Source organism: Desulfosporomusa polytropa (assembly GCF_055380075.1).
This window is the reverse complement of the sequence record NZ_AP042400.1, coordinates 4,987,548-5,101,423: the sequence shown is the minus strand read 5'-3', so window position 1 is coordinate 5,101,423 and position 113,876 is coordinate 4,987,548. Positions and strand designations below refer to the sequence as shown.

Annotated in this window: 134 protein-coding genes, 1 pseudogene and 1 riboswitch (2 of these 136 cut by a window edge); of the genes and pseudogenes, 13 read left to right on the top strand and 122 right to left on the bottom strand. The window is 44.8% G+C overall.

Going from position 1 to position 113,876, the window contains the following annotated elements; all coding sequences use genetic code 11:
• From ACZ449_RS25710 to ACZ449_RS25655, 12 genes are all read right to left on the bottom strand, one after another.
• Positions 1-4,892, bottom strand: partial view of a YDG domain-containing protein gene (locus ACZ449_RS25710; RefSeq protein WP_464258876.1) — the 5' portion only. The gene continues 1,354 nt to the left of window position 1, outside the view; 4,892 of the gene's 6,246 nt are visible here — the first part of the coding sequence; the start codon lies at positions 4,890-4,892; its stop codon lies off the left edge, out of view.
• A gap of 21 nt (positions 4,893-4,913) precedes the next feature.
• A complete protein-coding gene (locus ACZ449_RS25705) occupies positions 4,914-6,608 on the bottom strand; it encodes a ShlB/FhaC/HecB family hemolysin secretion/activation protein (protein ID WP_464258875.1) in 1,695 nt (564 codons plus the stop codon).
• Positions 6,605-7,027, bottom strand: a complete 423-nt coding sequence (locus ACZ449_RS25700; RefSeq protein WP_464258874.1) for a hypothetical protein — start codon at positions 7,025-7,027, stop codon at positions 6,605-6,607. Before ACZ449_RS25700 ends, ACZ449_RS25705 begins: the two co-directional genes overlap by 4 nt.
• Positions 7,028-7,211: 184 nt before the next feature.
• Positions 7,212-7,874 (bottom strand): response regulator transcription factor, encoded by a 663-nt coding sequence (locus ACZ449_RS25695; protein WP_464258873.1) that lies wholly within the window; start codon positions 7,872-7,874, stop codon positions 7,212-7,214.
• Between the two features lie 81 nt (positions 7,875-7,955).
• Positions 7,956-9,626, bottom strand: coding sequence for a sensor histidine kinase (locus ACZ449_RS25690; RefSeq protein WP_464258872.1), 1,671 nt, complete (start codon positions 9,624-9,626; stop codon positions 7,956-7,958).
• A 219-nt stretch (positions 9,627-9,845) separates the two neighbouring features.
• Entirely contained in the window at positions 9,846-10,958 is a 1,113-nt protein-coding gene (locus ACZ449_RS25685; protein ID WP_464258871.1) for a M48 family metallopeptidase, read from the bottom strand.
• A 541-nt stretch (positions 10,959-11,499) separates the two neighbouring features.
• Entirely contained in the window at positions 11,500-11,763 is a 264-nt protein-coding gene (locus ACZ449_RS25680; protein WP_464258870.1) for a hypothetical protein, read from the bottom strand.
• Positions 11,764-11,966: 203 nt separating this feature from the next.
• Positions 11,967-12,668: an ABC transporter ATP-binding protein gene (locus tag ACZ449_RS25675; RefSeq protein ID WP_464258869.1), complete on the bottom strand. Its 702-nt coding sequence runs from the start codon at positions 12,666-12,668 to the stop codon at positions 11,967-11,969.
• The gene (locus tag ACZ449_RS25670; protein WP_464258868.1) at positions 12,655-13,431 is read right to left on the bottom strand and encodes an ABC transporter ATP-binding protein; all 777 of its coding nucleotides are present in this window, start codon (positions 13,429-13,431) and stop codon (positions 12,655-12,657) included. Before ACZ449_RS25670 ends, ACZ449_RS25675 begins: the two co-directional genes overlap by 14 nt.
• 11 nt (positions 13,432-13,442) lie before the next feature.
• Positions 13,443-14,456, bottom strand: coding sequence for a branched-chain amino acid ABC transporter permease (locus tag ACZ449_RS25665; RefSeq protein ID WP_464258867.1), 1,014 nt, complete (start codon positions 14,454-14,456; stop codon positions 13,443-13,445).
• Positions 14,457-14,467: 11 nt separating this feature from the next.
• The gene (locus tag ACZ449_RS25660; protein WP_464258866.1) at positions 14,468-15,346 is read right to left on the bottom strand and encodes a branched-chain amino acid ABC transporter permease; all 879 of its coding nucleotides are present in this window, start codon (positions 15,344-15,346) and stop codon (positions 14,468-14,470) included.
• A gap of 70 nt (positions 15,347-15,416) precedes the next feature.
• Positions 15,417-16,559 (bottom strand): ABC transporter substrate-binding protein, encoded by a 1,143-nt coding sequence (locus tag ACZ449_RS25655; protein ID WP_464258865.1) that lies wholly within the window; start codon positions 16,557-16,559, stop codon positions 15,417-15,419.
• 102 nt (positions 16,560-16,661) lie between these two features.
• Positions 16,662-16,827: riboswitch (Lysine riboswitch) on the bottom strand.
• Positions 16,828-17,099: 272 nt separating this feature from the next.
• Here ACZ449_RS25655 and ACZ449_RS25650 point away from each other — a divergent pair.
• Entirely contained in the window at positions 17,100-17,912 is an 813-nt protein-coding gene (locus ACZ449_RS25650) for an alpha/beta fold hydrolase (protein ID WP_464258864.1), read from the top strand.
• Between the two features lie 69 nt (positions 17,913-17,981).
• On the opposite strand, the gene ACZ449_RS25645 is transcribed toward ACZ449_RS25650, so the two are convergent.
• The 4 genes from ACZ449_RS25645 to ACZ449_RS25630 all read right to left on the bottom strand — a co-directional run bounded on the left by ACZ449_RS25645 (position 17,982) and on the right by ACZ449_RS25630 (position 21,034).
• Positions 17,982-18,140: a hypothetical protein gene (locus ACZ449_RS25645; RefSeq protein ID WP_464258863.1), complete on the bottom strand. Its 159-nt coding sequence runs from the start codon at positions 18,138-18,140 to the stop codon at positions 17,982-17,984.
• Between the two features lie 225 nt (positions 18,141-18,365).
• Positions 18,366-18,860 carry a hypothetical protein gene (locus ACZ449_RS25640; protein ID WP_464258862.1) on the bottom strand — a complete coding sequence of 165 codons (495 nt, stop codon included), beginning with the start codon at positions 18,858-18,860 and terminating at the stop codon, positions 18,366-18,368.
• A 272-nt stretch (positions 18,861-19,132) separates the two neighbouring features.
• A complete protein-coding gene (locus tag ACZ449_RS25635; RefSeq protein ID WP_464258861.1) occupies positions 19,133-20,026 on the bottom strand; it encodes an alpha/beta hydrolase in 894 nt (297 codons plus the stop codon).
• Positions 20,027-20,071: 45 nt separating this feature from the next.
• Positions 20,072-21,034: an L-lactate dehydrogenase gene (locus ACZ449_RS25630; RefSeq protein WP_464258860.1), complete on the bottom strand. Its 963-nt coding sequence runs from the start codon at positions 21,032-21,034 to the stop codon at positions 20,072-20,074.
• Between the two features lie 475 nt (positions 21,035-21,509).
• On the opposite strand from ACZ449_RS25630, the gene ACZ449_RS25625 reads away from it, so the two are divergent.
• Positions 21,510-22,844, top strand: a complete 1,335-nt coding sequence (locus ACZ449_RS25625) for a cytochrome ubiquinol oxidase subunit I (RefSeq protein ID WP_464258859.1) — start codon at positions 21,510-21,512, stop codon at positions 22,842-22,844.
• Between the two features lie 24 nt (positions 22,845-22,868).
• The gene (gene cydB, locus ACZ449_RS25620; protein WP_464258858.1) at positions 22,869-24,080 is read left to right on the top strand and encodes a cytochrome d ubiquinol oxidase subunit II; all 1,212 of its coding nucleotides are present in this window, start codon (positions 22,869-22,871) and stop codon (positions 24,078-24,080) included.
• Between the two features lie 744 nt (positions 24,081-24,824).
• Here the strand turns inward: cydB and ACZ449_RS25615 are convergent.
• The 6 genes and pseudogenes from ACZ449_RS25615 to ACZ449_RS25590 all read right to left on the bottom strand — a co-directional run bounded on the left by ACZ449_RS25615 (position 24,825) and on the right by ACZ449_RS25590 (position 29,947).
• A complete protein-coding gene (locus tag ACZ449_RS25615; RefSeq protein ID WP_464258857.1) occupies positions 24,825-25,859 on the bottom strand; it encodes a 2-hydroxyacid dehydrogenase in 1,035 nt (344 codons plus the stop codon).
• 15 nt (positions 25,860-25,874) lie between these two features.
• Positions 25,875-26,432: pseudogene (locus ACZ449_RS25610) on the bottom strand (class II fructose-bisphosphate aldolase); the annotation flags it as partial.
• 115 nt (positions 26,433-26,547) lie between these two features.
• Positions 26,548-27,687: a DUF6932 family protein gene (locus ACZ449_RS25605; protein WP_464258856.1), complete on the bottom strand. Its 1,140-nt coding sequence runs from the start codon at positions 27,685-27,687 to the stop codon at positions 26,548-26,550.
• A 679-nt stretch (positions 27,688-28,366) separates the two neighbouring features.
• A complete protein-coding gene (locus tag ACZ449_RS25600) occupies positions 28,367-29,032 on the bottom strand; it encodes a hypothetical protein (protein WP_464258855.1) in 666 nt (221 codons plus the stop codon).
• Positions 29,033-29,149: 117 nt separating this feature from the next.
• Positions 29,150-29,497: a hypothetical protein gene (locus ACZ449_RS25595; RefSeq protein WP_464258854.1), complete on the bottom strand. Its 348-nt coding sequence runs from the start codon at positions 29,495-29,497 to the stop codon at positions 29,150-29,152.
• A 237-nt stretch (positions 29,498-29,734) separates the two neighbouring features.
• Complete coding sequence (locus tag ACZ449_RS25590) at positions 29,735-29,947, bottom strand: hypothetical protein (protein ID WP_464258853.1); 213 nt, start codon at positions 29,945-29,947, stop codon at positions 29,735-29,737.
• 435 nt (positions 29,948-30,382) lie between these two features.
• Between ACZ449_RS25590 and ACZ449_RS25585 the strand changes: the two genes are divergently transcribed.
• Positions 30,383-31,237 (top strand): AAA family ATPase, encoded by an 855-nt coding sequence (locus ACZ449_RS25585; protein WP_464258852.1) that lies wholly within the window; start codon positions 30,383-30,385, stop codon positions 31,235-31,237.
• 231 nt (positions 31,238-31,468) lie between these two features.
• Here the strand turns inward: ACZ449_RS25585 and ACZ449_RS25580 are convergent, their stop codons facing one another.
• The 20 genes from ACZ449_RS25580 to ACZ449_RS25485 all read right to left on the bottom strand — a co-directional run bounded on the left by ACZ449_RS25580 (position 31,469) and on the right by ACZ449_RS25485 (position 56,101).
• Positions 31,469-32,236 carry an amino acid ABC transporter ATP-binding protein gene (locus tag ACZ449_RS25580; protein ID WP_464258851.1) on the bottom strand — a complete coding sequence of 256 codons (768 nt, stop codon included), beginning with the start codon at positions 32,234-32,236 and terminating at the stop codon, positions 31,469-31,471.
• A gap of 17 nt (positions 32,237-32,253) precedes the next feature.
• Positions 32,254-34,620, bottom strand: a complete 2,367-nt coding sequence (locus ACZ449_RS25575) for a hypothetical protein (protein ID WP_464258850.1) — start codon at positions 34,618-34,620, stop codon at positions 32,254-32,256.
• Positions 34,621-34,977: 357 nt separating this feature from the next.
• On the bottom strand, positions 34,978-35,457 hold the full coding sequence (locus ACZ449_RS25570; RefSeq protein WP_464258849.1) for a hypothetical protein: 480 nt from the start codon (positions 35,455-35,457) through the stop codon (positions 34,978-34,980).
• Positions 35,458-36,090: 633 nt separating this feature from the next.
• Positions 36,091-37,920: a glutamine--fructose-6-phosphate transaminase (isomerizing) gene (glmS, locus tag ACZ449_RS25565; RefSeq protein WP_464258848.1), complete on the bottom strand. Its 1,830-nt coding sequence runs from the start codon at positions 37,918-37,920 to the stop codon at positions 36,091-36,093.
• A gap of 484 nt (positions 37,921-38,404) precedes the next feature.
• Positions 38,405-39,745 (bottom strand): phosphoglucosamine mutase, encoded by a 1,341-nt coding sequence (glmM, locus tag ACZ449_RS25560; protein WP_464258847.1) that lies wholly within the window; start codon positions 39,743-39,745, stop codon positions 38,405-38,407.
• A 37-nt stretch (positions 39,746-39,782) separates the two neighbouring features.
• On the bottom strand, positions 39,783-41,378 hold the full coding sequence (locus ACZ449_RS25555; RefSeq protein WP_464258846.1) for an NAD(P)/FAD-dependent oxidoreductase: 1,596 nt from the start codon (positions 41,376-41,378) through the stop codon (positions 39,783-39,785).
• A gap of 15 nt (positions 41,379-41,393) precedes the next feature.
• The gene (locus tag ACZ449_RS25550) at positions 41,394-42,338 is read right to left on the bottom strand and encodes a CdaR family protein (protein WP_464258845.1); all 945 of its coding nucleotides are present in this window, start codon (positions 42,336-42,338) and stop codon (positions 41,394-41,396) included.
• Positions 42,338-43,153 (bottom strand): diadenylate cyclase CdaA, encoded by an 816-nt coding sequence (gene cdaA, locus ACZ449_RS25545; protein WP_464258844.1) that lies wholly within the window; start codon positions 43,151-43,153, stop codon positions 42,338-42,340. The genes ACZ449_RS25550 and cdaA overlap by 1 nt, the downstream gene beginning before the upstream one ends.
• Before the next feature lie 200 nt (positions 43,154-43,353).
• Positions 43,354-44,427, bottom strand: coding sequence for a branched-chain amino acid aminotransferase (locus ACZ449_RS25540; RefSeq protein WP_464258843.1), 1,074 nt, complete (start codon positions 44,425-44,427; stop codon positions 43,354-43,356).
• Positions 44,428-44,462: 35 nt separating this feature from the next.
• Entirely contained in the window at positions 44,463-45,878 is a 1,416-nt protein-coding gene (argH, locus tag ACZ449_RS25535; RefSeq protein WP_464258842.1) for an argininosuccinate lyase, read from the bottom strand.
• On the bottom strand, positions 45,871-47,094 hold the full coding sequence (locus ACZ449_RS25530) for an argininosuccinate synthase (protein ID WP_464258841.1): 1,224 nt from the start codon (positions 47,092-47,094) through the stop codon (positions 45,871-45,873). Before ACZ449_RS25530 ends, argH begins: the two co-directional genes overlap by 8 nt.
• 411 nt (positions 47,095-47,505) lie before the next feature.
• Complete coding sequence (gene argF / locus ACZ449_RS25525) at positions 47,506-48,438, bottom strand: ornithine carbamoyltransferase (RefSeq protein WP_464258840.1); 933 nt, start codon at positions 48,436-48,438, stop codon at positions 47,506-47,508.
• Between the two features lie 24 nt (positions 48,439-48,462).
• Positions 48,463-49,653, bottom strand: coding sequence for an acetylornithine transaminase (locus ACZ449_RS25520; protein WP_464258839.1), 1,191 nt, complete (start codon positions 49,651-49,653; stop codon positions 48,463-48,465).
• A complete protein-coding gene (gene argB / locus ACZ449_RS25515) occupies positions 49,646-50,551 on the bottom strand; it encodes an acetylglutamate kinase (RefSeq protein ID WP_464258838.1) in 906 nt (301 codons plus the stop codon). Before argB ends, ACZ449_RS25520 begins: the two co-directional genes overlap by 8 nt.
• A gap of 33 nt (positions 50,552-50,584) precedes the next feature.
• The gene (gene argJ / locus ACZ449_RS25510) at positions 50,585-51,796 is read right to left on the bottom strand and encodes a bifunctional glutamate N-acetyltransferase/amino-acid acetyltransferase ArgJ (RefSeq protein WP_464258837.1); all 1,212 of its coding nucleotides are present in this window, start codon (positions 51,794-51,796) and stop codon (positions 50,585-50,587) included.
• 10 nt (positions 51,797-51,806) lie between these two features.
• The gene (argC, locus tag ACZ449_RS25505; protein WP_464258836.1) at positions 51,807-52,847 is read right to left on the bottom strand and encodes an N-acetyl-gamma-glutamyl-phosphate reductase; all 1,041 of its coding nucleotides are present in this window, start codon (positions 52,845-52,847) and stop codon (positions 51,807-51,809) included.
• 130 nt (positions 52,848-52,977) lie between these two features.
• A complete protein-coding gene (gene amrS, locus ACZ449_RS25500; RefSeq protein WP_464258835.1) occupies positions 52,978-53,973 on the bottom strand; it encodes an AmmeMemoRadiSam system radical SAM enzyme in 996 nt (331 codons plus the stop codon).
• 20 nt (positions 53,974-53,993) lie between these two features.
• Positions 53,994-54,509: an AmmeMemoRadiSam system protein A gene (gene amrA, locus ACZ449_RS25495; protein WP_464258834.1), complete on the bottom strand. Its 516-nt coding sequence runs from the start codon at positions 54,507-54,509 to the stop codon at positions 53,994-53,996.
• Positions 54,510-54,520: 11 nt separating this feature from the next.
• A complete protein-coding gene (amrB, locus tag ACZ449_RS25490; RefSeq protein WP_464258833.1) occupies positions 54,521-55,354 on the bottom strand; it encodes an AmmeMemoRadiSam system protein B in 834 nt (277 codons plus the stop codon).
• A 30-nt stretch (positions 55,355-55,384) separates the two neighbouring features.
• A complete protein-coding gene (locus tag ACZ449_RS25485; RefSeq protein WP_464258832.1) occupies positions 55,385-56,101 on the bottom strand; it encodes an N-acetylmuramoyl-L-alanine amidase in 717 nt (238 codons plus the stop codon).
• A gap of 112 nt (positions 56,102-56,213) precedes the next feature.
• On the opposite strand from ACZ449_RS25485, the gene ACZ449_RS25480 reads away from it, so the two are divergent.
• Positions 56,214-57,008 carry a transglycosylase domain-containing protein gene (locus ACZ449_RS25480; RefSeq protein ID WP_464258831.1) on the top strand — a complete coding sequence of 265 codons (795 nt, stop codon included), beginning with the start codon at positions 56,214-56,216 and terminating at the stop codon, positions 57,006-57,008.
• A 32-nt stretch (positions 57,009-57,040) separates the two neighbouring features.
• Here ACZ449_RS25480 and ACZ449_RS25475 read toward each other — a convergent pair whose 3' ends face one another.
• The 56 genes from ACZ449_RS25475 to ACZ449_RS25200 form a co-directional block, all read right to left on the bottom strand.
• Entirely contained in the window at positions 57,041-57,424 is a 384-nt protein-coding gene (locus tag ACZ449_RS25475; protein WP_464258830.1) for a hypothetical protein, read from the bottom strand.
• Positions 57,421-58,182, bottom strand: a complete 762-nt coding sequence (locus tag ACZ449_RS25470; protein WP_464258829.1) for a hypothetical protein — start codon at positions 58,180-58,182, stop codon at positions 57,421-57,423. Before ACZ449_RS25470 ends, ACZ449_RS25475 begins: the two co-directional genes overlap by 4 nt.
• A gap of 425 nt (positions 58,183-58,607) precedes the next feature.
• Positions 58,608-58,865: a hypothetical protein gene (locus tag ACZ449_RS25465; RefSeq protein WP_464258828.1), complete on the bottom strand. Its 258-nt coding sequence runs from the start codon at positions 58,863-58,865 to the stop codon at positions 58,608-58,610.
• 93 nt (positions 58,866-58,958) lie between these two features.
• The gene (locus ACZ449_RS25460) at positions 58,959-59,444 is read right to left on the bottom strand and encodes a hypothetical protein (protein ID WP_464258827.1); all 486 of its coding nucleotides are present in this window, start codon (positions 59,442-59,444) and stop codon (positions 58,959-58,961) included.
• A 135-nt stretch (positions 59,445-59,579) separates the two neighbouring features.
• Positions 59,580-59,795: a hypothetical protein gene (locus ACZ449_RS25455; RefSeq protein WP_464258826.1), complete on the bottom strand. Its 216-nt coding sequence runs from the start codon at positions 59,793-59,795 to the stop codon at positions 59,580-59,582.
• A 24-nt stretch (positions 59,796-59,819) separates the two neighbouring features.
• A complete protein-coding gene (locus ACZ449_RS25450) occupies positions 59,820-60,158 on the bottom strand; it encodes a hypothetical protein (protein WP_464258825.1) in 339 nt (112 codons plus the stop codon).
• A complete protein-coding gene (locus ACZ449_RS25445; protein ID WP_464258824.1) occupies positions 60,112-60,630 on the bottom strand; it encodes a hypothetical protein in 519 nt (172 codons plus the stop codon). The genes ACZ449_RS25450 and ACZ449_RS25445 overlap by 47 nt, the downstream gene beginning before the upstream one ends.
• Positions 60,630-61,211 (bottom strand): N-acetylmuramoyl-L-alanine amidase family protein, encoded by a 582-nt coding sequence (locus ACZ449_RS25440; RefSeq protein WP_464258823.1) that lies wholly within the window; start codon positions 61,209-61,211, stop codon positions 60,630-60,632. The genes ACZ449_RS25445 and ACZ449_RS25440 overlap by 1 nt, the downstream gene beginning before the upstream one ends.
• A gap of 17 nt (positions 61,212-61,228) precedes the next feature.
• On the bottom strand, positions 61,229-61,522 hold the full coding sequence (locus ACZ449_RS25435) for a hypothetical protein (protein ID WP_464258822.1): 294 nt from the start codon (positions 61,520-61,522) through the stop codon (positions 61,229-61,231).
• A gap of 27 nt (positions 61,523-61,549) precedes the next feature.
• Positions 61,550-61,981, bottom strand: a complete 432-nt coding sequence (locus ACZ449_RS25430) for a DUF4376 domain-containing protein (RefSeq protein WP_464258821.1) — start codon at positions 61,979-61,981, stop codon at positions 61,550-61,552.
• Positions 61,982-61,992: 11 nt separating this feature from the next.
• Positions 61,993-64,911 (bottom strand): hypothetical protein, encoded by a 2,919-nt coding sequence (locus ACZ449_RS25425; RefSeq protein WP_464258820.1) that lies wholly within the window; start codon positions 64,909-64,911, stop codon positions 61,993-61,995.
• A gap of 12 nt (positions 64,912-64,923) precedes the next feature.
• Entirely contained in the window at positions 64,924-66,135 is a 1,212-nt protein-coding gene (locus ACZ449_RS25420; protein ID WP_464258819.1) for a phage tail-collar fiber domain-containing protein, read from the bottom strand.
• A 2-nt stretch (positions 66,136-66,137) separates the two neighbouring features.
• Positions 66,138-66,875 carry a phage tail protein I gene (locus ACZ449_RS25415; protein ID WP_464258818.1) on the bottom strand — a complete coding sequence of 246 codons (738 nt, stop codon included), beginning with the start codon at positions 66,873-66,875 and terminating at the stop codon, positions 66,138-66,140.
• Entirely contained in the window at positions 66,868-67,983 is a 1,116-nt protein-coding gene (locus ACZ449_RS25410; RefSeq protein WP_464258817.1) for a baseplate assembly protein, read from the bottom strand. The genes ACZ449_RS25415 and ACZ449_RS25410 overlap by 8 nt, the downstream gene beginning before the upstream one ends.
• On the bottom strand, positions 67,980-68,849 hold the full coding sequence (locus ACZ449_RS25405) for a phage tail protein (protein WP_464258816.1): 870 nt from the start codon (positions 68,847-68,849) through the stop codon (positions 67,980-67,982). The genes ACZ449_RS25410 and ACZ449_RS25405 overlap by 4 nt, the downstream gene beginning before the upstream one ends.
• Complete coding sequence (locus tag ACZ449_RS25400; protein ID WP_464258815.1) at positions 68,846-69,160, bottom strand: GPW/gp25 family protein; 315 nt, start codon at positions 69,158-69,160, stop codon at positions 68,846-68,848. Before ACZ449_RS25400 ends, ACZ449_RS25405 begins: the two co-directional genes overlap by 4 nt.
• Positions 69,161-69,164: 4 nt before the next feature.
• On the bottom strand, positions 69,165-69,458 hold the full coding sequence (locus ACZ449_RS25395) for a PAAR domain-containing protein (RefSeq protein WP_464258814.1): 294 nt from the start codon (positions 69,456-69,458) through the stop codon (positions 69,165-69,167).
• A gap of 12 nt (positions 69,459-69,470) precedes the next feature.
• Positions 69,471-69,941, bottom strand: coding sequence for a phage baseplate assembly protein V (locus ACZ449_RS25390; protein WP_464258813.1), 471 nt, complete (start codon positions 69,939-69,941; stop codon positions 69,471-69,473).
• Positions 69,931-70,254: an XkdQ/YqbQ family protein gene (locus tag ACZ449_RS25385; RefSeq protein ID WP_464258812.1), complete on the bottom strand. Its 324-nt coding sequence runs from the start codon at positions 70,252-70,254 to the stop codon at positions 69,931-69,933. The genes ACZ449_RS25390 and ACZ449_RS25385 overlap by 11 nt, the downstream gene beginning before the upstream one ends.
• Positions 70,254-71,084 carry a phage late control D family protein gene (locus tag ACZ449_RS25380; RefSeq protein WP_464258811.1) on the bottom strand — a complete coding sequence of 277 codons (831 nt, stop codon included), beginning with the start codon at positions 71,082-71,084 and terminating at the stop codon, positions 70,254-70,256. The genes ACZ449_RS25385 and ACZ449_RS25380 overlap by 1 nt, the downstream gene beginning before the upstream one ends.
• A 4-nt stretch (positions 71,085-71,088) precedes the next feature.
• Positions 71,089-71,295, bottom strand: coding sequence for a tail protein X (locus ACZ449_RS25375; protein ID WP_464258810.1), 207 nt, complete (start codon positions 71,293-71,295; stop codon positions 71,089-71,091).
• Complete coding sequence (locus ACZ449_RS25370; protein WP_464258809.1) at positions 71,288-73,567, bottom strand: phage tail tape measure protein; 2,280 nt, start codon at positions 73,565-73,567, stop codon at positions 71,288-71,290. Before ACZ449_RS25370 ends, ACZ449_RS25375 begins: the two co-directional genes overlap by 8 nt.
• A gap of 154 nt (positions 73,568-73,721) precedes the next feature.
• Positions 73,722-74,006: a phage tail assembly protein gene (locus ACZ449_RS25365; protein WP_464258808.1), complete on the bottom strand. Its 285-nt coding sequence runs from the start codon at positions 74,004-74,006 to the stop codon at positions 73,722-73,724.
• A gap of 19 nt (positions 74,007-74,025) precedes the next feature.
• Entirely contained in the window at positions 74,026-74,547 is a 522-nt protein-coding gene (locus ACZ449_RS25360) for a phage major tail tube protein (RefSeq protein ID WP_464258807.1), read from the bottom strand.
• Positions 74,548-74,560: 13 nt separating this feature from the next.
• Positions 74,561-76,024, bottom strand: a complete 1,464-nt coding sequence (locus ACZ449_RS25355; protein ID WP_464258806.1) for a phage tail sheath family protein — start codon at positions 76,022-76,024, stop codon at positions 74,561-74,563.
• Positions 76,024-76,317: a hypothetical protein gene (locus tag ACZ449_RS25350; protein ID WP_464258805.1), complete on the bottom strand. Its 294-nt coding sequence runs from the start codon at positions 76,315-76,317 to the stop codon at positions 76,024-76,026. The genes ACZ449_RS25355 and ACZ449_RS25350 overlap by 1 nt, the downstream gene beginning before the upstream one ends.
• Positions 76,310-76,807, bottom strand: a complete 498-nt coding sequence (locus tag ACZ449_RS25345; RefSeq protein WP_464258804.1) for a hypothetical protein — start codon at positions 76,805-76,807, stop codon at positions 76,310-76,312. The genes ACZ449_RS25350 and ACZ449_RS25345 overlap by 8 nt, the downstream gene beginning before the upstream one ends.
• A 24-nt stretch (positions 76,808-76,831) precedes the next feature.
• Positions 76,832-77,413, bottom strand: a complete 582-nt coding sequence (locus ACZ449_RS25340; protein ID WP_464258803.1) for a phage tail protein — start codon at positions 77,411-77,413, stop codon at positions 76,832-76,834.
• Positions 77,403-77,729 carry a hypothetical protein gene (locus tag ACZ449_RS25335; RefSeq protein WP_464258802.1) on the bottom strand — a complete coding sequence of 109 codons (327 nt, stop codon included), beginning with the start codon at positions 77,727-77,729 and terminating at the stop codon, positions 77,403-77,405. The genes ACZ449_RS25340 and ACZ449_RS25335 overlap by 11 nt, the downstream gene beginning before the upstream one ends.
• Before the next feature lie 4 nt (positions 77,730-77,733).
• Positions 77,734-78,063 carry a DUF2190 family protein gene (locus tag ACZ449_RS25330; protein WP_464258801.1) on the bottom strand — a complete coding sequence of 110 codons (330 nt, stop codon included), beginning with the start codon at positions 78,061-78,063 and terminating at the stop codon, positions 77,734-77,736.
• A gap of 56 nt (positions 78,064-78,119) precedes the next feature.
• Positions 78,120-80,039: a prohead protease/major capsid protein fusion protein gene (locus tag ACZ449_RS25325; RefSeq protein ID WP_464258800.1), complete on the bottom strand. Its 1,920-nt coding sequence runs from the start codon at positions 80,037-80,039 to the stop codon at positions 78,120-78,122.
• Positions 79,999-81,513, bottom strand: coding sequence for a phage portal protein (locus ACZ449_RS25320; RefSeq protein ID WP_464258799.1), 1,515 nt, complete (start codon positions 81,511-81,513; stop codon positions 79,999-80,001). Before ACZ449_RS25320 ends, ACZ449_RS25325 begins: the two co-directional genes overlap by 41 nt.
• Entirely contained in the window at positions 81,513-81,716 is a 204-nt protein-coding gene (locus ACZ449_RS25315) for a hypothetical protein (protein WP_464258798.1), read from the bottom strand. Before ACZ449_RS25315 ends, ACZ449_RS25320 begins: the two co-directional genes overlap by 1 nt.
• A gap of 6 nt (positions 81,717-81,722) precedes the next feature.
• Positions 81,723-83,429 carry a terminase gpA endonuclease subunit gene (locus tag ACZ449_RS25310; RefSeq protein WP_464261943.1) on the bottom strand — a complete coding sequence of 569 codons (1,707 nt, stop codon included), beginning with the start codon at positions 83,427-83,429 and terminating at the stop codon, positions 81,723-81,725.
• Positions 83,430-83,520: 91 nt separating this feature from the next.
• Positions 83,521-84,051, bottom strand: coding sequence for a hypothetical protein (locus ACZ449_RS25305; protein WP_464258797.1), 531 nt, complete (start codon positions 84,049-84,051; stop codon positions 83,521-83,523).
• 443 nt (positions 84,052-84,494) lie between these two features.
• Positions 84,495-84,953, bottom strand: coding sequence for a helix-turn-helix domain-containing protein (locus ACZ449_RS25300; RefSeq protein ID WP_464258796.1), 459 nt, complete (start codon positions 84,951-84,953; stop codon positions 84,495-84,497).
• Positions 84,954-85,025: 72 nt separating this feature from the next.
• The gene (locus tag ACZ449_RS25295; RefSeq protein ID WP_464258795.1) at positions 85,026-85,238 is read right to left on the bottom strand and encodes a nicotinamide mononucleotide transporter; all 213 of its coding nucleotides are present in this window, start codon (positions 85,236-85,238) and stop codon (positions 85,026-85,028) included.
• On the bottom strand, positions 85,235-86,590 hold the full coding sequence (locus tag ACZ449_RS25290; RefSeq protein WP_464258794.1) for a site-specific DNA-methyltransferase: 1,356 nt from the start codon (positions 86,588-86,590) through the stop codon (positions 85,235-85,237). The genes ACZ449_RS25295 and ACZ449_RS25290 overlap by 4 nt, the downstream gene beginning before the upstream one ends.
• Positions 86,587-86,799 carry a hypothetical protein gene (locus ACZ449_RS25285; protein ID WP_464258793.1) on the bottom strand — a complete coding sequence of 71 codons (213 nt, stop codon included), beginning with the start codon at positions 86,797-86,799 and terminating at the stop codon, positions 86,587-86,589. The genes ACZ449_RS25290 and ACZ449_RS25285 overlap by 4 nt, the downstream gene beginning before the upstream one ends.
• Before the next feature lie 85 nt (positions 86,800-86,884).
• On the bottom strand, positions 86,885-87,400 hold the full coding sequence (locus ACZ449_RS25280; protein ID WP_464258792.1) for a hypothetical protein: 516 nt from the start codon (positions 87,398-87,400) through the stop codon (positions 86,885-86,887).
• 71 nt (positions 87,401-87,471) lie between these two features.
• Positions 87,472-87,756, bottom strand: a complete 285-nt coding sequence (locus tag ACZ449_RS25275) for a hypothetical protein (protein ID WP_464258791.1) — start codon at positions 87,754-87,756, stop codon at positions 87,472-87,474.
• A gap of 128 nt (positions 87,757-87,884) precedes the next feature.
• Entirely contained in the window at positions 87,885-88,424 is a 540-nt protein-coding gene (locus ACZ449_RS25270) for a hypothetical protein (RefSeq protein WP_464258790.1), read from the bottom strand.
• Between the two features lie 40 nt (positions 88,425-88,464).
• Entirely contained in the window at positions 88,465-88,818 is a 354-nt protein-coding gene (locus ACZ449_RS25265) for a hypothetical protein (RefSeq protein ID WP_464258789.1), read from the bottom strand.
• A 40-nt stretch (positions 88,819-88,858) separates the two neighbouring features.
• Positions 88,859-89,014, bottom strand: a complete 156-nt coding sequence (locus tag ACZ449_RS25260) for a hypothetical protein (RefSeq protein WP_464258788.1) — start codon at positions 89,012-89,014, stop codon at positions 88,859-88,861.
• Positions 88,980-90,032: a ParB/RepB/Spo0J family partition protein gene (locus tag ACZ449_RS25255; RefSeq protein ID WP_464258787.1), complete on the bottom strand. Its 1,053-nt coding sequence runs from the start codon at positions 90,030-90,032 to the stop codon at positions 88,980-88,982. The genes ACZ449_RS25260 and ACZ449_RS25255 overlap by 35 nt, the downstream gene beginning before the upstream one ends.
• Positions 90,033-90,057: 25 nt before the next feature.
• On the bottom strand, positions 90,058-90,816 hold the full coding sequence (locus tag ACZ449_RS25250) for a ParA family protein (RefSeq protein WP_464258786.1): 759 nt from the start codon (positions 90,814-90,816) through the stop codon (positions 90,058-90,060).
• The gene (locus ACZ449_RS25245) at positions 90,816-91,364 is read right to left on the bottom strand and encodes a hypothetical protein (protein ID WP_464258785.1); all 549 of its coding nucleotides are present in this window, start codon (positions 91,362-91,364) and stop codon (positions 90,816-90,818) included. Before ACZ449_RS25245 ends, ACZ449_RS25250 begins: the two co-directional genes overlap by 1 nt.
• A gap of 10 nt (positions 91,365-91,374) precedes the next feature.
• Positions 91,375-92,358: a DUF3102 domain-containing protein gene (locus ACZ449_RS25240; RefSeq protein ID WP_464258784.1), complete on the bottom strand. Its 984-nt coding sequence runs from the start codon at positions 92,356-92,358 to the stop codon at positions 91,375-91,377.
• Positions 92,359-92,377: 19 nt separating this feature from the next.
• Entirely contained in the window at positions 92,378-93,955 is a 1,578-nt protein-coding gene (locus ACZ449_RS25235; protein ID WP_464258783.1) for a PcfJ domain-containing protein, read from the bottom strand.
• A gap of 4 nt (positions 93,956-93,959) precedes the next feature.
• On the bottom strand, positions 93,960-94,286 hold the full coding sequence (locus ACZ449_RS25230) for a hypothetical protein (RefSeq protein ID WP_464258782.1): 327 nt from the start codon (positions 94,284-94,286) through the stop codon (positions 93,960-93,962).
• A 112-nt stretch (positions 94,287-94,398) separates the two neighbouring features.
• Positions 94,399-94,794, bottom strand: a complete 396-nt coding sequence (locus ACZ449_RS25225; protein WP_464258781.1) for a single-stranded DNA-binding protein — start codon at positions 94,792-94,794, stop codon at positions 94,399-94,401.
• Positions 94,791-95,048, bottom strand: coding sequence for a hypothetical protein (locus tag ACZ449_RS25220; protein WP_464258780.1), 258 nt, complete (start codon positions 95,046-95,048; stop codon positions 94,791-94,793). The genes ACZ449_RS25225 and ACZ449_RS25220 overlap by 4 nt, the downstream gene beginning before the upstream one ends.
• Positions 95,049-95,059: 11 nt before the next feature.
• Positions 95,060-95,317, bottom strand: coding sequence for a hypothetical protein (locus tag ACZ449_RS25215; RefSeq protein ID WP_464258779.1), 258 nt, complete (start codon positions 95,315-95,317; stop codon positions 95,060-95,062).
• 208 nt (positions 95,318-95,525) lie between these two features.
• Positions 95,526-96,278: a rolling circle replication-associated protein gene (locus tag ACZ449_RS25210; RefSeq protein ID WP_464258778.1), complete on the bottom strand. Its 753-nt coding sequence runs from the start codon at positions 96,276-96,278 to the stop codon at positions 95,526-95,528.
• A 323-nt stretch (positions 96,279-96,601) separates the two neighbouring features.
• On the bottom strand, positions 96,602-96,748 hold the full coding sequence (locus ACZ449_RS25205) for a hypothetical protein (protein WP_464258777.1): 147 nt from the start codon (positions 96,746-96,748) through the stop codon (positions 96,602-96,604).
• A 137-nt stretch (positions 96,749-96,885) separates the two neighbouring features.
• Positions 96,886-97,050 (bottom strand): hypothetical protein, encoded by a 165-nt coding sequence (locus tag ACZ449_RS25200; protein WP_464258776.1) that lies wholly within the window; start codon positions 97,048-97,050, stop codon positions 96,886-96,888.
• 84 nt (positions 97,051-97,134) lie between these two features.
• Here ACZ449_RS25200 and ACZ449_RS25195 point away from each other — a divergent pair, with 84 nt between their 5' ends.
• A complete protein-coding gene (locus ACZ449_RS25195; RefSeq protein ID WP_464258775.1) occupies positions 97,135-97,305 on the top strand; it encodes a hypothetical protein in 171 nt (56 codons plus the stop codon).
• Positions 97,306-97,317: 12 nt separating this feature from the next.
• Here ACZ449_RS25195 and ACZ449_RS25190 read toward each other — a convergent pair whose 3' ends face one another.
• The 3 genes from ACZ449_RS25190 to ACZ449_RS25180 all read right to left on the bottom strand — a co-directional run bounded on the left by ACZ449_RS25190 (position 97,318) and on the right by ACZ449_RS25180 (position 98,530).
• On the bottom strand, positions 97,318-97,476 hold the full coding sequence (locus ACZ449_RS25190) for a hypothetical protein (RefSeq protein WP_464258774.1): 159 nt from the start codon (positions 97,474-97,476) through the stop codon (positions 97,318-97,320).
• A gap of 95 nt (positions 97,477-97,571) precedes the next feature.
• The gene (locus ACZ449_RS25185; protein WP_464258773.1) at positions 97,572-98,192 is read right to left on the bottom strand and encodes a hypothetical protein; all 621 of its coding nucleotides are present in this window, start codon (positions 98,190-98,192) and stop codon (positions 97,572-97,574) included.
• Positions 98,193-98,332: 140 nt separating this feature from the next.
• Complete coding sequence (locus ACZ449_RS25180; protein ID WP_464258772.1) at positions 98,333-98,530, bottom strand: hypothetical protein; 198 nt, start codon at positions 98,528-98,530, stop codon at positions 98,333-98,335.
• Positions 98,531-98,621: 91 nt separating this feature from the next.
• On the opposite strand from ACZ449_RS25180, the gene ACZ449_RS25175 reads away from it, so the two are divergent.
• The 3 genes from ACZ449_RS25175 (at position 98,622) to ACZ449_RS25165 (ending at position 99,413) form a co-directional block, all read left to right on the top strand.
• On the top strand, positions 98,622-98,813 hold the full coding sequence (locus ACZ449_RS25175) for a hypothetical protein (RefSeq protein WP_464258771.1): 192 nt from the start codon (positions 98,622-98,624) through the stop codon (positions 98,811-98,813).
• Positions 98,814-98,932: 119 nt separating this feature from the next.
• Entirely contained in the window at positions 98,933-99,106 is a 174-nt protein-coding gene (locus tag ACZ449_RS25170; protein ID WP_464258770.1) for a hypothetical protein, read from the top strand.
• Positions 99,107-99,248: 142 nt separating this feature from the next.
• Positions 99,249-99,413: a hypothetical protein gene (locus ACZ449_RS25165; protein WP_464258769.1), complete on the top strand. Its 165-nt coding sequence runs from the start codon at positions 99,249-99,251 to the stop codon at positions 99,411-99,413.
• Here ACZ449_RS25165 and ACZ449_RS25160 read toward each other — a convergent pair whose 3' ends face one another.
• Together ACZ449_RS25160 and ACZ449_RS25155 are read right to left on the bottom strand one after the other, a co-directional pair.
• Positions 99,414-99,686 carry a hypothetical protein gene (locus ACZ449_RS25160; RefSeq protein WP_464258768.1) on the bottom strand — a complete coding sequence of 91 codons (273 nt, stop codon included), beginning with the start codon at positions 99,684-99,686 and terminating at the stop codon, positions 99,414-99,416.
• Positions 99,687-99,700: 14 nt separating this feature from the next.
• On the bottom strand, positions 99,701-99,919 hold the full coding sequence (locus tag ACZ449_RS25155) for a helix-turn-helix domain-containing protein (protein ID WP_464258767.1): 219 nt from the start codon (positions 99,917-99,919) through the stop codon (positions 99,701-99,703).
• Positions 99,920-100,078: 159 nt separating this feature from the next.
• Between ACZ449_RS25155 and ACZ449_RS25150 the strand changes: the two genes are divergently transcribed.
• From ACZ449_RS25150 to ACZ449_RS25135, 4 genes are all read left to right on the top strand, one after another.
• Positions 100,079-100,447 carry a helix-turn-helix domain-containing protein gene (locus tag ACZ449_RS25150; RefSeq protein WP_464258766.1) on the top strand — a complete coding sequence of 123 codons (369 nt, stop codon included), beginning with the start codon at positions 100,079-100,081 and terminating at the stop codon, positions 100,445-100,447.
• 70 nt (positions 100,448-100,517) lie between these two features.
• On the top strand, positions 100,518-101,048 hold the full coding sequence (locus tag ACZ449_RS25145) for an SWIM zinc finger family protein (RefSeq protein ID WP_464258765.1): 531 nt from the start codon (positions 100,518-100,520) through the stop codon (positions 101,046-101,048).
• Positions 101,049-101,080: 32 nt separating this feature from the next.
• Positions 101,081-101,386: a hypothetical protein gene (locus tag ACZ449_RS25140; protein ID WP_464258764.1), complete on the top strand. Its 306-nt coding sequence runs from the start codon at positions 101,081-101,083 to the stop codon at positions 101,384-101,386.
• A 120-nt stretch (positions 101,387-101,506) separates the two neighbouring features.
• Positions 101,507-102,529 carry a tyrosine-type recombinase/integrase gene (locus tag ACZ449_RS25135; protein WP_464258763.1) on the top strand — a complete coding sequence of 341 codons (1,023 nt, stop codon included), beginning with the start codon at positions 101,507-101,509 and terminating at the stop codon, positions 102,527-102,529.
• A gap of 123 nt (positions 102,530-102,652) precedes the next feature.
• Here ACZ449_RS25135 and rpsI read toward each other — a convergent pair whose 3' ends face one another.
• The 19 genes from rpsI to rpmD form a co-directional block, all read right to left on the bottom strand.
• Positions 102,653-103,045, bottom strand: a complete 393-nt coding sequence (gene rpsI / locus ACZ449_RS25130; protein ID WP_464258762.1) for a 30S ribosomal protein S9 — start codon at positions 103,043-103,045, stop codon at positions 102,653-102,655.
• Positions 103,046-103,068: 23 nt separating this feature from the next.
• Positions 103,069-103,506, bottom strand: coding sequence for a 50S ribosomal protein L13 (rplM, locus tag ACZ449_RS25125; RefSeq protein WP_464258761.1), 438 nt, complete (start codon positions 103,504-103,506; stop codon positions 103,069-103,071).
• A gap of 179 nt (positions 103,507-103,685) precedes the next feature.
• On the bottom strand, positions 103,686-104,423 hold the full coding sequence (truA, locus tag ACZ449_RS25120) for a tRNA pseudouridine(38-40) synthase TruA (protein WP_464258760.1): 738 nt from the start codon (positions 104,421-104,423) through the stop codon (positions 103,686-103,688).
• Entirely contained in the window at positions 104,420-105,229 is an 810-nt protein-coding gene (locus ACZ449_RS25115) for an energy-coupling factor transporter transmembrane component T family protein (protein ID WP_464258759.1), read from the bottom strand. The genes truA and ACZ449_RS25115 overlap by 4 nt, the downstream gene beginning before the upstream one ends.
• Positions 105,219-106,088: an energy-coupling factor transporter ATPase gene (locus ACZ449_RS25110; RefSeq protein ID WP_464258758.1), complete on the bottom strand. Its 870-nt coding sequence runs from the start codon at positions 106,086-106,088 to the stop codon at positions 105,219-105,221. The genes ACZ449_RS25115 and ACZ449_RS25110 overlap by 11 nt, the downstream gene beginning before the upstream one ends.
• A complete protein-coding gene (locus tag ACZ449_RS25105) occupies positions 106,079-106,909 on the bottom strand; it encodes an energy-coupling factor transporter ATPase (protein ID WP_464258757.1) in 831 nt (276 codons plus the stop codon). The genes ACZ449_RS25110 and ACZ449_RS25105 overlap by 10 nt, the downstream gene beginning before the upstream one ends.
• 65 nt (positions 106,910-106,974) lie before the next feature.
• A complete protein-coding gene (gene rplQ / locus ACZ449_RS25100) occupies positions 106,975-107,313 on the bottom strand; it encodes a 50S ribosomal protein L17 (RefSeq protein ID WP_464258756.1) in 339 nt (112 codons plus the stop codon).
• A gap of 15 nt (positions 107,314-107,328) precedes the next feature.
• Positions 107,329-108,288 carry a DNA-directed RNA polymerase subunit alpha gene (locus ACZ449_RS25095; protein ID WP_464258755.1) on the bottom strand — a complete coding sequence of 320 codons (960 nt, stop codon included), beginning with the start codon at positions 108,286-108,288 and terminating at the stop codon, positions 107,329-107,331.
• Between the two features lie 64 nt (positions 108,289-108,352).
• Positions 108,353-108,985 carry a 30S ribosomal protein S4 gene (gene rpsD, locus ACZ449_RS25090; protein WP_464258754.1) on the bottom strand — a complete coding sequence of 211 codons (633 nt, stop codon included), beginning with the start codon at positions 108,983-108,985 and terminating at the stop codon, positions 108,353-108,355.
• Between the two features lie 24 nt (positions 108,986-109,009).
• Positions 109,010-109,402, bottom strand: coding sequence for a 30S ribosomal protein S11 (gene rpsK, locus ACZ449_RS25085; RefSeq protein ID WP_464258753.1), 393 nt, complete (start codon positions 109,400-109,402; stop codon positions 109,010-109,012).
• 14 nt (positions 109,403-109,416) lie between these two features.
• The gene (gene rpsM / locus ACZ449_RS25080) at positions 109,417-109,788 is read right to left on the bottom strand and encodes a 30S ribosomal protein S13 (RefSeq protein ID WP_464258752.1); all 372 of its coding nucleotides are present in this window, start codon (positions 109,786-109,788) and stop codon (positions 109,417-109,419) included.
• A 21-nt stretch (positions 109,789-109,809) separates the two neighbouring features.
• On the bottom strand, positions 109,810-109,923 hold the full coding sequence (gene rpmJ, locus ACZ449_RS25075) for a 50S ribosomal protein L36 (protein ID WP_094607412.1): 114 nt from the start codon (positions 109,921-109,923) through the stop codon (positions 109,810-109,812).
• 90 nt (positions 109,924-110,013) lie between these two features.
• Positions 110,014-110,232 (bottom strand): translation initiation factor IF-1, encoded by a 219-nt coding sequence (infA, locus tag ACZ449_RS25070; RefSeq protein ID WP_021168717.1) that lies wholly within the window; start codon positions 110,230-110,232, stop codon positions 110,014-110,016.
• A gap of 34 nt (positions 110,233-110,266) precedes the next feature.
• A complete protein-coding gene (locus ACZ449_RS25065; RefSeq protein ID WP_464258751.1) occupies positions 110,267-110,545 on the bottom strand; it encodes a KOW domain-containing RNA-binding protein in 279 nt (92 codons plus the stop codon).
• A 13-nt stretch (positions 110,546-110,558) separates the two neighbouring features.
• Positions 110,559-111,305, bottom strand: a complete 747-nt coding sequence (map, locus tag ACZ449_RS25060) for a type I methionyl aminopeptidase (protein WP_464258750.1) — start codon at positions 111,303-111,305, stop codon at positions 110,559-110,561.
• Complete coding sequence (locus tag ACZ449_RS25055; RefSeq protein ID WP_464258749.1) at positions 111,302-111,955, bottom strand: adenylate kinase; 654 nt, start codon at positions 111,953-111,955, stop codon at positions 111,302-111,304. Before ACZ449_RS25055 ends, map begins: the two co-directional genes overlap by 4 nt.
• Positions 111,956-111,967: 12 nt before the next feature.
• Positions 111,968-113,224: a preprotein translocase subunit SecY gene (secY, locus tag ACZ449_RS25050; protein ID WP_464258748.1), complete on the bottom strand. Its 1,257-nt coding sequence runs from the start codon at positions 113,222-113,224 to the stop codon at positions 111,968-111,970.
• Complete coding sequence (gene rplO, locus ACZ449_RS25045; protein ID WP_464258747.1) at positions 113,225-113,665, bottom strand: 50S ribosomal protein L15; 441 nt, start codon at positions 113,663-113,665, stop codon at positions 113,225-113,227.
• 48 nt (positions 113,666-113,713) lie between these two features.
• A protein-coding gene (gene rpmD, locus ACZ449_RS25040) for a 50S ribosomal protein L30 (protein ID WP_464258746.1) crosses the window boundary here: on the bottom strand, positions 113,714-113,876 show its 3' portion. Its footprint extends 23 nt past the window's final position; 163 of the gene's 186 nt are visible here — the last part of the coding sequence; its start codon lies beyond the right edge, outside the window; its stop codon occupies positions 113,714-113,716.

Sequence of the window (113,876 nt, the reverse complement as noted above, 5' to 3'; positions counted from 1 at the left end):
CTGCCGTAAATCGTGCCGCTGATGCTGTAATTGCTGCTATTCAGGGAAACGTCGGCCATCGCGTTATAGGTTTTCGTCACCGCATTCAACGTAGCCGCCAACTCGGCCTGGTTGATGACGCTGGCGTTGTTGCTGGCGCTGGTGCTTGTCAACTTGTAGTTGCCGGTGTTCGTGCCGGTCAAAGTTAAGCCACTGACTGTGACCGTTTTGCCGATACCTGCATTCGGATCGTTGTAGCTGCCGGTGGACGTCGTGACCAATTGCACCGCGTCGGTACCGTAAACTGTGCCGTTGAGACTGTAATTACTGCTATTCAGGGAAATGTCGGTCGTCCCGTTATAGGTTTTCGTCACCGCGTTCAGCACTGCTGTCAGTTCTGCCTGGTTAATGACGCTGACGTTGTTGTTGGCGCTGGTGCTTGTCAGCTTGTAGTTGGCGGCGTCTGCTCCGGTCAGAGTTAGGCCATTGACTGTGACTGTTTTGCCAGTACCTGCATTCGGATCGTTGTAGCTGCCGGTGGACGTCGTGACCAATTGCACCGCGTCGGTACCGTAAACTGTGCCGTTGAGACTGTAATTACTGCTATTCAGGGAAATGTCGGCCGTCCCGTTATAGGTTTTCGTCACCGCGTTCAGCACCGCTGTCAGTTCTGCCTGGTTAATGACGCTGACGTTGTTGTTGGCGCTGGTGCTTGTCAGCTTGTAGTTGGCGGCGTCTGCTCCGGTCAGGGTTAGGCCATTGACTGTGACTGTTTTGCCGGTACCTGCATTCGGATCGTTGTAGCTGCCGGTGGCTGCGACCACTTGCACCGCATCGGTGCCGTAGACCGGGCCGCTGAGGCTGTAATTGCTGCTATTAAGGGAAACGTCGGCCATCCCGTTATAGTTTTTCGTCACCGCATTTAGCACTGCTGTCAGTTCGGCCTGGTTGATGACGCTGGCGTTATTGTTGGTGCTGGTGCTTGTCAGCTTGTAATTACCAGCACCCGCTCCGGTCAGGGTTAGGCCACTGACTGTGACTGTTTTGCCGGTACCTGCATTCGGATCGTTGTAGCTACTGGTGGCTGCGACCACTTGTACCGCGTCGGCACCGTAGATCGTGCCACTGAGACTATAATTGCCACTATTCAGGGAAACGTCAGCCATCCCGTTATAGTTTTTCGTCACCGCGTTTAGCACCGCTGTCAGTTCGGCCTGGTTGATGACGCTGGCGTTGTTGCTGGCGCTGGTGCTTGTCAGCTTGTAGTTGCCGACGTTCGCACCGGTCAAAGTTAAGCCGCTGACTGTGACTGTTTTGCCGGTACCTGCATTCGGATCGTTGTAGCTGCCGGTGGACGCGGCCACTTGCACCGCGTCAGTGCCGTAGACCGGGCCGCTGAGGCTGTAATTGCTGCTATTCAGAGAAACGCCGGCCATCCCGTTATAGGTTTTCGTCACCGCGTTCAGCACTGCTGTCAGTTCTGCCTGGTTAATGACGCTGACGTTGTTGCTGGCGCTGGTGCTTGTCAGCTTGTAGTTGGCGGCGTCTGCTCCGGTCAGGGTTAGGCCGCTGACTGTGACCGTTTTGCCGATACCTGCATTCGGATCGTTGTAGCTGCCAGTGGCTGCGGCCACTTGCACCGCATCGGTGCCGTAGACCGTGCCGCTGACGCTGTAATTGCTGCTATTAAGGGAAACGTCGGCCATCCCGTTATAGGTTTTCGTCACCGCGTTTAGCACTGCTGTCAGTTCTGCCGGATCAATTGTCAGTTTGCTAGTTGTTTCATATTTGATGTCGTGGCCCTGTTGATCGGAATACAGGCCAGTAAGGGTATAAGTGCCGACGTTGGCGTTGCTGCCATAGGACAGGGTGCCGAGCACATGGCTGGGGGCGGTGCCGGTTGTACCGACCGCAGTCGTGTAGGTAACCCCAGTGACGCTGGCAACAGATCCATTATAGGTCGTCACGGCACTGTCGGCCGACACGCTCAGCGGCGTGAGAAAGTTTCTTAGCAACGGAAGGGTCTGCCCCTCGTAGATGCGCCAAGTGCGGCTAGTGCCGCCCTCAAACGCCAGATCCCAGCCGTTGTAGCTGGACGCTGCATAGCGGTTGGTGAGCCCGAGTCCGGTGACGGTGACGCCAGCGCCGTCTTTCGTGCCGGAGTAGATGGCTGTACCTGTCCCCGCCTTGTCGATATCCCAGTAGCAGTTGGTGATGGTGCCGTTATTATACCCCACTATCGAGCTGATCCAGGCATAGCCGCCGCTCGTATCGGTTAACTTGCCAGCGTAGTAGCAGTCCTTGATGCTCCCTAGGTTACTTGCCACCAGCCCAACTACATTTCCGCTGCCGCTGCCCTGCACATTGCTTGTGCTGTAACAGTCGGTAATGGTGCTAGCCGCTATGGTCGTCGCTACCAGCCCGCCTACAGTATTCTGGCCGCCTGTGGTAATATTGCTACTCACCGTACCTGAACTATAGCTGCCGGTGAGTTTGCCTCTGTTAATCCCTACCAGCCCGGCAACATAATCGGTACCGCTCGCGTTCTTAGCGGTCACCGTGGCGCTGCTGTAACAGCCGCTGATCGTCGTAATATTCCCGCTGAAGCCTGTCATCCAGTCGCTGTCCCCCACCAATCCACCGATCCAGCAGTTGCCGTTGGTACTCGCATCAATCACCGATCCGTTGCTGTAGCAGTTGGTAATGGAGCCATTCCAGCTGAGGACTCCCACCAGTCCGCCGATTTTAGATCTGTAGCCGCTGCTGGTATTGCTCACTGTGCAGGAACTATAGCTGCCCTTCATGCTGCCGGTGAAACTCCCCACAAGTCCGCCGAGTTGACCATCTGAACATGCGCTTTGCACCGTGCCAGCGCTGTGGCAGTTAGTGATGGAGTCATTATTGTAACCAAATCCCACTAGCCCGCCAACAGATCTAGATTGGAAATTTCCGGTCACCGTACCGGTAATGTAGCAGTTGGTAATGGTGCTACCGTTGCTCATTCCCACCAGCCCGCCCACACTCGCATATCCAGCTCCGGAATAAGTGCAGGTGACGTTGGCGTCCACCAGTCCCACGTTTTTAATCATCCCACTGTTAGATTGGGCGAACAGGCCGACAAGCGATGTAGGACTTACGATGGTCAGATTGCTGATAGTGTGGCCAAGGCCGTCGAAGATGCCGGAAAAGATGCCATTGTTGCCGATAGCAGTGGTATAAGTCGTCCCGCCGGCGTTGACGTCGCAGCCCAGAGCGTAGCGTTTCGTCAGGTCTAAAGATGAAGATGAATAATAGGTGGAGTAATTGCTTGCATTGAGAACAATATAGCTATTGCCGCCGATGGTCAGGGTTGGACTTGTCCCCGTCAAATCGACCTTCGCGCCGCTGCCCAGGCTGTAGCTACCGCCGGTGCCGTAGGTCATGACCAGGCCGCCGCTGCCGCTGGCGGAGATGTCGGCGTTGACGTAGATGTTGTTATTGGCGGTCAAGGTCAGAATAGTATTGGCCGTCCAACTGACCGGAGCAGACACCGTGATGTTCCCTGTACCCGTGCCGTCAGTTGCCAATTCGACGTTAGTGCTGGCAAGTTCGCCGGCCAGTTCAGTGTTATTCTTGACGTTGCCGCCGGTCGCCTCGGTACTGATGGTATATTCACCCGGATCCAAAAGCAGGCTGCCGGTCTTGCCCCGGGCCGCCATCGTGTCGGTATGACCCTTATAAAGCAATGTCTTCTTGCCTGACACCTCTACGCTGCCGCCGTCACCGCTCGCGCTGCCGCCCCTGGCGGTGATGGTGCCGGCGAAGTTCGTGGTATCATTGGCCCACACCACGACCTTGCCACCGTTGCCTGAGGTAATCGCGTCAGCACTAACGGTCGTGCCTTTTTCGACCTTGGTATTAGTGGCGGCGTATTCACTGCTGCCGCCCTGCCTGGCTCCGCCGACAAGGGCAGTGCCGCCGCCAGCGTCACCAGATACATCGATATTGGAGCCTATTTTCAAGGCAACATGATCTCCCAGCACTTTGACGCTGCCGCCCGTCTGACCGGCGGCTTTGCCGCTGGCGTCAAGCGTGCCGCTGTTGGTCACGGTGCTGCCTTCGAGGCGGATGGCGCCATTGACGTTATTCACGCTCTGCGCCCTTATTACCCCGCTGTTATTAACTACGGTGGCAAGCAAGGCGTCCTTCGTGCCTGCCGTCATGATCACCGTACCGCCGGAAGCGTTGATCGTGCCGCTATTTGCGGCACTGCCGCCAGCCGCGCCGGTGTCCACGGCGACTTTTAGCAGGTTATCGCCGTTAAAGTCCAGACTGACTTTGTTGCCTGCCGCAAGGCCTATCGCTTTGGCGGCAATTACGCCTTCGTTGGCCACCTTAGGGCCGATGAGCACCGCCTCGTTGGTGGCGGTAATCGTGCCGGCATTGGTCACGCTGCCGGCGCCGCCGTCCTTACTAAAAGTATATTTTCCGGACAAAAAGTCGCTGTCCGTTATATTCAGGGTTGAAGCCACCAGGCCACCCGTGTTGACCTGCGCACCCTTGGCGAACAGTATGCCGTTCGGATTAACGAGATAAACCTTGCCATTGGCGGAAAGTGTACCGTAGATACTGGAGACATCGTTTCCTACTACCCGGTTAAGGGCGACAGAGCTTGTCCCCGGCTGGATGAACTGTACTTTCTCGCCTTTGCCGATTGAGAAGTTCTGCCAGTTGATAATGGCCTTATTCGTTGTCTGATTTACTGTCATGGTCGAGCCGCTGGACGAGATGGCCGCATTACCGTTCGTCACCGTGCCGCCGTTGGGGTTGGCGAAGGCTGGGCTATAAGCGGATAATACCAACAGCCCTGCCGTCACCAAGGGCCGCATCGCTTCGGCCAGGCGTTGCCAGCGCCGTTTCCATTTTCTCTGCATATCGATTCCTCCCTGCGAATCCTAGAAATATTTCACGCCTTGCAGCCATAAGCGGCCGCTCCTATCATCGTCGTCGTCGGCTTGGTCATTGCCGATTTTCCAAGCGTAATCCAGACGAATGGAGTAATCGCTGCCCTTCGTCCACTGCAGTCCCAGACCGGTCCCCATCAGACTGCGACGGTTGTCGCCGCTGCTGTAAGGTTTTTTGTTAACGGTTACACTGCCGTAGTCATAAAATCCGTTGAGGTAAACGTTGTTCTTGCCTGTCGACAGGTGCGGCAGCACCCATCTGAATTCGCCGGTCACTTTGTAGCCTTGGTCGCCGGAGGCTTCCCCTTGGGGATAGGCTCGTACGCCGTCGGCCCCGCCGAGATAGAGTTTTTCCGAAGAGTCGATGTTTTTGTCGGCCAATTGGCCGGTGAAGTTCACGTTGAAGCTAAGGTTTGCCGCAACATACTGCTGGCGCTGGTAGGTCAATACGGTTTTGCTAAAGTCGCCGTTCGTTTGGGCGGTGGAGGCGTCGGTTGCCAACGCCGCGGCGTTATTGAAATTGAGTTTTCCCCAAGAGTAGGTAAGACTAAAGGCGTTGGTGCCACCGCCCAGACAGGTATCGGCAAAATTGCCTGCCAGGCCTAGATTCCACAACTTATTAGTGCGTGGCGAATAGCTGTCATAACCGGCAATGTCATCACGCAGGTGTTTGATGTCATAACCTAGGGTGCCGTAGAGGCTGAAGTAACGGCTCCGGATGAAGGGATAGCTTATATCGTAACTGGTGACAGCCGCCCGGCCGGTGGCCCCGAGGTCGTCGAAGTCTTCGCCTAGGCTATAGCCAACGTGAGAATATTGGACTTCGATTTTGGCACCGTCATGGCCAAGCGGGGCGCTGTAACCGAAGTTATAGTCGTTAATGCCCTGACCTGTGGTCAGTCCGCCCAGAGTGAAAGTATCACCGTTATTGCTGAAATTGTTGACGGTGATCAGCGTACCGTATCTTGTCCGACCGGTATAGTGGTTGCCCCAATTATCAACATAGACCGCACCGCTTGTTTTGGCGGTGTCGGCGGTTTCAAGAATCAGGTCGGCAGTACCGGCGGTTTCGCCGGGAGTAAGAGTGGCGTTTACGCTGATGCCGGAGAGATCGCTGATAAGCAGCAGCGCCCGTTCCAGCGGCCCCTTGGTAATGGTCATGCCGGGTCTGGCGCAAAACAGCATGGCTTTCAGGCGATCAGGCTCAATATGACCGTTACCCTTGACTTTTACCTCACCGTATTTGCCGGGAATAACAGCAATTTCAACAATGCCATCCTTGATATCCTGGGCCGGTATATAGGCTAAAGCGACGAGATAGCCTTGCCTGTGAAGGTGTTGGGTAATCCGGACGGCGAGTTTGTTGAGGTCGCTTAAAGTGATTTCTTGACCGGCTTCTTTTTGGATGAGATTCAGCAATTCACCTTCTGGCAGCGGAAGCTCTCCCCCAAAGCGAAAACCCTTGACCATTATTTTCTGCTGACCGTCAGCACTCACCGGCGGCTCCTGGTCTTCGACGGTAATGCTCGGTGCCTTTTGTATCGGCTGCTGTATCGTCGGCGGTTTGGCGCCTTCTAGGGCACTGCCGCTGTCAGGCCGCGCGGCGTAAACCGGACAAGTTGCCAAGGTTAGTATCGTGAACCCGGTAAGTATCTGTTTTTTATTATGTAATATACAGCCCATCATTTTCTTCCTTCTCCTTTTGGCAATCTATTTTGTGGATATTGAACCAGTCGGTTGGCTTTGTCGCAAGCATCCGAAGTTACTGCTGTGGCAATAATCTTCTTCAGGTCATTTACGGTTTCCGTTTTGTCCTGATGGCAGGAGAAAACGAACGTCATGCTGTTCTCGGCATTTAGCCCGATCAGCAAGACGCCGGGATAATTGGTTATCATGGCAGCGACCATCGCCTGAGAAAATTCCTGCGTATCAAAGAATATGGCCGCTATCTGTTTTTGTTCCAAAACCCGCCGGCTTTCGTCCGGGCCCGGCACGGCAGTAACTTCGAATTCGGCGTCGTTTCGAAGAAGGCAGGCTAACCCTGCCATGCACAGGGATTGTCCGCATAGCAGTACCGCTTGTTTTTCCGCCATGTCCCATTTCATTCCCTTTTATCGCCAAATGTTTTAACATTTATATGATACCGATAATGTTGCTGTCAAGTCTATGTACAAAAGTGCAGAAATAGCCCAATAAAAGTGCATAACCGGTTGCCCAAAAGTGCAAAAAAGTGCAATCCTTGTTTCTAAGGACTGCACTTTCGCTATTCTTCGCTATGATGTTCTGCCTCTATTCCGTTTTCCCCCCTGTCAGACCAATTTCGGCGGCGTAGGCAATGGCCTCGCTACGGCTTTTAAGCTGTAGCCGCTCCAGGATTTGTTTGATCTCAGATTTAATCGTCCGTTCGCTAAAACGCAGAGCCTCAGCCACTTGGCGGTAGGTCTGTCCTTTGGCGACAAGGGCTAGAATAGCCGTCTGTCGAGGGGTAAGCGTACCTGATTTCTCATCCGCCGTTAACACTTCTTCGCTTTGCTCGTCACGGCTGGCGAGTTCTTTCAGGACTTTCATGGCAAGGCCGGGTGCCAGGGGAGGCTCGTCTTTTTCCAAAGCGGCGAGCAGTTCAATCAGTTCCTCGGCCTGAAGTTTCTTGAGCAAGTAACCGCAGGCGCCGTTCTTAATGGCGTCAAACAGGTTGTCATCCTCTTCAGAGGCTGTCAGCATGACAATTTTTACCTCAGGCATCTCTGCCTTGATCAGACGGGTGGCGATAATTCCGTCGCACCCGGGCATATAGATGTCCATTAAAATAACATCCGGCCTGAGATTCCGCGCCTTTTCAAGCGCCTCCATCCCATTGCCGGCCATACCGACAACATCGATATCGTTAGCTGCGAAAAGATTTGCCATTCCCTCCCGAAACAAGGTATGGTCGTCGACAAGCAATACTTTCACTAGCCTAACTTCCCTTCTTGGAATAACCGGTGGCAGTTCTCCGTCCGGCTATTGGATATGCTTCTAAACCGTAAAATGCATTTATTCCTCTATTAGCGGAACCTCCACAATAACTTTGGTTCCTTGTCCCGAAACCGAAGTTATTTCCAACGTTCCGCCGATTTTTTCGGCCCGCTCGCGCATCGTGGTAAGGCCATATCCCATTCCGCCGGAACAGGCCTGAGGGTCAAATCCCTTGCCGTTATCGGTAATGATAACCCGCACCACTGCTGCGTCTATCTTCAGTTCAAGGAGAATATAGCTGGCTTCGGCGTGTTTAATACTATTGGCGAAAGTCTCCTGCGCAATCCGCAGCAGTTGCATTGCCGTGTGCGCATCCAGCTTCTGCAGGTCTAAATATTCCGGAATATCCAGCTCGACGTTCAAACCATACTCTTGTTGAATCCGCCCGACATATTCCCTCAACGCCTTTTCCAGTCCTTGTTCGCTCATTTTTGTTGTCTGCACGCCGCGAATGTATTCGCGGACATCGTCGTAAGCCCGTTGGGCAGCTCCGGTCAGACTGCTTAGCCCTGAAACCGTTGCGGCCGTTTGCCCTTTACTGGCGAATTTCATAGCCGCTTGCGACTGGACATTGATGTAGCCTAGCGTCTGGCACAAGTTGTCATGGAGTTCCCTGGCCAAATTCGCCCGTTCCTCCATGGTCGCCACCGATTTTTGCTGTTCAATCATTTGGGCCTGATTGCGCTTTTGTTCGGTAATATCATTTAGCAGTATAATTCGCCCGAGGGATTGTTGGGAGATTTGCAAGGAAATCCGCCGCAATTGATAATGACAAAGCCCTTTGGCAGGATGCTCCCGCACAGCCTCCACCATCTCAGGTGTGCCGGCTGCTTCACCTAAAGCTGGCCAAGCATCCCTGACGGCTTGAAACTTCTTGCCCACAGCCACAGGCAAATCTTCAAACATTCTTTCTGCGGCAGGATTTATATCCACAACATAATCTTCTTCATCAATAATTATCATCCCCTCAATCACATGGCGCGAGGCTATAGCCTGAGCCAACGGCAAGATGTTGTAAAGTTGCCACCGGTAATAGATCCAGGTTACAATGGTGCCATTGATTAAAAAACCCCAGGGCATTACTTCAAGACTCCCACCTGAAACCCTCCACATACCATGGCAAACCCAGCTGGCCAACGCCCCCGCACAATACCACAAAGCCTGCCGCCGGCGCAAGCCGACGCTGGTTACTACCCAACGCACGGCCAAGACCGTAGATATAATGCCTAACAGGTAAGCATATACTGTCACGACCAATTGTCCCGGTCCGTAAACGAGAAAAACGGTCTTGCCTTCCAGCCATGTTTTTTGCCAAACCATCCCATGCCAATTGGATAGTAAGAGCGATGATAAGCCGCAGAGGATTACACCCAAACCATATTTCAATTTAGGAGGAATGCTGTTTTTTTGTCGACTGAGCTGCAAAACAAATATAAACCAGATATTAACCAGCCAAACAGCTGTGACCATCTGAATGGAAATCCAGAACATTTTATCCGGCAATTCCGCACTAATGCTAGCTAAAACCATGGACAATAGCCAGATCATTTTGCCTATCTGCGCCAAAACAATCATCTTAGCACCAGGCATTTTGCGAAACTGCCAGGTATAGACCGCCAGCACTTCCAGAATTGCTATAATCAATACGTAAAACCATTCATTGGCAACGGCATATAACTGAATCACCATGTTGGATATACCTTCCTCGCAAAAAAACTGATAAAATCAGTGCAGGTAGTAGTTGTATACCCGACAACTGTCATTTTTTATTTCAAGAAAAAAGGGGATTCTCCTTTATTGGTATCAGAATTTATTAAGTTTAAATTAAATAAGCTGCCCCCAATAAAGTAATCGAGAGCAGCTACATATAATATAAGGCTTTTTTAGATTTTAGGTATTTTAGTTTTATTATTTTATTTGATTTAGAACTGCTACAAGTTCATCTGCGCTTGGATCACCCGCACAGGGTTGTACTATTGAAAATTCGCCAAGCCGTATTACGCCGTTGTCATTCCTGGCTTGCTCAAGAGATTCACTACTGTGATAAGCTGCAGCCAAATTGCCTGCTACCAAATAGCTGCGTTCAAGGCTGCTCATATTACCAACAGCAGCCGGTTTCATAAATGGTTTGTTATTAATTTTAATTTCACCGGTAGCAGGATTGACAGCAACTTTGTTATTGCTGTATTCGGTCAGCTTCTTAGCGTAATTGTCCCGTCTTTCTTTTTCACCCGGATGAGTGGAAGGGTTTAAAAGATCGTCAAATAGTCCCTTAGATCCACCCTTGCCCATATTGTCGATGACACGTTGCCATACTGCGGCCGGAGCGCCAGGATTGTAGCCGGCTTCAGTTAAATAGCCATAGGCAATATTGTCTGCTTCCCATTCATTAGGCTTGGTTACACCTACAGCCTTGACATTGGTAGCAACTACATCAACTGCCAGTTTACCAACACCATTCATTTGGACTCCGGCAACCTTTTGGACAAATTCTACTGTTAATCTTTTCTTAGCACCGTTGATCGGATGTTTTTTTTGTCCGTGAACTAATTCGTGGGCCACAACAGCTGCAATTTTGTCTTCGTCATTATCAAGAAAGGAAAAAACGCCCGCATTGACGGAAACATTATGCCCCAGGCTGCAATAAGCGTTGAATTCTGTCTTTGGGTTAATAAAATAATTGTATGGCTTATCGGTTATGGAAGGCTCGGTTTTAGCAATCGAACTTGACAATTTTGTCATAATACGATCAAGCTCTTCATTTAGATAAGAGTCATTGTTTACACCGTCTGATTTCTTAAGTTCCGCAAAAAGTTCATTTCGTCCATCATTTTCATAGTAATCAAGCGACTCTTTTACCTTCTCTTGTTGTACTGCGGTGCCAACGATGGCGCCCCCAAGATTACCCAAACTAAAGGCTTCGGTTTTTGTTGGTTGAAGTAGACTTATAGCCAATGAAAGGCAAAGAGTCAAGGCTCCTACTCCCATTACTGACTTACGAAAAAAAGTTTTTAGATTCACTCTGACAACACCTCATTATTATTTTTGGCTCTGCGGCTATCAAATGCACTGATCGCATTAAGCATTCTTAACCTTACTTAAAAACAGCCGCGTTATTATCAGCAATTGTTTTTAAGTCTCAGCCGCCGGATATCGATACCCAACATTTGGCTTATTTATGCCCAATTATATACATCGTGTTATCTCAATAATTTATCATAGGACAATTGTCCTATTTTAAAAAAGTGACCCTGTTTTCGGGATTTCTTACGTCCTACTGTTTTCCTGCGTAAAAATTCAGATTTTGTTACAAGTTGCAGCAATAAAAAAATACCTCGAAGTCTAATCAGTTAAACTGCGAGGTATTTTATAATATCCAGTTTTATAAATGGTTATCAATACAATGCCTTGGCAAAAGCTGCTAACGTTGCCCGCCTCTAAAGGACCGATTTATGAGCCTAAACATTTTATCATCTTCCAAAAGATAGGGAATTAAATCGTTATTCAATTATATCGCGGTTGTCAGCGCAAACGCTGAAATTGAGTTGCAACAGATTTTCAATTAATACTTGTGCGGAGATATCCCAGTTCTTCTCTCTACATTAAGAAAAACGTAAGTACCAATCATATCACAATCGTCATTAAGTTTCGGTTCGGTAGTAGCTTCTACTATTATGTATTCTTTATTGGCAATTGAAATCGTAGAACCCCTAAGTGCTTGAATTTCGTCATGGTCAGGTAAAGATAGCGACATATCCACCTCATTAAGTAGCGTTACTCCAGTTTCATTATCAATAACAATGGTAGAGATAGGCATAAATTCCATATAAGAGCATCTCCTTGTAAATTTTTTGGAGGCTTCGCTCTTATTTTGCGGCTATCAGAATGTCTGTATGCAATCGAAAGATTTCCAGTAAAAAAATCCTCTCATCTGTCGTGACAAAAACCTATTACGACAAATGCCCTACAGTTCTCAATTCTGACTGTAGGGCATAATTATTGATTGATGTAATTATGTAGCGCCTCACTTTATTCCCCTAAATAAGCCTTTTGAACATCATCATTTGTAGCAAGCTCATTTGCCAATCCTTCCAAAACCACCTTACCTGCTTCTAACACATAGCCGCGATTAGCGATAGCAAGGGCGCGTCGCGCGTTTTGCTCAACAAGTAAAATAGTAACCCCTTCACGGTTAATATCAGTAATGGTATGGAAAATCTGACTGACTAATACTGGTGCCAGCCCCATCGAAGGCTCATCAAGCAACAATAGTTTTGGCCGACTCATTAATCCTCTGCCCATGGCCAGCATTTGTTGTTCACCGCCACTTAAAGTACCAGCCAATTGGCTGCGCCGTTCGGCTAACCGTGGAAACAACTGATACATTTTATCCATATCCTGAGAAACAAATTTATCTTTGCGGCTATATGCGCCAAGGACCAGATTGTCAGCCACACTTAGGCGCGGAAAAATCCGGCGCCCTTCAGGTACCAGAGCAATGCCCCTGCCTACAATCGAAGCAGTCGGACAGTTGGCGATATCCTCGCCTTCAAAAATAATGCCTCCTGTCGGACTATGCAAAAGACCCATAATCGTCTTTTGAATTGTTGTCTTACCTGCACCATTTGCGCCAATAATTGTCACAATTTCCCCTTGGTCAACATGAAGTGTTGCATTAACAATGGCATGAATATGACCATAATAGACGTTAATTTCATTAATTTCCAACACACTCATTCACCTCGGTTCCAATATAAGCTTCAATGACTTTGGGATCACAACGGATAACAGCAGGCTCACCTTCAGCAATCTTTTCACCATGGTCAAAAACAACCATACGTTCCGCAATACCCATCACCAGCCGCATCTGATGTTCGATTAAAAGTATAGTCAGACCTCTTTGTTTTAGCGCACGAATCAAAGCCAGCAACTGATCTACTTCTTTGGGATTCATTCCGGCGGCAGGTTCGTCAAGCAACAGCAACGACGGCTCAGAAGCTAACGCCCGAGCTATCTCTAACCGCCTCTGCGCCCCATAAGGCAAATTGGTCGCCAAAACATTACGCATGGATGCAAGTCCCGTAAATTCCAGAATCTCATTTACTATTTGTTCGTTACTTTGTTCTTCCAGCCGGAGTCGCTTAGAATGAAATATTCCATCAAGAGCTCCTGAAGAATTTTTGCTATAGCGGCCGATAATTAGATTATCCCGTACCGAAAGTTCCGGAAAGAGCCGAATGTTTTGAAAAGTACGCGTTAACCCGACTTTTGCCATATCATAGGCTTTCCAGCTTGTAACATCTTGTCCTCTAAAAAAAACCCCCCCTGAAGAAACAGGTAAAATTCCGCTAATGACATTAAAAAATGTGGTTTTACCTGACCCGTTAGGCCCAATAATTGCTACAATTTCCCCCGAATCTATCGAAAAATCAATATTATGAACAGCTTTCAGTCCACCAAAATTTTTACATAGCTTTTCAACCTGCAGCAGCATGGCAGTTCCTCCTAACGGCGAAATACAGTTTCAGCACCTAACAATCCCTGTGGTTTGACACGCATCATGACAACAAGCAGCAGACCAAACAATACTAACCAGGGATCATAACTAAGTCCGAATACATCTTTTACAAACCGTAAAAATTCCGGTGTAATGGTAAGTAGAAAGGCTCCTAAAAATGCTCCGGGAATACTCCGGGCACCACCAATAACAACCATGGTTAACATCATTATAGATTCATTGGAACTAAGCATATCCGGACTGATAAAGCTCATATAATGAGCGAATAAACTGCCGGCAAGTCCTGCAAAAAAGGCTCCGAAGACAAACGCCATTAATTTGTAATAAGCCGGATTAATTCCCATCGAAGCGGCTGCTATCTCATCTTGCCGAATAGCAGCAAAAGCGTGTCCAACCCGGCTATCCTCTAGGCGATACATGATAAAGGCAAGTACTAGCGCCAGAATAAGTGCAGCAACAATGAACGCCTCTTTACCTGTTACACCGATGTCACTAAAGGCTATGCCTAAAGTAGGTGAAATTAAGCCAGGTAATCCGGCCGGCCCCCCTGTGATATCCAGATTGATCGCTATAAACTTAAAAACCTCACCACAACCATAGGTGACAACAACTAAAAAGGGGCCTTTTATTCTAAGCGCAGGAGCACCCAGTGGCAATCCCACCAGTGCAGCTACTAATCCGGATAGTATAAAAGCCACTCCATAGGGCAAATGCAATAAAGATGTTGTGAGGGCAGAAACGTATCCGCCCAGTCCAAAAAAAGCAGCATGACCTAGCGATGTTTGCCCGACATAACCAGTAACAAAGTTTAAACTTAACGTAACAACACTATAAATAAGTGAAATAAACAAAATATGCTTGGCATAAGCACCGAATATATATTCTTCCGTTAAATCAAGTGAATCTATAAAAGTGAATCCAAGCAGAACTGCAATGAGAATAATTGCTGTTGCCGGTTTATGTGCCAAGTTCTGTGCAAATTGTAATGCTGGTTTTGCCATAAACCCACCCCCTAGACCTTATCCTCAAATTTAAATCCCATTAAGCCAGTTGGCTTAATAACCAGTGTAGCAATCATGATAACAAAAGCAATTGCATCCCGATAACCTGATGAAATGAAGGTCGTCGAAATGTTTTCAATAACTCCCAGCAATAAACCAGCAACCATAGCACCGCTGATGCTGCCAACCCCGCCCAGCACAGCTACAGCCCAACCTTTCAATCCAGCCATTGCTCCCATCATTGGATCAATAGCATATAGAACGCCAACAAGTACTCCAGCGGCACCACCCAACATCCCACTAACCCAAAAGGTGATGGTAATCAAACGGTTGACATCAACCCCCATCAGACTAACTGCTTCAAGATCCTGCGATGCCGCCAACATAGCCTTGCCCATCATGGTCCGCGTAATAAACCACTGCAGAAAAGCCATAATAACCAGCGTAACCGCAAAAATCATGATTTGCAGCGTATTGATTGTCAAAACGGTTGAACCAAGTTGCCAAGTCATAACCGATGCCTCAAAGGTAGCTGGGTAGGCTCGTGATTGAGGCTCCCAGATTATAGCGGCTAAATTGCGAATAAAGATCGAAGCCCCGAGCGCCGTAATAAACAAGGCAAGCTTAGGGCCTGTCCGCAGTGGCCGATAAGCTAATCGCTCAATAAGATAGGCCACCAGCCCACCAAAAAACATAGCTACAACTAACGCCACAAAAAAATTAACATGATAAGTCGTTATAACAAGATACCCGGCAAATGCACCAATCATAAAAACCTCGCCATGTGTCCAATTGATAAGACCGACAATACCAAATACCACCGTCCAACCAATCGCAATTAAAGCATAAACACCACCGAGTGCCAGTCCATTTATAATTTGCTGCAGCATCTGATCACCCTCCTCTGACTACAAGTGGGAAGCAGCAGGCTGACCTGTCACTTCCCACCGCAATTCGCAATTATTGATATACAACAAATTGTCCGTCTTTGACAGTAATATATAAATAAGGTCTAACCCAGTCACCTTTATCATCAAATGTCACTGTCCCAGTGATACCTTTATAATCGGTCTGGCTCATGGCCTCACGGACACCTTCTCTGGTGATAGTTCCTTTTTCACCAGCCTTCTCCATCGCCTTGGCAAGAACATACATTTGATCATAGCCTAGAGCAGCAAAGGTGTCTGGTTCTACATTATATTTCTCTTTATACTTTTTAACAAAAGCCTGTACAGCTGGGTCAGGGTTGGTAGAAACAAATGCGCCTAATGATATAGAGCGTTCGGCAGCCTTCCCCGCAATTTCAATAAATTTGGGACTATATAAACCAGGGCCGCTTACAATAGGAACAGTCAGACCCAATTCAGTCGCCTGTTTGACAATCAAGCCACCATCTGTATAAGTACCACAAACTGCGAGTGCATCAATGCCTTTATTTTTTATTTCGGTCAGCAGAGCGGAAAAATCCTTATCTGTTGCCAAATAAGCTTGGTTAGAAACAATTGTAACCTGATATTGGTTAAGCTGTTTTTCAAGAACGGTCATAAGACCTTTGCCAAAATCGTTATTAGGATAGAGGATCGCAACCCGTTTAGCTCCTAATTTTTGCCCCAGTAAATCACCCATTAAAACTCCTACTTTGGCATCCTGCACAGCCATACGAAAAAAATAAGGGCTGATTCCCGAAAGCTTGGGCGTGCTTGAAGACACCACAGAATGAGTCAGTTTTGCCTTGTCGGTTATCGGAACCATGGCAAGAGTATTCGAGCTAAGGCAAGACCCGACTAACGCTACTACATTTTTTTGATCGGCAAATTTTTGCGCTCCTGCGGCAGCCTGTTTGGGATCACCTGCATCATCGTGAAAGACCGCTTCAATCGACTGGCCTTTAACCCCGCCAGCCTTATTGATTTCTTCACGAGCCAATTCGAAACCATTTTTATGGCTTTGACCATATGTCGCATTATCTCCTGACAGAGGATTAACCATCGCAACCGTCAGCGCCGCTTTTTTACCCTGAGTCGCCGACCCGCCACAACCTGCAATAGCAACCATGGAAACTGCAACCATAAATCCACCTAAAACCTTTACCCACGTTTTCATAAATTCCCCCCTAAAAATATAATAAAAATAAAAAAGACACTTGGTGATTTCTCTGCCAGGTGTCTTCAATAACATGAAAAATAATAGTCCATGTCTCGGCCCAGATGAGATAGCTCTCCACCAACGTTGGTGACAGTCCTGCACTTATTCAATGCAGACCCAGTAAAAAAAACCGCCGTTTTTCTTACTTCGGCAACTAACCCTTTCCCTGCCTTCGTTGATGCCTCATCAAACAGGTACTAATGTTGGCTGCGCCTCTATAAACAATCTGATTAAAGGAATATTTTTCTTTATTAGCTCTATTCTAGACTTTCGCAATTAGTTCGTCAAGATTTTTTGTCGAAATGTCGATCTTTTACTGCCACAATTTTCAATGCCAGTTGGCGGAAATGCTGTATAAGTCCTCTAAAAAAATAGCATCTGTTGGATTTATCTATTTCTAAATGAATGATACAGCCCACACTAGGCTATCACACTGTTAGTAGCGAGTGCATAATATAGTATATATTATGTAAATATTCTTTCAAAGGAGGGCTTTTGGTGGGGGTATATATTAAAGTCGAACCAGACGTAAAGATATACGTGGAAGACCTTAATCCTGCGGGCTGTAAAACAATCGTATTTATACACGGTTGGCCGGCAAACCATAAAATGTTTGAGTATCAGTTTGATCAACTGCCTAAGCGGGGATATCGCTGCATAGGAATTGATGCGCGAGGTTTCGGTAATTCCGACAAGCCTTGGGCAGGCTACGACTACGATACGTCGGCAGATGATATTCGCAGTGTAGTCGAAGAACTCGGACTTCATGATTTCACCCTCGGAGGCCATTCTACGGGGGGAGCGGTCGCTGTTCGCTATATGGCCCGTCACAAGGGATACGGGGTATCTAAGCTTGCCCTTTTTGCAGCAGCAGCTCCCAGTCTGATTCAGCGTCCTTATTTTCCACATGGGCTAAAAAAAGAGGATGTAATTAAAATCATCCAGGGAACAAATAATGACCGTCCCGAAATGTTGCGAAATTTTGGCGATACGTTTTTCTTTCAGCATGTATCTCAAGCTTTCTCAAATTGGTTCTTTCAAATGGGACTGCAAGCGGCAGGTTGGTCCACCGCAGCAGTTGCAGCCTCTTGGATAGACGAAGAACTATTTTTGGATCTTGAGGAAATATATGTTCCAACTTTAATTCTTCATGGTATCCATGACAAAGTTTGTTTGTTCCCATTGGCTATTGCCCAAAATGAAAAAATTAGAGACTCCAAACTTGTTCCGTTCAGATACAGCGGTCACGGATTATTCTATGACGAGCACGCTAAATTTAACAAAGAGCTAACTCAATTTATTGAGGAATAAAGTTTTTAGTGATGTACGAGATGTCAAAAAAGAAACATCCCCTTATGTCCCTCAACAATATTCTACTTACTATAAATAATTAAGCAACAATAAAGATAACATCGCTAAAACGATGGCGTTGCATTCGAGCAACGATCTAACAGGCGATACCTGCTCTTGCATTTTTGAGGGTATTTCGCTCATCTCGCCCATACCAAATTTCTTTTCAGCACTCATACTACTATTCATGCAAAACTCCTCCTTAATTTATATCTCGACAATTATTGCTTCTGATATTAGTATAATATATTTTACTATAGATGAAAAATATTTATTAACTATACTTTTTTTGCAATCCTTGGCATTTTTTTCAGTTTAGCATAAAAGAAGAAAGGAAGCAAATGGAACCGTCCCCACGCTTCCATTTAGATGGTTAGGTTGCAGGATATGATGATCAAATTGAAAAGTTCGGTGTCAATTATACTTTACTAGTTTATGAGAAAGAATATATTTGTAAGCAGTGATAATTATAACTCTGTTAAAAACAGCTTCTGGTTCATTTCCGTAATATGCTCCACCTGACATATTGCCACGGGTTTTATATAAGCATTTTGGAGGGGAATTTCCCCAAAGCTCATCATTTTTTAACCAAATTGAGCCGTCTTGGTTCCACTGATTGCTATTTGGATTAAAAGAGCATTTAAAGGTAAACGTTTGTTTTTCAAAGGAAATATTATTATCCAAAGTTTGGATTCTTAATTTATCTAAAGTGCTCTCCTCTGGTATGCAGATTAAGGTATATGTCATTTCAAAAAGTGAATTTTGCTCAGTTTTAGATGTTACTTTTGCTTTTAGTGATTCTGTGCGAAGATACTTAACAAAACCATTTTCTGTAACAGTATATATATCTTCCGCAAAGCAGACATTGGTTAACATAACAAAAATAATTGTAAGTAAGAACTTTTTCATTATAGTACCCTCCTTGATTTATATTATCAAAGCAGCATGTACCGCTAAAAAGATCAATAATAATGAAGATATGTTGTTTGGTATATTAGCAGATATTATTCCTTATATTTTTATATGTAGTTATTCCTAGATTCAGTATTTAATTTTTAGTAGTAAATGGCCAAACACTAAATTTTAAAAAATAAGCCCTCGGCGTATGCCGAGGGCTTAACTTACTGTTACTGCTTAAATGCGTTACTATATATTTCCGGAGGGAATGCTATGAACGACAATTATATCTTAAAAGCATCCCGCAGTTGAGAATAAATCAGTGCCCACGCCTCATCGGCCGCTTCCTTCGGGCCAAAATGGGTAAAAGCATGACAGCACTTAGAGAATCTCCTGAACAGCACTTCCACCCCAGCGTCCGCCAGGCGCTCGGCGTAGCGTTTATCTTCTTCGTGCAGCGGGTCATATTCTGCCGCAATGATAAGTGCCGGCGGAAGCCCTCGAAGGTCTTTCTCTAGAATCGGCGAGACAAATGGATTTTTAGTGTCCTCCTCACTACGGATGTAACAGGCAGTAAAATAATTAACCAATTTGGGTGTCAGTATCGTCTCTTCCGGATGGAAATGTTTGTTGTAAGCATCAGTAGTATGGTCCAATACCGGATAATCCAGCACTTGGTAAACAATAGAGAATTCTTCCCTTTTCCTGGCTAATAAGCAGATTGCCGTGGCTAGATTGGCACCGGCGCTGTGCCCACCCACGGCAATCCGCCGAGGATCAATTCCCAGTTTCTCCGCATAGTCATGTACCCATTTAACGACGGCGTAACTTTCTTCCAGCGCCACCGGAAACTTACACTCCGGCGCAAGAGGGTAGTCGATATTGACGACGACACAGTTTACCGCGTTGACAATCTTTCTACACCATACGTCATCATCTTCAGCACCACCGAGGATAAATCCGCCTCCGTGAAGATTGACAAAAACAGGGTATGGAACCTTGGTTTGCTTTTCCGGCATATAGATAAGAACACGAGTCTTTCCGGCGTTGGTTAACACTGTGCGGTCAATAAAATTACCTACTGGCACTTCTTCTTTCGGCAATTTGGCTTGTTCTGAAGACTGGCCTTTTCTCATCTGCACCGCAATCCTGAGCATTTTTTCTGAGTTTCCAGCCACGATTAGCACCTCTACTTAGTCAGCGAAATCCTTTTGTAAACGAAATTAACGAATATTAATAGAATCCAAAACGGCACGAACTGTTTTAGCACAATGCTTTAAGTTATCAACTTCTTCTTCCGGCAAGTTCAAAGGAAGTCTTTTTTCAACACCATTTTTGCCGATAACGCAAGGAATACTGAGCGATACTTTTTCAGTTATGCCATATTCACCTTCAAGAGTAACAGAAACTGGTCCCACAAATCGCTCATCATACATAACTGCTTTGGCAAGGCGAACAGCGCCCATGGCTATACCCGTGTTAGTCCAGCCTTTGCCGTTTAGTACATCGTAAGCAACTTGCACAACTTGTTTACCTATAGCGCCTTTATCAAGTGGTGTTTCAATACCGAAGTATTGGTCCAATTGGTTTACCGGAATGCCTCCAATATTTACAATACTCCACGCCGGAAAAGCAGAATTTCCATGCTCACCCAGCATAAAAGCTTGAACACTGGTAGGTGCTACATGGTAACGATCTGCAATGATTCGTTTTAGTCGAGATGTTTCAAGTGTTGTACCTGTTCCGAATAATTTCCCTTTAGGGTAACCGAAGTGATTTGCAGCATAATAGGTCGTAATATCAAGAGGATTAGTAATAAAAATGATTACAGCATCTTTAGTGTATTTAACAATTTGGCTCATAACGTCTTTAACAGTTTCCGTGTTACGACCAGCCAAAACAAGACGATCCGAATTTTCTCCAGGCATGATACTGGGTCCTGCACACATAATTATTACTTTGGCATCGGCACAGTCTTCGTAAGTGCCTCTATGTACATTAATGTTCGCATTGTAGTCAAAAGGAGTGGCATGATCAGCGTCTAATGCCTCACCAATGGCTCTTCCTTCTTCAATATCAATCAGAGCAATCTCCGATGCAATTTGATGAGCAATGGCAGTTGTCAAAACTTGAGACCCTACATGCCCTACACCAATAATTACTAGTTTGTTCGTTGTAGCTGTCATATAAATACCCCCACTAATTATTACAGATAGGCTACGTAAAAATTATTTGTAGCCAAATCATTACATTCTACGGCATTTTTCCTTATCGCAGTATAATTTTACTACTATTTCCATCTTATTGTCCAGTAAATCAATTTACAACGACTAAGCGATGTAATACGAAAGCTGACGGAAATAGAAGGCATTACGGATAAGGCAATTAGCCAGGATGACAAGAATATCTAAAAGTGTGAGTTCACATCAGCGGTATCTGTTCTCTCTAACAGAATAGATACCGCTATTACTTTTCTATCTTGCCATCCTTGGCATTTTCCCACTCCACAATCTTTTTCTTTCAGTTTAGCATAAAAGAAGAGCGGAAGCGATAAAACCGTCCCTATGATTCCTCGGTCTCGCCACATGAAAATAGATAATTAATATCACTAAATAGGAGATAATATCATTACCACCATCGTTTATGGTAATGAGGATACGAATGGACAAACTACTGTTAGCACGACTACAATTTGCGACAACACTGATATATCACTTTTGGTTTGTAGCGCTCACTCTGGGGTTGTCCATTTTGCTTGCCTTATTGGAAACCCAGTACGTTCGTACAGGCAATAACAATTATAAATTGATGACAAAGTTTTGGGGCAAACTCTTTGTCATCAATTATTCTGTAGGTATTATTACCGGTCTGGTCCAGGAGTTTGAGTTTGGCATGAACTGGTCAGAATATTCCCGGTTCGTAGGTGATGTATTTGGTCCGTCGCTGGCGCTGGAAACACTGCTTGCATTTTTTGTAGAATCTATAGCCATCGGCATCTGGATTTACGGCTGGGACCAAGTATCTAGGAAAGTTCACCTGTCAGCCATTTGGCTAGTAGCAATTGCCGCCAATATTTCAGCTTTTTGGATTTTAACGGCCAACTCTTTTATGCAGCATCCTATCGGCTATACAGTAGCCAGTGGCCGCTTGCAGCTCGTTGATTTCACGGCCCTACTGACAAACCCCTATGTTTTTTATCAGTATTCGCATACCGTACTGTCCGGAGTATTAACAGCAGGATTTTTACTTATGGCTGTCAGCGCCTTTTATCTGCTGAATAAGCGTAATATTGTCATGTTCCGCTACTCTTTCAAAATGGGCTTAATCTGTGCTGTAATTACCACAATTCTTGTTATCGGCACAGGTCACTTCTATACGCAGTACTTAGGAAGAATTCAGCCCATGAAACTGGCCGCAATGGAAGGCCATTGGGAAACATCGACCTGGGCCCCGTTCATTGTTGTGGCCCTTATCGACAAACAAAATCAACAGAATACTTACGAAATATCCGTACCGGGCCTGTTGTCCATACTGGCTGGTAATCACTTAGATACTGAAGTACAAGGAATGAAAGACTTGCAAGAAAGAAATGCAGCGACCTATGGCGACAGCGATTATATACCGCCCATCACGCTGTTATTTTGGAGTTTTCGACTTATGTTTTTTATCGGCTCTTACCTTATGCTGTTACTAATAGTAGTATTCTGGCATTGGCATAAACAACAACTCGAATCAAATCCGTTCTTACTAAAATCTATCATGTGGAGTATGCCGTTAATTTATATAGCCCATACTGCTGGCTGGATTATTACTGATGTAGGACGCCAACCTTGGCTCGTATATACGCTACTGCGAACCGAGCAGGGTGTATCAAAAGTTGTACCTGCCATAAATATCTGGGTATCTCTGCCCGGTTATACGATTATTTATGGGCTGATAATGATAGCCGCACTTTACTTTGTCCGCAAAACAATTGCCACCGGGCCCGAATCATGAAAATATGCATATTATAGGTGCTGTATGGATCTAAATACTTTATGTTTCCTTTTGTTCGGTGTCATATTTATCGGATTTCTCGTATTGGAAGGTCTTGATTATGGTGTTGGTATGCTTCTCCCCTTTGTTGCCAAAACAGATATTGAACGGCAGGCGTTAGTCAAAGCCATTGCCCCCGTATGGGAAAGCAATCAGGTATGGCTGATTGTAGCCGGCGGCGTATTATTTGCCGGGTTTCCGGAAGTATACGCCACGCTGTTTAGCGGGTTATATATCGCGCTGTTTTTAATCCTTACTGCACTGCTCCTCAGGGGAATGGCAATTGAACTCCATAACAAAGACGACAATCCTACGTGGCGCAGTTTTTGTTATTGGTCAATCTTCTTTGGCAGCCTGACTCCCGCTCTGTTATGGGGGATCGCCGTGGCCAAACTGCTCCAAGGATTGCCAATTGATGGTGACAAGCAATACAGCGGCAGCTTTTTTGATTTGCTTAGCCTATATTCGTTAGTAAGCGGTTTAGCTTTTGTTTTACTGTTTTTGTTTCATGGAGCAATATATTTGTCTTTGCGATTAGAACCCAGCCTAGCGATTGGCATCAAGCTAGTCGGTCTTACCGCCTTCAAATATACCTTACTGGCAGCTCTATCCCTCGCTGTCCTGACAGTCACTTCGACAACGGCGGGTAATATACTTCTAGTCTTTGTATTATCTTTTGCCACGCTTATAGCCTTGTTTATCAGCAGCCACTATCTAAGCAGGAAGCAATTTAGCCGCAGCCTGGCTGGCAGCAGCGTGGCGATTATCACTCTGGCAGCAACTATCTTCACCGGCTTATACCCACGGATCATAGTATCAAGCCTTGATCCTAATTGGAGTTTAGATATTTATAATTCTTCCTCTAATCCTTTGACATTAAAAATTATGACTACGGCAATGCTTGTAATCTTGCCTATTGTTATTGCTTTTGAGATGTGGAAGTTTCATATCTTCCGGCACAAAATCACGTTGCAGAAAATTGAACTCGCCCCTTATGTGCCGGGGCTGCGCCAAATGAATAAGAGTCTTAAGCAATGTATCACATATGCAAATTGTCTTGCTGATGCTATGGATAAAATAAAGAAAGCTCTCCAAAGCGCAGACGGCGCAATCATAAAGAAACTAAAACCTGAACATCGGACACTGTTATTTGGCAAGCGTCGTTTACACTGGAGGCAAAACCGTACTAGGGAATAGTGCTGGTTCTAGTGCAAAAAATAAAGCCGTGATATAATCATTGCCAATTGGGTGGCCTCTCTCCCGACGGGCGCGCCGAAAACGCAGCATGGGGTATGGCTTTCAAAGAGTTTAGAGGTATAGTCAATTAGAAATAACTCAAAAGAATAGTATAACTCAAGCCAGACCCCGATCCCCCTGTTGGTTTTGAACCCTATAATTGCTCCCGTAAGAGAAAGTAAGGCACCATTTGCAGTCAAGAAAAATGCGGAGTGTCACGAAGACGGACGGACAGGGGACGGTGGTAGCATCTTAATCCCAAGACAGTTCCTCCGTCCCTTTGTCTTGCGCTTTCTATTACAAAAGTCCGCTTTCAAAATATAAAGCGGACTTTTCCACAAGCTTTAAAAGCGGAATGCTTATATCATATCGAAGTGCCATCCCTAGAGAAGCAGTGGGACGTTCATTTTGCTTTCCATCATTAACAGAGTTCTATTGCCTAGGTATCACGTGGACAGGGTGCTGACATCCGCATTTCATTGTCACCACCCTCATCCCCATGACATCTTTCATCTTAATCGCTGAGTCAAGACTCCCGCCTCTACAGGCGGCGTCAGTTCAGGTGGAGTAGACTCTCCACCTGAACCCCCGATGTTTCAGCTCTGCTGAAACGAGTTCACTCAGTCGATCAACAAGAAGCAAAATATACGTGCCTTCGCTTCTTCATCACATAGGATCGCCCTGGGAAACTATATACAGCGTTAATTATTTAAATGTAACCCCATTTACAACCGGCAGCGCCCCTTCCCCCTTAAGCGCCTGCAACAGCCTGCTGCAAAACAGCTTCGGGCTGTTGGTAAAAGCATCGGCTGTGGAACCGGCTAAATGCGGGGTAATCGTCAGGTTATCCAGCGTCAGCAGTTCCTCCTGCTCTGGGATCGGCTCGGTATCAAACACATCCAGAGCGGCACCGCGAATACGCTTTTGCTGCAGCGCCTGAACCAGCGCCTCCTGATCAACCAGGCCGGAGCGGGCCGTATTAATGAGCACCGCCTCCGGCTTCATCAGCGCAATTTCCCTGGCAGAAATCAAGTGATCGGTATCGGCCGTATAGCGGGCATGAACCGACACAATATCCGCCGCTCTCAGTACCTCATCCAAGCGTAAGAGTTCAATCCCGTCAGCCGTTTGTACATAAGGGTCATAGGCGACAATCCGGCAACCAAAAGCCGTTAAATAGCCGGCGACCAAATGACCAATATGCCCAAGTCCGACCAGACCCACCGTCTTGCCAAACAGCTCAGGAATGGCGCCGCTATTGGGGAACTGCTTTAGCCACACACCCGCTTTTAGCGCGGCATGCGATCTGGCGATGTTGCGGACCTCAGCCAGGATTAATCCCACCGTAAATTCAGCCACCGCCCGCGCATTCCGCCCTGGCGTATTTGCCACCGCAATGCCGTGGGCGGTGGCAAAGGCAACATCGACGTTTTCGACACCCCCGCGCAATACCCCGATCAATTTTAGACTCTCAGCCTGTTCCAAAACCGACTGGGGCAACGGCGTAAATTGCACAATAACAAGCTCATACTCTTCAATATCCTGAAAAAGCGCTTCCGGCAACCGGACAGCCGCCGGTCCATGCAGTTCAATCTGCAAGTTATCCTGCTGCAACGCTTCCAGATTGGCATGCTGCCACTCCCGTACCGTCACCGTAAAACCGGCTTGCCGTAACGACTCAACTCCCGCCGCCATGAGCGGCTCCGGGATAAAGGCATCCCCAATGGCTAAAACCTTCATGCAGTAGCTCCTCCTTCACACCCTGTTTGCCGATTGGCACAGGTTGATTTTTCCAATGACTTCCTGTTTGAGGAATGCCTTGACCGGTTCAAATAATTGGTCTGGCAACGGGTCAACCCGTGGTTGCTGCCTGGCCGCTTTTTTCACCCCGCAAGACATCGCAATTCTCAGATCGGCGTAGATATTTAATTTGGTAATACCCTGGTGAATGGCTTCTTTCACCTGATCTTCCGGTGTCCCTGAGCCACCATGCAACACCAGCGGCACAGTACTGATAGCATTGATCTCGCTCAGCCGGGCAATATTCAGTTCAGGGGTACTTACATAAACGCCATGCGCCGTCCCAATAGATATCGCCAAGGCGTCAACCCCGGTTTCCGCTACAAACTGCGCGACCTCTTCGGCCTTGGTCAGCAGCATTTCCCCGGCACTGCTTCCATCCAGTTCATTGCCGGCCACATGGCCCAGCTCGGCCTCAGTTGCCACCCCATAAGCCTTAGCCAAGGCCACCACCTTTTTGGTATTGGCCACATTCTGCGCAAACGGCAGCATCGAGCCATCATACATGACTGAGGTAAAGCCACTAGACGTGTCAGGGGGACGGGGTTAATGACAATCGATACAATGCCAGATGTCAATAACCCCGTCCCCCTGACATGCCCCCCTGACATGCCTGTTGACACGCTTATTATTCACATCGCATGAATGTTCCGAGATTTAGCAGATCAATTATTCTTTTTTCGAAAACATCAGTCCTCAACATGCTGCTATGATCATATATGCCTATCACTTCAGAACCCAATTTCTCATGGGTTTGCCGAAACCCTTGCGTACCTGCGCATCCGTATAGTGAATCACCTCTAATCAAGTTAATTTTATCAATATGAGGAACGTATGGATCATTCGGCGAAACAATATTGAAAACAGACTTTACACTATCGTTGTTAAAAGCGGTAACCCAATCATAATCTGGCGTCAAGATTGAACCTGCTAATACTATTTGTCCGAACTTCACAGGAGGTCTATAATTAAAACCCGCAATATATTTGCCCAGTATAAACGTTCCAAAGCTATGTGCAATAACTGTAGGCCTCATATTGTAACGATTAGACATCACATTAATCCATTCCCGAAAACGATCCAATATCCCGTTCATCTCGGATTCCTTTAGTAACGGTGCTGTAACATGTCCATAATAAAACGGGCAAAAAATCCAATTATTTGCGCTAGCGACTGGCGCTAAATCGAAGTTCCATTCACCATGTGATCTTATTCCATGGATAGTTACAAGCAATCCTCTTTTTTCACTTCCAACTATAAAGTGGCGATTAATATAAGATTCCCGCTCCTCCATAAGCTCTTCAAAAGTGCACTCGCCAAAGAACATTTGCCAACTAGATTCAAAATTACCATCTAAAGTAATTTCAACTAAACCAACATCTAAATCTAGCCGATCTTTCGCCATTAAATTCATCAACCTAAAAACCTTTTGGCTATTTGTCTCGGATACGTAAATTATATCAAGCCTACAGTCCGAGATCGTTAGAATTTCATTTCTTGTTGGCATGCATTTATCATTTGGAACAACGACAATACAGTCTAAATCCCTCGGATCTTCTTCATCAGTAACAAATGATCCTCCGACAATAATACTACTAGCTCCACGTTCAACAGAATGTCCAAACAATTGTTCCAATACTTCTACGTAGTGAATTCTCACTTTTGAATTACTATTATCCATACAGAATTTTTGAACAAACTCTTGAGTAGTACACACGTGAAGACCCTCGGGTAATACACCACGTTTTGTAAATTCTGGAATACCCATTTCCTATTTCACCTCATATTTTCATATAGGCTAGATTAAGACACATATTCAAATAAACTCTTCATTAACCTGAGTGTCACGGGGACGGGGTTGTCGACACCATATTCAGAACAAATTACGTGACCGACGATCGTGTCTTACCCAAAATCGCTTTTATAATTAAGTACTTTACCAACGGTTTTGGAGGGTTCCATCAAGTCCAAATACACAACACTATTCCCTACTTTGAAATATTTGCTATACAAACCTAAACTCCTGCCAATTTAATACAAATTTACATCTCATCCCCATGACATCTTTCATTTCTTCCGCCGGAACAACAAAAATTCTTTCAAAACTTTTTCGAGTCTTTGGGCAATATCCGTTGTATCTTTCCCGCTTTATCCAGTCGCTCAATGAGAATCAAAACATACGTCCTTTTGCTTCTTCTGTCTTGCGCTCGCTTCAGTCCTTTCTAAATACTTTGTATAGTCTTCCTCTTCGTGAAATATATCCTGCCTGTTGATTCCCCTTTATACGTGTCAAGGGGACGGGGTTAATGACAATCGATACAATACCAGATGTCAATAACCCCGTCCCCCTGACATGTATCAAAAAACCACTTCAGTAAGAACAAAAAATATGCAGATTAAGGTAAATAGCTTGAGATTACGCAATTTGTGAAAATTTCAATTTTCAACTACAGAGATTCACTACTCCACTCTGCCGGATCTCTAGAATTAAATCCTTTAATCGTTTTAGCATCCCCTTTAAGCTGAAAGTAATCTGAAGCGTAAATATTAAACATACAAAGATCAATTGGTGTTACTTCTGACGCATTGAGATTTGGAATGCACTCACTTTCTTCCAACGCCGCCGCAATAAGTTCTGAACAAAAAAATTTTGTAAGATCTTCTTTATTGGTTGTCAAGCGATGCAAAAAAGGTAAATTATCGAGTGTGTCGATTCCAGCCTTAAGAGCCTGTGGCAAATCATATGGTTTATGTTCTTGGTGGAGAAGGAAATTATAAAATTTCGTAAGATCCATTTTTGTACGAATATCATCTCGAAGCGGTAACCACCAAATTTCACCTTCGTAATTAACAAATCGATCGCTTAAACGGCTAATAGCGACTCCCGAAAAACCGTTTAAGGATGTGGACTCAATAATTTGATTAAAATATCCTGCCTGAGGGTCATTATTGATGAGCAATTTTGATTGAAAAATGGTACCTACATGAGAGACACCAGATCGAGTAGCCCATTTTATTATGTCAGATACATCACCCTTCCCTGAAAATGCGATAATATCACCAGGTTTCATTAAATTCCGAACAGTTTCGTAGCTGACATCTTTTCGCCCCATTACACCTACTCCTTTTACCATTTTAATCTCTATTCCACAACTTTTATTAGTGGCATAAATAGGTATAAAAAAAGGTGTGCGACTTTTACTGAAATATTACACTAAAACTTCAAATGGTTAGGCTAAACTATGGTATGTCCATATAAGCAATCCTATTTCTAAACTATTGCGGTACTTCACATATTTGCTTTTTGTACTTGCAATTTCAGCAGCTTTTGAAATAATCGTAGCCATTGCTTCGGCTTTTGTTGTAGGAATCGTCATACCTAAAATTGTAATTGATTTTTCTTCAGGATGTTGCAGAGTGGAATCCATCTTCTTTATTAGTTCATCAAAAACATCTTCTTCAATATATGTTCCAGACTTAAGTACTTCATCACTATTTTCTTTCACATAATCGCCTATAACAATAACAATTCTTGAAAGGTCAATGTTTTCAATACCCAACGTTTGCAGATTAACCAAAACTATCCCCCTCCTTTTTTTGTAATATTTCTATAAATTTCAATTAATTCCTTCTATTTCCAATTATTTTTTAAGTTAAAATCAAAATATATTTTCACTGTCCCGAAGGAGAAGTACTGGAACGTGCGAAAACACTGGAATGTCAGGGGGACATAAACCTTTGGAATAGAACGCGAACCCCCTTATCGCCACAACCCCAGTGGAAAAGCAGCAGATTCATTCCTCTTACACGTATATTCAACTTTTGCCTGATAAACTTTGGGCGCTTGTGTTCATCTGGTATTCGATCAATTCTTTATACTTTTGTCCAATATCGGAAGCAGGATTAACGAATACCTGCGAGGGCTTCCCTTCTTCCACAATACTGCCCTTTTCCATAAGCACAATTCGGTCAGCTACCCGCAGTGCAAAAAGCACCGGGACGGTTCCGACGCTTCCGCACAAAAACACACAACGTTACCACCAGTAGAAGCAAGAGAACCGTCCCTCTTGTTTCTACGATTGCAGATGCAATCCTTGACCGCATCGTCCATGACTCATACGAAATCCTCATCGACGGTGATGATTCGATGCGCAAGAGAAAGGGTATTCAAAAGTAGCTCCTGCCACCGAAATCCGAGAGCCATCATTGTTTTTGCTCTGGTGGCTCTCCCCTTAACACAATGGCTCTATTTCATTAACATCGTGGCTCTATAAGATTAACTTCGCGGCTCCGCCACACTGAAATATTCAGCTTGATCCCAACTAAATGCTTGTGATATCAAAATTACAATGCTATGCTTTTGACAGGATGAACAAGACTTGTCAGTTTGACTGAAATACACAGATGTGATGTATACCGCCAAAATAAAACGTAACGTTTGTCATATAGTAGGAGGATATTTCATGACTTACTTAACTTACTTTATATTTCCCAGTGAAGACAGGGAAATTGACTTTATCTGGAGAATTGCAAGAACATGCTATGACTCGTTTTATCCATTTAAAGTATTATCAGCGCGCGGTCTTGAAAGAATTGATTTTGAACCCGTTACTATTTTATATGGAGGAAATGGTTCGGGCAAATCAACAGCGCTAAATATAATAGCAGAAAAAACAAAAGTCAATCGTGATTCAATCTATAATAAATCAAATTTCTATCCCGACTATATAAATATGTGTGAAAAACACATTTTAGACAACATCCCTGAAAACAGCAGAATTATAACTAGTGATGATGTATTTGATTATATGTTGAATATCCGAAACTTAAACGAAGGAATTGACCCAAAAAGGGAAGATACTTTTAAAGAATATTTGGATGCGAAATATTCCCATTTTCAATTAAAGTCACTAACCGATTACGATAAACTAAAAAAAGTAAATAAATCTCGAAGTAGAACACAGTCACAGTTTGTGAGAAGTGAATTAATAGATAATGTAAGAGAGTATTCAAACGGAGAAAGCGCATTCAGATATTTTACTGAAAAAATCGGTGAAAATGGATTATATATATTAGATGAGCCTGAAAACAGTCTTTCTCCAAAACGTCAGATAGAATTAATGAGTTTTATTGAGGACTCTGTACGCTTTTTCGGATGCCAGTTTATCATATCAACTCATTCACCATTTTTACTTGCTATGCGAGGAGCAAAAATATATGATCTTGATCAAAACCCTGTAGCTATAAAACGATGGACAGAATTGGAGAATGTACGTATATATCATGAGTTTTTTAAATTACATGAAAATGAATTTTAATGGCATTATGTGTTTTATGCGATGCTGTCATTGATCCAACAGGACGCTTTGTTATCGGCGGTTAGGTCTAGGCCCTAAGCCCCTTATTGGGGCTAGGGCCGAAGCAAGGACACCATGCAAAAGGCGATTACGCATTCTGCCTTCGCGAAATAAGCTGGACTAATGGATTATTAGCTATTACGTGTAAGAGGCTGGCCAGGAGCAATCCCGGCCAGCCTCTTACACGTATATTTAACTTTTGCCCGATAAACTCTGGGCGCTTGTGTTCATCTGGTATTCGATCAATTCTTTATACTTTTGTCCAATATCGGAAACAGGGTTAACGAATACCTGCGAGGGCTTCCCTTCTTCCACAATACTGCCCTTTTCCATAAGCACAATTCGGTCAGCTACCCGCAGTGCAAAAGGTAGCTCATGAGTGACAACAATCATGGTATTGGCACGATAACGGGCCAATTCTTCCATTACAACTAACACTTCCCGTACTAAGATGGGATCCAGCGATGCCGTCGGTTCATCCCAAAGCATGAGTTCAGGTTCATAAGCCAAGGCTCTGGCGATACCTACCCGCTGCTGCTGACCACCCGATAACTGAGCCGGAACATGGTGCAGATGGCTTTCCAAGCCAACCTTAGCCAGGGCGTCGGTAGCTTTTCTCTGAGCCGTTTCCCGGTCTATTCCGCTCATTACTAATCCTAGCATGACGTTTTCCAGCGCATTTAAGCGGCTAATCAGGTTAAAATGTTGAAAGACAAAGCCTATACGTTTACGAACTTCCCGTAATTCATCTGGTTCCATGGCCAAAATGTTAGAATTATTAAGTAAAACTGAGCCGCTATTGGGTTCTACCAAGCGGTTTATTGTGCGAATGGTTGTCGATTTACCACAGCCGGACGGTCCCATAAGCACTACTGTTTCTCCGGTTTTGACAGTAAGATTAAAATTATTAATCGCGATTATACTGCCAAATTGCTTGTATAGATTTTCAATGACAAGCATAGCTTCTCCACCTAAGCCTATTTAAATTTCATTTTTCGACGATTTAGTGTTTGCAGCATCCCCGGGCGACCATTAGGGATAACAATTTCTCGCATCACTTCATCAAAAGACAACCCTAACGCCTCCCCGGCGGTAACTTCATCGGTAGAGATGGGGCTGATTTTTTCTGCATTATTCGCTATTAATAGCCCCAGCGCCGCCCCCAGGAACGGTACGCCGATCCAGGGCAAATATGGAATCCCGCCGCCAGACAAGACAAACATTGCTGTAAGCATTAGTGCGCCAATGCTCATTCCGTAAAGACATTCTGGTGCAGTGAAGGTGTTTCTAATACTCTGAACCAGCCGCTTCCACCCCTTGGCTTGGGGCAATTTATTGATTGTCCGCTGCCGGCGGATGACTGTCATAATAGCGGTATGATCCAATGTCAAAAATAGTATTACGGCAATCAATGAAACCATGCCCGCTAAAATGGCTTTCACCTGCTTTAAAATCACCATAACTTCACCACGGGGATCTGGCTCAATTACCCCCAAAGCCGAAGTATATAACGATAAATTATTATGCCCTACCACCTGATAGATAACAGGTGCCATAAATTCTGTTGTAACAGTACTTTTGGTCAATATTTGCAACCGTTGACTAGGCATTACCTGACCGGCAATAAACTGATCCAACAGCTTGACTGACCGGCTGATTTCTTCTTCCTTCAAATTAGGAACCGCTGCCCCTAGATACTGCAATTGAGCGGCTACCAGCGGTGTATTGAACTGCTGCAGCCGGGCCAGCCGGCCGTTAACATCCCCAAGAGTCTGACGGGCTCCGTTTACATCAAAGCTGCGCAGGCTAGACAAAGTGCTATTGCCATTAGCGACAATGCCGTCAATAGCCGCCTGCGTCCGGCGGGCATTGGCTGCTACATTATCAAGTGCACTCAATCCACTCCGAAGATTATTGAGATTTTGTTGCGTTGCCGTTAACTCATTAATCGATGATGTTACTTCAGGATTAATCAGCCGAAAAACCTGTAAGGTGTTGACCAATCCGCTCATGGCGTTTGAGGAAGCGTCCAGCCGCGCCTGAAGATCACCCGTACTGAGATTTGCCAAACCACTGGTGGCCGCCTCAATGGTTGTGCCCGCATTATCTAGACTAACAAGCGTCTGCTCAATCGCCGTCAAACTTCTTCCGTAGTTATCAAGTGAGCTAGCAGCAATCCCTGTCATATTCTGGGCATCTTGCGCAATTCCCGGAATTTGACTGACCAAATTGGATGTCTCATTCAATGCATTGCCCAGTTCAACGCGGGGATTACGGAAACTCGCCGTACCAACAGGATTGCCAATAACGTTATTGATCACCGTATAACCTTGACTATTAGGAGTTTCGATTGCATCACCCTGGGTGATCATCCCTTCGGCCGAACCGTCCTCATTCACGGCAGTTACCTGGACTATGACATTAGCCACATCCGATGCTGCGCCAGCAACAGGTGCTGCAGGCGCCGTACCCTGAAAAGCAATACTATCACCGACAGTAACCCCAACTCCCGTTGCCGGAGTAATTGTAACCTTGGTGGCAAAAGCCGTCAAGAAACGCTTTAGCTCAATCATGGTACTCACAAGATACACCATTTCATTGTTTTTACTATCAACCGACACGCTTTCGGCATAACCTGCTGCTTTCTCTGCCCGGATAGCATCGGCTAGCTGCTCACCAAGCCGGATGGCATTCTCTGGCTCACTGCCGACCGGGAAGGCAATGTCAATAATATGATATTGCGCAAGTATTTTTTCAATTTCTGCATTGACAGCAGTTGACTGATCCAGTGACTTAACGATAACCGTAACCGATCCACCGTCACGAAAAGCAAATAGTACTCCGTCAATCTGCATAATTTGTTCGATTACTAAACCTTTCGCGCCATCAGGCACAGCCCTAACTGTTATCCGCGGTTCGGTCATAATACTTATACCCGAACGACCTGGAACACTACCAAAGATAGTGTTCATTGTTTCATACGTTTGTTTGGTTTTATACTGTTCCGGCAAGCCTACAAAGAAGCTTGTCAAGCCATTTAACGTCGGCCCCTCTTTAAATATAGCGCCTGGAAAAACCTGCCCAATCACTTTTTCGATCTGTACCCTACCATCTTGTTTCATCTCTTCCCGAACATTGATCAATAAATCAAATTCTCCGTATTCACCAACAAGCGCGGATATCGTTTCGGAAAAATAGCTGTTAGCAGACATGGCTACTAAACTAGCTAATGATGCCCCAAGCAGAATGCTGACAACCATGAGCATGGCCACATCGCGGTTAAATGAATTAGCAAAGAAGGTGCGCATAATTGCTTTACGAGTTTTGGCCAACGTTTTCGCCATGATTCTCCTCGTTTCTAATGTGTATTATTATCTGTAGTATCTCCCCCTATGCCGTTCTTAACTCTCGAATTTCCTGATGGCAAGGCCCCTCTATCATAGTAAGTTTTAACTTACGACACTAGCAAAGCACCGGGACGGTTCCGACGCTTCCACACAAAAACAACGTACACCAGCCATTCCAGGAGTGTAAAATTAAGTGTGTAAGTTCTTTCGAACTTACACACTTAATTTTACACTCCCCCCTCATCCCAAAATTTGGGGCAAGGGTCATCTTCTGTTTTGTACTCTTTGAGCTTTTCTCCGTCAAAACCACAAGTTCTTCAGTGGCCTCCCTAAAAGGCCGGGTATTGCTATAATTTATCTTAATGTAAACCGATTGTCTCGAGGATGCCAGCCCTCTTTGCCGATAAATATATTTTCGCGGGGCATCTCCTCGCCGTCTTTATACAGATCAAATTTAACAACATCGCCGCCTCTGACTATAAAGCTAATTTCGTCAATACCTCGGCCGGTTAAGCGAAAGCGGATGGTATCACGTTGCCGGTCAACTCTAACGAAATCGCCGTTTTCTAGGTCTCTCTGCTCGATATCACGAAAACGTCCGTCAGTACGAAGAACACCTGTAAATACATGCTGACCGCGCAAGTTGCTGGACTTTAGATGAAATTCGTTTTTATCATTATGCCAAACAGATAAACTAGGGATATGCATCATTTGACTTAGAGTTTGCTCAGGACGGCCTTCCGAGCGGTCACTCCAGGCAAAAGCGGTTCCTGAGACAGTAACAAAGAAGCAAGTAACCAAAATCAAAGTGGATAGCCTTTTCAAGAAAATCATCTCCTTTAGCTGGGTTTCATTCCACTATGTACAATAATTTAACAATGGAAAAATTAATAGGCGATAGTTTTACGGCTTCATTCAATTTTTCTTATTTATACCCCCTCGCTTTTCCTAGAATATAAATTTTAGTACCTTTTAGAATTATATCTTCCTAATTTTAGAATAATTTTAGAAAAGGTTACCTAAAATGAAATAATGTTCTTGAGATAGTTGCCAAATTTCATTATATAGCTCAGTCTCTTGTTTCTTACAATCCCGGTATCTGCTATTCGGGAGGGACACCGGGACAGGTTGAAACCACTGAAAAAGGACCTGTTTTTACAAAAACATAATTTTTATGGGATACTAAAATGTATACCAAAAGAAAAAACGACCGTTATATGTCGTTTAAATAGCTCTCAAAAGCCTTTGCTTTGTTTATGAATTTTTTGTGATTGACTTTTTCAGTGCTTTCGGACAGATTCCTTGTCCCAGGATTTTTCTTAGAAAACATGGCTTGCGCCGCTCCCTTGGCGAAGCCTCGCGCCGATGTTGACCTTATGCCAACCGAATTTAGTTATAAATCCGGTTAGACAAACACAAAATGCCACCCAAAATCAAATTCTGGGTGGCATTCGCTATTATCTTCTCTTATTCCACAGTAACACTCTTAGCCAAATTCCTCGGCTTATCAACATCACAGCCACGGGTAACCGCAGCATAATACGCTAACAGCTGTAACGGAATAACTGACAAAATCGGGGTCAGGAATTTATCGGTAGCAGGAATAAAAATGGTATGGTCGACATATTTTTCTATTTCTTTGTCGCCTTTAAGCCCAATACCGATAACAACAGCATCACGGGCCTTAACTTCTTTGATGTTACTGAGCATTTTTTCGTAAACATCTTTCTGGGTGGCTAGCGCAATGACAGGCACGCCTTCAATGATAAGCGCCAAGGTGCCATGTTTGAGTTCACCGGCGGCGTAGGCTTCGGCATGGATATAGGAGATTTCCTTGAGTTTGAGTGCGCCTTCCAGGGCTACGGCATAGTCTAAGGAACGGCCCAGGAAGAATACATCTTCATTGAAGCCATATTGTTGGGCAAAGGTTTTGATAGGTTCGACATCTTCCAATAGTTCATGGATTTGGCTAGGCAAGTTACGCAGTTCCTGGCAAAGCTCGCAGACTTTTGCTGCCGGCAGCGTGCCTTTAAGCGAACCCATATAGATGGCTAGCATAGCCATAACAATAAGCTGGGTAGTATAGGCCTTAGTTGAGGCTACCGCGATTTCCGGGCCAGCCCAGGTATAAATGACTTGGTCAGCTTCGCGGGCAATGGAGGAGCCGACAACGTTAGTAACGGCTAGTACACGCGATCCTAGTTTTTTAGCTTCTTTCAATCCGGCCAGGGTATCTAGCGTTTCTCCTGATTGGCTGATAACAATGGTCAGCGTCTGGTCGTCAATGAGCGGTGAACGGTAACGGAATTCGGAAGCCACATCCACTTCTACCGGAATGCGGGCTAAATTTTCGATCAGGTATTTACCAACAATACCGGCATGGTAGGCAGTGCCGCAGGCAACAATCGCAATTTTTTTGATGCCTGTAACATCCTCCTTAATCCATTTCAGCTCTTCAAAGGCTACGCCACTGTTATCTTTGGCTAATCGGCTGGTCATAGTTTCGCGGACAGCCTTAGGCTGTTCATAAATTTCTTTTATCATGAAATGCTCATAGCCGCCTTTTTCGGCTGCTTCGGCATCCCAGTTTACTTCAAATACTTTTTTGGTTACCGGCACGCCCTGACGGTTCATGACCCAAACAGAATCTTTAGTCACTATGGCCATTTCGCCATCGCTCAGGATATAGGTTCGCCGAGTACGGCTGATAATGGCGGGAATGTCGGAAGCAATAAAGTTTTCCCCTTCGCCAAGGCCGATAACCAACGGATTATCTTGTTTGGTGCAAATAAGCTTATCTGGTTCATCCTGGCACATAAAGACCAACGCATACGAGCCTTCAATGGTTTCAAGTACTTTTTTTACAGCAGCTTCAAAATCACCTTCATAGTAATCTTCCAGCAGGTGAGCTACTACCTCGGTATCGGTTTCCGAGGTAAATTTATGACCTTTGGCTATGAGTTCTTCTTTGATATGCATATAGTTTTCAATAATACCATTGTGCACAACAACAAATTTGCCGGTGCAATCAGTATGCGGGTGAGAGTTGGCATCAGACGGACGGCCGTGTGTCGCCCAACGGGTATGGCCAATACCAAGGCTGCCTGTAAGCGGATTCATCTCTACCTTTTTTGCAAGAACATTCAAACGGCCAACACTTTTATCAACATTTATTTTACTACCATCAAAAACGGCAATACCTGCCGAATCATATCCCCGGTATTCAAGTTTGCTCATTCCTTCTAATAGAAATGGCGCCGCCTGATTGGGGCCGATGTAGCCTACGATTCCACACATATATATAATCCTCCCTAATTACGGCTACTTATAAACGCTCATCTGCGTCGTTGTCAGTCCGGGCGTTCTCTGCGACGTACTTCCCAGTACGACTCCGTTCACGTCCTCCTTCCGCCTAGCATCTGAACATTTCTAAGCAACCTAAGCCTATAATACGTTTTGTCATTATTAAAATTTTTCTTTTCTGCATGCTGCCGTTTTGTTCCACAGGTCACCCTGCGGTTTTGTCGGTCAGCTTACGACGACAGTCGCCGAGAGGCATCCGCTGACTGCTCGATAAACCTCTTCCTCGTCTGCTTGGTTTCTCCCAAGCACCAGCGCTTTTTTGGGATTAGCTTTTGTCACAAAGGTAGTAATTATCCTGTTTTTCTGTCATTCTCACCCCCAATGAGTACTAACTATACATATGCAAAGGAGCACTAAATAGTGCTCCTTTGCCATATCTATCTTATTGTAATATAGTTTACTATATTGGTCAATCAGTTTAGGATTGTTCTTGTTTAATTACCTCAGCAATGGTAGCAACAATGCGCTCCAAATCAGGCAGCACCGGTCCTTCAGCCATTACGCGAATGAGGGGCTCAGTACCGGAAGGACGCACTAGTATCCGGCCATTATCGCCTAATTCCTGCTCGCCTGCTTGGATGGCTGCCGCTATCGCAGCGTTATTCTCCCAACCTTGTTTGCTCTTAACGCGAATGTTTACCAATAACTGCGGGAATCGGGTCATTACATGGGCTAATTGTGACATTTTTTTGCCGCTTTGTTTTAAGGCCGCCGCCAGCTTTAGAGCCGTAATCAGACCGTCGCCAGTTGTACTGTACTGACTAAATATAATGTGACCTGATTGTTCGCCACCAAGCACCAGCTTGTTTTTAAGCATAGCTTCCAGCACATAACGGTCACCTACTGGTGTGACAAGCACTTTGCCGCCAGCATTTTTCATGGCTTGGTGCAGCCCCAGATTGCTCATAACCGTAGCTACCAGCGTTTTATCAGGCAGCGTATTCCTCTTAAGCATTTCTAGTGCACAAATAAGCATAATTTGATCGCCGTCAACAGCTTCTCCTGCTTCGTCAACAGCCAGGCAGCGATCAGCATCGCCGTCATTAGCCAACCCGATATCGGCTTTATTCTGAGCTACTGCGGCCTGTAATTGTTCAAGATGGGTTGAGCCGCAGCCAGCATTGATATTGCTGCCATTTGGCTTATCATTAAGAACAATAACCTCTGCCCCCAATTTTCTGAAGGCCGCTGGAGCCGCCTCATACGCCGCACCATTAGCGCAGTCTACCACAATTTTAAGTCCGCTCAATGAACCATCCACTGCTGCTAGGGCGTAATCCACGTATTCTTGTAATAAATCATGTTTATAGGTAATGAAGCCAACGTCGCCAGCTGTAGGCCGGGGCATAGTATCAGGCTCAGCTGCGATCAATTTTTCTAGTTCATCTTCCACAGTATCAGGTAATTTATAGCCTGTACCTGCGAAAAATTTGATGCCATTATCAGGAAAGGGGTTATGGGATGCCGAAATAACAACACCAGCTTGTGCACCGTGTTTTTGGGTCAAATATGCTACTGCCGGGGTAGGCACAACACCCAGCAAGACAGCCTCGCCGCCTGCCGAACAGATACCTGCCGCTAATGCTGCCTCCAGCATATGCCCGGAAATACGGGTATCCCGCCCAATGTAAAATACCGGACATTTATGCTCTTTGCCAAAATAGTAGGTCGCCGCCCGGCCCATTTTAAAAGCCAATTCTGGGGTAAGTTCAGCGTTGGCTAAGCCGCGCACGCCGTCAGTTCCAAACAATCTTGCCATGTATGTAGATGCTCCCTTCGATTTTCAGCGTGAATGATTACACCTTATATTCTTCAATTAAACTGATGGCTGCATTCATCCCGTCAAGGGCAGCGCTCATAATGCCGCCGGCATAACCGGCTCCTTCGCCAATAGGATAGAGTCCAGCAGTGTTAACCGATGTAAAATCCGGCCCGCGTATAATTCGGACAGGCGCTGAGGTTCTTGTCTCAACCCCGGTAAGTACCGCCCCTGGATGATCAAAGCCTCTGATTTTTCGACCAAAATCCGGCAGGGCTTTCACCAGAGTTGCTGCAACAAAGTCTGGCAAACATTCTGTAAGGTCGGCTGGCGTTACACCAGGACGGTAACTGGGTGTAACAAGATATTTACTGCTACCGCTTTTGCCAGCCAGAAAATCACCAACAGTCTGTACCGGCGCCCGATAGTTGTGACCACCTAACGCAAATGCCAGGCATTCATAGCGGCGCTGGAATTCGATGCCATCAAGTACATTGGGGCCAAAGTCGGCTGGATTAACGGTTACAGCCAGCGCACTATTGGCAAGCTTTGAGTCCCGGTTAAACAGGCTCATACCATTGGTTACGACCCCACCTGCTTCCGAAGCAGATGCTACTACCAATCCGCCTGGGCACATGCAGAAAGAGTACGCCGTCCGGCCAGCAGCCCGATCTTGATATACTAAGGCATAATCAGCCGCTCCCAGCTTAGGATGTCCGGCTGCACTGCCATATTGTGCACGATCAATTAGTTCCTGTGGATGCTCGATACGAACACCGATAGCAAAGGGTTTGGCTTCCATCGCAATATTCGCCTGGTAAAGCATTTGATAGGTATCACGAGCGCTGTGACCGATGGCCAAAAATAGCGCATCACACGGCAGCAAGCGGTTATCATTGATAGTTATTCCTGTCAGACGGCCATCCTTGCTTTCTATGCCTGTTAATCTTGCTTCAAACTCAACCTGGCCACCCATTTCTATAATCCGGGTACGGATATTTTTGACAACCTGCCTCAATTTATCAGTACCAATATGCGGTTTATGGAGATATTTTATTTCTGGCGGAGCACCGGCAGAAATCATAATGTCAACTACCTGCGCCATCCGCGGATCAGTCACACGTGTGGTAAGCTTGCCATCAGAAAAAGTACCAGCCCCACCTTCCCCAAATTGAACATTGCTTTTTTCGTTTAGTTTACCTGTGTGCCAAAATTCAGCAATGTCCCTAACTCGCTGGTCAACATCCTGTCCACGTTCGACTACCAGCGGTTTGTAACCATGTTTTGCCAGCATATATGCAGTAAGTAAGCCTGCTGGTCCTAAGCCAACCACAATAGGACGGTTTGTTAGCTGCTTTTCCCCAGGTTTAATATCCTCTGCAGCCATTTGTGTTACCTGAGCGACATCCTTATCGCCTGCCAGGCCAGCCAAAATCTGGCCGCTGGGAACAGCGGCCTCCACCTCCAGGGTATATACAAATGTAATATTATTCTTGCGGCGGGCATCCACGGCCCGCCGGATAATGATCACTTGGCTTATGGCATCTGCCGCCACTTTAAGACGTTTGGCAGCTAATTGTTCTAGTGGTGTATCATCAGTTAATGGTACGCGAAAATTACTGATTTTAAGCAATGATTCTTATCTCCTTTAGCGTGGCCCAACTTTTATCTTAACAATGACTGACTTAGTTGGGCCAGTCATTCCTTCCGGCAATTGAATTTTGACTTCTTTATCAGTATCTTTGTTGATATCGGCTAAATTGATTGATTCAGTATAAATAGCATCAGGCTGCTTGTCAGTGCCCTTGCCTGGCACTATTTCTGTTAGTTCTACTTTATCAGGCTGTGTAACAACACTCTTGATAATCAAGCCTGCTGGTAATTCGCCCTGGGTAACTGGCTTTATATCCAGCACTTTTTTTGTGACTTCCGTTATCAAGCTAACAGTTACTTTGGTTTTTTCCGGATAAATAGTAACACCTTCGACTTCTTTTCCTGCACGATTAATCGGAATGAGCACTGCATCTACCGCAATATCATTGCTCTTGCCTGATATGTCTACTGCTGCCACTACTTTTTCTACTGTATTTGCGATGGTTCTTGGCCCTTCAATTGTAACCTGTCCATGGGAAGTCGCCGTCTTGCCAAGCACCGTACCTGAGGCCGGAGTCCCTGTTGGGCGCACCTCAATAGGCAGCTGACGACTGATTACAGGTTCAATCCTCAACTGCACTTTATCTGGATTAATCTCAACCAGTTCCAGGCTAGCTGGAATAGTCGCATTAACGCCAATAGTGTGCGTGCCTTCCGTTAGATTCTTAACATCAACGAAAACCTTAATGTCTTTGGTATGTACTCCAGCCACCATACTGCGTGGACCACGAATTTTTACCTTGATAGTTTCAGGTGCTTCAAAAACCACATAATCTGTCGCAACATTGCGCACCTCCAAGGGAACAATAAAGGAGGATTCAAACGGCGGGTTCTGTTCATTCATTACATACATCCACATTATAATAGCCAATATGATAGCCAATATTTTAGGCACTATATTTTTAGTTTCTCCCGGCTTTTTGAAATAATTGTCACCCATTACGACGGCCTCCAGCTAAACAGATCACTTATGGAAGAACTTCGCATCACAAATAGCGACGCAAGCTGCTCTTTTAGACTCTCAGCATCCATATATCTGTGCAACCGTCCACCACGCGCCAGTGAAATAATCCCCGTCTCTTCACTGACAATAACGACAACAGCATCTGTCTGTTCACTGATACCAATCGCCGCCCGATGTCTGGTGCCCAATTCTTTGGTCAGGCTCCTGTCATCAGATAGCGGTAACAAACACCCTGCGGCTTGCACCCGGTTGCCACGAACGATAACAGCGCCATCATGTAGTGGCGTGTTCGGGATAAAAATATTAATTAAAAATTCACTTGATACCAATCCATCGACTTTGATACCGGTTTCAATATAATCATTTAATCCAGTCTCTCGTTCGATCACAATTAATGCGCCAATTTTATTTTTAGACAGCGCAGTAACTGTCCTGGCTAGTTCTTGAAAGAGATTTTCCCGTTCTTCCGCATTCAGTTGAGTTCTGTTTTGAAAAAAACGCCCCCGGCCTAGGTGTTCCAGCGCCCGTCTCAGTTCTGGCTGAAAAACAACAGGCAATGCTACTAATACCACCGTCATTGTCTTTTGTAATAACCAGTTAATCACATTGAGCTCCAGCCACCGGCTGACCATGGTAGCTAGCAGCAGAACAACAAGACCCTTTAATAGCGCCACAGCCCGGGTATCTCTGATCATGACATATAACTTATATAAAAAATAGGCAACAATTACAATGTCGATAATATCAAGAAGACCAATTGTAGAAATTATGCCCTTTATTTGCAATAACATGCTGTACACCTCAAACACGGAGTAAAACTATAGTATATATAGCCTATAGTTTTATTCTACCCATTAATAGGAAAACCTTTTAAAAAAATAATGTTTATTTAAAATTATTAGTCCAATCTTCAATATCTCTACTATGATACAAATTAGGCTTGTGCCTACTGGCACAAGCCTAATCGTATTGTATTTGCAATAAATCCAGTTTACAGCTTGGTTACTTCTTCAACCCAACCAAATTTATCGGCTACACGCCCCTGTTGCAAGCTGGTTATATAGTCGAATAATTTTTGTGAGGTTTCACCTATCCCACCATTATTGATACTGATTTTTTTCCCTTTCCAGGAAAGTTCGCCAACCGGCGAAATAACAGCAGCCGTACCAGTGCCAAAGACTTCTTGCAAACGTCCATTCGCATGCGCTTCATATACTTCGTCAATGGAAATGCGACGTTCACTGGTCTTCATGCCCCAAGACTTAGCAACCTCAAGCACCGAGCGGCGGGTCATACCATTGAGGATACTACCGTTCAATTCAGGCGTGATAATTTCATTATCAATTTTAAAGAAGATGTTCATTGTGCCAACTTCTTCGATGTACTTTTGCTCAATTGCATCAAGCCACAGCACCTGGGTATAACCTTCTTCATTGGCTACTTCGGAAGCCTTAAGACTTGCAGCATAGTTTGCCGCGGTCTTGGCTTCACCCAGACCACCTTTTACGGCACGTACATAATGATCTTCGACCTTAATCTTGACAGGTTTAAAACCAGAGGCGTAGTAGGCACCAACCGGGGAAAGAATAATAAATAATGTGTAATGAGCCGCTACTTTTACGCCAACATAGGGATCAACCGCAATGACAAACGGTCTAATATACAAAGATGTCCCCAACGATTTGGGTACCCACTGCTTATCAATGTCAATAAGCTTTTTTAACGCGGCGTGCACTACGTCAATATCCATTTGCGGAATGCTTAGGATATTCGCCGAATTGTTAAAACGTTTTAAATGATCTACTGGCCGGTACATTACAACACGGTTATCTTCAGTACGGAACGCCTTCATTCCCTCGAAAATAGCTTGACCATAATGTAACACCATGGCTGCCGGGGAAATGTTGAAGTCTCCATAGGGAATAATACGGGCATCATACCAGCCTTTGTCACTGGCATAGTCCATTACAAACATATGGTCAGTAAAAATTTTACCAAAACCTAGTTTGTCATCCGCGGGAAGTGTGCCGCGCTTATCAGCCAGTGTAACAGCAATATCTGTCATGTTAACAGGCCTCCTTGGGTGTATGTTTATAGTTATTATAAAGTGGTTTTTGTATACATGTCAAGGCGTTTTTGTTGTTTCTCCATGACGGACTTGGCGATAAGTACGGTTTGTCCAACCTGAGTGGGCGATGTTCCTCCCAGGGAGTTACGAGCCCCTACGCAGGTCTCGATTGATATAGCTTCGGTAATATCAGCGGCAAACAATGGCGAGAATTCTTTAAACTGTTCCAGCGTTAAGTCTGTCAATGTTTTTTGCTCACTTAGGCAATAGGCTACGCATTTACCGACAACTTCATGCGCTTGCCGGAAGGGTAACCCTTTTTTGACAAGATAATCTGCCATGTCGGTCGCATTGGAAAAATCGGTTTTAAGCGCCTGACGCATGGCACCGACGTTGACCTTCATACCGCGCAACATGGCCGCATACACTGTCAAACTAAATTTAACGGTATCGATGGTATCAAACAGACCTTCTTTATCCTCTTGCAAGTCTTTGTTGTAGGCTAGCGGCAAGCCTTTAGTCACTGTCAACATAGCCATTAGATGACCAAACACCCGGCCGGTTTTACCCCGCACTAATTCAGCAACATCCGGGTTTTTCTTTTGGGGCATAATGCTAGAGCCGGTACAGTGCGCATCGTCAAGTTCAATAAAGGAAAATTCAGTTGAGGACCAGAGGATGATTTCCTCACTTAAGCGACTCAGATGCATCATGAGAATAGATGCAAACGACAAAAATTCCAGGATATAATCGCGGTCACTGACAGCATCCAGACTATTTTCATAGATACGGCCAAAATTAAGTTCACGGGCTACCTGCTCCCGGTCAATAGGGAAGGTCGTGCCCGCCAAAGCTCCAGCTCCCAGCGGCATAATATCAGCTGATTCCCATACCCCGCCCAAACGTCGGAAATCTCGTTCCAGCATAAAGAAATAGGCCAGCATATGATGGGAGAATAAAATGGGCTGCGCCCGCTGGAGATGGGTGTAGCCAGGCATGATTACCTCCGGATACTTGTGAGCTGTATCAAGAATAGCCTGTTCTAAGTCAAATAAGAGTTTGGCAATCTCAGCGACCTGGCCGCGCGCATACATGTGAGTATCAAGCGCTACTTGGTCATTACGGCTGCGGGCTGTATGCAGGCGTCCGCCCGCTGCTCCAATACGTTCAGTCAGACGTTTTTCAATATTCATATGAATATCTTCTAACGATACTTCGAAACTGAAATTACCAGCTTCAATATCAGCTAGTATCCCCTTTAAGCCATCAATAATCAGTTTAGCATCTTCCTGGCTGATTATACCGCAGGTTGCCAGCATGGTAGCATGGGCAATACTGCCGGCAATATCCTGGCTGTACATGCGGCTATCAAAAGAAATGGAGGAGGTAAACTCCTCCACCATTACATCCGTACTTTTGGCGAAACGTCCGCCCCATAGTTTACTCATTGTTTTTCTTGACCTCAGCTTTCATCATGGCCCGGACTTTGAGTGGCAGACCAAAGAGATTAATAAAGCCCTCTGCATCGCCATGGTTGTATAACTCTTCACTATCGCCAAACGTTACGATTTTTTCGTTGTAGAGAGAGTATGGTGATGTAGCACCTGCACTTATGATATTGCCTTTATACAATTTCAAACGGACAGTACCGCACACGGTTTGTTGGGTAGAATCCACAAATGCATCTAAGGCTTCTCTGAGCGGTGCAAACCACATACCGTCATAAACAAGTTCTGCGTATTTGATGGCTACTTGTTCTTTGTAATGTAAAGTAGCCCGGTCAAGTGTCAGATATTCCAATTCATTGTGCGCATAATATAAAATCGCTCCACCGGGATTTTCATATACACCGCGGGATTTCATCCCAACAAGACGATTTTCTACGATATCGGCAATACCAATACCATTCGCAGCGCCAATCTCATTAAGCTTGGTTAAGAGGGCTACTGCATCTAGCTTAACTCCATCAACGGAAACTGGAATACCTTTTTCAAAGCCAACTTCAATGTAAAGCGGTTTATCAGGTGCTTTTTCCGGAGGCGTAGTAATCATATATACATCATCTTTGGGCGCATTCGCCGGGTTCTCAAGATCAGCGCCTTCATGGCTTAAGTGCCAGATATTACGGTCCATGCTGTACGGACGTGCTTTGGAAACAGGTACAGGAATACCATGTTTTTCAGCATAATCAATCGCATCCTCACGGGAACGGATGTCCCATATCCGCCAGGGAGCAATGATTTTAAGATGGGGAGCCAACGCTTTAACGGTAAGCTCGAAACGCACTTGGTCATTGCCTTTGCCTGTTGCGCCATGACAGATAGCATCTGCGCCTTCTTTAATCGCAATGTCAACAAGTGCTTTAGCAATAATCGGGCGGGCAAAGGAAGTACCAAGCAGGTATTTACCTTCATATACAGCGCCAGCTTTTAAGGTCGGCCATACATAGTCTTCCACAAACCCAGCTGTTAAGTCTTCAATATATACCTTGCTGGCACCTGATTTGATCGCCTTGTCGTGGACAGGAGCCAATTCGTCTCCCTGACCGACGTCAGCGCACATAGCAATAACTTCGCAGCCATAGTTTTCTTTGAGCCAAGGAATAATAACCGAGGTGTCCAGGCCACCTGAATAGGCCAGTACAACTTTTTTAATGTCACTCATTATGTAGTTCCTCCTTGATAATTAACTTAGTGATACGCTACAAACTTATATTTTATTCGCTTATTTGCTATTTTGTTCCTGCAAGAAAGGTAGCAAAGATTGAGATTGCCAGGCTAACGCTCGCAATGGAGTATGCCAAAGCAATCTCGTTTTAACTATTCTTCAAACCAATCGCCAACCCTCAATGTTTCAGCTACGCTGAAACGAGTCCGTAACTCCCGAGACTCCCGAGACTCCCGAGACTCCCCCGGCACCCCCGTAACCAAAAAAGTCACGAACTGCCGGAACTTGTTAGAAATGTCCAGATGCGAGGCGCACCGGAAGAACATGCCGCGCCGCGTACTGGCGTACGCAAGCAATTGTTCTGAGGAGCAACGAAGCAGGTGGGCGTTTATAACAAGTTCTAATGTATCAGTCAGACATCAACAGGGCCATGATGGCCTTTTGCACATGCAACCTATTCTCCGCTTCATCAAACACCACAGAATTTGGACCTTCAATCACATCATCAGTGATTTCTTCGCCGCGATGGGCTGGCAGGCAATGCATGACGATCGCGTCTTTTTTGGCAACCTGCATGATGGAGTTATTAATTTGGAAACCAGCGAAGGCCTGTTTGCGGATGGCCTGTTCGCCTTCTTTACCCATGCTGGCCCAAACGTCAGTGTAGAGCACATCGGCGTCTTTAGCAGCAGCAAATGGGTCGTCCAGAATGGTTATCTTACTGCCTGACAGTTTGGCCGCTACGGCAGCTTGCTCGACAATGATTGCATCTGGAGCATAGTTAGCTGGCGTAGCTACACTGATATCCATCCCGACTTTGGCACAAATATGCAAAAGTGAATTGACCATATTATTACCGTCGCCAATATAACATAGCTTTCGTCCTTTTAGTTCCCCTTTATGCTCAATAGCGGTAAAGATATCGGCCATTGCCTGACAGGGATGCAGCAGATCTGTCAAGGCGTTAATAATCGGGATATTGGCGTACTCGGCGAGTTCCTCTACTTCCAGATGGGAAAACGTCCGGATCATAATACCGTCCAAATAACGGGATAATACGCGAGCAGTATCTTTGACTGGCTCGCCCCGGCCAATTTGCAAATCGTTGGACGACAAGAACAAAGCCATCCCACCAAGTTGCCACATGCCAACTTCAAAAGAGACTCTGGTACGGGTAGATGATTTTTGAAAGATCATCCCCAGCGTCTTGCCTTTTAACAGCGGGTGAGCTTCACCCGCCTTTTGCTTTGCTTTTAGTATTTTAGCAAAATCAAGAATTTGATATATTTCTTCAACCGACAAATCATTTATTGATAAAAAGTCTTTTCCTTTAAGACTCATTCCTAACACTCCCCCAGTTTAAAGTTATACAGCCGCCAACGTTTTATCTAATACGGCAATCATTTCATCCACATGGTCTTTGGTTATAGTAAGCGGCGGTACAAACCGGAGTACGTCGCCTGCGGTGCAGTTTATAATAGCGCCTTGGCTCAGACAGCTATTAACAATATCCCGCCCCGGAATGGTAAGCTTGGCACCAACTATCAGGCCCTTGCCCCGCACCTCGGTAATCAGTGCCGGATATTTGCTTTTAAGAGCATTGAGTTTATCTACAAGATAATCGCCGATTTTCTGCGCATTTTCTAACAACTTTTCTTCTTCAATGACTTGTAACACCGCATTTGCTGCTGCACAGGCAAGCGGATTGCCGCCGAAGGTGCTGCCATGATCGCCAGCAGTAAAGGCTGTAGCTACTTTGCTAGTTGTAATAAATGCACCGATCGGCACTCCGCCCGCTAAGCCTTTAGCCAACGTTACAATATCAGGTTTTATGCCGAAAAGTTCATAAGCAAACATTTTTCCTGTCCGGCCGATACCTGTCTGAATTTCATCAAGAATTAACAGCGCACTGTATTTGTCACACAGCTGGCGGACTTTTATAAGATAATCCGCATCAGGGATATTTACACCGCCCTCCCCCTGGATGGGTTCCAGCATTACGGCACAGGTCTTAGCAGACATGATGGCCTCTAGCGCTGCAATATCATTAAACGGAACATGGGTAAACCCGCCGGGAAGCGGTTCATAGCCCTTTTGGTATTTGGGCTGACCAGTTGCGGTCAGAGTAGCCAACGTCCGCCCGTGGAAGGAATGTTCAGCTGTAATGATTTCCACTTTGTCGGCCGCAATCGTTTTACCATATTTCCGGGCCAGCTTGATTGCTCCCTCATTGGCCTCAGCACCACTATTGCCAGCAAATACTTTGTCAAGACCACTTAATTCTGCAAGTTTTTTGGCAAGTGTGGCTTGCACTTCGGTGTAGTATAGGTTGGAGCAATGAATCATTTTGCCGGCTTGCTCAGACACGGCTTTCACCAGCGCCGGATGAGCATGACCGAGAACATTGACAGCAATGCCGCCAAGAAAATCTATATATTTTTTTCCTTCATTATCAAAGACATAGGGGCCTTCGCCATGACTAAGAACAAGGTTATATCTGGCAAACACCGGCAGATAATTCTCTTGATCCATAGCAACTATCGCCTGTTTATCCATTGATGTACCTCCTGTATTTTACCACTTCGGTACCAATACCCTCTGTGGTGAAAATCTCTAAGAGCAACGAGTGAGGATTACGGCCATCAATAATATGAGTTTTTGCTACCCCGGCGGCTAATGCTTTCACACAAGCCTCCACTTTCGGAATCATGCCACCGTCAATGCTGCCTGTCTTGATCATTTCCTGAGCTTCGGCCAGCGATAAGGTCGAAACAAAGGTGCTCTTATCCTTGTAATCGCGGTAAATTCCTTCCACGTCAGTTATAAGCGCTAGTTTCTCAGCCCCTAATGCTGCAGCCAATTCCCCAGCCACGTAGTCGGCGTTAATATTATAGGTAGCACCGTCTTTACCAACGCCAATAGGCGAAATAACCGGAATATAACCTTGGTCTAAGAGGCTCTCAACAATATTAGTATTTAGTTTGAGCACATCGCCGACAAAGCCGATATCGACTTCTTTGACTTGACCATTCTCGCGGACTTTAGCCAGATGCTTAGCGGCAATAATAAGGTCAGCATCTTTGCCGCTTAGGCCGACAGCTTTAGCGCCAAGGAAGTTTAATAGCTTTACAATTTCACTATTAATTTTGCCGACAAGCACCATTTCGGCGATCTCCACCGTTTCGGCGTCAGTTACTCTGAGTCCGCTAACAAAGCTAGTCTCTTTGCCCAATTTCTTGAGCATACCGGTAATCTCCGGCCCGCCGCCGTGAACAACAACTGGACGAATCCCCGCATATTTAAGAAAAATAATATCCTGGATCACATTCTTTTTGAGTTCGTCATTAAGCATGGCATTACCGCCATATTTGATGACAACTGTGTTGCCGGAAAACCGTTGCAGGTATGGTAAAGCTTCAATAAGCACAGACGCTTTTTCTACCGAGTTAATCATAGAATCATTCCTTTCCCAATTCAAATCTATCTATCAGGTTGTATATTCACCATTGATTTTTACATACTCATACGAAAAATCGCAAGTCCAGACCGTAGCGGCTGCTTCCCCCTGGCCTAAGTTAACCGTTATGGCAATATCCTTGGCAGCCATAATCTCTTTGAGCCTGGCAGGTTCAAAACCCGCGACTCCCTGGCCATTCGCCACAATGGTTAAATCGCCAATTGCGAGCGACGTCTTGTCAAGCTGCGTTTTCGCTCCTGAATAACCAACAGCACATAAAATGCGGCCCCAATTAGGGTCTTGACCAAAGAACGCTGTCTTTACGAGCGGCGATTTAGCGATGGCCATCGCAGCGCATTTAGCATCAGCAAAGGATACTGCACCAGCAACATTGATCTCCAGAAATTTGGTTGCCCCTTCACCATCACGCACAATTAGCTGGGCTAATTCGGTACAAACTGTTTTTAAAGCTGTATAAAACTCCTGATAAAGCTGGCTGTCAGCAGCAGCAATGAGTTCGTTGCCTGCCTGGCCGTTAGCCAACACCGCTACCGTATCGTTAGTACTGGTATCACCATCAACAGAAATCATATTGTAGGAGAGTTCAACGGCTTGACTAAGCGCCAGATTGAGAACCTCAGGCGCTATGGCAACATCGGTGGTAATAAAGGAGAGCATTGTCGCCATATTCGGATGAATCATGCCTGCGCCCTTGGCAATTCCGGCAATTTTGCAAAGTTTGCCGCCAAGCGTAAACTCATAGGCACAGGTTTTGGGGAACGTATCTGTTGTCATGATGGCCGCCAGCATAGCTTCATACCCACTCTCGGATAACGCAGCCGCCGCTTGGCTAATACCTGCTGTTACTTTATCCATCGGTAATGGGACACCAATTACACCAGTAGAAGCCACTACTACTTCACAATCGTCCAAGTTAAGCAGTTGGGCTGTATTATGAGCCATCATCCGGGCGTCGGTAAACCCCTGGTCGCCAGTACAGGCATTGGCACAACCAGAATTAACAACAATGGCGCGTACCTTGCCTTGACTTACGGCCTCTCGGGAAACAAGCACAGGCGCAGCCGCCATTTTGTTGGTAGTAAACTTGGCAGCTACCACTGTAGGAGCAGTGCTATAAATAAGGCCTACATCTTCTTTGCCATTCTTTTTTATGCCAGCATGCACACCTGCGGCCTTAAACCCTTTTGGTGCCGTAATGCCGCCTGTAATTTTAGTTAACATTTACTTCCTCCTACGGATATATTGGGGCACTATCCAGCCCTGTCTTCTCATCTATATTAAACATAACGTTCATATTTTGTATTGCTTGACCAGCGGCACCTTTGACCAGATTGTCAATGGCAGAAATCGCAATTACCCGGCCGGTGCGTTTATCAATATGCCAGCCCAAATCACAGAAATTGCTACTACGCGTATTTTTGGTCACCGGATAACCGCCCCGCCCTAACAATCGGACAAAGTATTCCTTGCCATAAAGGGAGGTATAGGCCTCATCGACCGCTTCCGGGGTTACGCCTGCTTTGAGGTTAGCATAGCAGGTACTGAGTATCCCTCTGGGCATAGGAATAAGATGCGGCGTAAAGGTAATAGTGAGTTCTTCTTCCGCTAGTCCGCTGAGCACTTCCTCGATCTCTGGTGTATGACGGTGCCCACCCACATTATAGGCCTTGACACTCTCAAATACTTCGGTAAAATGCGAACCTAGGCTCAGACTCCGTCCAGCACCAGATACGCCGGATTTAGCATCGATGATGATGGTTGTCAGGTCTACCAGTTTATTCTTTACTAGTGGTGCCAGTGCCAGGATACTAGCCGTTGTATAGCAGCCAGGATTACCGACAATACTGGCCTCACGCACTTGGCTGCGGTTTAGCTCAGTGAGGCCATAGACGGCGTTGGCCTCCCGGTGCGTATGTGGCACTTTGTACCACTGCTCATACACGTCATGATTTTTAAACCGATAATCAGCACCAAGGTCAATAATTTTAATGTTAGGATTGATTATTGTTGCTTTACGTCCTACCTCCATTGCATGCCCATGAGGCAGCCCAATAAAAATGACGTCACTCCCAGCAGCAATTTTATCCAAATCCGCCAGACTTGTTAGTATCTGCGGATAAAAGCGTGCAAGATGTGGGTATATGTCAGCAATGGCCGTTCCCGGCTGACTTTCTGAAGTAATATATTGTACTTCGGCAGCCGGATGAGATGCCAGTAAACGCAGTAATTCCGCACCGGCATAGCCGGTAGCTCCGACAATACTTATTTTCATAGTTATCGCCCCTTTTGTAACATTATACATTAGCAATGAATAATAATGCAAGTATTTTTGTTTCATGTATACATTAAAATATAAGTGCAAAAGAAAATAGAGGCCGCTGTTTTTAGCATCAGCCTCTATCCTATAACCGAATTTCCCCTTTGATAGGTATACTGCGCCCGCATTGGGGGCAGTTTTTCCCCGGCCCGGCTAACTGGCTGTAACCGCTAAGGCGGTCAATTACCTTGTGACCACATTGCGGACAATAGGTGTTCGTAGCATTGCCGCCAACATTGCCCAAATATACATAGTTAAGATACTCACGCGCTGTTTCATATGCAGCCTCCAAGGTCTTTACCGGTGTCGGCGGTGCATCCATTTTGTGGTTAGGAAAGTAGCGGGACAGATGCAGTGGTATATCAGCATTGATGCCTGCCAGCCATTTAGCCAAGCTGGCAATTTCCGCTACAGAATCGTTAAGTCCATGTATGATTAAGGTGGTAATCTCGACATGACATTGCCGCGCGGCCTGCTCCACGGTGCGTTTGACATGAGCAAGTTCGCCGGCGCACACTTTTTGGTAAAATTCATTGGTAAAGGCTTTAACATCAATATTCATCGCCCCAATGTAAGGCAGTAGTTCCTGTAAGGGTTGTTCGTTAATGAACCCGTTGGAAACCAATATGTTTGTAAGTCCGGCTGCTTGTACTAACTTCGCAGTATCCAGGATATATTCATACCACACACTAGGCTCAGAATAGGTATAGGCGATGCCAATATTGCCCTGGGTGACAAGTTGGCTGGCCAGCGCGGCCGCCGCCTGCGGCTCAAGCAAAGTAGTGTGCGGCTGTGCCTGGGCAATCTGCCAGTTTTGGCAAAATTGACAGGCAAAGTTGCAACCCCATGTGCCAAGAGATAGAATGGTGCTGCCTGGGTAAAAATGATAGAGTGGCTTTTTTTCGATAGGGTCAAGCGCCTGGGCCGTGGCTTGCGCATAATTAATGCTATACAGCTTGCCGCCCGTGTTCTGGCGTACCCGGCAAAACCCTGTCCGCCCCTCAGTAATCGTGCACTTTTTCGGGCATAATTGGCAGAGAGCCACTTGGCCCTGCTGCTCATAATGAAGCGCCTCACGCACTTTTGCTCACCTGCTATACGCTATTTATAACGTGTTACGGTAAAACGGTACAAATCAATTTCTTTTTCTGCCTGGATACCAGCTTTTTGCATAGCAATACCTACCTGTTCAGTGACAGTATCTACACCTTCGAGGTCAGGTAAGAGCAAGCCGGAACGGTGTCCGCAACGGACAATTACCCCATAGGTTTTTGGTTCAAGCTCATCAATACTCTCAATCGCTTCTGGTGGTTCCAATACATCGACTGAAATCTCCAGTTCTGCCAATTCGCTTAGTTTGATCGGGCTGAAGCGCGGATCTTCGGTCCCAGCGCTAACGGCATTCTGAATGATTTCTTCGGCAATAGTCTGCTGGGTAGGCTCAAAGGTACCAATACAGCCGCGCAGTTGACCTTCTTTTTTAAAAGAAACAAAGACCCCCGCCTTCTCCTGTAACATATCTGGGAGTTCAGCCGGCTTGTCCATAAGTTGATTATGTTCCAGATAATAGGTAAGACTTTTTTTAGCAAGTCTTACCGGCTCACTTTGTTTATCCATCCTAACGCCTCCTATTTCTTACCCTTTATTTTAAAAGCAATAACTGCATACCCAACGCCAAAGGGTCCCTCATACGAAGTTGTTACTACTTCGGTATCCAGTCCTCCCATAACACCCATAAGGAAAAAGACTGGCCTGAGACCGCATTGTCCGGCTTCTTCAATCAAATTTTCATCCATATTGAGTAAAGACTTAACATCCACATTAGTAAGAGCCGTAACTAGCTGCCGGTCAAACTCTATCCCTTTCGGGCTATAACCGGCAGGTGCATCTGGTGTCAAACGATGTGACAAGTCGCCTGAGGCAATTACCGCCACTCGCCTACCACCATGGCTAATAGCTGCCTGCACGGCTTTGCCAAAAGTATACATTTCCTCATAAGGCAACATACCCATAGATAGATGCACAATCTGCCCTTTGAATCCTGCTTTCGCTAGATAGTAGAGCGGTACAAAGGCACCATGATCAAGTTGTAAGGGTATTCGATAATTCTTGGCCACATCAACGGTTAATTCGGTTAAATTAATACCCAGTCGCTGGGAATTGCGAATTATATTTTTTATTAAAAGATTATCTGTCTCAAACCCCAGCGTTACGTCAGGGGCACCAAACTGCGCCATACTCCCTCTCAGACGAGGATGAATGCTAATGGCAACGGCATCTTCAAACACCGGGCCATGCGGTGTAATAATAACAACAGTTTGAGGATTTTCTTCTTTTAGCATTTCTGCCACTTGCCTTGCGGCTTCCACTGTAGCTTTAATATGTTCCAGTTCTTGATGTCCCACTTCCGGGATCATGATCGGGGGGTGTGGCATGAGTGCACAGCCAACCAAATTATCCATACTATCGCTCCCTTCAGCTAGTGGTGCGTTTTATCGTTCCACATTCTGGCTAAAATGATACGCCAACCCTTTGGCAATAGCTTCAGCCAGTTTTTGTTGATAAGCTTCACTGTTAAGCTGCGCAGCCTCAGTTGGGTTGCTAATAAAACCGGCTTCAATGAGCACACCTGCTATAGTTACAGATTTCAATAAAATAATGTCAGAATCCTGCTTGACTTGGCGTTTATTACCAGGAGGGAAATTTTTTAGTGCTTGCTGCATAATTTCGGCTAATTGCTTATTTTCCTCCTGTTTGGGATTATAAAATACCTGAGCACCTGACCAATTTGCGCCTTTAATCGCATTACAATGGATACTTAGATAGAGGTTAGCCCCCGATTTTTCAATAATATCGGCCCGTTTCAACAAGTCATTGCGTTTGCCGCCTTTGCCTTTGGTATAATAATCGACATCGTCCTCACGGGTAAGCACAGTTGTAGCACCATTGGCTGTCAGGACAGCGGCTACTTTAGCTGCAATCGCCAAATTAATATTCTTTTCATCCAGTCCGTTCCATTTTGCACCATCATCAATTCCACCATGCCCGGCATCAATCGCGATAATTTTGCCACTAAGCACTGACAAGTCCGCATTTTCGATATCTGCCAGCACAAGATAACGCAGCGTCAGAAGGTTTAACACCACCACCGCGATACTAAATACGACTGCACTCACTACCCGTTGTCGTCTTACCGCCAGTATCCGCATACTAACCACCTCTTTTTCCCTGTTGCCATTGCTACTTACACTGTATTCTCAATTTGGCAATTAAATGCTAAAATAAAGAGGAAGAAGTTTGCGACAGTTAGAGGTGATCTACGTGAAAACTAGGCGTGTAAAAAAAGGCCGACTCCTTGCCTTATTAGTTATCCTGTTTTTTGTTACTTTTTTATGGGCAGGCGGAGAGTCAGTATTGCGTTCATCTATCTCCAAGATTAATCCACTGTCAACAGGAGCACCTGTTGCTACATTGTCTAGTATTACCGGCACCTGGGAACGAGTACATCGGGTATTTTTTCTAAAAAGCGCTATTGATACTAAGCTGGATAAAAAAAGTTATGTACGACTATCCGATACCCCCCTCGCTTTGCAGCAGGCAATCATCGCCGTCGAAGACAGTCGCTTTTATCACCATGTTGGATTTGACATTGAGGGTATTTTGCGGGCCACCTTAGTCAATGTCCAAACAGGGTCTTATGTGGAAGGCGGCAGTACCATTACTCAACAATTAGTGAAAAACCTATTTCTCTCCCAAGAGCGAACACTTGGCCGGAAAGTTGAGGAATTTGTCCTAGCTGTTGATATTGAGCTGCGCTACTCGAAAGAAGACATTCTGGAAATGTATTTGAATAGCATCTATTTTGGCTCAGGTGCCTATGGGATCGGGGAAGCCTCCACCATTTATTTTGGCAAACCGCCTTTTCATCTGAATTTAGCCGAATGTGCCATGCTAGCCGGGTTGCCTAATGCACCCTCACTAACCTCGCCCTATGTCGATTTTGCAGCTGCTAAACAGCGCCAAGCTGTAGTACTTGCAGCTATGTCCCGCAACAGCTATATTGGACCGGCACAAGCCCAAGAAGCCAAACTTACCCCCATCTTGTTGGCAAAATAAAAGTAAGGCCCGGCATAATGCCGGGCCTTACTTTACACCCTGAGTTGTTTGTCCTTTGCAGTTTTGAAGGATGGTCCGTAAACCAAAGTTCCCAGTGCTGTTAGGGTAATGTTGATTGAGCAAAATTCATCATGATCTTGCAAGCGGCAATCATCACAAATTTTACTCACTGCATCATAAGCTGCTAATGCCTTGAAATGTTCAACCCGTCCGTCAACAACCGGCAAAGAGCGGATTAACTCTAAAATATCTTCAGGAATATCATCATTAAATTTCGTACCTGTCTCCGACATATACATTAATGTATCTTTAGCTAGCCCAATATGGCAGCTAGATTTGGCGCAGTTCTTGCAGTTGCCGCACGCTTTGTTGGTGCTGACAAACGCCATAAACGCATTTTCTTTGGAAAAACTCATGTTTCGACCTCCTCTTGTACTGCAGCAACAAAGCGGTCTATGCCCACTTTAGCAATAACATGGTATAGACGGGGATGTTCTAGCAATTCGCCAGTTGCGGTAAATTCAGCAGCTACTGCAGCATACAGCGCCAACAACCGCACAATTACTGGCACCACCTTTTCCCGCGGGACTTTCACAGGCAATACCAGTCCATGAATCGGCGTTGTGCCGCTTTCTTTGCCACCTAACGCTATAGTAAATTTGCCCCGTGGTTCGCCAATCAACCCAATGCACTGGCACAATGCTGCTGAACAATTGCGCGAACAACCAGACACTCCAATTTTGAAGTCCCACGGCAACTTAGTACCATATACGGCCTCGTTAATTTCCTTGGCCAGCCCCAAGGTTTCCTGACGCCCATGCACGCACAAGCCTTTGCCCGGGCAGGCAACAATATTACGAACACTTCCATGAACACTGGCAACTCGTAATCCACCAGCTGTCAATTTTTCTAATGCTCCTGTCACCTTGTCTTTGGGCACTAACAAAATTGGCAGCTGACGTCTAGTAAATTTAACGGCAGCGCCGCCATCAGCCATAATATCTGCTAGTATAGCAAATTGCCCGGCTGTCAAAACACCGCCCGGTGTATCTACTAAAATCGCCCAGGCGCCATTCGCCTGTTCCACAACACCCCAAAGTGCATCTTTCTCAGTATCAAATACTACCTGTTCGCCATCCCAGCTCCAGGCATTTGTCTTGGTAAGGTTACTCAATATCGACAACTCCCCATTAAAGTAATATTAACTATTAATTAATATTAGATATCTATTAAGGAAATTCCTGCCTAGCTACTAGGAAAATTTTATTTATTTACACTTATTATGCCAAACACGTTACACCAGTTATTTTGAAGGCAGTTGAAGTTAATGTCATCCTAACAAAAAGAACCGCCAAAAATTTGGCGGTTCGCATTGCAAAATTAACGTTTTGTGAACTGAACACCCGCATTTCATCAGCATTTTTAGCCTATTTGTTACTAATGTGATTCTAATGTTTCACATCTTAAAAATTCTTAAATCGTTTTATTCTAAAAAATCCTTCCTTAATATATACTCTGTTCGCGAACATTTTCCTACGAAATATAAAAATCAAATTCATCCCGCCCATGGCTAAGAGATGGACAGTAAATATAATAATGCTATTTTTCTATAAACCACTTACCCTCATCGCAGAACAGAAGCACCTGTTTCCCTGCAATCAGACAGGTGTACCGCCAGCCCTGGCCACCAGCTTTCAACGACGCTGCCTGGCGAACATCGTAAACTTTGTCGATGTCCCATTTGCGACCGTCGGCCCAGTGGAGGATTATCGGTTTTATTATGCCGTTTAAGTCATGTTCGGCAGTGATGGCAACGAATAGTTTGTTTTTACTGTGGGTATCACCTGTTATGTACATGGGGAACCCTCCTTATAGAACGTTTGTTTGTGTTTATTGTAAAACAAATGTTCGGTGGTGTAAAGAGGGGATGAATGGGAAAAGCTGGGCGTCTTAATTCAATTTAATCCGATCCAATTTTACCTTTACTTGGTATATTGCATCTATTAGCTTTTGGACTTCCATTCGATCTCCCGCAAATACAAGGCAGCCTGTGTCTACCTCATAGTTACGAAACGGTATTGCATCTGCAAATACTTCAAATTGCGAAGCTGGTCCAATATTACAATCAACAAAAACTTTATTCTTTGAGTTTATCGCCCAACGCTCTATTCGTTCATCAAAGTGTTCCCAGTGATTTCTAAATGCTCTATCAAAAATAATATGATCATCGTTTATCTCTAAGATAGTAGCTAAAGGTTTCGCTCTTTTTAGTAATTTCGATAAATTACCAGTTGCACTCAAAAAACCGTGAACAGAAAACCAAAATAAATCAGTATCATATTTCTCTAAACCGCATTTTATATTTTCAACAGCTATAAGAGCGAACTTACATTGCTTCTTAGCTTCTTCTAAAAATATATAGTCAATCATAGTCATTTTTACCCCTCCTCAATTACAATGTTTGCCATTTACTATCAAATTCCTGCCCAAAATAAAAAAATCCCACCCCAAACCGTCAGGCTGAGAGTGGGCTTTTGAAATTATTGTGCGATAGTTATGGTGTCCGTTGTATTAGCTAATCCATTTATATACTTGATTGGTAATTCTTTCGCCTGCATAATCCAGTAGCAATAGATATGCACTATCCCGGCATTTTACCCATGTGCTTGTAGTGCTGGAAATCTCAGCGTTTAAAGCCGTTTTCAGTGCCGCCTTCTTTTGATCAATTGTCATTTCTGCAAACCCTGCCAAAATTGTTTTGACTGTACTTACTACCTTATTTGCCATTTTAACATTACCCCTTTTCGTTAATTATTTTACCAGGATATTTAAATACGGAGCTACTGCCGCTCCGATCGCGGTTCCGATCGCTCCTGACGTTGCCATAACGGGTGCATACTTTTTTACCAGTGCCAGGGCGATTTCACCGACAACCGGCAGTAATGCCTGAACTACTTCACTGGTGGTAGATGGTGCCATTGCCAAAACCTCTGCTTCGGTCAATTCCAGATTACCAGCCTGGTGGCGAATATCCTCTAAGCACATCTCCGGATATTGTAGGGCGTGTTCCCTTAGTCCACCAGGGAGTAATTTCAGTATTGGCCTAGCTTTGACTGCATGTGCGAAATTGTTCAGTAACGTCTTGTCCATGCCAGTCCTCCATTATCGTTTTTTCCAGCCTGTAGGGATCTATGACCCCTGGCACCAATAAAGGCAATAACGGTACTTTCCCGCCCTTCAGTAATCGTGTAATGGTTTCGCTACAGTGCATTGTCCAATCATTGTCCGGCAGTTGTATGTCTAACATATCGAATATGCCGGTCTTTAGGCATCCTCCGTAGGCGTAAGGCGTTCCCAATAGACGCCTGGCTTCAGTCTTAAGGGCCTCGATGTCCGGGACTTCAACCTCGATGAACCGAGCATCCGGATTGCTATTATATTTGTCGGGTCGGTGTAGCCATACCCCAGGATAGGGATCTGATTCATCCTTTAGGCCGGTAGACTCCAAAACCGAATCAAAAAGGAGACATGCCACGTGGGACACATCTCCTTTAGATACTGTATCAATTAGCCGGTCTACAGTACTGTCACCGCCGACAAAAATCAGTGTTACTTTCGCCATCAAGCTACCTCCTGCAGATAGTCGGTCACGCCCCTGGCGATGGCCCTTGCGTACCTATTTTGCCATGTTGGGTTGGCCAGCAGAGCGGCTTCTTCCTCGTTGGAGATGAACGCCATTTCTACCAGACATGCTGGCGCATCGGTTTGAGTTAAAACATAAAAACGGCTCTCCTTGTCTGGATCGCCGTCTGAGTAATCAGCCCTGCCTAAACGGTCGGGAAATTCGGCTGCAATCTGATTAAATATGCAGGTTGCTAGTACATCGCCTTGGGTTTCACCAGGGCTGGTCCATACTTCAAAACCTTTGGCTCCTGCGGTTGCCGCGTTGCAGTGGATGGACACAAACACATCCGCAGGCCACTCGTTAGCGATATCGCAGCGATATTGCAGGTCGTCGGTTTCAGGCTGCTCTTGCTCGGTACGGGTTAGCTTGACCTCACAGCCAGCCGCCGTTAAGTATTTTTCTACCAACTTACTAACAGTTAGACTTACGTCAGCCTCTTGTAATCCCGTTACCGAATTTGTTGCCCCTGGGTCCGTGTTACCTCCGGCATGGCCGGGATCAGTACATACTCTTGCCATAACTCTGCCCTCCTAATTTACTTAATTGCTCCTTGAACATGTTGGATCTGTTCGATATATTTCCCAACAGTAACTGCGTAGGCAATCGCCGTGCCAGCCATGGCCGCTGCTCCGGATAATAATGGGATAAGCCAGGTCAGCATTTTTCGGCCACCCTTTACTTGATTACTGTCATTCTCAAGGGTGCAAACCCTGCCCTCAAGGGTTGACTCATTCCCTATATGCGCATCCAGCTTCGCCTCAATCCTGGCCTGCCCTTTAATGATCTCTAAAAAAGCGTCCATTGGTACTGCGATTTGATTTTCTCCCAAGTCTCCACCCCCAAAAGAATAAATTAACTACGACCAAACTATCACATTCACAGCCTCAGTAGTAGCTGCTATCCCCACTGCCTCCTGTAGCACCCATCCTTTCTGCTTGCACGTACCTATATGCAAGGCAAGATCATCAACAACTTTCTGGACCTGAGTGGCATTGTGCATAAAAATAACTTTTTCTGTTTGTCCTTCCGGTATGGCTCGAAGAGGAATTTTCCCTTGATACGTTGGATTAGTCGCAAAGTCCGGCGATGTTGAAACCTGCCGCATCAGCATGAGGTTTTGCTGGTCTACCTCGTCGGAGTCATACTTGTTTCGGCTCCCCATAGCCTCAGAGAAAAAACCGCCTGTGATGGCGGTTTTAGTCCAAGTGTCAATGTCGGCTAGTTTGGCTGTCTTGACCTGCTCCAGCGTAGGCTGGGTAGTTGGTTTGATTTTATTTATCCTTGTCATTGTCATCCTCCTTACGCGCTTTGTACATAACAAGCGGTTATCCCAGTGGCTACTGGCGTTTCTGCCACCCAATCAGCGGCCAGGGTTAGTGTTGCACCAGTGTTAGAACCGACAAAGGTAATAATGCCGCTATCCTCATCGTATACCCAGGATACCGTTCCGGCGCTGGGCGTAATGACGATGGTTTCCCGTTTCAGGTTATGAGGTACCCAGACCATTTGTTGCTTGCCGGTTACAGTACCAATCGAATACCCCGCGGGTAAAGAGCCGACTGGTTTAGCTAGTTCAAATTTAACGGCACCTACGGCTTTCGTAGCGCTATTAGGAATGGTATAACCATAATCCGTAGCAAAGGAGCTTGTGCCATTGTAAGGATTGGTCTGCCCTGCCTCCATCTGCACCCATACTTCCGGCTCCCATCCATAGGAGTATGATGCAAACACAGTCACGCCATCAGGGGGACTGCCGTAAATCTCGGAAACCTCGGTATTGAAATCAATATCTACTGGCGTCGCACCGTACCAAACCTGTAGAGTATTGTGGTTGATACCTGTGTCCCTTTGCCGTACTCCCTGGGCATCATCCACGCCTAGTATCATGGTCAGTCTGTTACCCTGGTTGCCTATTCCGACAGCAATACGTTCTCTAGTTTTTGGCTGACTGCGGAATGAGCACCAGGCTTTTGCCCCAGCGTCCCGGAAACCGTCGTGTTTTAAGAGTGCCCGGACTCCCCGCATTGCTGCCGTCTGCCCCGCTTGTAGGCCACTGGAAAAATCATCCGTGTTCATGACAATTTCTGCTGATTGGCCACTGACAGCTGCGTCATTTGAGCGGTGACGCACTGTGACTTTCTGCACCGTAGATGATGCACCGGACGCAACAGAAGGTACTGTGCAAATGCTTCTAAGCGCGATACTACTACCGCGCAGGGTATTGGCCTGGTCAAGATTAACGTAATCTGACCATGTTCCAGTAGATTTTTTGGCGGCAATTTTAAGCAAAGTAGAAGCCGCACCGACATTGTTAACCAGCGCAGCCGCCGAGAACACATCGACATCGGTTGCGGCCAGCACAATCTCGCCGCTATCAAAGGTTTTCGTAATCGTGTCTTGGCTGTTTTTACCGTTGACTGCAATACGGGTTGTGGGTACTACAGAGCCATCACCCGGCCCAATGTGAGCAATTGAAGGGTAGATTAACTTACCAACAAAAGCGGGTATATTAGTTGTCAAGGCCAACTCGGCTGCTGTGTTACCCTCGGCCAAAACGCTTTTATCGGTAAGCATTTGTGACGGCACACTGACCAAAGTTACAGAGCCGCTACCGGAAATTTTGTAGTAACCCCCTGTAGACGGCACTGCCGTAGTTACCGTTCCGACACCTATGACTATAGTGCCGGTTTTTGACATTGTGCCTGGCGTATTGCCGCCGCCAGATACTTTTTCCGTGAGAGTTACAATGTTGGTTGACGCCGTGGCCGTGTATAGAGCATTGATAGTCGTATTGGCATTGAGAACAGAAGCTAGATTCGTAGCTGTGGTCGTAGTAGACGCACCGACATTAAACTGATTCCCTGTAGCTCCGCTGGCGACTGCAGTAAAGGTCACGCTGTTGATAGTTACCGTATCACCGGCTACCGCGTTTGTGGATATGGGATAAGTTCTTACGCCAGTTGTCGCAATAGGCAGTTTAAATACGAATCGCCGATCGGTGCCAGCAGGCTGATTGCCGAGAACCGTAAAGCCGTCAGCCGATGTCCATGTTGTTAAATCCCATGGTGCCGAAGTTGTAAGTAGGCTGCTTTTGTTTGTGATAAGCGTATCCAATGCATAAGCAGTTGTATTAGTCGGGAAATTGGCTGTGTTGGTTGCTATGAAACCAAATCCTGCTCCTCCGCCACCGCCACCAAAAGCATTAGCCACATAAAGCCCATGACCGCCATAACCTCCTGTGCTAAAACAAGCTAAAGAGAAATTAATAGTGTTATTAGCTAATAACATTATTGTAGCACCAGCATCACCGTAGCCCGAATAATATTGACGCGCTACACCATCACCGTATGATGGTCCACCATGGTAACCAGGTAATCCTCCAAAACTATGAACTGTTGAACCACTACCACCTGTGCTCGTTGTTGCTGTGATGCCACCATCATAACTTCCTCCGCCACCGTTCCCTCCAATACCCGCAGGTCCGTTTCCACTACCCATAAATCCACCCGTGTTTGCGGTATTAGGAGTACCAGTACTACCATCCCATGTTGATCCTATTCTAGTTGTGCTACCACGTTTATAAGTATCCGCGATTATTACTGCTATGCCTGCACCGACTGGCATTATTAACTTAGTAGGCAAATCGGCATTTGTCATTATAATGCCTGACGGTTTGAGAGGTACAGCTACAGGCGTACCATCTGTTTTTAAGCAAGCTAATACAGGTATGCCTTTTGCTTCCGTAATCCACATACCATTTGTTAAATCAAAAACGCCTTTTGCTTTGGCAACTAAAATACCACCGTATTTTTTGGTAGTGTCATATGCCAAAGCATCGACTCGGCAGTTTACCGCTAAATTGTTGAAGTTTGGCACTGTAACAACTTGACAAACATACTTGGTTAAATCAAAAATCGGCACCGCTTTATCCAACGTCAACGTATTGCCTGCCATAGCTATAGCGGTTGCGAAAGCATATTTGTCAATATTCGTCGTTTCGGCACTCAAACAACCTGTAACATGGAAAAGTAGATCTTGCCCAGCAGTAAAACCACCAAACGCGCCAACACTGGGCGTGCCTATTGTGACCTGAAAGCCTAAAGCACCAACGTTCGTCACGTTGGCATAGCTGTTTACCTGCGTACTGGTTGACGATATAGTCACATCACCTAGTATCCCAGTGCCAAGGCCACCTACATTCCTTATATCAAAAGCCATCTATACCACCTCCTATTTAAGCGTAAAATATCCATCCGCAGTAAATGCGCCGTCACCAGTCACAGTTAGGGCCGCATTGCTTAAGCTGGTATCCAAAATAGCCGTCTGCGGCACATTACCACTAACACCGGAAAATGTAATGTTCGGTTCCCACATTTTTGCCCGTTGATCACCTGCACCAAGAGCCTCGCCGTTTGATGTTACGATTTGCGCTGTTGAGCGGTACATGCTGGTTTTGCCTGACTGATACGTGTATTTAAGTTTTTCTGTGGCAATCACACGCCGGTCAGTGTCATTTTTGATGATACTGCGGATTTGGATTAGTTCCTGGTTTACGCCGTCCGATATGGTGTAATATGAGCCGGTCAGCAGACCTTTCACGCTAGAAACCAGGATAGTATCATCACCGGCTACCGATTGGACGGTGGTTGAGAATACATCAACTTCGTCGCAGTCCTCGAAATTCTCGGCAAATACAAGGCTATAGCCGTTAGGAGCTAGGCTTTTTGCTTCTTGTTCGAGGGCGTATTCCTGGATTGCGCGAAATAGGGTAGCGTCGTTACTGCGAAGGGTGGTTATGTCACTGCCGTCACCGCCAAGAATCTGGCGTTTAAGTGTTTCAAATGCCAAGGGACGTATTGTCGGCACCGGCGTCGTTTCCCCAGGTGACGATACCCAAACATCTGCGCAATCAGTAACACGAGTGCCAACGCGCAACCATTTTTTATGTGGATCAGTTTCGTTTTCATGATTGTTCAAATCAACCTGCGTTAAAAAAACAATAGACGGATCAATGGTCATATTAACCGTTTCCGCCTGTCCAACCACAGTATAAACCTCAATAAATTCTTCAGCCGTGACTTTGCCGGGAACCGGAATATAGTCTGGCTCATCTCCTGCATTGGTGTACGAATGGAGAATTTCCCCTTCGTCCGGGTCCACTGCAAACATTCCAATTTCACGAATTACAAAACCCTGGGTTAACCCTGCATTAGTGAGTACACCACGAATTACCGTTGTATCCTCACTAACCCGCTCAACTTTACCAACAGGTATATCTCGTAGATAATGCACAAGTCCCGTTAACTGCTTATCGTCCTGACCAGACGTTAATTGTCCATCACCGGCTGCCATACGGGTAAACGTAATTGAGCCCCCCTGCTGGATTTTGGATAGCAGGGCTATTCCTTTTTTTGTCAACGTCATTCCATTAAAACCTGCCACACTCAAGCCTCCCTTACATGAATTTTAGTGATTCTTGCCAACCTTACAGCTGATCCAGCATATTGCGAAATCGCTGGTGCAGGCAATCGCAAGCCTACAACCTGTCTAGCCGCCTTACGCAAAACCTGGCCGTATTGTGTCGCAACCGAAATAGCCGGAATAACAATTCGCGGAGCAATAGTCTGTATTGAACCAAACCTGGCGGCACTACCATAAAGTACTGGCATGCGTATTTCTCTCTGTACTTCAATTCCTGACGTCTCTTCATCCAGCCAAGACCGGGTATTTTTCGCTGTGAAAATTGCGCGTATCAGTCGTTGATATGCTTCATCATCAGGCAAAGAGTCAATTGTTCGCACCTTAAACCGGAATGGTTTCCCGCCATAATTGAACCATTCCCTCACTTCGGCCCGGGCAAATGCTGCACTAACTACCTGCTCTACCGCCCATGGCGTCCCTTTGTGCCGATGCCAGGCGATTGACTGCTTAATCATGGCTCGCTTTTTATCAATTGAAAAACCAATAGGCTCATAGAAATCAACATGCAGCTGCCAGGCCAACACGTCCAAGACATCTTCCGGCAGTTCGTCAATTCTGGCATATAAAACAACTGTAGGTATGGCTGCCGTTACAGCCTGCAGTTCTTTATCAATAGCCGCTGCAGCTGCCTGCACCTGCGGATCACTCCGGATACTTGGCGGCACTAGGTCGAGCAGCGTAACCTGGGTAATATCAGCCATCAGAAAGACCTCCGAAGTTGGGTGTGACGCTGCTGGCCACAGCCACCTGATATTTTTTCAGCGCCGCATATACCGGCATCGTCACTTCCACCCTGGAGGCTCCGGCTGCCCGTACGCGCCAGCTCAATTCTGATGGATTGACCTCCCGGCCTAATTTTGATTTCTGCCAGATCATATAGTCGTCTACGGCCTTGCTGATTGCCTGTTGTATGGCTAGGATGATAGTCACATTAGCGCGGCTAATATAATAGGTAAGGTTAATATCATAACTTACAGTTTCCGGTGCCAGCACGGTTACTTTGTCGGTGAGCGGTCGGATTTTTTTGTCGCTGCACGCATCAGCTACCGCCAGCAGGATTTCTTCTCCTGGCATTTCCCCGCCAGCCAGCAGTGGCCGAATCTCCACCACTCCATCGCTCGGACTATATACCGCTACGTCCACAATCAACTGCGAAGCTGACTTCGCGAAAAAAATATAGGACCCATCAGGACCAGCTACAGAAAAACTTTCGGGGGCTTGCTGGATACGCGCGCGCAGATTATCGTCAGACTCAATATCCGCGCCCCCTTCCGTTGTAGTAGTATTTATAACCGATTGTAAATATGGCAGAGTATCAACAAATTTAGTAATTTGTCCTGCAAGATACCCATTGCCATCGGCTCCCGTAGAAGCGCAAATCGCTGGAACATCAATACTTAGACTACCTGCAGCTATTTCTGCCGCTGTGGAGGTACTAAAAATAACTCCGTTTAGTGTACTAGCCCTAAAGCCCGCTGGAATTGTTATTGCTTGCGGCTGAGCCGCTGAAACCGTAAACCGTAATGTCGTTGTTGCCGCTGAAGCTTCCATGCGGGTGACGCCCACCATGATACCTATATGGTCCAAATAATCACCTTCGGAGTAAGCTAACAGATTCATTTTTGCACTATAATCAATCAAAATTCGCTGCTGAATAATGATAGCAGTCACGCTCTGCAAAAATAATCTAATTGGATCGCTGTCAGCGAGTGTCCGGCCTGCAATAGCCTCATACATAGTTATAACTGACGCCTCGATATTTCCAGCGTCGGTGTCAGTAAAACTTATTGAGGGCAAATTAGCAATCACAGGTTTACCACCCCTTTCATTTCTTTAGCGATCTGGATGGTTGATCCTGCGTTAGCAGAGCCAACAATGTTTTTTGTCGCGGATAGCTTGTCTTTGCCAGTACTATTATCAATGGCAGTCAAAAGTTCTACAATTGCACCCGCAGGATCTGATTTTGTTTTACTTACCAAGCTAACAGGATTTAAGCCCAATACAGAATAACTACTAGTTTTGACTCCTGCTGCACTTAGAGCAGTAGCAATGTCTGTGCTTTTAGAAATGTTTTGCAACGTTTTTACTGTTGATAATATTTGTTTCGTCGCGGCGGCAGCCGTTACTGGGTTTTTCGTGGCCGTTTGTGCTACTTTGGCAAGAGACTGGGTGCTGGTAGCAGATAGGCCCACACTGTTAGCAGCCGTTTGAATAGCGTTGTTTACTTTCGTAACATTTGCCGTTTCAGCTGCCGCCGTAACAGTTGTTTGATTAGTGCTGACTGATGTCGTAGCATATTCCTTTAAGCTCACATCAACTGCGATATGCAAAGGGTTTCCGCGATTGTCCACATGTCGCCATGTCTCTGACAGATTTTCAATAACAAAATTACCGAGGCTTTTTGAGCCTATAATCAAGGGATAATATTGGTATTTTTGCAGGATTTCGCGTAGCATCTGGACTTCTTTTGCTGGATTTAGCCCCAGTGAAACAGAAAAAACCATCTGGAATGTAATGGTGTCTAATCCTAACGCCACAAATTCCAGTAATGGTTTTTGCCCTATAATAGCATGTTCTTCATATTTGGCTGATGTTGTCCGCTTAAACTCATCGAACGTCCGGACTTTCTTTTCCGCCGCCTCAAATGTCACTGAACCAAACGTGCCAATACTCATTCTGCCACCCCGATTCTAACTGTCGGAATCAGCTTTCCTTCGGCACCAGAAAAAGTTATAGAAACTATTTTGGCACGCGGCTCATATTTTTGTATTGCTGTAACATACGCCGCTGATAATCTAGCTTTTGCTACCGGCAGTGGAGCGTCTGTTGCTGGCACAACCCCAAATTTTCTATCAAGCACCACAGAAGATATCGGCGTTGACAATATTGTTTGCACATTTTGGATAACTTCTTCAGCCTCGCTTTGCGGCGAAAAATTAACATTTGTAATCCCGGTACCGCTAATATCAATTTGCAGTGGGTTCACCCCCCTAGTTTACAAATACATTGGGACTGCCCTGGGCCATGGTATCACCGCAAGAAATCGCGTCGCCAATGCGACAAATTGGTTGGCCATTAACATAGACATTAGGGCTGCCACTGCTGGCCACGCCGCCATGCGGCACATGATCAGGGCACGCACCATGCACAGCCCAAGCGTCACCCAGGCGGTGCACGCCCAGGCTGTTGCAAAATACATTGGGGCTAGCCTCAACATTTGGCCTGGCAGGATAACAATGCGGGTGCCCTGCCGACATATCCCCCAGCCTAACTACAAGAGGCATGTCTACCACCTCCTACGGATTGATATACACGTTTCCAACCGCTTTAATTGTTATATTCCCTCCGGAAAATTCAATAAAACTACCAAACGAATCTGTTATCTTCATAACATGTTGCTTTCGATCCACCGCTAAAACAGCGCCATCCGAAAACTGTCGAATCCATTTATCAATCGACCCTTCCGGTACCTCGACATTGTTTGGATAATATGCTCCAATTACAAAACCACGTTGGATGCCATTCGGTAAAAAAAAGCAAACGACATCTTCACCGATGTCATAAAGATCATAGACTTTGTTTTTGAGAGAACTTGGCACGATGCACGGCAACCAATGCGATGTCATATTACCCTTGTCAGTAAATTGCACGCGCACCCGTAGCGGCTTTTCCTTAATTGCGCAAACCTTACCTACTCTGACGATGTTTTTAAACGCTTCGTCAACGCCTTTGCCTGTTCGATCACCAAACAAATTGTCAGTAGCCATTCAAACACCGCCTAATCTCAACCTGCATGCCATAGCCCTTTGATACCTTGTGCGACGCCTTTTCTATAATCCATTTTCCATCAAAAGAGCCAAAGTTTTTCAGTGTAACCGTGACCCCGGCCACCAAACGCGGATCGCCAAACAAATCTAGGCTTGCTTTATTTTCTTCCTTATTCGCTTTACGCAGCCTGTTTTTAGCCAGGTGTTTCGCAGTAGGTGCAGCACCATTTGCCGCACCGGCAGCGTCAACAACGAAATCTGAAAAATCACCGTCCGGACGTGCAACTGCTACGGCAGGTGTTTTTTTCGCCATTACTCTACACCGTCCTCGTATTCGTCATCATCGGGAAACTCTTCATCTTCCGGACATATATTTTCTCTCAATGTAACACCACTGGTGCTGTCCGGATCTTCAAAAAGTTCTGTTTTGGTTTGCCCTGACAGCGGATCTGTATAAGAAACTTCTGCAGCCTGAGCAGTACCGGCTGACTTACTTTTAAAATCGTACGTTTTAACATCGCCACCCAGCCGGTCAATCACTCGAACAGTATCTTTGGCTTCATATTTACGTTCATCAAAAATAACTACTTGCTGGTCCGTAACTTTTAACGATAACCCCGATTTTTCACATTGCTGTAATAAAAAAGAAAGGTCAGACGTTTCGGCCTGATCCACTCGCAAGTAATATGGGTTGATGTCTGCATCATACAGTAGTGACAGATTTGCATTACTGGCAATGTCATTAGCCATATCGCACAATGTAATGTGTTCCCAGCCTTTTGTTTTCTGTTCACCCCTGGCTGCCGATGTTACTGGCACGGAAACCGCCTTGATTTTTACAACATTAGGTGGACCGCTTAAGCCATATTCAGCTACCTGAAATGATCCACACGGTAATGATAGGGATTGCCCAGGGCTAAACCAATCATCAACTATTATCGTAGCAGATATAGTGTCTCCCTTTGTTGGCAGCCATGACGACATCCATAGCAACTCCCGATCTTCGAGAGTGATTTGGATTTCGTCTGCCTTTTTTGACTCGTTATCGTTATACTCAAAATCTTTGAGAAAAGGAGCGATATCTTTTGTGATATTTGTCCCCCGATACGTGATTTCTACATGGGCTTTTCTTGCGGTACTCATATGATCACCTCTTCCATGGAGGCAAATTGGATACGGTTTGGGCTGCTGGAACGTCCGGAATAGTAAGCGTAACATTTGCCGAAAAGATTACCGTCTCGCGATATTGCGGATTTGCTTCAATTAAAAGGTGCATGTATTTCTCGTTCCCCATCTGCGTATAGGCGATTAAGTCCCACATGTCACCTTGGGTCGTAATATACGCTTTAGGCAAAGCTGACACGCTCCTCTTCGTCCTTTAACTCCCGCAAACACTGCAACAGACTAGCGTTTGACTGTTCGCCGCCTTGCATGACCTGATTCTGCACATCTTTATCGCCATAGATATGATAAACGGGACTGTGCTGGACCTCGATTATAGACTGTTTGTTGCTACCAGTTGGGACCGATAAGTCTAAAGCTGCAAAACCCTGTGGTCCTTGATTTAATCTGTCGAATCCCATTAACTGATTCGCTTTCTGTAATAGCCCCATAGAGCGTGGAGTATTCTCCATCGGTATAATCGCTTCCGGAACACCTTTTTCTGCTACTAAGCCGAGATGCGGCTTACTAAAAAATCCCCCCAAAGCATGCGGTGTTGCCCTAGTGTCCTCACGTTCTCCGTCCGGAACTCCGTTTGTGGCTCCTGAACCACTACCAATACCAGTAAAAATTCTCTTGATACTCTCAACTTTTTGACCCAGCCAGCTCACCATTTGCCCAAACTTGCCTCTGATCAGTTCTATAAACTGATTAAAGGCGGCTCCAGGATCGTTCCAAAGCAACGTGAACCATTGTTTTACTGACTCCCAATTTGCAATAATACCAACACCTGCACCTATAATCAGTCCAACGGGCCCAGTCATAAAGGCAAATAGTGCAAAAGCGGGGCTATTCCAGAGACCAGTCATAAATTTTTTAACCGTATCCCAGTTTTTATATAACGCATAACCAGCAGCAACTAACAATCCAATACCGACCAGAACCACGCCAACGGGATTAGCCGTCATAGCAATATTCAACATTCCTTGAGCAGCCGCCCAAAGCCGTGTAGCTATAGATACATTTTTCAAACTACTAAAAAGTGTCCCTGCGGTCTTTGCCATCGTAAACATGCTCGTACCCCACTGACCAATTGTCCAGAGCATTTTTCCAGCAAATAAAGCACCTGCAATATACAACAGGTTGTCAAAACCGCCAACGGCAAACGCCGCGCCTTTAGCTAAGTCAATTACTGTTGTCGCTATGTTCTTAACGCCTCGGACAACCTGTAAAACCGCGGGGATGGATTCTCTGAGTCCATCCGCAAAATTCTTGGCAAAAAGTTGTATATCCCCTTTATTTGCCTTGATTAGTTCAACCAACTCTTGCATACCGCCTGTGAGCCCCGGTAAAAGGGCAGCGCCGACTGTCATCTCAGCACCTTTCCACACCTGACCAAAGATTTTTTTTGCTTTACCGTATTCGGTGGCTTGTTTTACCGTGTCTTCTGATAGAACAAGCCCCAAATCTTTAGCTTCATTCCGGAACCCCTGGAGACCATCTTTGCCAAGCTTCATGAAGGTCATCATCTTCATGCCCTCTTTACCAAACAGTTCAATGGCCATACGTGTACGTGTCGCATCGTCTGGTAAAGACTTCATAAACTCAGACATTTTCATCAGCTGTTCTTCTGGCTTCATTTTGTTTAAATTAGCCATGGTTTTCGGTACATCGTACCCCATGAGTTTCAGTTCATTAGCTAATGGCCCAGTTCCCAGGTTCGCTTTGGCCATATTCATGCGGAATCGCGACATGGATTTATCAAAATTCTCTACATCAACGCCCACTTTTGAAGCTGCATACCCAAGTTCTTGGTAGGCTTCTATCCCAAAACCAAGTCGCGCCCCAGTACGAGCCTTCGCCGCCTGATCCATCGCAACATTGGCCAACTTCATGGCCGTTGCATAATACCCCGAAACTGCCGCGGTAGCCGCTCCGGCAACTACCGCTATTCCCTTGAAGGCTGATATCGTGGATGCTTTAAACTTGTCTGCACTGGCTTGCAGATTTTCGTAGGTACCTTTTTGTGCTTTCAAATGGTTGATTTCATCAGCAAGCCGTTTGGTTTGCTCTGCTGTTTTTACTGTAGCAAGCCCGACCGCCGTCATCTCTTTTTGCTGCTTTGATAACTCTGTATGCTGGGACGTCAGTTTGCTTTGCAGTTTCTCAACTTCGCTTCTAGCCTTTGAGAATGCCCGTTCCAGATCCTTTGTCGGTTTCTCTGTCGCGGTAAGCTCGTTTCCTAATGTCTTGGCCTTTAGTTGTGCCGCTTGAAATCGGTACCCTGTTTCGACTAATTCTTTTTTCAGCCCATCAAATCGGGTAATTTTACCCTGATTCGCCGTCAATTTCTTAATCTGATTATCAGTATTTGTTATCTGTTTCTGCGCTCCAAGGAAGGTAGAGTGAAAGGTAGATCCCAGCTTACCAGCCAATTGAAAAGCAATTTCATAGATTTTTGCCATCAATTCTCCGCCTTTCTGGTGTTTTTCTGCACTAATTCAGCCCAAAAAAACAGATTTATTAACGGTAATTTCATCCAATATTGGATTCCTGTAAATGTATCGGACCTAGAAAGATTTAGGCAGACAATGCGTATTGTCTGCCCTGGGTTTCGTTCTAGACCGAATCGTTTAAAAAAAGTTTCACAGCTTGTGTCGCAGCTAAAAAATCTTTTGCCGATAGTTTACCCATCATGCGATACTCGATTTTTGCCGCGCGTGCAAATAAGGCTGCTTGGTAGTTGCCGGTACTTATCGGTATAGGCGAAAGAATGCCATCCTCCGCGACTTGCGTTTCAGCCATTATCAAATCATCACCGGTCAATATGTCTAAATCGTATTCCAATTCCGCATGGTCTACACCTTCATACGATATTGGTTTTTTCAACGTCAGTTTTGCCACTTTTCATTCCCCCAAAAAATTATTCTAGCCCTAAGTCCGTCCGGACTTGGGCTAACTCATCTTCTCCATCAATCTTACAAATGAAATTGTATTTATCAATTTCAATCTTTTCATTTCCATCTATAAATACTTTGATATATGGTATTTCAAACTCGTTTTTGGTATCCGTTTGCCCTGCCACAACCAATTTACCAAGACTGGTTTTTTTCGGGATAGCCTTAACCACGATTTTGACAGCTGCTGTTGTAAACTTACCTGCAGCTGAATCGTAGATCTGCTGACTACCCCGTAATGTCAAATTATGTGCTTCTTGCTTGGCTAGCGACGCCGCATCTGCAGTAATTGTCCGCCAGGAAATCCCCAGCGTCATGGCTGCATAATGTCCTAATACAGGGGCGTCGACTTCACCGGCAATCGCCGCACCTTTTACTTTTTCAGCCAATGCATCCAATGACGGCAAATCGATATTAGCCGTTCCCATCTTACGGTCCGCGTCTTTCCAGACCGTATAGTTAATCATATTTTCAGGTAATACGCTCAATCATTTCACCCCCTTATGAATTACTGCTAAACAGCGTCGATAGGTATGATGTGTCATATTCCAAAATATTGTCAATCTCTTCCCCCGGTGTCGGCGGCGCAAGACGGGTATGAAACTTGATGTGCCCATTCGCCAAATCCGTAGTTGGGTTTTCCGCTGAAGTGAATTCCACCCGACCGCCGAGGATATATCCGCTGGAAGTAAATCCGTTCAGACGAATGTCCTCGCTGTCTATAATGGATTCAATCAGCACACGTTTGACTGGTTTATCCAACTTTTGCCAATATGTTTGTAAAAATGTATTGCCATGCCAATCGAACATCCTGCGAACAGACAAAAATGAATCTTTGGGGTCCGTATTAGCCGGGTATGCTGCCGTACGGTTTCCCCAAAAACGCCAACCGCCGATCCAATTCAGTGCCGTAGCAATACCCTGACCATTCAAGTAATTGGCTTCTTCCATTCCAAACGATACTTCCGTACCATCTTCCAAGCACATTCCATTCATTTGTAGGTTTTTATTGGACGGAGATTCATACGGCACATCGCTATTGCTGCTATCAACTAAGCAATTCAGGGCCGCCAACTGCGTAGACATGTGGAAAATCTTCGTACCTAGTTTTACCTTAGGCCAGCACACCATTTGCCGATTAAAGGTGTAATTATTGGTGTTTTTCCATTCCGGCGCATCAGAATATTTTTTGACGATGCCCGTAGGAATGTCAGTAAGTGCTACAGCCCGAAACACACCATTAATCGCGCCGGCCTTGGCTTCCATGATCGCAGCCACTTCTGGTTTTGTCGACCAATACGGAGCAATTACCTGACCTGGCACCAAACGATATTTAGGAAATACCTGATTAATTAATTCCATCCCGGTATATTTGCCGCTAGTCACGTCCACACCGCCGATAATATCAGCAGCCGTTACTGTAGTCGGATCTAACTTGGTATAGCTGACCACCAGCGCCGTGGTGTCTGTCGTAATCAATCCTGTTTTAATTCTGGCAACAATTAACTTACCCGCAGAATCAAACGTAGCTGTATAGTCCGTTCCTTTGGCCAGCGGCGTACCTTCAGCGGTCAACTTAACGGCCAGCGTACTCTTAATAATGCCCGTGTCTGGCAGGGTCACTGTGCCAGCAACCAGCGTCGCTGTCGCTGCAGTCACATCCTTTTTATGCTTCGTCGGGTCCAGTACGTTAACTAGGACAATCGGGCTCACCGCGAACAAGGCAAACTGCGCATAAATCGCTTCGCACAGCGTGTAATTCGCCCAATCATCCGAGTAACCCAGGGCAGCCACTGCTTCGGCATAGGTATAAGCCAATACAGGCTGGTTGGCTATGCCCACGCCATCTGATGCCAGATTAATTGGGGCCGTTCCGAACACTATCGGTATTCCGGCATCAGTCTGCACTGGTGGTGTAATGGCTGTCGCAACTTCCGAGATATAAATTCCGTGTTTAAAAGACATTATTTTCCTCCTTTTTCGCTGCGAATAGCCGTCAGTATCTCCTGAAACTGTGCTGCTTCAGCGCTTCCTTCTTTCGTCATGCTAATCCTCGTCTGTGCTAACTCTTCTACTGGCACAATAAGAGTTTTCACAACAGGAAATTGCTCGGTAACCCGCTGCACATGCGGCGGTAGCCCTCCAACAAATACCTGATATTGAGATAGCCCATATTCACGCGGCAACGTTGGTCCGCAATAAATCACTTGACTCATTGGCTTTTCTTGCGCTGCCGATTGTTCCACTTGCTCATCCATAGTTAGTCATACCTCCAATCGTATCGCATATTTCTTGCGGCATAGGCCGCAGCCACGGTATAGTCATTTCTCCTTGCCATAGCGGAAAAGATTGACCGTCAGGACCTTCCCAATCCATCGGAAAGGTTGCCCGGAACCGTTCATCTAATATTGGTGCTGAATAAATGGCCGTCTGAATCGCAGTCATGAGATTCAGTGTGTTCATCGGGCCTGCGTGTACATCAAGGCTGGCCGTCCGGACCACAATAATTGTTTTCGTTATCGCTTCGGCCTGCTGATACTCTTTATTCCAGGCTAATTGACCTTTCGCAAGCCGTACCAGAACGCAATATTTCTCGTATTCTTCAAGTTGTTCAGTCCGCTTTGGCGGTAAAAAACCTGGTACAACGGTGATAGGATGAAGAATACCGCGTTCATCTTCAACGCGGTATTCCTTGACGGTTTCCTCAATGCGTTTTACCAAAGCGCTCAGAAGTAATACATCAATCATGCTATTTCCCCTTTTTTCTAAAAATTAACGCTCCCATTTACCAGGAGCGTCAAAGCCAGATAGTAGTCTGTCGATTTCATGATCGATACGTTTCTTAAAACGTTCATCTGCTCCATTCATGACATACTTCTGAATATTTTCTTCGCCAATCATTTGAGGAATGGCAGGACCGTATAATTCCTTAACCGGCAGTCGTTGTTTACCAACACGCATCGCAACACCTAATTTGCCATCGGACATCTTCATAACGAATGCCCCTGGTATTGGCTTGCCTCCAGATTGTTTGACTGACGCTCGCAAAACAGTACCTGATGATTGTTGTCCTGGCTTGTTTGGAGTTACATGAAACTGAATTAATGGGATTCTACTTCCTTTTGCCCTTATCGACGCTTGGAGTGTTGTTGGCTTTGAGTGCGTGGCTTTTAGTAATTTTCGTACTTCCCCAGGCTTTATATCGTAAGTATTTCTCACATGTGCTACTATGTCTGTTTTTACTCCGTCAATTGTTCTATTTAACGCGCCGTTAATAGCCCGAGGAGCACCATTTTTTATATGCCCCAATATACTATTCGCCTTGACTAGTTCGGCTGCAATATCAACCAACATCCGGCACCTCCAAATGCATTTCAAGCATCCCCATATCTTCAATACACTCAGCAACATTGTATTGTTTACCGTCGACCACTACCATTTGACCCCTGATAGGCGCTCTGGCAATATTGCTTTTGCATAAAAAAATAGTGAGCGACGATTGATACACGCCATCCCACTGTTTTTCAAACTTACTGAATGCTGTCTTTTCAATAATGGCTGGTATGGTATACGGCTCCCCTTCCAGTTCAATGACGTGTTTTTCCGCTAGTTCTTCGGTATTAAGAAAAACGTTAGCAATATCGGCGTTCATGACATCTTTGAAATTCATAGTATTAGCCGATCTTTACTCGGGCCGTTGTACCAGCAGCTGCCTTAGCAGCTACGCATACACCAGCTGGTGTATTGCCAGTATCTGTCTTAGTTAATGTATTTGCAGTATCATCCCAATATAACTTGTCGCCAACTGCAAATGCCGCTGTGTTAACTGCAGCGGTTTCAAATACGCCTGTTATAGTGACAGAGCCGGTAGCACCGTTGGCAATATCTTCGAGCGCAACCCCTACGCACGTAGTCAAGGGAATAACCGCCCCATATGCAATATTAGCTGCAGCAGTATAGTCGATTACATTACCACCCTGAATAAAAGTCGCTTCTTTAGCCATTGTATATCCCTCCAATTATTTTATTAAACTAAAAGATGAGTTATCCCGCCCCATAATTATTCTGCAGCACCTGCATTTTTGTACAGACCGCGGAAATCAAGCAGATTTACTCCAAAATCGAAGTAAATTCTCCACTCCATACCGAGTACATCCCAGCTAACCTGAGATTCCAGTGTTGGCTGTTGGCGGCCATTAAGAGTAGTCACTTCGATAGTATCTACAAAACCAGGGGCAGCAGCTAAATGCCAAGCAGTAGTACTGATGTCGTCAAGATTCGGGTCGGTAACGACGGTCAGTTTGTTGGCAAATGGGTTAGGCGTTGCATTGCTCTTTGTCGGATCAACAAGAGATCCAATAAGTTGAGCAGCCGTTACTTCTAGTTCAACAGGGGCCAGCAAGTAAACGGGTTGAATATTAAGATATTCTTTGCCACCGATATTTTTTTGCTTGGCCATGGCAGCTTTACCCTTACCCAGGGAAGCAATCGACAATGCGGCAGCTGTCGCGGCCAAGTTACGGTGACTTGCATGGAACAGCGCTGCGCCTTCTATGGTCGGGTTATCTGCTAGCACTTTATACACCAAGCGGTTTATGCCGCGAGGAATTGCCGCGCCATGAATGGCAGGTATCCGCGACAAAGCGCCCATGTCATCATTAATGATAGCCTGGCGAGTAATGCTAAATTTCTTGCCATACGTTCCAATGGCGACGGTTGCACTGGCTTCAGTCACTTCATCATGCTTAAATTCGCCTTGGCTTGTCAGTTTCTCAAGCTCGCCAGCCTCGGAAATGCGATACCTTGTACCAGTTTTAAAATCGGATTGAGATCCGCTTCCGGTCCATATTTGGTATGTGGTTGGTACGGCTTGATAAGCGGCTGACATGGATTTGTTGGCCACATTCGAGAGAATTCCGGGGAACTGACTGGCACCAGTCAGAGCTTCACGTATAAGGTCTTCATCATTGGCGAACTTGCCACGCTTTCCATCACGACGTTCGATACATTCTTCAGCAAGACGAAGCAATCGGAAAGAACGAAAATCTTCAAAACCCGCCGCAGGTTTATCAATTTTTATCCCCGCACGTGTGGCTAAACCATCGACCATGGCGGCACGAACTTTTTCGCCTTCATCGGCAGTAATGCGAATGTCGCCAGCAGGTACTTCTACAGGTTTATGTTTACGGATTTGCTCATCAAGCATCGCTTTACGGACATCTTCAATCGAAGTTCCTTTGTCGATATACACGGTAGGATCAGCCTCCAACGCGCGGCAGATCGACGTAATTTCAGTAACGCGGACACGTTCGTCGGTTTGGGCTTGAGCACGAGCTGCTTCAATTTCTGCTTTTCTAGCATTTTCGGCAGCAATTTCTTCTGGTGTCATACCATTATCACTCCTTAAATTTTCATGTTCCTTGGGTTTATCTGAAGGACTCTCATCCAATTCAGCGGATCGACCAACACCGACAGATGAATCTGCTGGAATGGATACAATACTTATTTCTGTTGGTTTCCATTTACGGGCAATCCAGCATGGTCCCTGGAACCTCCCGTCAGATGACACAGCGTTTGGCTCAACAACTTCCCACTGGCTGACAGTATAACGGCAAGAGACAGCTTTCAGGCTGCCACTTTGGACTTTTTGAAAATACTTGTCCGCCTCTGGATCGGCATCGAATCTTACTACGGCTTCGCCTCGGTTGTTAGCAATAACAGCAGACTCAATCCCGCCAATCGGCATATCGAGGTTGTGATTAAATAGTAATACGCCAATGTCGTTAAGTTGTGTCAAATCACATGCCCCAGGCGAGTGATCGAGAATCTCAATATCTCCCCAGCGCACAACATCAGTCGTTTCACTAGAAAACGAAAGCGGCACCGTGCGTTTCTCAATGTCGATTGCCGCTCGTTCGAATGATATACTTCGCTCTAAGTTAGTTGCCCATGTTGGCGTTCGGTTGTTCAGTGGTGGCATTTTGTACCGTACCTCCTTTTGTTCCTGTATTTAGCTCAAGCCCCAATTCTTTAGCGTAATCTTGTTCGCGCTTACGCTGAGCGTAAACGGTTCGCCAATCATCGCCACGCTCTGCACATTTGGCAGCAACGGTAGTCAATCCAGCGTCAAGTTCTTCTCGAGTCGCCTTAACATCTTTTAATGGGTCAATCCAAGCCCATCCTGGCGGTACCCAGTCACATTTTAGATATTTATCCTCGTTTTGCCAGTAATCAGGTATCTTTACAACACCCTTTAGGACGCAAGCGCGAACAAATTCCTTCCAAACTGGTCGGCAAAAATGGATAATCATATAGTTTTGGATTGGAATAAACGTCCTACGGTCGGCCAAATGAGCCATTCTCGCACTAGAATACGTCGATTTTGACATGTCACGAGTCACTTCCTCATAAGATACACCGACTCCAGCACCAGCCAGCCGCAACTCTACCTCCGTATAATCTTTTACACTTGCTCCACTGGCAGGCGGTAGGGCCGTTACCATGTCTTCACCAGGGGCCAGATAGGTAAGCGTACCGGGAACGATGTCCCTTACGGGCTTGCCTTTGTCATCTTTTCGCAGTGTCGTTACCTGTGTATCTGGCATATCTGATTTGATGTACCCAGCAAAGCAGGCCGCAATTTCCCTGCAGAGCAACTCCGCATCAAGATAACGACCAGTCTCTTTTAGCCTTGTCATAACCCGATGCAATTCGCTGATTCCTCGTGTTTGTGTGGGACGACGCTTTTTAAACAGATGCATAACGTTTGCTGCGCTTACACGAATAGCATCCAGCGAGATAAAACCATCAGGACTCATTTGCTGGAACCAATAGCCTACCGCTTTGAAATATTTATTAACCTCGACGCCATGCAGGATAACGTTGTTCGAGTTTGGCGCAGTCAATAACCCGGTTGCCAGTAGGTCAGATTCCATGATTTGTAGTTGCAGTGGCAAGTACGCCGATTTGTCAGCGGTCATGGTTGGTAAAATAAAAATCTCGCCATCATAAATGCGGCGAGTTAGTACCATTTCCTGTTGCTCGTAAAACGATTGATGGCCGCTGATATCGCAATTCTCGGGCATTGTCCATGTTTCAAATGCTTCTTCTAACTGGGTGTTTAACGTCTCATCAAACGTGCCGTCAGTATTTTTGATCTGCGCTTGTGGCTTAATACCTGTACCGATTGAATTACGAACAATAGCATTAACAACGGATTCTGCAATATCGCTGTTTCGTTCAAGTTCTCGGGCCCTGGCTTTGATTAAATCGCGATGGGCTGAGTCTGTCTGCTCTGGGCTAGCATTTACCGGCACCCAATCAGACGTATTTCTATCGATTTTGCCAGCGTCATAGTTCCGGACAGCGTTTAATCCAGCCTGAAACCGTGCTCTTGCGTACCCCATGCGGGGCGAAATGTATTCAATGGCACGGTCTAAAAGCGTTGGCTTCATTAGATTGGCCTCCCCATATAAGCCACATTTCCATTGTTTTGTTTGGCAATTCGGTTCATTAGGTCTTTTTCGCGGGTATATAAAGTCGCAAGTTCATGATTTTTTAGCCGCCTACTGCCAATTTGATACTCGCTGGCCCCGCTCTCAATGGCGGCAATACGCGTCTGCACTCTGTCTAGTTGGACTTCTAACGTTTCTGCCAATGGGAATTACCTCCTTCGGTGTAATAATCGATCGCGCCCACTTAAAAAACCGTCGCGCTGTTCTGGCGGACGGTTTTCTTCATGGTTTTCTGGTTGTGTTTCCTGTGGTTTGGTAACAAATCTTACCCCCAATAAATCTGCTGCGGCGGCAGCTCCAACTTCGCAGTCAAGCAAATGGTTTTGCGCATGGCTGCCAATAGGCTTCCATGTTTCAATGGTTGCTCCTGTTCGCTTATTTCTCTCAGTTACTTTCTGCTCGCTGCATATTTGATCAGCATACTCTCGCGAGCAGGAACGGTAAACATTAAATGCGCCCGGCGTTCCTGACGGTTTTGCTAGGCTTCCGGCTATCTGATTTTTAAACTGGTCAGTATCTAACACATAAAGAGTCAACCCCGCTCCCTTTCCTTTATCGATCCTAGTTGCCGAATATCGTGCCCGTAGCGGTCCTGAAGAACCTTTAGTTGGCACGCATATCCCTGGGTGTTGAGCACAAAACAAATATACTTCATCAGTATTGTACCCCGAGTCTATACAAGCTTTTTGTATTTGCGTAACTTCGCCCCACTCGGTAGGGTACGGATCAAAAATAAACTTTTCAACGTCATCCCATGTTTCTAGGCGTTGATAACGCACTAGCCAAGATGTTAATCGTTCGCCCCAGGCTCTAACAGTACCCCAAAAGTGGTCTTGCTGCACGTCAATTCCGGCAGTAAGCAATAGTGCTGCTTCCGGCACTCGGCCTTCTTCGTATTCAGCTTGATGCTGTAGGACGACATCAGACTTCATCGACGTGGCTTTATCTTCCCAAGGTTCGGCCAGCCAGCTATTAATAAAGTTCATAAGCTGATCCGGATAATCTTTAGCCAGTAAGAACTTATAGGCCATTTCACCGAATGTCACAAATGGACTGTAAATTGAATTGACATGATACGCAACAGAACGAACTCGACCAGATGGCTGATTCTCCACGACCCATTTTCCTAGCGCCAGCATCTGCTGTTTATGTCTGTCTTCGATGATTCCCTTGCAGTGTTCGCACTCGTACCAGGCCAGATCACGCGCCAACTTCGGATCATTACTGATGTCTTCTGGCCATTTTATCTGTTTAAAGACCAGTGGCTGCCGTTTACCGCAATGTGGGCAGGGTACATGGTATTTCTTTTTTAGGTCTGCGCCTTCGTAAGCAGTCCATATATTGCCGATCTTTAGCGTCGGCGTGCTGGCATCTACAATCTTGCGGTTATGAGGAAAGGTTTTGGTACGTTCTTCAGACAAGTTGAGCGGATTAGCTTCTTTGCCAGTCCACTGCTTGTATTTATCTATTTCATCGCGAATCAAATAGCGGATTGGTTTGGATGCCAGTTTCGACGGTGAATTTGCACCGTTTAACGCAATAAAAACGTCATCAAACTTCAGCTCCAACTTCTCGCTGCCGCGCTCGTTAAATTTATTATTTAACGCCGGTACACTTCGTATCATCGGTTGAATACGACTTTCACTAGCGAACTCCGCCGTTCCATCTTCCGGGTATACAATCAGCATTGGGCCAGGGTCTTGATCAATGGCATACCCGGCCATATTTATCAGTATCTCTGTTTTCGATGCCTGACTACCAAAAACGAGAATAATATGTTCAATCTCCGGATCGTTAAACGCGTCCATTGGCTCCTTGGCGTAGGGAATGAAACTTGTCTTCCAAGGCCCCGGCATGGATGATGTTCGCAAGTCAAGTATTCGATTCTTATCTGCCCACTGGCTGACTGTTTGACGTTCTGGTGGCTTGAGAGCACGTCGCAAAGCATCAGGTAGATTTTTTTCGGGCCTTTTGGTATTTACCTTTCGACGAGAGCTGTTCGAGGAGGTCATACACCGCGTCGGTCATGGCTTTTTCCACACTGCGCATATCTTGATGTGCTAATTGCGGCGTGAGCGTTCTCACCCAGGCCATGATATTTGCTTTTAGTTGTGTTCCTACCGTCGACCATGTTCGATCCACCTCTGCTTTTTCGATATACCTACCCTCCATGACAGCTTGATCCATAGCAGCCATGGCCGCCTTCGCTTCTTTTAATTTTGCTTCAGCTGCAAGCTTACGAGCTTCATCACTTTTTTCATTTGTTTTGTTGCCATATTTCCATTCAACAAGTTTTTTAATATCCCACTTGCCATAACCTTCTTTGGGTGCACCGCGTCTTTCCCAATCTGAAAGTGTTTGGGCACTAACTCCAAAAAACGCACATGTTTCCGAAGTGCCACGAATCCACCAATCCTCTATATCTTTTAACTGTGTGTCCTTCTCAGGTGTACTTTTTTTCTTGCTTGGCAGTTTCATAGTTTCAACCCCAAAAAATATTTTTCACGGACGAATCTTTCGGGCCTCGCAAGACCCGTGAGGGCTTACCCCCTCCAGAAGGACCCACAATAATAACAGCCTTTCATTAAGTACGGCTTAAGTCATCTCCGTGTTACCCTGTAAATAAGTGCCATTAGTATTAAAAAAATAATGTATAGATACCAATAATCAATCATAAACTGCGTACGTTCTGAGTCTATTTGTCCAAACCTGTCTAATAGCTTGTTTAGCCAATCCATTAGCGCCACCCTCTCAACATCCTACTTATGCTTTAGTTATAGTAGAAGCTGCTATGTAGTTTTATTCGTCTTTTATATTCTCCATGCCTCCACGATCTATGAATTATGTTTTGGTTAATACCACTCATCGCTTCCTCTTCATCTTCCCATGCTCTCACTGATATATACCAACGTTTATTAATATCAATCTGGTTTACCCAACCACTTACTCGGCTGTCGATTAATTAACCACATCCGGCAAGCCTTTAATGAAGCAGGAATATGTTTCTTTGTCTTTTTAATCTGAGCAGGGCGACCGTCTTTATTTGCAATAATCTCTGTTTCTTCCACTTCATAACCCAGCGCCAATTTATAAAGACTATCCTCAACCCTCATGTCAGCCAGCAGTTTATCCTCTTTGGCATGACATAATTCTGGATAGTCTTTATACCAACGATACAATTGGCGTACTGAAATGCCAATTTCATTTGCAATATCTTCATCAGTTGCACCATTACGACTCATCCATTTAATTATTAATGGATGTTTAATATTATCATAATGGCATTTTGGTCCACGTTTATTTTGTAAATTTATTGCCAACACCCCCAACCATCTTGTAGAATGATTGTGAGATAGTAGTTCATGGGAATCTGTGGCCACAGTGCAGCCTACTATCTCCTGCCGGGAGTGTCCGGTACAGGACGGATGTTAGCGCATCCGTCCTTTGTCTTTTTATTTACGCCATTTTAATAAGCCAATCACAGCAAGAATGAAATACAAGGCAAATAAAAAAGCCTGTGCATACAATCCATGCCAGGCGTCGTAAATACTCCAAAACCCATTTGTACCACACCAAAGAATAAAACATCGATGATCCTTTTTAATATTTAGCCAGGTACCTATAAGAGCGGCTGTAACTATTAACCAAGATAAATACTCAATCACAGCAACACCGCTTTCTGTCCTGTAAACTCTTCATAGCGTCGAATAATTACGTTCGCATATACCGGATCAAGTTCCATGGTGTAGCAGTTTCGTCCAGTCTGCTCAGCAGCCATCAACGTGCTTCCGGAACCACCAAAAAAATCGGCAATAATCTCACCTTGCCGGCTTGAATTTTGTATTGCCCTGGCACATAACGGAATTGGCTTCATAGTCGGATGCTCACCATTCCGCAGTGGCTTTTCAAATCGCCAAACCGTCGATAAACTGTCATCACCGGCTTGCAAGATCTCAAAAGACGGCACTCGAATCGTCACATTCTGAATTACTGTAGTAAATGTAAGCAGCGCTCCTTGTTCATCTTCTCGGATAATTAAAGGCGCTGCTTCTTCAATTACTGTTCCTTGTTTACGACCACCATAAAAATGATGTGCGGCACCAGGCTTCCATCCGTAAAGAATCGGCTCATGCTGCCACTGATAGTCCTGCCGGCCAAGTACAAACTGATTCTTAGCCCACACCAGACACTGCTTAAGAAGCCAACCAGTATCCTGCAACGCACCTCGAAAATTATTCACCTCGGAATCAGCATGGCATACGTAAATTGCTCCGCCTGGTTGAGTTGCCAAAAACATCGATGTAAACGCATCATACAGAAACTGTTTAAACTGTGCCACAGGCATATTGTCGTTTTTAATAGTTAACCTATCCGCAGTTGCGCCCTCATATGCCACATTATATGGTGGGTCCGTAAATACCATAGCTGCAAGATTACCGGCCATCAATTTGTTAACATCAGATTGTTTTGTTGCATCCCCACACATGAGCCGATGCCGACCGAGCTGCCAAATATCTCCCGGTTTCGTCACTGACTCTTTGATTTCTGCTGCGGCTACAGCCGGATCAAAATTATCCTCTCTAACTTCGGTTGTTATGAAATCAGCCATAAGATTATCAATTTGCTTATCGGAGAAACCAGTCAGATTGATATCAAATTCACGGGTACCTAACTCAGCCATTAATTCGGCCAGCATAGACTCGTCAATTTGCGAAAGCTCAGCGATTCTGTTATCCGCGATTAGATCGGCCCATTCCTCGGCTTCTGTGGCATAATCTTGATGATCCACAGGTACTTGCTCCACACCCAGAAGTTGTGCCGCTAGCAGCCTCCCATGGCCACGAATAACAAAACCAGAGCGGTTGCTCACTGTAATCGGAGCACGCCAGCCCTGGTTTTTGATGATTTTGGCTAAAAGTTCGATTTGTTTTTGTGGATGTGTATTGGGGTTGCGCGGGCTTGGTATTAGCTTCTCGATTGCAATCATTTCATCATAAGCGCAATATACATTTATCATTTAAAAACCTCTCTATGCCTGGATTTATACCCACGCCGACTAGCCCGACACCCTGACTTAAACTGTTGCATCAACTCCGGCGTTTCGTCCCTCGGACGACGACGGCCAGTCACGCAGAACCGATCAGAGGTAATACCAATGACATCAGCAATACACTTGCCATTCTCACATAAGTGGCATTCATAATCTGAGCATGCAATTTCTGTCATGGTAACCACCTCCAGGCATAATAATAGCCGCTCGGTTTGAGCGGCTGGGTAAAAGAAAAACGTCCCTCTTTTGAGACGCTTTGATTTAGTCAATTGTAATAAATTCTATCATTTTTTCTGCAAATTCATTATCTTTAAATAACAAATCATAGTGTTTATCTTTTTTCTTAATTATTTTTCCAATTTGACTACGTGAAGGCCGTGGACCCAATATTAAGAGATTGTAAAAGGCCATATCTAAGTCATAAAGATAACTTCCAGGGTGCCGAATCATTTTAGATGGGTTGGGATAGCGAGTATTTAACTGATATCTTTTTTGAAAGTAGAAATAAGATGGAATATCTATTTTTCCCTTAGCATTTGATACAGTTTCTTCAACTTTTTTTATGAGCTGTTCTATTTTATGGCCCATATCTTCAGGATCAAAGTTCTCGATATGATAAACCAAAAGAGCTTTAAGCATATTCTCTAGTGATTGAAATCCACAAAAAGCCGACGGCGAAAGCAGTTCGTTAAAATGAAGAGATCTACTCCCTATATAAAAAAGCGTCGCACGATCTAACCAATTCAAGTATTTTTTATATGCACTTAATTCTTCCAAATTCTCCATCTCCCTTTTACCATTTCTTTACACCATTCGGCAAAAGGGAATTAATTCCTGCAATATTATTCTTAGCCATATTTCTTTCGCAAATAATCAATACATTGCCGCTTAATGTCTGCGCTGTCCCGGCCTGCGTGTCTTTCGTTATGATGCTTATAACAAAGAAGAAGACCGCACTCTATACGATCTTCTTTATCAGAACCGCAAGGCTCATGATGAAATTTTACACCTTCGGGAACATAACAACTACATCCCTTGATAATACAAGTGTTATTATCTCTTTCGTGGATATCATCATTCATCTTTGATAATGCCCTGCCTGTAAGACGAACTTTTTTGTGTTTTTCCAGCATCGCTATAACCTCTTTATAAATGTAAAAAGCCGCCATTTCTGGCGGCTCATACTTTTTTCATCGTAATTTGATTATAGTAGCTATTTGGACACAATAAAAGGGCATCTTTTGGACACAGTAAATGGACATCAATTCACGGCATATGCACCATACAATTTTACTGCAACTGTGCGGACTAAGCGGCTTTTATTTCTTCTTATTGTTCGTGGATCACAGGCGATCTTTTCTGCAATTTCTTCATCCGTTTTGTGTTGAAAGTATTTCATCGTAACAATTGGGTAATATTCATCATCTTTTACAGACTGTAAAGCAAAGTCAATTTCATCAATTTCTGTTTTATCCCGGTATATTTTTCTTTGCAGAATCATTATCCTGGCTTCTTGAATTTCTTCGTCAGAAAATCTCACCCCGCCCCCATTGGTGCTAAAAGATGCAATGTCTTTTGAACGTCCAGGCGATTCATGGCGAAGGTCTTCAATGTCTAATGTGTATTTCGCAATGTTGTTTCTAAGCTCAGAATAGGCATAGAGTCGTATTTCCGTTTGTTTGAATATGTTCTTTCCTTCTGTTTTGGCTTGATCAGCTCCAAGGAGCATAGTCGCCTTAACTGCCCTATTCACTGCTTGTTCGATTAATTTTTCAAAGTTAACTTGTTCTTTTCCTGACATGTGCTGCCCTCCCCATAACTAAGGCTTTATAGTAATTTTTCTAACGAAATTTAGTTCTCTTTTTATAAAACATGCTGATTAGATTTATTGCTGACTTTGCGGCCTGCCTTGGTCTTAGGTAAAAGACTATTTCATGGTTGCTTTTCTTGTCAGCTTTACAATTAACCCAATTATGCTCATATTTATCGGTATCACCAATAGATATAAATAAATTACCGCAATATCCGCATTTTACCCGTTGTCCATCTTCTGCCACATAGTTTTTATACTTAGTTTTAATTATTCCGTATCCCGACCGTTCGTCTGCTCTACCAGCTACACTACACATACTGCCTATTACTAATCCTGTGCCTGCTGCTATCCAACACAGGACTAGCACCCAATACCATTCCAACTCCTTCACCCCTTTTTGTATTTATCCCGCCCCTTATTGCTTATTTACCTTGTATCTGCAAATCTCGGTAATCCTCTGATTCTTCCAGCCAGCCGCGTAGACGACGATAATAACCTTTTGTCGGCTCCGTAATAGCAGCCGCTTCACAGATTCGTAAGTATTCAATCATTTCTGTTACTGTCTCTATCGGTTTCATCAGTCGTACCGCCCCCTTGCTTGTTAAATAGCGGCTCACCCAATACCCCGGCTTTAATTGTTTCAATATCATCATATATTAGAGCATTGATTGTTTCTAAGGCTTTTAATGCCCTCTCTCCTGCCGGTATGTCTATAAGGTCTTTATATTGGCTCCTGATTTTAACCAGGCTATCCAATAGGGATTGTAGCTCATTAAGTCCAAATGGTGCCTGTTCTTGCTCCGTTTCCAGTTTAGGTTGTTGCTTTTCTTCCTGAGTTGGTAACATTGGCTCAAATCCGTTAAGGTTTAGATTCTTTTCTATTTCCGGCTCTTGCTGTTTTTTTATTTCTTTGGATGTTACCTTTCCGCCCGTTTTTTCATAGACTGCCTTTTGATCTGCTGCCGAAAGCTTCGAAAGTCCTACCGCAGATGTGAAATTCACTTCATTTTCCTTGTATGCGTCTTTGATTTCCGGAATTAGGTTGTTACTTATTTCTTCATGCCGCCCAACGGTTGCCACTGACATTCCCATTTCTTTGGCGATTATCTCCCTAACACGGCCCTTGAAATTGGGGTTTTCTTTTTTGTAGTTTGCATATAGGATTTTCAGACGTTCAATTTCCTCTGTGATTTCGGCAGCAGTCTTTTTCCTGGTTTCGCTGTTCATGGTGATCAGTAAAATGTTTTTGACTGTTTCGCTTACTGTCGGCAGTATCCGGCAAGGCATCCAGCGGAATTTTTTCTTTCCTTCCTGGACTAAGAGGCGACATGCTTCACGCCGCCTGTGACCGGCAATGATTTCATATTTTTTATCTGGCCGCTGCATGACGGTTAGATTCTGCTGTATGCCGAATTCTTCTATGTTATCTTTCAGGCTGTCAATATCTGACAAAGAATAGAAATTATCCTCTGATGGAATTAAGTCGTCTATGTCAATTTCTATGACCACAAAGCGTTCTTGCTTATCAATAGCGGCCATAATACCGCTATTGATATTTCCTTTTCTTGTGGTTAATTGATTTATGTCAATGTTCACCGCTTTCCCGCCCCCTGTTTTGTGCTCAGAGTGAGCACAAATTATTTTCTATATATTCTTTGGCCCATAGGCGATAGTCAACCGCCGCGCCGCTGCGCAATGAGTTTTCCGTTATTGGCTGTCCGGCAAATGTCGCCCGGCGTACTGTGTCACTTTCGCGGATATGAGTATCGAACACAGGATAGGTGTCCTGTTCTTGCATTTGCCTGGTAACTTCTCGGGAAATTTCGTCGTTTTTATAGCGAGTAACTAGGCAGCCATCGAAGTATAGTCGTGGATTGACTCGCCTTGCCCTTTCGATATCTCTCATGATTTTGTCTAATCCCCAAAAACCAAAGGTATCTATGCATATTGGCACAATTACTTCGTCACTGGCCACCAGGGCGTTATCGGTTCCGATCCCCAAGGCAGGGGCATTGTCGATAATGCAGATATCGTATTCGTTTTCTATTTCGATTAATATCCCCCGCAGCGCCAATTCCCCGCCCGGTATATCTAGTTCAGTCCAGGCGGCTTTTAAATCCTCACACGCAGGTATAATGTCTAGGTTTTCATACTTGGTATGGTGGATTGCTTCCCGAAGATTCGCGGCACCAAAAATAACATGCGCTATTGTTTGTTCGTCTTCTTCAACCGCAAAAAAACGGCTTAGATTAGACTGCGGATCGCAATCAATTAATATAACACGCTTATTGAAATGCTGGCTAAATTCATAGCCAAGGTTTATTGTGGTTGTTGTTTTGCCAACTCCGCCTTTGTTGTTGATTATGGATATGGTTTTCATTATTTTTCCTCCCATTTTTCGTGTTCTGTATTCATGCTTGGCAATCTTAATATCCAGGTGTTATTCTTCCAAACGTTGTCTGTCATTGGTGCAATTACGTGCACACCATCGATTACAGCCATATTGTCCGAAAGCCATAAGTCCTCAGCGTATTGCAGCATTTCCATGCGTTCCTGTTTAATAGCCACATATGTAAAACCATTGGTGTAAAGATAGCAGCTTCGCAATTCTATATGTGTGTTTGCAAGTTTGTTTGTCGGTTCAACTGCGTTAAGCCAATCATTATAGCGTTTTTCCCATCCTGCTATATCAGGATCACGTTCTGATTTAAATAATCCATCTTTCTTTGTCTGTAAATACCATTTCCCTAATGCCGGCACTTCCAATTTGCAGCGCACTGACCAAAACTGTTCTTCTGATAGGCTTAATACAAATTGCCCGGTAAGCAGTAAATTCCCTGAATCACATTTCGCAAGCATAAACTCACCGGCTTGCTTTGCTTGTTTAGCAGCTTTGGCGGTATTTACTAGAAAGATATCGTTAATCATTTCCCGCCCCCTAGAGTTTTGCAGACATTTTACTAAGTAATCCAGATACAGCATTTTTATATTTTTCATGTGCTTCTTGGTCTTCTATTTCTGCCAAAGCTTCGAGAAGGTTTTTGAAGCCGGTGACTAATGTCTCAAAATAAACGCCATATTTGAGGATTGCCGCATTGGTTTGTTTATCGGTTTCTGTTTGCTCGGCCTTTTTCCGCAGCTCATTCAGTTCCTGTTCAATTTCTTCAGGTACTTTTTCAATTATGGCCGGTTCAATGGTAACTGGCTGACTCAGTTTCTCAGTAAGCTCTGCTAATTCCGTATTGGCCTTTTGCAGTTTATCCTCAAGTTCTTTAACTTTATCTGCGCTACCATTTCCAGCCTTTGCTTTATCTTTGGCCTTTTGCAGCTGAGTTTTTATTTTTTCTACTTCCGCTGTGGCATCAGTTCTGGCCTTAGAAAGTTCTGTAGTTAAATTCTTATTGGTTTCCCTTAATTCTTGATTTTCATCTTCTAGGTCGTTAACGGTATCAACCTTTTTGCTGACTTCTTCTAAGGCTGCAGCTAAATTATTTGCCCGATCTGTTTCTGTTTTTAGTTTTTTTACGGCTTCTTGCAGTTCACGGGTAGACATGTCCTCTAAATCATTGGTTTTAATGAACTCTTCGCGTTCTTCTGCTGGTACTCCAAGCAGCGCAACTGCCTGTGTATAACTCAAATTCCCAAGCGCTTGCGATTTTGAATTATCCCCGAAAAGCGGGATTTGATCGGCTCCGTACTCTTCAAAAATCCGCATGAGGTTGTTTGCTGTGCTTTGCGAATAGTCCACAGAGGTTTTTAACCAGTTCCCCCATTCTCCGTGAGCCATTAGGCTTTTGGCTTCGACTAATCTTCGGCCAATTTCAATGCTGCTGCACAGGATTAAGTTTCTGGTTTGGTCTTTAATGCTGTTTATTTCTGTCGCTATTATTGGCAGCGTTCTTGTGGTTGTAAGCTCATTCATGCTGTTTTCTCCTTTCTTTTTAGGCCGGAATCATGATCATGACTTCTTTTTTAGGCTTTTTATGCAATCGTTCTTCTTCAAATGCTTTCATTAAGGCTTTTACTTCTTCCGTGGCCGGGCAATTTTTCATTCCCCGTACTTGTATGATTTTGTCTTTACAAATTTCCAACGTGTAATAAGGCTTGTCTGGTTCTGTTGTTTTCCTGATGAATAAAATATCAGTAGCACCCGCCGCATACTGCTTTGCATACCTACTTACACAGTGGTTTAAATAATTTCCCTCTGCGATTAGTTCCAGGGAGCTTTGTGCAGGCCGGATAAATAATTCTTCGGTGGTAAAGCTATATTTTTTGACTAGTTTTTTCAGGCGAACAGCTATTTTGCGGTTTAGTCCGGCATCTTCTTTTTCTTTTATTTGCATAATGTTATTTTGATGTGCCTGGTAGAGATTTGACGGGAAAAGGTTGCTTTCAATACTGATGTCGCGTCTCAATTTTTCGCATTCGCTGATATAGTCTCGCCAGGTAGTTACTACGGCTGCCGGTCTTTCATAATGCCGCTTGCCTTTAATAAATTGCTTATGGATATATGTAAGCGCCTTTTTCAAGCTGGTGTACCTCACTAATTTCAGTAAATCGTTGAAGCAGTAACCGTAATCATGTTCCATGTCTTTGAGTGCTTCATATGGCATTTTCCCGCCGTTTCTTTCCTTGGCTAATAATTGCATGGTTCGCAATGTCATTGGTGTTGCAAAAATCTTCTCTTTGCGAATATCATTAATTACATTTTTCGGGAGCCGCAACACCTTAGGAAGTGTCTTGCCTCGCCAGTATATTGCGCTATATGTTTGATTACCGTTTAACTTTGCTTTTACAACTTCTTCCATGCCAATCTTCGTCAAATACTCAAAACAAGGATATTGACTATATAAGCCAAGGTATTTGACCATATCTTCACCATACGGTTCTCCAATGTACGATGAATAGCAGCTGTATTGAAATGGAGTTCCAATTACTGCCCGTTCCAAACTCTCCCTTGAATATCCAATATACATACGGGTTCTTCTTTGTGACCACCAGCTGTAATTATCCTTGCGGCTAAATAATGAAAATACCGTCTTATGCTGTTTAAATGCAAATACACCTTTATCCCATTCTTTTAAGAACATTATGCTATTGCCCATTTCAAAGTAATACATAGCCTCAACATGGTACTCTGTCTTTACGTTATGGTATGGCTCTCTATAATCACGTATGGCTTCTATTCCGTAGGCTACAACCACATTTGGATCAATTACCGATTTTTCATAAAAAACAAAGTAGGCGTAATCCCGCATTTTTCCGCGTTTTATCCCGTTGGCTTTAACGATGCACTTCGTTTGGCAACTTGGACAAAATCCTTCATCATTGTGCTTATATCCTCTACTTACGCCGGAAATTTGTCCGCAATGAGTGCAATATCCCACTTTTTCTTTACCCTCACGCCATACGAATAAATATCTGCTATCTTTAAATACTTTATCAGTTGCGTATTCTTCCATTTTCTTGGAAAACTTGTTTGAGAAATGTCTAAAATATTCTTCCATAATTTCAGCCATCCCCCTATAGCAAATCATCTAAGGAAATATCAAAGTCAATTTCCTTGTTTTTATGATTAGCGGCTGGTTGTTGTACTGTTTGAGATATGCCGTAATATTGCAGCACTATGGCAAAAGCTTCCTGATCAGTTAGCACTGCGCAATTTCTTACTTTTTTCTTTTCAGCGATTTTGCGCATTTCATCAAGGCTTTTTGTTATGGTTTTATCTGGATTGCTGATTTTTTCGGCATCTTGTGGGTTGCGGTCCAGATGGTTTAATAAAAATTCTCCAATAACTTGGACATAAGGATCGTTTTGGTTTTTTCTCATTTCTTCTCTAATCTTTTGCATGGAGAATACCTCACTTTCATTTTGAACTTAACTTTTGCGCTTTAGTTATTGTTCGCCCCCGGCGTTTGGGGACGTTAGCTTTTACCGACGCCCCGCCGATTTCCGGTTTCTTTCAGAAGGGGATTTCTTCGTCTGGGTATATGTCTTTGCCTATGCCGTCTATAATGGCGTCAGCTTCTTTATTGCCGGTAGATTGTCTACGCTCTAAAAATTCGATGGACTGCGCTACTACTTCGGCGACGCGACGCTTCTGACCATCATTGGCTTCATAGGAGCGAATCTGCAGCCGACCATCGACCAGCACCCGCTGTCCCTTTGTCAGGTTGTTACCACAGGTTTCGGCCAGTTTTTCCCAGGCCACAATTGGAATGAAATCTGCGTTATTCTGCCCCTGACCGCTACTGAATCGGTTAACGGCCAAATTGAACGAGGCTACAGCCTTGCCACTCTGGGTATATCTCACTTCGGGATCTTGCGCTAGGCGGCCAACGAGTATTACTTTGTTCATCCTTTTATCACCGTCCCGCCTCTTCTGGTAACAACCTTGCTAATCATTGTTCTATCCCGCCATTTACCCCTTACTAGTTCATAGTTGGCAAATGGAATTAGATTTGATTCTTTTGGTTTCTCCCTGTCACTGAAATGGTATTGACGCTTGTCCAAATCCAGAAGAAGTAAAAAAATTTTAATCCCGTTTTGCTGGGCATATTCTTTGGCCGCGCCGCAGGCTGTTCCTTTTGATGGGTATGGTTTACTTAGCATGTTTTTCCTCCTTATATCCAAGTCTCTATAATTTTCGGATCATCTTTCTGGCGTCGAGGTAGACGTACCATATAGCGAGGTATTGCCATTCTTATTTCCGGCAGTGTATCTTTGACTACGGCTATGATGGTTGGCCTCCCAAGTTTAAATAGGCGGGCAACGTATTTACCTTGAAAATCACTAGGACTTTTGAATATTATAATCATTGGCATAACCATTGCTCTTATGTCAGCAGTCATATAGCTGTTAAGGATTATCTGCTCTCCCATTTAACTAGCGCTCCTTTTCTTTTTATTTACACACCTTGGGCAATCGGTATAATAAGGGCTGCCGCTTGGTGTCTTGCAGCATTCGCACATTGCAGATATGGTTCGCCATGTTTCACCGCATACCGTACATTCCATAGCCACCATCGGGTTACTATAGCCGACTACCCGCCCCTGACTATGGCACTTTAAGCAGTAGGTTCTGGATGCCTTACCCGGAATGCACTTCATGGGCTTCATCCTTCCCTGGAATTTTAATCATCCGGTAAAATTGGTATGGATAGCCGGTTATTTCTGAAACGCCGCTACGAATGCTACCTTTTTCAATCACATATCCTTTCTTTGTTTTTGGTTCTTTCTGCCAAGATTGCGCCGAAATAATTCGTTTAGTTATCTTTGGCTGTTCTAGGTTCTTGCTGGCGCACCAGCGCTTTCCGTGTACACTGTCTTCAGTGTTGAATGTTTTACTGGTTTCTTTAATCAAATAGCTGGCTAACTGACCATACTGGCCGCTACTGTCCAAGTATGTGGGGCGCGGCTGGCCGTGGGGCCATATCTCAGTTAAGTGCCTAGTGTCCATGCTGTTTATAATTAGGTGATGGTGTATGGCTTTGCTTTTGTACTCGGTTACGGCTATGTACTTGAGATTTTTTCCACGCTTTTTAAAATGGTTTCGTAATTTTCGAAGAAACTGTTCTAAATCTGCTTTTGCTGTTTCGGGTGTATCTGGCCGATTATCTCGCCGATAGGTCAGCACCAGGTGTATGTCTTGATACCTGAAATTTGTATTTATCAATCTACGAAGATGCGTTTCTGCGTTCCGCTCATTAATTTTCTTTACATCTTCTGGTGTAGGGCTTTTATTGGGACCTCTTGGAATTCTTTTACCGGCGTAACGATACGAATGCTTTTTACTAACTTCTATGGTCTTACCAGCTATTACAATTTCCTCTATGTACGGCAAAGGTCAACTCCCCCTTGTTTATCCGAACATACATTTTTACGCTGGCTATAAATTATTAGATTTTCAATGCATAGAAATTCCCTGACTGCATATGCTAACCATAGATAATTTACGGCTTAGCGTATTATGTCATGTCGGTAAAATAATACCTTTGAACAAGGTAAATAGGCTCCTTAAAAGCCTTGGTTCTGTTGACTTCTTTACTATTATTTGGTAAAATTTAGTTAGGTTGTTTTTAGTAAAGAAGTCCTTTCTAAGAAACGCTTACAACTACTGCAAATAGTTTGTAAGCGTTTTATTTCTTAGAATTGCGATTTCTCTCATTACCTCTGGTCGCTGTTGGTAGCAGCGGCCTTTTCTTTTTGTTCAACTAACAGTTCTATGTCTGCAAGGATAAAATCCATTCGGGCTAATTCCCGCCCGCAAAAGTCACCATTGCAAAGTACTTCTATTATTTGATTGTTATACACAGCTTGTCCCTCCTTGAGGTGTGAAGTCCGGACAACCTTTTATTGGCTGGCAAATTTCTGTATCATTTGGGCATGGATTAGTTTTACATTCTTTGGTGCCGCAACTGGTTGCGCAGCGTCTGCACCAGCAGGTAGGATTAGTCATGTTTAAGCCTCCTCTGGCTATGATTGCGATTGTTTAGGATAAACTGCAGCCGGATTGCACGCCAGTCGCCGAGCTCTCTTGCTGCTATGACTAATGCAGTTACAATGGCCACACTAACACCAGCAATTACGCCTGCGGGAATATACCAAGTTTGCAAATGAATTACGCCTCCTTTCTTACAAATTGTTACAAGGGATTATTTGGATTTTGTCGAAGTACACCCTGAAGGGAGGTGATCGTTATGACTGATACTCATAAATTACGCCAACTAATAAGGAACTTTGAGTTTTATAGCAGTCCGACTTCCGCGAATAGTAATAACCCGGCCACTGTCGGAGATATTAACAAACTGATTAAGAACACTGCCGCTGTCCTTTATTCATTTGTCGAAGAGTTGGAAAAAGGAGATTGATTCACGAAGCCGTCAGTTGCCGCTGGCGGCTTTATCGCGTATTGTCACAACTCCGATTTCTGTCAGTCGGTTGTAGCATTGACTGATTTTTTCTTGAGCTTCAAAAAGTTCTTGGAGAATTTTATCTACCTCTCCTTCCTCAACTTCAATACGAATAATATATGACCTCATCTCTTCACCTCCCCTTTCACGCCCCTGAGCGGCTTTTTTATGCCTCCGATTGACCGCCAGCCTCATTTATGTTAGACTGACGATAGAAATTTGATTTAGTTCTGAAGCCGTCTGCATGCCAGTGCAGGCGGTTTCTCTTTTTCCTCCGATAGATAGCCCCTTTCGGCCATCCGATCAGCTTGCCTTTCCATAATGCTGCGCGCCGATCGACCGTAAAAGTCTTCCATTCTTACCAAAACCATTTGCCCGTAAATAATCATGTCGGATATGCCGTCTTCAAATTCCCGAAGGTTCTTGTCATCTTCTTGATTGAATTCATATCCTTGTCGCCGGTGTCTGATGATCCGTTGGGCCTGCCGTGATAATTGCAGTAGTTGCTCGGCAATCTCTTCGGTATCTTCAATGACCGGCTTTGGATTCTGGTCTGTACCGTCTAAGTATCGGCAATAAAACACATTACCTGGGATCTTTGAAAGTGCTTGCATCCATAACCGCGCCCCGCCGACTGCCTGAATCATTAGCCAGACTTTATCTGCTGGTATATTCCCCCTGCTAAACCATGAGGCAATTGTCCCCGCTGCCGTGTGCATCTTTGAAGCAATTTGTTTGTACGGAATCTGCCGCGTCCGGATCTCAATACTAATCAGGTTTATGATATCGGGGCCAAAGTCAATAAGGTCAATAACACTTGGGTCTACTATCATACTGATATCCACTTTTCACACTTCCTTCATTGCAAAATGCAATATTTTGCCTAATTGAGGATTGCACTTACTTTTCCTATACTGAACACAAGAGGAATTAGTTCTTTACCCCCTCTCAGCCTACTTCCCCCAAGTAGGCACTTTTTTAAAAATTAACCTTTCATCTCTCCGCAAAGCTCAATTCCGACATATTCATGGAACAATTTTGGTGAAATGTAATAATTATACCGATTTCTAACCTTTACGGCTGTGCCAAATGGAAGCAAGCCGCGTTGCAGTCCAACTCTTACGAACTGCTGACACTTTCCCATGACTTCCGCGGCTTCCTTAACGCTGATCTGTGCAGACATGCTATTTCTCCTTTCTCCCTTGGTTGACTTTACAAAAATAGGGTTTAATTCCCTTTCTGTTGAATAGTTACAATTCATGGAGGTGATTACTGTGATTACTGTTAAAGTGTTTGATCTTTTAATAATGGCCCAACAACTTACTGCCGATGGTATCAAATATGTTGATATTAGCGAAATGGAAGCTGATGGCGAAATTCCTAAAGCTCTGCATTTTGAAGGTCATAATTCAGACGGAATTTCTAAGACCGATTATGAAGAAATTGAAGATGTTAATCCTAAATGAACTTGAGATCATTTTGCATGCATATTGCTTTCAATTAGGTACTGCTTTGCAGGCATTTCATTGGTAAATCTTGATTTTATGGTAATGTGTATTCGAATACCTTTCAGGAGGAGCTAATTATGCCTGCAAAAGTCCCCCCTATAACCATCCGGCCCAAAGACAATACTTTAAGCAAAAAACTTAAATATATTGCAGCCCAGAATTACCGTTCTTTGAACAAAGAGGCTGAGCTTATCCTGAGTAAGTATGTAGAAAACTATGAATCGAAGTACGGAGCAATTAAGGTCGATTAGCCATAGCTTTCGGACTAACATCCCTAGTAATCTAACTCCAGTAATTATTGTTCTAACTTGGTTCGCCATAACTTAGGGTATTGCGGATTCAAAGGAAATTACTAGTTGCTATCGAAGTATCACCCTGAAAGGGGGTGGACTTATGGCTCAACTTAATAGCGGTAATGTGATATTCTGCCCGTTTATCAACTCACCGCGCGGTATAGTCGTTACCCACGAAAATGGAAAAGTCGTTGACTATGATTGTGATTATAAAGTCTGCAATCAAACTTGTGATTTGACTAAGCATCAACCAATAAACAAATAGCTACTTTTCTTCTCTCGTTTCCCTCATATCCACAAAATTTTCAACCTTCGGTTTATAGAACCATGACCACGGCTTAGGAAGTAGCGGTACCATCTGTGTTTCGACGTCTAGTGTACATTGGACTTGAAGTGTTAGTATTGGTACCGCGGTTTCTTGTGCGTCATGGTTTATAGAGTACCCTATTACACCAGGAACTTTATTCCCATTAATATAAATCATGGCTCTTGTTCCCTCTGTTTTAATGCTTACATTTGCTAATAACTGTTTGCTCATATACCCGCCCCCTCTCACCCTGTTTTAGAAAGCTCCGGTTCTGTATCTTCCAAAAGATCGTTGACAGTCACGTTAAGAGCAGTAGCAAGTTTATATGCATCAGATAATGTCGGTTCTCCTTGACTGTTTTCCCATCGGCTAATTGTTGTCTGCGGAATACCTGTTTTTTCTGCAATATCGCTTTGAGTCATCCGGGATTTTTTTCTATAAGTTTTCATTATATCTGCTAACATTTTTCGGTTTCACCTCCATGTATTATATAACCGAATTCGGTTTATAATAATAATATAACTGTGTATGGTTACATTGTCAACCCGTTTTCGGTTAGATTGCAAAAGTTTTTTCGCCGTGCGATAATTAAATTAACCAAAAATGGGTATAAGGTGGTTTTTATGTTTGATGTTGCTGCAAGAATTAAAGCTTTATGTCTTATTCACAAAATTGATAGCATCTATGAATTAGCAAAAATAACTAACATACGCCAATCGACGTTGCAAAATATCGTATCCGGCAATATCAAAAGCCCTAAATCCGATACTATTGAAAAAATTTGCATTGGATTAGGTATTACTTTGGCAGACTTTTTTACAGAAGAATCTTCTACCGCCCTTGTTCAATCAAGTGATGCTGTTTCTTCTGTTGATTTAACCCTTGCCCGAAAAATAAAAAATCTCGCACCAGATAAGCGCGAGATCGTTGAAACAGTTATTAAAATTGATGAAGCTTCCAAAAGCGAACAGTCTGCAACAATGGGGAAGTAAAGATTTTTACCCAGGGATGTTAGAATAGCACTAAAACTCAAGAATAATTTTATGAAAAGAGATGTTTTTTTTGAGTGAATTTTGGAATGATACTATTTTGAATGCTCAGCTTAAAACTATGGCAAAAATAGATCGTGCTAAAAAAGTTAATTTAAGTAAAGTTAATTTTGAAAATAAAACAGCCTTTATTGAGGAAAAAGATTATAATATTTCTCTTGATCATTGTACCTGTTATGATTTCGAGGCAAATCTTATTCCCTGTAAACATATGTATAAATTAGCTATCGATCTCGAATTAATGCCTGATTATGTTGATTTAAGTTTAGTTAAATTTAAAAAAGACATTCCTTTACTGATAAATTCGCTGACCGGCGCAGAATCCGAAAAATTATTAGACATCTTATCTATTTTTTATAATCAAGATAAGCCGCAACCTATTTTTTTACCTTCAGATGATTTATCTGTGTGTGGCTTAATTTTGAAAAAAGCAATATTACCTCTTGATGTTAAACATAGTTCAATGAGTAATTGGTTTTTAATTGTTCCTAACGAAAAAAGTATAAAAATTATTCCAGATATTATCACCGCATTAAAAATATAATCTTGTTAGCGAAAAGGAAGTGAGTGCTATTTATGAATGAAGAAAAATTTGACCGTCTTGAAAAAATAATGGAACAACTTATTAAAATGGTCGGCAGCAATAATGCTGTTACTGAAGAACTTCGCCAACGAATGGACAACCTTGAAACAAAGATGGATTCAGGCTTCGAGGAGCTTACTGCTATGGTCAATATGCTTGGTGAAAAAACTGAAGCCATCGACAATAAAATTGCTACCATTTTAGCCACTCAAACCACCCAGGGAGAATCCATCAATATACTGGCTATGCGCCAACTGCAAATCGAAGCGGAAGTTGCGGCTCTCAAGAAAGCCAAATAAATGGAGAATGAGTATGGAAGAGTTATCGACACATACATTCGCCAAGCAAAATAATTAGTCAAAAGCCAGCACCGCTAATAAGGTACTGGCTTTCCCATTCTCACAGAAAGGAGTTTACCTATGCGCAACCCTAACGGATACGGATCAGTCTTTAAACTCAGTGGCAACCGTCGCAAGCCCTTTGTCGCACGTAAGACAGTAGGGTTTAATGATAAAGGCCACCCGATATATGAGCCTATTGGTTACTATGCCGATCGCAAAGAAGCAATGATGGCCCTGGCAGCTTATAATCTATCTCCTTATGATCTTGCAGGCCGAAAGCTTACCTTTTCTGATCTGTATGATTTATTCGTTGAACAGAAATACACCGACAATGATAAAAAGATCAAAAACGGCTATGCCGCTGCCTATAAAGCCTGTAGCAATATTCATGATGTACTCTTTTCTGATTTAAGAACTACCCATTTACAAAAGGAAATCAATGACTGGAATATAGGCTATCCGTCCAAAAAGAATATGCGCATTCTTTTTAATTTCCTCTATAAGTTTGCGATGCAAAATGACCTTGTTGATAAAAATTATGCTTCTTTTATTGAACTTTTCCAGCCTGACGAAGACACTGAACAAATACATAAACCATTTACCACCGAAGAACTTGCTACCCTTTGGGAAAATGCTGCTGATCGGTCTGCACAGTATGTTTTGATTTATTGTTATAGCGGACTGCGCCCCACAGAATTAGTTAAAATCAAAACTGTTGACGTACACTTAGAAGAGCGTTACATGGTAGGCGGCATTAAAAACCGTACCAGTAAAAACCGGGCTATCCCGATTGCTGAAAAGATTTATCCATTCATTTCCGCAATGTATAACCCTGATAATGAATACCTGCTTACTGATTTTGACGGTCCACTCTCTTATGACAAGCTGATCTGGCGATATTGGAAGTCGCTCATGACGAAACTAGACATGGACCACCTCCCGCATGATGGCCGTCATACCTGCGCTACACTACTCGATAATAGTGATGCAAATAAAACGGTAATAAAAAAAATTCTCGGTCATGCCGGACTTGGCACAACCGAGAAAGTCTACACTCACAAGACAATTCAACAGCTCGTTGAAACGATAAATCTCATCTAATCTGTTACTAGCGTGTTACTAGTTTGTTACTAGTAACCTTGTTTTTAGGTATTTTTAGCTGTTCTTAGATATAAGAAAACCCGCGAGATACTTGCATCTCGCGGGTTTTGCATTTCGTGAAAATTATCGTTTTGAGAACTGAGAAGCTTTACGCGCTTTTTTGAGGCCGTATTTACGACGCTCTTTTTCGCGTGGGTCACGAGTTAAGAGACCTGCTTTTTTCAGTGGTAGACGGAATTCGCCATCAACCTTTAACAGCGCACGAGCGATGCCGTGACGAACTGCGCCAGCTTGACCTGATACTCCGCCCCCCTCAACCTTGGCCAAAACATCATATTTACCAACAGTATCAGTGATGTTAAGCGGCTGGGTAACGATAAGTTCAAGGGTTTTTAAACCAAAATATTCGTCTAGTGGACGTTTGTTGACGATGATTTTGCCTTCTCCCGGAACCAGACGAACTCTGGCAACCGAGGTTTTTCTGCGACCTGTGCCGTAGTAAGTAACCAATGCCATATATATGTTCCTCCTTTCCGGTATTACCTAATATTAAGTTCCAGCACTTCCGGCTGTTGCGCGGAATGCGGATGATTCGGACCAGCGTAAACGTTAAGTTTACGATACATTTGACGCCCAAGGCTGTTTTTTGGCAGCATGCCTTTAACGGCCGCTTCAACAACACGCTCAGGTTTAGTAGCTAACATTTTGCCAGCAGTAGTGAAGGTAGTGCCACCCGGATAACCGGAATGACGGAAATACGTTTTTTGCTCCAGTTTTTTACCAGTTAATACAATTTTATCAGCATTAACCACAATTACATGGTCGCCGGTATCAACATTTGGAGTAAAGATTGGTTTATTTTTGCCGCGAAGAACTTTCGCGACTTCAACGGCCAAACGACCAAGGGTTTGACCCTCAGCATCGACAACATACCACTTGCGCTCGATGTTGGCCGGGTTTGCCATAAAAGTTTTCATTGTCTATCCTCCTCGTGAAAGCTAAAGGACTATAAATATCCAAAAACGCACTATGATTATTAACCTTGAATTCCGGGGCTAATGGAAGTCATGGCAAAATTCTCATAAAGCTATTGTAATAAATTAGTCAGCTAATGTCAAGCGTTATACCTTGCCACGCAAAAAATATTTTGGACAACTTAATACTTAACTTCCACCAAATACAAACCTTGTGGCGGTGCGGTCATGCCGGCGGCATGGCGGTCGCGCCCCTCAAGTATTGTCGCAAAGCCTGCCGGAGTTAAGCGACGCTGACCGACTTTGACAAGGGTTCCCACTAAGTTACGGACCATATGATAGAGGAAACCTGTACCCCAGAATTCGAACTCAATCAAGGAGTTACCTGCACTACGGCACTGGGCAGCGATTATGGTGCGCACCGGGCTTACAGGTGCCCCCCCAGTAGCCCGAAAAGCCGAAAAATCATGAGTTCCCACAACAACTTGTGCTGCTTCGTGCATTAAGGCTACGTCAAGCGGTAGCGGAAAATGCCAGGCATAATTACGCTCAAATGGGTTAGCTATTCGCGTATTTACTAGCCGGTAGCGATAAACTTTACTTTTTGCGGAACAACGGGCATGAAATTCGGCGGTCTCTTCTGAGGCCGCAACAACAACAATATCATCTGGCAATAAGCCCCTGGTCGCCAGCGGGATACGCTCTGCCGGTATTGTGCCTTGGGTGAAGAAGTTGACAACCTGATAATAGGCATGCACCCCCGCATCAGTACGAGCTGAGCCGTTAATAGTAAGCGGATGTCCAAAGATTTTTTGCAAGCGCTCTTCCACTAGCTGTTGAATGGTCATGGCATTGGCTTGGCGTTGGAACCCATGGTAGGCATTTCCGTCATAAGCGAGGACAAGCTTAATGTTTCTCATATCGCTAGTTTATATGCCTTGACAGTTAGCAGTACCGCAATCAATACTATCAGAATGACAGCTGCCATTATATCTGGCGTACCCATTTTTAGTTCTTTCATCCGGGTACGATTTTCGCCACCCCGATAGCACCTGGCCTCCATTGCCACAGCTAGTTCATCTGCCCGTCGAAAAGCACTGATAAATAATGGTACTAGTAAAGGTACCATGTTTTTGGCTCGTTTCAAGATGTTGCCTGAAGAAAAATCTGCACCTCGCGCCATCTGGGCTTTCATAATTCGGTCTGCCTCTTCCAGCAATGTCGGAATAAACCGAAGCGCAATGGTCATCATCATCGCCAGTTCGTGTGCCGGCACACCTAATCGCCGGAAGGGATTTAGCAGCCTTTCAATGCCATCAGTGAGCGCAATTGGTGAGGTGGTAAAGGTTAATAGCGAGGATACCGCAATTAAGAGCACCAAGCGCAACGACATAAGTATGCCCATCCGCATGCCCTCTTGTGTCACCGTTAGCGGACCCAGGTTATATAGTACTGTACCTGGGGTACTAAATACGTGAATAGCCAACGTCAATAGAATGATGATCCATAACGGCTTAATTGACCGCAGTACCATGCGTATGGAAATCCCTGATATTCCTACAACCATAACTGCAAAGGCCATAAGTATAGCATAAGCCAGATAATCTTCTGCCAGAAATATCGTACTAATATATGTAATTACACCCAGTATCTTGGTACGGGGATCAAGTAGATGGATAGGCGATTTACCAGGGAAATATTGGCCTAATGTAATATCAGTGAGCATTTTTTCGCCCCCTGACAGCTTGATAGATTTCCTGAGCTGCAGCTTCAGGCGTCATCGCGTCATTACTAATAGCCAACCCTTTAGCTCTAATTTTATCAATAAGTGCTGTAATCGGCGGTACATCAACTCCGGCCTCTTGGAGTCTTTCACGACCACTGCTGAAAATTTCTTTAGGTGGCCCATCAAGACTAATCTGGCCGTTATTCATAACCAGCACACGACTGGCAAAACGAGCAATGTCTTCCATATTATGAGATACAAGAATGACGGTAATTCCTGTTTTTTGATGTAGTTTCACAATTTGGCCAAAAATTTCATCACGCCCACAAGGATCAAGTCCGGCAGCCGGTTCGTCCAGCGCGAGATAGGCAGGTTCGAGGGCAATTACTCCGGCGATGGCTACCCGTCGCATTTGTCCACCGCTTAGGTTGAAGGGCGACCGATCTTTGAAGGCCTCAAAGTCAAGCCCGACAAACTCCATAGCTCGCCGGATACGACTGTCAATTTGGTCTTCCGACAGACCCAGGTTCTTAGGGCCAAAGGCAATATCCTGATAAATCGTTTCTTCAAACAGTTGATGCTCCGGATACTGAAATACCATGCCGACCTGTCGCCTAGCTGCTCGTGCAGTCTGACTTTTCAGCTTTAGGTCAATGCCGTCAATAGTTACTTGGCCAGATGTCGGCGCAATCAGACCATTCATATGTTGTACCAATGTAGATTTACCTGAACCAGTATGACCGATTATGCCAACAAATTCCCCTTTATTTATCACGAGATTTATATTTTGTAAGGCTGTTCGCTGGTAGGGAGTTTCTGGCATATAGGTATAAGTAACGTTATCAAACATTATGGACATAACGCCACCACCAGTTGCTCATCATTTATTATGTTTGGACTAAGTTCTAACCCTTGTTTTCTTAAATAAGCGGCAATCTCCGCCGCTGGTGGGACATCTAAGCCCATCGCCTTGAGACGTTCAACCTGACAGAAAATCGCAGCAGGTGTTCCCTCCATGGAAATTTTCCCCTGCTCCATTACCACTACCCGCTGAGCGGCGACGGCTTCTTCCATGAAGTGAGTGATATAAATAACGGTGATCCCTTCCTTATTTAACCGGCATACGGTATCCAAAACTTCCTTACGACCACGGGGATCAAGCATGGCTGTTGGCTCATCAAGCACCAGACACTTGGGTCGCATAGCCAGCACACCCGCAATCGCCACTCGCTGTTTCTGACCGCCGGAAAGCAAATGAGGACCATGATGGCGGTATTCCTCCATGTTGACAAGTGCCAGTGCTTCCGTGACTCGCCTGGCAATTTCCAGAGGGGCTACACCTAAGTTTTCCGGACCAAAGGCAACGTCTTCTTCCACAATTGCAGCGACTATCTGATTATCCGGATTTTGAAATACCATCCCTATTTGCTGACGGATCTCCCACACCTTCTCGGCATTAGCTGTGTCGATACCGGTTATAAGACATTTGCCACCTGTCGGTAATATGAGAGCATTAAGATGCTTGGCCAAGGTTGATTTACCTGAGCCATTGGTCCCAATAATAGCGACAAATTCTCCTTGATTAATCGTCAGGTTAATATCAGTAAGCGCAACTACCTCCTGGTCATCATAACCGGGATAGGTGTGACGCAAATTTTCTATTTTAATAAGTTCTCCCATATGAGGCTACTGCACCCCCGTAAGAATAAAGGCGACCCGCTGGGCCGCCTTGTCTTGTTTACTTGTTATACTAACTCAATAATCGCCATCGGAGCAGCATCGCCCCGGCGCGGTCCCAGTTTCATTATCCGGGTATAACCGCCATGACGTTCGGCATATTTAGGAGCAATTTCGTCAAACAGCTTTTTAACTACTTCTTCGTCGTAGAGGCTTGATAACACTTGGCGGCGAGCATGCAAGTCGCCCCGCTTAGCCAAAGTAATCATTTTATCGGCGAGGCCGCTGATTTCTTTTGCTTTAGCTTCCGTTGTCTCAATACGCTCATATGCAAAGAAGGAAGTTAACATACTGCGAAATAACGCTTTACGTGCACTAGTGTCCCGTCCTAACTTTCTGTAGGCCACAACTCTTCCCTCCCTTTACTCTTCAAGTTCTGCGAGTGCCAGACCCATTTCAATGATTTTTTTCTTAACTTCTTCCAGTGACTTGCGTCCCAAATTGCGAACTTTCATCATATCATCTTCGCTCTTTTGCACAAGCTCAGCCACTGTGTTAATTCCGGCCCGTTTCAAACAGTTGTACGAACGTACTGAGAGATCCAGGTCTTCAATGGTCATTTCCATGGTCCTGTTTTTACCCTCGGCAGGTTCTTCAGAAACTAAATCCTGATCCTCATCTTCTTCTGGAGGTTCTCCGGCAATATTTTGAAACAATTTCAGGTGCGACACCATAATTCCAGCAGCTTTGCTAACCGCTTCTTCAGGACGCATACTGCCGTCTGTCCATACTTCTAATGTCAGTTTGTCATAATTAGTTACATTACCAACACGTGTATCAGTAACATTATAATTGACGCGTACAATAGGTGAGAAGATGGAATCAATAGGAATAATCCCGATTACATGGTCGGGTTTTTTATTTTTGTCAGCCGGTATATAGCCTTTGCCTTTTTCAACCATGATTTCCATGCGGAGTTGACCGCCGGCACCTACTGTCGCTAAATGGAGTTCAGGGTTTAAAATATCAATGTCGGCATCGGCTATGATATCGCCTGCTGTGACTTCGCCTTCTTCAAGCGCTTCAATAAGTAACACTTTAGGCTCATCACTATACATTTTAATACACAATTCTTTTAGGTTCAGAATAATGTCGGTGACGTCCTCCCGAACACCAGGAACAGTAGCAAATTCATGAAGCACACCATCAATTTTCACTGAGGTTACAGCGCCACCCGGTAAAGATGATAAGAGTACCCGCCGTAAACTGTTGCCCAGCGTAATGCCAAAGCCACGGTCAAGCGGTTCCCATACAAATTTTCCATAGCGGTAATCTTCACTTATTTCTACTATTTCGATCTTCGGTTTTTCGATTTCAATCATCCGGAAAAACCCTCCTCATTTGGCCAAACTCTTACATTACGCCATCGCCACGGTTGAGGGCAGATTATCTTGAATACAACTCTACGATGAGATGCTCCTGGATAGGAATATCAATTTCCTCCCGGGTGGGGTAGCGCATAACTTTACCGCTCATATCGGCAGCCGTAAGTTCGATCCAAGCTGGAGCTTGCTTATGACCAATCGATTCAGCGATTTTTTTCATAATAGGTGATTCTTTGCTTGTTTCCCGAGCGGCAACAACATCATCGGCTTTTACCAGAAAAGATGGAATGTTTACGCGGCGGCCATTTACATTAAATAAGCCGTGACGTACCATTTGTCTTGCCTGGTTGCGGCTTTCGGCCAGCCCCATACGGAAAACAACATTGTCAAGTCTTCTTTCCAGCATAACCAAAAGGTTTTCGCCGGTAATGCCTTTTTGACGTTCCGCTTTTTCAAAGTAATTCCGGAACTGACGCTCAAGCACGCCATAGATACGGCGGGTTTTTTGCTTTTCCCGGAGCTGAATGCCATACTCAGAAACTTTTTTACGGGTTTGCCCTGCGCCATGTTGGCCAGGAGCAAAGCTGCGCACGGTAAAGGCGCATTTATCGCTATAGCATCTGTCGCCTTTGAGGTATAATTTTGAACCCTCGCGGCGGCATAATCTACAAACAGGACCTGTATATTTTGCCATTCTTACCAAACACCTCCCAATTCCTTAAACTCTTCTTCTTTTTGGCGGACGGCATCCATTGTGCGGAATGGGTGTTACGTCTTTTATTGCATTAACTTCAAGGCCTGCAGCCTGGAGTGAACGGATGGCGGCTTCTCGGCCGGCACCAGGACCTTTTACAAATACTTCGATTTGTTTAAGGCCATGTTCCATGGCAGCTTTGGCAGCGGTTTCAGCAGCCATTTGCGCAGCAAATGGGGTGCTTTTCCGTGAACCTCTAAAGCCCAGTCCACCGGCGCTCGCCCAGGAAATGGCATTGCCTCTGGTATCGGTGATGGTAACGATGGTGTTGTTGAAAGTCGAACGGATATGAGCAACACCATGTTCTATATTTTTACGTTCTTTACGTTTTGTTCTAACAACTTTTTTTTGTGCCAAAGGTTTTCCCTCCCTTACTTCTTCTTCTTAGCGCCGACAGTTCTTTTCGGGCCTTTGCGGGTACGGGCATTAGTCTTAGTACGCTGACCGCGTACAGGAAGACCCATGCGATGCCGCTTGCCACGATAAGAGCCGATCTCAATGAGCCGCTTAATGTTTAATGCTTCTTCTCGGCGAAGATCGCCTTCTACGCGATAGTTCTTATCAATGTTTTCACGCAGTTTGGCAACTTCTTCTTCTGTTAAATCCCGAGTTCTAGTATCAGGATTGATTCCAGTACTCGCCAAAATTTCTTTTGAGATTGTTAAACCAATACCAAAAATGTATGTTAAGGCAATTTCAATGCGTTTGTCACGCGGTAAGTCTACACCGGCAATACGTGCCATGTTTTAATCCACCCCCCTCTTTTAACCTTGTTTTTGTTTATGTTTAGGATTTTCGCAAATCACCATTACTCTGCCATGCCGTTTGATGACTTTGCATTTTTCACATATAGGCTTAACCGATGGCCTTACTTTCATAATTAAACCTCCTTATCGTGCGTCCGCCGCTCGCCAGTCCGTGTTCGCTCATCGACTTGACTAACGAACTTACGAACCCACGAACACAAGCTATTTAAACCTATAGGTAATACGGCCGCGTTTTAAATCATACGGTGTAAGTTCAATGGTAACTTTATCGCCTGGCAAAATCCGAATAAAATTCATACGAATTTTCCCTGAAACATGTGCCAGCACAATATGACCGTTTTCCAGTTTTACTTGGAACATTGCATTAGGCAGTGCCTCAACGACCGTACCTTCAACTTCAATTACATCTTGTTTGGACATATGAGCTATCCCCTCCTCGTCCGCTTTTAACCGCTTATCTGGTCGCCTCGATGTGGGCGAGGTCCTGACGGATATCTTCGTCGGTGACTGCTACACCACCACGTAAAGCGTCCGTCACCCTGTTAGCAATAGAGTTAAGCATTTTAATATGCTTAACATTCTTTTTTTTAGGATTGCTGACTTTACGTCCGCGGCCGTCCGCTACCAGAAGAGTTTGCGGCTTATACCATCCAAGTACTACATAAACATGACCAGCATCACGTCCGGTTGCTGAAATCACAATAGTTCCTGGGTTATTATTTCCCTCTGGCACAAGCCGTCTCCTCCTATAGTTTTGTTAATATTTCCGGACCATCAGGCGTAATCGCAATGGTGTGTTCAAAATGGGCTGACGACTTACCGTCAACAGTCACTACTGTCCAGTTATTGCCCAGGGTTTTAACCTCGTGAGTCCCGGCATTAATCATAGGCTCTATTGCTAATGTCATACCAGATTTTAATCGCGGGCCGTGTCCAGGAAGCCCATAGTTAGGTATCTGCGGGTCTTCATGCATGTTTCTGCCAATGCCGTGCCCAACATAGTCGCGCACCACACCATAACCATATCCCTCGGCGTAAGTTTGAATTTCATGGGAGATATCACTTAACCGATTCCCTACTAAGGCTTTTTCAATCCCTTTATAGAGCGACTGTTCGGTAACTTCAATAAGTTTTTTCATTTCGGCATCCACTTCGCCTACCGGCACGGTAATGGCGGCATCGCCGACATATCCGTTTATTGTGGCACCAAGATCAATACTTATATTATCTCCATTTTTTAACCTTTTTAATCCAGGAATGCCATGTACTACCTCTTCATTAACAGAGGCACAGATGTTACCCGGGAACCCATTATAGCCTTTAAAGGTCGGTACTGCGCCCTTGCTTTTGATGTACTGTTCGGCAATCCTATCAATTTCAAGCGTTGTGACATCAGGTTTTACCGCTTTTTTGACTTCGTTAAGCGCTTCGGCCACGATCCGCCCGGCATCACGCAGGTAATTTAGTTCCCTTTGTGACTTTAAGATTATCATACTTGCCCGCCTCTCAGGCTATCAACTATATCTTTCAGGACAATTTTGATGGGCTGCAAGCCGTTGATTTCGGTATACAATCCTTTGTCCTGATAATACTCGATTAACGGCTGAGTTTGGACTTGATATACTGATAAACGGTTAATGACTGTTTTTTCTTGGTCATCATCCCGTTGGTACAGCTCACCACTGCATTTATCACAAATACCGTTTTGTTTCGAAGGGTTAAACGCTACATGATAGGTAGCGCCGCATCCTCGGCAAATTCGGCGGCCTGTCATACGACCAACCAGTTCAGAACCTGGTGCGGTAATATTGACGACCCGGTCAAGTTTGATAGTAAGTTCGACCAGGGTGCGATCTAAGGATTCTGCTTGAGCGATAGTACGGGGAAAGCCATCAAGGATGAATCCTTTTTGACAATCGTCCTTAGCCAACCGCTCTTTAACAATACCAATGGTTACGCTGTCAGGTACTAGTTGCCCGGCATCCATGCAGGCTTTCGCCTGTTTGCCAAGTTCAGTGCCTTCTTTTACAGCAGCCCGAAACATATCACCTGTCGAGATATGCGGAATTTTAAAATTTTCTACTAGCTGAGCCGCCTGAGTGCCTTTACCAGCACCCGGAGGTCCCATTAACAGAATAAACATGACCACTACCTCCTACTTCATAAAGCCTTGGTAGTGACGCATGAGTACCAGCGCCTCTACTTGCTTCATGGTATCCAGAGCCACGCCTACTACGATTAAGAGAGCAGTACCCCCAAAGTATACTCCTTGAAGGTTGGTTGCTGCACCAACAAAATTCGGCAGTATGGCAATTATGGCCAGGAAGATTGATCCGGCCAGGGTAATTCTGGTCATAACCCGGTCTAAATAATCGGCGGTAGGTTTACCTGGTCTGATACCAGGAATAAACCCGCCGTGTTTTTTCATATTCTCTGCCATATCTGATATGTTCATAGTAACCGCAGTGTAGAAGTACGTGAAGAATATGATAAGCAGCGCATACAATGCTGTCTGCAGCGGCGTACCCCACGCAAACCACCCTGCCACTGTTTTTACCCAGGGTACTTCAATAAACTGGGCAATGGTTACTGGGAACATCAGCACAGATGACGCAAAGATTATTGGTATAACGCCCGCTTGATTAACTTTAAGCGGAATATGAGTAGAGTTGCCGCCATACATTTTTCGGCCAACCACTCGTTTTGCGTACTGTACTGGGATTCTTCGTTGACCTTGCTGTATCATAATAACAAATACAATCATGGCCACTGCAATTATGAGAAACAAGAAAACATTAAAGATATTAATTGTTCCTGCTTTTACATATTCAAAAATGGTAAAGATGCCGTCAGGCAATCTAGATACGATACCGGCAAAGATGATAAGCGAAATGCCGTTACCAATACCTTTTTCGGTAATTTGCTCACCTAACCACATAAGAAACGTTGTTCCTGCAGTCAGTGTAAGCGCAATAATTAAAATGTTACCAAAGCTAGGGTTAATGATGGCAACCTTAAGACCATATGCCATACCAATTGCCTGGATAAACCCAAGTCCAACAGTACCATAACGGGTGATTTGGGTGATTTTTTTGCGGCCCTCTTCGCCTTCTTTGGCCCACTGTTCGAATTTAGGCACAACTACGGTGAGAAGCTGCATGATAATCGAAGCATTGATGTATGGCGTTATGCTCATGGCAAATATCGAGAATTTGCTTAAAGCACCACCAGAAAACATATCCAGCAGACCAAACAGATTACCGCTGGTAAATAGTTGCTCGATAACGGAGGCATTTACTCCCGGTACCGGGATATGTGTGCCTAACCTAAATACCAAAAACATTACCAAGGTGAATACGATCTTCTGCCTTAGCTCTGTAATCTTTAAAATATTTGAGAGCTCTGACAGCAACTAAATCACCTCGACTGTACCGCCGGCTGCCTGAATTTTTTCAGCGGCCGACTTAGTAAAGCCATTGGCTTTAACTGTTAAAGCCTTGGTGAGCTCGCCATTACCTAATATTCTAAGACCATCAAGCACTTTTTTGACTACACCAGCTTCTACTAAAGCTTCGAGATCAACAACTGAACCGTTGTCAAAACGATTAAGTACAGCTACATTAATTTCGCTGTATTCTTTAGAGAAGATATTGGTGAAACCGCGCTTAGGCAGTCTTAAGTACAAGGGCTTTTGGCCGCCTTCAAAACCTGGACGCACACCACCGCCGGAACGGGATTTTTGGCCTTTATGGCCTCTACCGGAGGTTTTACCAAGACCGGAACCCAAGCCACGGCCTACACGGGTGCGAACTTTTTTTGAACCAGGCGCTGGAGCTAATTCATGTAATTTCATTTACAGCACCTCCTTGAACTAGTATGTTTGGCTATTGCCATTTGAGAATTATTCTGCAACTTGCTCAACGGTAACAAGGTGTTCTACTTTGCGAACCATACCTCTGATTACCGCATTATCTTCTTGCATAACCGAGCTGTTGGTTTTTTTAAGACCGAGTGCTTTTACGGTTGCACGCTGATCTTGTGGTGTGCCAATCACGCTACGGGTT

Excerpts from the sequence above, each read along its gene's own strand:
- ACZ449_RS25705 (WP_464258875.1), bottom strand. The coding sequence starts at position 6,608 with ATGATGGGCTGTATATTACATAATAAAAAACAGATACTTACCGGGTTC.
- ACZ449_RS25700 (WP_464258874.1), bottom strand. The coding sequence starts at position 7,027 with ATGAAATGGGACATGGCGGAAAAACAAGCGGTACTGCTATGCGGACAA.
- ACZ449_RS25690 (WP_464258872.1), bottom strand. The coding sequence starts at position 9,626 with ATGGTGATTCAGTTATATGCCGTTGCCAATGAATGGTTTTACGTATTG.
- ACZ449_RS25680 (WP_464258870.1), bottom strand. The coding sequence starts at position 11,763 with ATGGAATTTATGCCTATCTCTACCATTGTTATTGATAATGAAACTGGA.
- ACZ449_RS25670 (WP_464258868.1), bottom strand. The coding sequence starts at position 13,431 with ATGCTGCTGCAGGTTGAAAAGCTATGTAAAAATTTTGGTGGACTGAAA.
- ACZ449_RS25665 (WP_464258867.1), bottom strand. The coding sequence starts at position 14,456 with ATGGCAAAACCAGCATTACAATTTGCACAGAACTTGGCACATAAACCG.
- ACZ449_RS25660 (WP_464258866.1), bottom strand. The coding sequence starts at position 15,346 with ATGCTGCAGCAAATTATAAATGGACTGGCACTCGGTGGTGTTTATGCT.
- ACZ449_RS25655 (WP_464258865.1), bottom strand. The coding sequence starts at position 16,559 with ATGAAAACGTGGGTAAAGGTTTTAGGTGGATTTATGGTTGCAGTTTCC.
- ACZ449_RS25645 (WP_464258863.1), bottom strand. The coding sequence starts at position 18,140 with ATGAATAGTAGTATGAGTGCTGAAAAGAAATTTGGTATGGGCGAGATG.
- ACZ449_RS25640 (WP_464258862.1), bottom strand. The coding sequence starts at position 18,860 with ATGAAAAAGTTCTTACTTACAATTATTTTTGTTATGTTAACCAATGTC.
- ACZ449_RS25630 (WP_464258860.1), bottom strand. The coding sequence starts at position 21,034 with ATGACAGCTACAACGAACAAACTAGTAATTATTGGTGTAGGGCATGTA.
- ACZ449_RS25625 (WP_464258859.1), top strand. The coding sequence starts at position 21,510 with ATGGACAAACTACTGTTAGCACGACTACAATTTGCGACAACACTGATA.
- cydB (WP_464258858.1), top strand. The coding sequence starts at position 22,869 with ATGGATCTAAATACTTTATGTTTCCTTTTGTTCGGTGTCATATTTATC.
- ACZ449_RS25615 (WP_464258857.1), bottom strand. The coding sequence starts at position 25,859 with ATGAAGGTTTTAGCCATTGGGGATGCCTTTATCCCGGAGCCGCTCATG.
- ACZ449_RS25605 (WP_464258856.1), bottom strand. The coding sequence starts at position 27,687 with ATGGGTATTCCAGAATTTACAAAACGTGGTGTATTACCCGAGGGTCTT.
- ACZ449_RS25600 (WP_464258855.1), bottom strand. The coding sequence starts at position 29,032 with ATGGGGCGAAAAGATGTCAGCTACGAAACTGTTCGGAATTTAATGAAA.
- ACZ449_RS25585 (WP_464258852.1), top strand. The coding sequence starts at position 30,383 with ATGACTTACTTAACTTACTTTATATTTCCCAGTGAAGACAGGGAAATT.
- ACZ449_RS25580 (WP_464258851.1), bottom strand. The coding sequence starts at position 32,236 with ATGCTTGTCATTGAAAATCTATACAAGCAATTTGGCAGTATAATCGCG.
- ACZ449_RS25575 (WP_464258850.1), bottom strand. The coding sequence starts at position 34,620 with ATGGCGAAAACGTTGGCCAAAACTCGTAAAGCAATTATGCGCACCTTC.
- ACZ449_RS25570 (WP_464258849.1), bottom strand. The coding sequence starts at position 35,457 with ATGATTTTCTTGAAAAGGCTATCCACTTTGATTTTGGTTACTTGCTTC.
- glmS (WP_464258848.1), bottom strand. The coding sequence starts at position 37,920 with ATGTGTGGAATCGTAGGCTACATCGGCCCCAATCAGGCGGCGCCATTT.
- glmM (WP_464258847.1), bottom strand. The coding sequence starts at position 39,745 with ATGGCAAGATTGTTTGGAACTGACGGCGTGCGCGGCTTAGCCAACGCT.
- ACZ449_RS25550 (WP_464258845.1), bottom strand. The coding sequence starts at position 42,338 with ATGGGTGACAATTATTTCAAAAAGCCGGGAGAAACTAAAAATATAGTG.
- cdaA (WP_464258844.1), bottom strand. The coding sequence starts at position 43,153 with ATGTTATTGCAAATAAAGGGCATAATTTCTACAATTGGTCTTCTTGAT.
- ACZ449_RS25540 (WP_464258843.1), bottom strand. The coding sequence starts at position 44,427 with ATGACAGATATTGCTGTTACACTGGCTGATAAGCGCGGCACACTTCCC.
- argH (WP_464258842.1), bottom strand. The coding sequence starts at position 45,878 with ATGAGTAAACTATGGGGCGGACGTTTCGCCAAAAGTACGGATGTAATG.
- ACZ449_RS25530 (WP_464258841.1), bottom strand. The coding sequence starts at position 47,094 with ATGAGTGACATTAAAAAAGTTGTACTGGCCTATTCAGGTGGCCTGGAC.
- argF (WP_464258840.1), bottom strand. The coding sequence starts at position 48,438 with ATGAGTCTTAAAGGAAAAGACTTTTTATCAATAAATGATTTGTCGGTT.
- ACZ449_RS25520 (WP_464258839.1), bottom strand. The coding sequence starts at position 49,653 with ATGGATAAACAGGCGATAGTTGCTATGGATCAAGAGAATTATCTGCCG.
- argB (WP_464258838.1), bottom strand. The coding sequence starts at position 50,551 with ATGATTAACTCGGTAGAAAAAGCGTCTGTGCTTATTGAAGCTTTACCA.
- argJ (WP_464258837.1), bottom strand. The coding sequence starts at position 51,796 with ATGTTAACTAAAATTACAGGCGGCATTACGGCACCAAAAGGGTTTAAG.
- argC (WP_464258836.1), bottom strand. The coding sequence starts at position 52,847 with ATGAAAATAAGTATTGTCGGAGCTACCGGCTATGCCGGTGCGGAATTA.
- amrA (WP_464258834.1), bottom strand. The coding sequence starts at position 54,509 with ATGGATAAACAAAGTGAGCCGGTAAGACTTGCTAAAAAAAGTCTTACC.
- amrB (WP_464258833.1), bottom strand. The coding sequence starts at position 55,354 with ATGGATAATTTGGTTGGCTGTGCACTCATGCCACACCCCCCGATCATG.
- ACZ449_RS25485 (WP_464258832.1), bottom strand. The coding sequence starts at position 56,101 with ATGCGGATACTGGCGGTAAGACGACAACGGGTAGTGAGTGCAGTCGTA.
- ACZ449_RS25475 (WP_464258830.1), bottom strand. The coding sequence starts at position 57,424 with ATGAGTTTTTCCAAAGAAAATGCGTTTATGGCGTTTGTCAGCACCAAC.
- ACZ449_RS25465 (WP_464258828.1), bottom strand. The coding sequence starts at position 58,865 with ATGTACATAACAGGTGATACCCACAGTAAAAACAAACTATTCGTTGCC.
- ACZ449_RS25460 (WP_464258827.1), bottom strand. The coding sequence starts at position 59,444 with ATGACTATGATTGACTATATATTTTTAGAAGAAGCTAAGAAGCAATGT.
- ACZ449_RS25455 (WP_464258826.1), bottom strand. The coding sequence starts at position 59,795 with ATGGCAAATAAGGTAGTAAGTACAGTCAAAACAATTTTGGCAGGGTTT.
- ACZ449_RS25450 (WP_464258825.1), bottom strand. The coding sequence starts at position 60,158 with ATGGACAAGACGTTACTGAACAATTTCGCACATGCAGTCAAAGCTAGG.
- ACZ449_RS25445 (WP_464258824.1), bottom strand. The coding sequence starts at position 60,630 with ATGGCGAAAGTAACACTGATTTTTGTCGGCGGTGACAGTACTGTAGAC.
- ACZ449_RS25440 (WP_464258823.1), bottom strand. The coding sequence starts at position 61,211 with ATGGCAAGAGTATGTACTGATCCCGGCCATGCCGGAGGTAACACGGAC.
- ACZ449_RS25430 (WP_464258821.1), bottom strand. The coding sequence starts at position 61,981 with ATGACAAGGATAAATAAAATCAAACCAACTACCCAGCCTACGCTGGAG.
- ACZ449_RS25425 (WP_464258820.1), bottom strand. The coding sequence starts at position 64,911 with ATGGCTTTTGATATAAGGAATGTAGGTGGCCTTGGCACTGGGATACTA.
- ACZ449_RS25415 (WP_464258818.1), bottom strand. The coding sequence starts at position 66,875 with ATGGCTGATATTACCCAGGTTACGCTGCTCGACCTAGTGCCGCCAAGT.
- ACZ449_RS25405 (WP_464258816.1), bottom strand. The coding sequence starts at position 68,849 with ATGAGTATTGGCACGTTTGGTTCAGTGACATTTGAGGCGGCGGAAAAG.
- ACZ449_RS25395 (WP_464258814.1), bottom strand. The coding sequence starts at position 69,458 with ATGCCTCTTGTAGTTAGGCTGGGGGATATGTCGGCAGGGCACCCGCAT.
- ACZ449_RS25390 (WP_464258813.1), bottom strand. The coding sequence starts at position 69,941 with ATGGCTACTGACAATTTGTTTGGTGATCGAACAGGCAAAGGCGTTGAC.
- ACZ449_RS25385 (WP_464258812.1), bottom strand. The coding sequence starts at position 70,254 with ATGGCGAAAAAAACACCTGCCGTAGCAGTTGCACGTCCGGACGGTGAT.
- ACZ449_RS25380 (WP_464258811.1), bottom strand. The coding sequence starts at position 71,084 with ATGAGTACCGCAAGAAAAGCCCATGTAGAAATCACGTATCGGGGGACA.
- ACZ449_RS25370 (WP_464258809.1), bottom strand. The coding sequence starts at position 73,567 with ATGGCAAAAATCTATGAAATTGCTTTTCAATTGGCTGGTAAGCTGGGA.
- ACZ449_RS25355 (WP_464258806.1), bottom strand. The coding sequence starts at position 76,024 with ATGTCTTTTAAACACGGAATTTATATCTCGGAAGTTGCGACAGCCATT.
- ACZ449_RS25350 (WP_464258805.1), bottom strand. The coding sequence starts at position 76,317 with ATGGATGAGCAAGTGGAACAATCGGCAGCGCAAGAAAAGCCAATGAGT.
- ACZ449_RS25345 (WP_464258804.1), bottom strand. The coding sequence starts at position 76,807 with ATGATTGATGTATTACTTCTGAGCGCTTTGGTAAAACGCATTGAGGAA.
- ACZ449_RS25340 (WP_464258803.1), bottom strand. The coding sequence starts at position 77,413 with ATGTTGGTTGATATTGCAGCCGAACTAGTCAAGGCGAATAGTATATTG.
- ACZ449_RS25335 (WP_464258802.1), bottom strand. The coding sequence starts at position 77,729 with ATGAATTTCAAAGATGTCATGAACGCCGATATTGCTAACGTTTTTCTT.
- ACZ449_RS25330 (WP_464258801.1), bottom strand. The coding sequence starts at position 78,063 with ATGGCTAAAGAAGCGACTTTTATTCAGGGTGGTAATGTAATCGACTAT.
- ACZ449_RS25325 (WP_464258800.1), bottom strand. The coding sequence starts at position 80,039 with ATGCCACCACTGAACAACCGAACGCCAACATGGGCAACTAACTTAGAG.
- ACZ449_RS25320 (WP_464258799.1), bottom strand. The coding sequence starts at position 81,513 with ATGAAGCCAACGCTTTTAGACCGTGCCATTGAATACATTTCGCCCCGC.
- ACZ449_RS25310 (WP_464261943.1), bottom strand. The coding sequence starts at position 83,429 with ATGCCGGGGCCTTGGAAGACAAGTTTCATTCCCTACGCCAAGGAGCCA.
- ACZ449_RS25305 (WP_464258797.1), bottom strand. The coding sequence starts at position 84,051 with ATGAAACTGCCAAGCAAGAAAAAAAGTACACCTGAGAAGGACACACAG.
- ACZ449_RS25290 (WP_464258794.1), bottom strand. The coding sequence starts at position 86,590 with ATGATAAATGTATATTGCGCTTATGATGAAATGATTGCAATCGAGAAG.
- ACZ449_RS25285 (WP_464258793.1), bottom strand. The coding sequence starts at position 86,799 with ATGACAGAAATTGCATGCTCAGATTATGAATGCCACTTATGTGAGAAT.
- ACZ449_RS25275 (WP_464258791.1), bottom strand. The coding sequence starts at position 87,756 with ATGCTGGAAAAACACAAAAAAGTTCGTCTTACAGGCAGGGCATTATCA.
- ACZ449_RS25270 (WP_464258790.1), bottom strand. The coding sequence starts at position 88,424 with ATGTCAGGAAAAGAACAAGTTAACTTTGAAAAATTAATCGAACAAGCA.
- ACZ449_RS25260 (WP_464258788.1), bottom strand. The coding sequence starts at position 89,014 with ATGAAACCGATAGAGACAGTAACAGAAATGATTGAATACTTACGAATC.
- ACZ449_RS25250 (WP_464258786.1), bottom strand. The coding sequence starts at position 90,816 with ATGAAAACCATATCCATAATCAACAACAAAGGCGGAGTTGGCAAAACA.
- ACZ449_RS25245 (WP_464258785.1), bottom strand. The coding sequence starts at position 91,364 with ATGATTAACGATATCTTTCTAGTAAATACCGCCAAAGCTGCTAAACAA.
- ACZ449_RS25240 (WP_464258784.1), bottom strand. The coding sequence starts at position 92,358 with ATGAATGAGCTTACAACCACAAGAACGCTGCCAATAATAGCGACAGAA.
- ACZ449_RS25235 (WP_464258783.1), bottom strand. The coding sequence starts at position 93,955 with ATGGCTGAAATTATGGAAGAATATTTTAGACATTTCTCAAACAAGTTT.
- ACZ449_RS25230 (WP_464258782.1), bottom strand. The coding sequence starts at position 94,286 with ATGCAAAAGATTAGAGAAGAAATGAGAAAAAACCAAAACGATCCTTAT.
- ACZ449_RS25225 (WP_464258781.1), bottom strand. The coding sequence starts at position 94,794 with ATGAACAAAGTAATACTCGTTGGCCGCCTAGCGCAAGATCCCGAAGTG.
- ACZ449_RS25220 (WP_464258780.1), bottom strand. The coding sequence starts at position 95,048 with ATGCTAAGTAAACCATACCCATCAAAAGGAACAGCCTGCGGCGCGGCC.
- ACZ449_RS25215 (WP_464258779.1), bottom strand. The coding sequence starts at position 95,317 with ATGGGAGAGCAGATAATCCTTAACAGCTATATGACTGCTGACATAAGA.
- ACZ449_RS25195 (WP_464258775.1), top strand. The coding sequence starts at position 97,135 with ATGACTGATACTCATAAATTACGCCAACTAATAAGGAACTTTGAGTTT.
- ACZ449_RS25190 (WP_464258774.1), bottom strand. The coding sequence starts at position 97,476 with ATGAGGTCATATATTATTCGTATTGAAGTTGAGGAAGGAGAGGTAGAT.
- ACZ449_RS25180 (WP_464258772.1), bottom strand. The coding sequence starts at position 98,530 with ATGTCTGCACAGATCAGCGTTAAGGAAGCCGCGGAAGTCATGGGAAAG.
- ACZ449_RS25170 (WP_464258770.1), top strand. The coding sequence starts at position 98,933 with ATGCCTGCAAAAGTCCCCCCTATAACCATCCGGCCCAAAGACAATACT.
- ACZ449_RS25165 (WP_464258769.1), top strand. The coding sequence starts at position 99,249 with ATGGCTCAACTTAATAGCGGTAATGTGATATTCTGCCCGTTTATCAAC.
- ACZ449_RS25160 (WP_464258768.1), bottom strand. The coding sequence starts at position 99,686 with ATGAGCAAACAGTTATTAGCAAATGTAAGCATTAAAACAGAGGGAACA.
- ACZ449_RS25155 (WP_464258767.1), bottom strand. The coding sequence starts at position 99,919 with ATGTTAGCAGATATAATGAAAACTTATAGAAAAAAATCCCGGATGACT.
- ACZ449_RS25150 (WP_464258766.1), top strand. The coding sequence starts at position 100,079 with ATGTTTGATGTTGCTGCAAGAATTAAAGCTTTATGTCTTATTCACAAA.
- ACZ449_RS25140 (WP_464258764.1), top strand. The coding sequence starts at position 101,081 with ATGAATGAAGAAAAATTTGACCGTCTTGAAAAAATAATGGAACAACTT.
- ACZ449_RS25135 (WP_464258763.1), top strand. The coding sequence starts at position 101,507 with ATGCGCAACCCTAACGGATACGGATCAGTCTTTAAACTCAGTGGCAAC.
- rpsI (WP_464258762.1), bottom strand. The coding sequence starts at position 103,045 with ATGGCATTGGTTACTTACTACGGCACAGGTCGCAGAAAAACCTCGGTT.
- rplM (WP_464258761.1), bottom strand. The coding sequence starts at position 103,506 with ATGAAAACTTTTATGGCAAACCCGGCCAACATCGAGCGCAAGTGGTAT.
- truA (WP_464258760.1), bottom strand. The coding sequence starts at position 104,423 with ATGAGAAACATTAAGCTTGTCCTCGCTTATGACGGAAATGCCTACCAT.
- ACZ449_RS25115 (WP_464258759.1), bottom strand. The coding sequence starts at position 105,229 with ATGCTCACTGATATTACATTAGGCCAATATTTCCCTGGTAAATCGCCT.
- ACZ449_RS25110 (WP_464258758.1), bottom strand. The coding sequence starts at position 106,088 with ATGTCCATAATGTTTGATAACGTTACTTATACCTATATGCCAGAAACT.
- ACZ449_RS25105 (WP_464258757.1), bottom strand. The coding sequence starts at position 106,909 with ATGGGAGAACTTATTAAAATAGAAAATTTGCGTCACACCTATCCCGGT.
- ACZ449_RS25095 (WP_464258755.1), bottom strand. The coding sequence starts at position 108,288 with ATGATTGAAATCGAAAAACCGAAGATCGAAATAGTAGAAATAAGTGAA.
- rpsD (WP_464258754.1), bottom strand. The coding sequence starts at position 108,985 with ATGGCAAAATATACAGGTCCTGTTTGTAGATTATGCCGCCGCGAGGGT.
- rpsM (WP_464258752.1), bottom strand. The coding sequence starts at position 109,788 with ATGGCACGTATTGCCGGTGTAGACTTACCGCGTGACAAACGCATTGAA.
- rpmJ (WP_094607412.1), bottom strand. The coding sequence starts at position 109,923 with ATGAAAGTAAGGCCATCGGTTAAGCCTATATGTGAAAAATGCAAAGTC.
- infA (WP_021168717.1), bottom strand. The coding sequence starts at position 110,232 with ATGTCCAAACAAGATGTAATTGAAGTTGAAGGTACGGTCGTTGAGGCA.
- map (WP_464258750.1), bottom strand. The coding sequence starts at position 111,305 with ATGATAATCTTAAAGTCACAAAGGGAACTAAATTACCTGCGTGATGCC.
- ACZ449_RS25055 (WP_464258749.1), bottom strand. The coding sequence starts at position 111,955 with ATGTTTATTCTGTTAATGGGACCTCCGGGTGCTGGTAAAGGCACTCAG.
- rplO (WP_464258747.1), bottom strand. The coding sequence starts at position 113,665 with ATGAAATTACATGAATTAGCTCCAGCGCCTGGTTCAAAAAAAGTTCGC.